This is a genomic window from Enterobacter sp. RIT637 (assembly GCF_019718755.1).
In the GTDB taxonomy this organism is placed as follows: Bacteria; Pseudomonadota; Gammaproteobacteria; order Enterobacterales; family Enterobacteriaceae; genus Enterobacter.
Window position 1 is genome coordinate 57153 of sequence record NZ_JAIHAZ010000009.1, and the last position, 94283, is coordinate 151435.

General features: G+C 57.7%; 96 protein-coding genes and 1 tRNA gene (1 of these 97 only partly in view). 51 read left to right on the plus strand and 46 right to left on the minus strand.

Annotated elements, in window-relative coordinates; translation table 11 throughout:
* The 3 genes in view from K5E19_RS14460 to K5E19_RS14470 are tightly spaced (at most 10 nt apart) and all read left to right on the plus strand, a layout consistent with a single transcriptional unit that may run on beyond the window.
* Window positions 1–460, plus strand: partial view of an iron ABC transporter permease gene (locus K5E19_RS14460; RefSeq protein WP_221551838.1) — the 3' end only. Its footprint begins 581 nt before the window's first position; only the last 460 of its 1041 coding nucleotides appear in the window; its start codon lies beyond the left edge, outside the window; the stop codon is at window positions 458–460.
* A 10-nt stretch (window positions 461–470) separates the two neighbouring features.
* Window positions 471–1421 carry an iron-siderophore ABC transporter substrate-binding protein gene (locus K5E19_RS14465; protein ID WP_221551839.1) on the plus strand — a complete coding sequence of 317 codons (951 nt, stop codon included), beginning with the start codon at window positions 471–473 and terminating at the stop codon, window positions 1419–1421.
* Window positions 1418–2293, plus strand: coding sequence for a MurR/RpiR family transcriptional regulator (locus K5E19_RS14470; protein ID WP_221551840.1), 876 nt, complete (start codon window positions 1418–1420; stop codon window positions 2291–2293). The genes K5E19_RS14465 and K5E19_RS14470 overlap by 4 nt, the downstream gene beginning before the upstream one ends.
* A 29-nt stretch (window positions 2294–2322) precedes the next feature.
* Here K5E19_RS14470 and K5E19_RS14475 read toward each other — a convergent pair whose 3' ends face one another.
* Complete coding sequence (locus K5E19_RS14475; RefSeq protein WP_221551841.1) at window positions 2323–3162, minus strand: AraC family transcriptional regulator; 840 nt, start codon at window positions 3160–3162, stop codon at window positions 2323–2325.
* A 166-nt stretch (window positions 3163–3328) separates the two neighbouring features.
* Between K5E19_RS14475 and K5E19_RS14480 the strand changes: the two genes are divergently transcribed.
* From K5E19_RS14480 to K5E19_RS14490, 3 genes are read left to right on the plus strand one after another with little or no spacing between them, the layout of a single operon-like run.
* Window positions 3329–5143, plus strand: coding sequence for a DUF2264 domain-containing protein (locus tag K5E19_RS14480; protein ID WP_221551842.1), 1815 nt, complete (start codon window positions 3329–3331; stop codon window positions 5141–5143).
* A gap of 32 nt (window positions 5144–5175) precedes the next feature.
* Window positions 5176–6441: an oligosaccharide MFS transporter gene (locus tag K5E19_RS14485; RefSeq protein ID WP_221551843.1), complete on the plus strand. Its 1266-nt coding sequence runs from the start codon at window positions 5176–5178 to the stop codon at window positions 6439–6441.
* Between the two features lie 27 nt (window positions 6442–6468).
* Complete coding sequence (locus K5E19_RS14490; RefSeq protein ID WP_221551844.1) at window positions 6469–7656, plus strand: glycoside hydrolase family 88 protein; 1188 nt, start codon at window positions 6469–6471, stop codon at window positions 7654–7656.
* Between the two features lie 32 nt (window positions 7657–7688).
* On the opposite strand, the gene lysM is transcribed toward K5E19_RS14490, so the two are convergent.
* From lysM to qseB, 5 genes are all read right to left on the minus strand, one after another.
* Window positions 7689–8129, minus strand: a complete 441-nt coding sequence (gene lysM, locus K5E19_RS14495; protein WP_010435614.1) for a peptidoglycan-binding protein LysM — start codon at window positions 8127–8129, stop codon at window positions 7689–7691.
* Between the two features lie 152 nt (window positions 8130–8281).
* Window positions 8282–8596, minus strand: a complete 315-nt coding sequence (locus tag K5E19_RS14500) for a putative quinol monooxygenase (RefSeq protein ID WP_221551845.1) — start codon at window positions 8594–8596, stop codon at window positions 8282–8284.
* 31 nt (window positions 8597–8627) lie between these two features.
* Entirely contained in the window at window positions 8628–9209 is a 582-nt protein-coding gene (locus tag K5E19_RS14505) for an NAD(P)H-dependent oxidoreductase (protein WP_047347835.1), read from the minus strand.
* A 104-nt stretch (window positions 9210–9313) separates the two neighbouring features.
* Window positions 9314–10651, minus strand: a complete 1338-nt coding sequence (gene qseC / locus K5E19_RS14510; protein WP_221551846.1) for a quorum sensing histidine kinase QseC — start codon at window positions 10649–10651, stop codon at window positions 9314–9316.
* Window positions 10648–11307, minus strand: coding sequence for a quorum sensing response regulator transcription factor QseB (gene qseB / locus K5E19_RS14515; protein ID WP_221551848.1), 660 nt, complete (start codon window positions 11305–11307; stop codon window positions 10648–10650). The genes qseC and qseB overlap by 4 nt, the downstream gene beginning before the upstream one ends.
* Window positions 11308–11446: 139 nt before the next feature.
* On the opposite strand from qseB, the gene K5E19_RS14520 reads away from it, so the two are divergent.
* The 4 genes from K5E19_RS14520 to ftsP all read left to right on the plus strand — a co-directional run bounded on the left by K5E19_RS14520 (window position 11447) and on the right by ftsP (window position 16600).
* Window positions 11447–11848, plus strand: a complete 402-nt coding sequence (locus K5E19_RS14520) for a YgiW/YdeI family stress tolerance OB fold protein (protein WP_221551850.1) — start codon at window positions 11447–11449, stop codon at window positions 11846–11848.
* A gap of 118 nt (window positions 11849–11966) precedes the next feature.
* A complete protein-coding gene (gene parC, locus K5E19_RS14525; protein WP_221551851.1) occupies window positions 11967–14225 on the plus strand; it encodes a DNA topoisomerase IV subunit A in 2259 nt (752 codons plus the stop codon).
* Between the two features lie 165 nt (window positions 14226–14390).
* The gene (plsC, locus tag K5E19_RS14530; protein ID WP_010435607.1) at window positions 14391–15128 is read left to right on the plus strand and encodes a 1-acylglycerol-3-phosphate O-acyltransferase; all 738 of its coding nucleotides are present in this window, start codon (window positions 14391–14393) and stop codon (window positions 15126–15128) included.
* A gap of 59 nt (window positions 15129–15187) precedes the next feature.
* Window positions 15188–16600, plus strand: a complete 1413-nt coding sequence (gene ftsP / locus K5E19_RS14535) for a cell division protein FtsP (RefSeq protein WP_221551853.1) — start codon at window positions 15188–15190, stop codon at window positions 16598–16600.
* A 30-nt stretch (window positions 16601–16630) separates the two neighbouring features.
* Here ftsP and K5E19_RS14540 read toward each other — a convergent pair whose 3' ends face one another.
* A complete protein-coding gene (locus K5E19_RS14540; protein WP_221551855.1) occupies window positions 16631–18106 on the minus strand; it encodes a TrkH family potassium uptake protein in 1476 nt (491 codons plus the stop codon).
* Between the two features lie 200 nt (window positions 18107–18306).
* Between K5E19_RS14540 and K5E19_RS14545 the strand changes: the two genes are divergently transcribed.
* Together K5E19_RS14545 and K5E19_RS14550 are read left to right on the plus strand one after the other, a co-directional pair.
* Entirely contained in the window at window positions 18307–20481 is a 2175-nt protein-coding gene (locus K5E19_RS14545) for a YgiQ family radical SAM protein (RefSeq protein WP_221551856.1), read from the plus strand.
* 114 nt (window positions 20482–20595) lie between these two features.
* Window positions 20596–20997 carry a carboxypeptidase-like regulatory domain-containing protein gene (locus K5E19_RS14550; RefSeq protein ID WP_221551858.1) on the plus strand — a complete coding sequence of 134 codons (402 nt, stop codon included), beginning with the start codon at window positions 20596–20598 and terminating at the stop codon, window positions 20995–20997.
* A 41-nt stretch (window positions 20998–21038) separates the two neighbouring features.
* On the opposite strand, the gene dkgA is transcribed toward K5E19_RS14550, so the two are convergent.
* Together dkgA and yqhD are read right to left on the minus strand one after the other, a co-directional pair.
* Window positions 21039–21866: a 2,5-didehydrogluconate reductase DkgA gene (dkgA, locus tag K5E19_RS14555; protein WP_120158629.1), complete on the minus strand. Its 828-nt coding sequence runs from the start codon at window positions 21864–21866 to the stop codon at window positions 21039–21041.
* Between the two features lie 105 nt (window positions 21867–21971).
* Window positions 21972–23135, minus strand: coding sequence for an alcohol dehydrogenase (gene yqhD / locus K5E19_RS14560; protein ID WP_221551860.1), 1164 nt, complete (start codon window positions 23133–23135; stop codon window positions 21972–21974).
* A gap of 195 nt (window positions 23136–23330) precedes the next feature.
* On the opposite strand from yqhD, the gene K5E19_RS14565 reads away from it, so the two are divergent.
* Window positions 23331–24230: an AraC family transcriptional regulator gene (locus K5E19_RS14565; RefSeq protein ID WP_221551862.1), complete on the plus strand. Its 900-nt coding sequence runs from the start codon at window positions 23331–23333 to the stop codon at window positions 24228–24230.
* A 45-nt stretch (window positions 24231–24275) separates the two neighbouring features.
* Here K5E19_RS14565 and yghB read toward each other — a convergent pair whose 3' ends face one another.
* Together yghB and metC are read right to left on the minus strand one after the other, a co-directional pair.
* A complete protein-coding gene (gene yghB / locus K5E19_RS14570; protein WP_221551864.1) occupies window positions 24276–24935 on the minus strand; it encodes a DedA family general envelope maintenance protein YghB in 660 nt (219 codons plus the stop codon).
* A gap of 142 nt (window positions 24936–25077) precedes the next feature.
* The gene (gene metC / locus K5E19_RS14575) at window positions 25078–26265 is read right to left on the minus strand and encodes a cystathionine beta-lyase (protein WP_221551865.1); all 1188 of its coding nucleotides are present in this window, start codon (window positions 26263–26265) and stop codon (window positions 25078–25080) included.
* Window positions 26266–26516: 251 nt separating this feature from the next.
* Here metC and exbB point away from each other — a divergent pair, with 251 nt between their 5' ends.
* Both exbB and exbD read left to right on the plus strand, forming a co-directional pair.
* Window positions 26517–27248, plus strand: coding sequence for a tol-pal system-associated acyl-CoA thioesterase (exbB, locus tag K5E19_RS14580; RefSeq protein ID WP_221551866.1), 732 nt, complete (start codon window positions 26517–26519; stop codon window positions 27246–27248).
* Window positions 27249–27252: 4 nt separating this feature from the next.
* Window positions 27253–27678 carry a TonB system transport protein ExbD gene (exbD, locus tag K5E19_RS14585; protein ID WP_010435590.1) on the plus strand — a complete coding sequence of 142 codons (426 nt, stop codon included), beginning with the start codon at window positions 27253–27255 and terminating at the stop codon, window positions 27676–27678.
* Window positions 27679–27724: 46 nt separating this feature from the next.
* Here exbD and K5E19_RS14590 read toward each other — a convergent pair whose 3' ends face one another.
* Window positions 27725–28183, minus strand: a complete 459-nt coding sequence (locus K5E19_RS14590) for a cytoplasmic protein (RefSeq protein ID WP_221551867.1) — start codon at window positions 28181–28183, stop codon at window positions 27725–27727.
* The gene (locus K5E19_RS14595) at window positions 28164–28568 is read right to left on the minus strand and encodes a hypothetical protein (RefSeq protein WP_126546263.1); all 405 of its coding nucleotides are present in this window, start codon (window positions 28566–28568) and stop codon (window positions 28164–28166) included. Before K5E19_RS14595 ends, K5E19_RS14590 begins: the two co-directional genes overlap by 20 nt.
* Before the next feature lie 104 nt (window positions 28569–28672).
* Between K5E19_RS14595 and K5E19_RS14600 the strand changes: the two genes are divergently transcribed.
* Entirely contained in the window at window positions 28673–29176 is a 504-nt protein-coding gene (locus K5E19_RS14600) for an ESA_00282 family adhesion-associated protein (RefSeq protein WP_221551868.1), read from the plus strand.
* A gap of 81 nt (window positions 29177–29257) precedes the next feature.
* Complete coding sequence (locus K5E19_RS14605) at window positions 29258–29746, plus strand: TIGR00645 family protein (RefSeq protein WP_126546264.1); 489 nt, start codon at window positions 29258–29260, stop codon at window positions 29744–29746.
* 109 nt (window positions 29747–29855) lie between these two features.
* Here the strand turns inward: K5E19_RS14605 and K5E19_RS14610 are convergent, their stop codons facing one another.
* The gene (locus tag K5E19_RS14610; protein ID WP_221551869.1) at window positions 29856–30896 is read right to left on the minus strand and encodes an aldo/keto reductase; all 1041 of its coding nucleotides are present in this window, start codon (window positions 30894–30896) and stop codon (window positions 29856–29858) included.
* 230 nt (window positions 30897–31126) lie between these two features.
* Between K5E19_RS14610 and K5E19_RS14615 the strand changes: the two genes are divergently transcribed.
* The gene (locus K5E19_RS14615) at window positions 31127–32671 is read left to right on the plus strand and encodes a methyl-accepting chemotaxis protein (protein ID WP_221551870.1); all 1545 of its coding nucleotides are present in this window, start codon (window positions 31127–31129) and stop codon (window positions 32669–32671) included.
* A 37-nt stretch (window positions 32672–32708) separates the two neighbouring features.
* On the opposite strand, the gene fucR is transcribed toward K5E19_RS14615, so the two are convergent.
* The 3 genes from fucR to yghU all read right to left on the minus strand — a co-directional run bounded on the left by fucR (window position 32709) and on the right by yghU (window position 34918).
* Window positions 32709–33425 carry an L-fucose operon activator gene (fucR, locus tag K5E19_RS14620; protein WP_221551871.1) on the minus strand — a complete coding sequence of 239 codons (717 nt, stop codon included), beginning with the start codon at window positions 33423–33425 and terminating at the stop codon, window positions 32709–32711.
* A 133-nt stretch (window positions 33426–33558) separates the two neighbouring features.
* Window positions 33559–33891, minus strand: coding sequence for a YMGG-like glycine zipper-containing protein (locus tag K5E19_RS14625; protein ID WP_221551872.1), 333 nt, complete (start codon window positions 33889–33891; stop codon window positions 33559–33561).
* Window positions 33892–34051: 160 nt separating this feature from the next.
* On the minus strand, window positions 34052–34918 hold the full coding sequence (yghU, locus tag K5E19_RS14630) for a glutathione-dependent disulfide-bond oxidoreductase (protein WP_221551873.1): 867 nt from the start codon (window positions 34916–34918) through the stop codon (window positions 34052–34054).
* A 182-nt stretch (window positions 34919–35100) separates the two neighbouring features.
* On the opposite strand from yghU, the gene gss reads away from it, so the two are divergent.
* A complete protein-coding gene (gene gss / locus K5E19_RS14635) occupies window positions 35101–36963 on the plus strand; it encodes a bifunctional glutathionylspermidine amidase/synthase (protein ID WP_221551874.1) in 1863 nt (620 codons plus the stop codon).
* Window positions 36964–37015: 52 nt separating this feature from the next.
* On the opposite strand, the gene pgaD is transcribed toward gss, so the two are convergent.
* From pgaD to pgaA, 4 genes are read right to left on the minus strand one after another with little or no spacing between them, the layout of a single operon-like run.
* Complete coding sequence (pgaD, locus tag K5E19_RS14640; RefSeq protein ID WP_221551875.1) at window positions 37016–37450, minus strand: poly-beta-1,6-N-acetyl-D-glucosamine biosynthesis protein PgaD; 435 nt, start codon at window positions 37448–37450, stop codon at window positions 37016–37018.
* Complete coding sequence (gene pgaC, locus K5E19_RS14645; protein ID WP_221551876.1) at window positions 37447–38778, minus strand: poly-beta-1,6-N-acetyl-D-glucosamine synthase; 1332 nt, start codon at window positions 38776–38778, stop codon at window positions 37447–37449. Before pgaC ends, pgaD begins: the two co-directional genes overlap by 4 nt.
* Entirely contained in the window at window positions 38771–40708 is a 1938-nt protein-coding gene (gene pgaB / locus K5E19_RS14650; protein WP_221551877.1) for a poly-beta-1,6-N-acetyl-D-glucosamine N-deacetylase PgaB, read from the minus strand. The genes pgaC and pgaB overlap by 8 nt, the downstream gene beginning before the upstream one ends.
* 8 nt (window positions 40709–40716) lie before the next feature.
* Window positions 40717–43155, minus strand: a complete 2439-nt coding sequence (gene pgaA / locus K5E19_RS14655) for a poly-beta-1,6 N-acetyl-D-glucosamine export porin PgaA (RefSeq protein WP_221551878.1) — start codon at window positions 43153–43155, stop codon at window positions 40717–40719.
* 673 nt (window positions 43156–43828) lie between these two features.
* On the opposite strand from pgaA, the gene K5E19_RS14660 reads away from it, so the two are divergent.
* Complete coding sequence (locus K5E19_RS14660) at window positions 43829–44356, plus strand: helix-turn-helix domain-containing protein (RefSeq protein ID WP_221551932.1); 528 nt, start codon at window positions 43829–43831, stop codon at window positions 44354–44356.
* Window positions 44357–44645: 289 nt separating this feature from the next.
* Window positions 44646–44972 carry a hypothetical protein gene (locus K5E19_RS14665; RefSeq protein WP_221551879.1) on the plus strand — a complete coding sequence of 109 codons (327 nt, stop codon included), beginning with the start codon at window positions 44646–44648 and terminating at the stop codon, window positions 44970–44972.
* Here K5E19_RS14665 and K5E19_RS24390 read toward each other — a convergent pair.
* The 4 genes from K5E19_RS24390 to K5E19_RS14680 form a co-directional block, all read right to left on the minus strand.
* The gene (locus tag K5E19_RS24390) at window positions 44950–45120 is read right to left on the minus strand and encodes a hypothetical protein (protein WP_409334606.1); all 171 of its coding nucleotides are present in this window, start codon (window positions 45118–45120) and stop codon (window positions 44950–44952) included. The two genes, K5E19_RS14665 and K5E19_RS24390, sit on opposite strands and share 23 nt — an antisense overlap.
* A 50-nt stretch (window positions 45121–45170) precedes the next feature.
* A complete protein-coding gene (locus K5E19_RS24395) occupies window positions 45171–45320 on the minus strand; it encodes a hypothetical protein (protein ID WP_409334607.1) in 150 nt (49 codons plus the stop codon).
* A gap of 544 nt (window positions 45321–45864) precedes the next feature.
* Window positions 45865–45940, minus strand: a tRNA-Phe gene (locus tag K5E19_RS14675).
* A gap of 95 nt (window positions 45941–46035) precedes the next feature.
* Window positions 46036–46749 carry a DUF554 domain-containing protein gene (locus K5E19_RS14680; RefSeq protein ID WP_221551880.1) on the minus strand — a complete coding sequence of 238 codons (714 nt, stop codon included), beginning with the start codon at window positions 46747–46749 and terminating at the stop codon, window positions 46036–46038.
* 181 nt (window positions 46750–46930) lie between these two features.
* Between K5E19_RS14680 and K5E19_RS14685 the strand changes: the two genes are divergently transcribed.
* The gene (locus K5E19_RS14685) at window positions 46931–49066 is read left to right on the plus strand and encodes an ornithine decarboxylase (RefSeq protein WP_221551881.1); all 2136 of its coding nucleotides are present in this window, start codon (window positions 46931–46933) and stop codon (window positions 49064–49066) included.
* A 54-nt stretch (window positions 49067–49120) separates the two neighbouring features.
* Here the strand turns inward: K5E19_RS14685 and K5E19_RS14690 are convergent, their stop codons facing one another.
* Together K5E19_RS14690 and K5E19_RS14695 are read right to left on the minus strand one after the other, a co-directional pair.
* Window positions 49121–49813, minus strand: coding sequence for a response regulator (locus K5E19_RS14690; protein WP_221551883.1), 693 nt, complete (start codon window positions 49811–49813; stop codon window positions 49121–49123).
* Window positions 49803–51440, minus strand: a complete 1638-nt coding sequence (locus K5E19_RS14695) for a sensor histidine kinase (protein ID WP_221551884.1) — start codon at window positions 51438–51440, stop codon at window positions 49803–49805. Before K5E19_RS14695 ends, K5E19_RS14690 begins: the two co-directional genes overlap by 11 nt.
* 345 nt (window positions 51441–51785) lie before the next feature.
* Between K5E19_RS14695 and K5E19_RS14700 the strand changes: the two genes are divergently transcribed.
* Genes K5E19_RS14700 through citG form a run of 8 tightly spaced genes read left to right on the plus strand, consistent with a single transcriptional unit; the run spans window position 51786 to window position 59139 of the window.
* On the plus strand, window positions 51786–53147 hold the full coding sequence (locus tag K5E19_RS14700) for a 2-hydroxycarboxylate transporter family protein (protein ID WP_014885210.1): 1362 nt from the start codon (window positions 51786–51788) through the stop codon (window positions 53145–53147).
* 17 nt (window positions 53148–53164) lie between these two features.
* On the plus strand, window positions 53165–54028 hold the full coding sequence (locus K5E19_RS14705) for a fumarylacetoacetate hydrolase family protein (RefSeq protein ID WP_059312234.1): 864 nt from the start codon (window positions 53165–53167) through the stop codon (window positions 54026–54028).
* 10 nt (window positions 54029–54038) lie between these two features.
* Window positions 54039–55061 carry a [citrate (pro-3S)-lyase] ligase gene (gene citC / locus K5E19_RS14710; protein ID WP_221551885.1) on the plus strand — a complete coding sequence of 341 codons (1023 nt, stop codon included), beginning with the start codon at window positions 54039–54041 and terminating at the stop codon, window positions 55059–55061.
* A gap of 16 nt (window positions 55062–55077) precedes the next feature.
* A complete protein-coding gene (gene citD, locus K5E19_RS14715) occupies window positions 55078–55371 on the plus strand; it encodes a citrate lyase acyl carrier protein (RefSeq protein WP_008499773.1) in 294 nt (97 codons plus the stop codon).
* A complete protein-coding gene (gene citE, locus K5E19_RS14720; protein WP_029740740.1) occupies window positions 55368–56243 on the plus strand; it encodes a citrate (pro-3S)-lyase subunit beta in 876 nt (291 codons plus the stop codon). Before citD ends, citE begins: the two co-directional genes overlap by 4 nt.
* A gap of 10 nt (window positions 56244–56253) precedes the next feature.
* Entirely contained in the window at window positions 56254–57771 is a 1518-nt protein-coding gene (citF, locus tag K5E19_RS14725) for a citrate lyase subunit alpha (protein ID WP_221551933.1), read from the plus strand.
* Between the two features lie 2 nt (window positions 57772–57773).
* Window positions 57774–58313 (plus strand): citrate lyase holo-[acyl-carrier protein] synthase, encoded by a 540-nt coding sequence (gene citX, locus K5E19_RS14730; RefSeq protein ID WP_221551886.1) that lies wholly within the window; start codon window positions 57774–57776, stop codon window positions 58311–58313.
* A complete protein-coding gene (gene citG, locus K5E19_RS14735) occupies window positions 58291–59139 on the plus strand; it encodes a triphosphoribosyl-dephospho-CoA synthase CitG (protein WP_221551887.1) in 849 nt (282 codons plus the stop codon). The genes citX and citG overlap by 23 nt, the downstream gene beginning before the upstream one ends.
* A 34-nt stretch (window positions 59140–59173) precedes the next feature.
* Here citG and K5E19_RS14740 read toward each other — a convergent pair whose 3' ends face one another.
* The 4 genes from K5E19_RS14740 to mutY form a co-directional block, all read right to left on the minus strand.
* Window positions 59174–60430 carry a nucleoside permease gene (locus tag K5E19_RS14740; protein ID WP_221551888.1) on the minus strand — a complete coding sequence of 419 codons (1257 nt, stop codon included), beginning with the start codon at window positions 60428–60430 and terminating at the stop codon, window positions 59174–59176.
* Between the two features lie 225 nt (window positions 60431–60655).
* Window positions 60656–61732 (minus strand): membrane-bound lytic murein transglycosylase MltC, encoded by a 1077-nt coding sequence (mltC, locus tag K5E19_RS14745; protein ID WP_221551934.1) that lies wholly within the window; start codon window positions 61730–61732, stop codon window positions 60656–60658.
* Between the two features lie 124 nt (window positions 61733–61856).
* The gene (locus tag K5E19_RS14750; RefSeq protein ID WP_023309138.1) at window positions 61857–62129 is read right to left on the minus strand and encodes an oxidative damage protection protein; all 273 of its coding nucleotides are present in this window, start codon (window positions 62127–62129) and stop codon (window positions 61857–61859) included.
* A 26-nt stretch (window positions 62130–62155) separates the two neighbouring features.
* Entirely contained in the window at window positions 62156–63208 is a 1053-nt protein-coding gene (mutY, locus tag K5E19_RS14755) for an A/G-specific adenine glycosylase (protein ID WP_221551889.1), read from the minus strand.
* 144 nt (window positions 63209–63352) lie between these two features.
* On the opposite strand from mutY, the gene trmB reads away from it, so the two are divergent.
* The 3 genes from trmB to K5E19_RS14770 are packed head-to-tail and all read left to right on the plus strand — an operon-like array spanning window position 63353 to window position 65172.
* Window positions 63353–64072, plus strand: coding sequence for a tRNA (guanosine(46)-N7)-methyltransferase TrmB (trmB, locus tag K5E19_RS14760; RefSeq protein WP_114980011.1), 720 nt, complete (start codon window positions 63353–63355; stop codon window positions 64070–64072).
* Window positions 64072–64398, plus strand: a complete 327-nt coding sequence (locus K5E19_RS14765) for a YggL family protein (protein ID WP_010435485.1) — start codon at window positions 64072–64074, stop codon at window positions 64396–64398. The genes trmB and K5E19_RS14765 overlap by 1 nt, the downstream gene beginning before the upstream one ends.
* Before the next feature lie 57 nt (window positions 64399–64455).
* Window positions 64456–65172: a DUF2884 domain-containing protein gene (locus K5E19_RS14770; protein ID WP_221551890.1), complete on the plus strand. Its 717-nt coding sequence runs from the start codon at window positions 64456–64458 to the stop codon at window positions 65170–65172.
* Between the two features lie 82 nt (window positions 65173–65254).
* On the opposite strand, the gene K5E19_RS14775 is transcribed toward K5E19_RS14770, so the two are convergent.
* From K5E19_RS14775 to K5E19_RS14800, 6 genes are all read right to left on the minus strand, one after another.
* Window positions 65255–65593: an endonuclease domain-containing protein gene (locus tag K5E19_RS14775; protein WP_221551893.1), complete on the minus strand. Its 339-nt coding sequence runs from the start codon at window positions 65591–65593 to the stop codon at window positions 65255–65257.
* 63 nt (window positions 65594–65656) lie between these two features.
* Window positions 65657–66799 (minus strand): radical SAM family heme chaperone HemW, encoded by a 1143-nt coding sequence (hemW, locus tag K5E19_RS14780; protein WP_221551894.1) that lies wholly within the window; start codon window positions 66797–66799, stop codon window positions 65657–65659.
* Window positions 66792–67385, minus strand: a complete 594-nt coding sequence (locus K5E19_RS14785; RefSeq protein WP_221551895.1) for an XTP/dITP diphosphatase — start codon at window positions 67383–67385, stop codon at window positions 66792–66794. Before K5E19_RS14785 ends, hemW begins: the two co-directional genes overlap by 8 nt.
* Window positions 67386–67388: 3 nt before the next feature.
* Entirely contained in the window at window positions 67389–67685 is a 297-nt protein-coding gene (gene yggU, locus K5E19_RS14790; protein ID WP_221551896.1) for a DUF167 family protein YggU, read from the minus strand.
* A complete protein-coding gene (locus K5E19_RS14795) occupies window positions 67682–68248 on the minus strand; it encodes a YggT family protein (RefSeq protein ID WP_221551897.1) in 567 nt (188 codons plus the stop codon). Before K5E19_RS14795 ends, yggU begins: the two co-directional genes overlap by 4 nt.
* 21 nt (window positions 68249–68269) lie before the next feature.
* On the minus strand, window positions 68270–68971 hold the full coding sequence (locus K5E19_RS14800) for a YggS family pyridoxal phosphate-dependent enzyme (RefSeq protein ID WP_221551898.1): 702 nt from the start codon (window positions 68969–68971) through the stop codon (window positions 68270–68272).
* Window positions 68972–68988: 17 nt separating this feature from the next.
* Here K5E19_RS14800 and K5E19_RS14805 point away from each other — a divergent pair, with 17 nt between their 5' ends.
* Window positions 68989–69969, plus strand: a complete 981-nt coding sequence (locus K5E19_RS14805) for a type IV pilus twitching motility protein PilT (RefSeq protein ID WP_221551899.1) — start codon at window positions 68989–68991, stop codon at window positions 69967–69969.
* A gap of 10 nt (window positions 69970–69979) precedes the next feature.
* Here K5E19_RS14805 and ruvX read toward each other — a convergent pair whose 3' ends face one another.
* The 8 genes from ruvX to metK form a co-directional block, all read right to left on the minus strand.
* Window positions 69980–70396 carry a Holliday junction resolvase RuvX gene (ruvX, locus tag K5E19_RS14810; protein WP_006811925.1) on the minus strand — a complete coding sequence of 139 codons (417 nt, stop codon included), beginning with the start codon at window positions 70394–70396 and terminating at the stop codon, window positions 69980–69982.
* Window positions 70396–70956, minus strand: a complete 561-nt coding sequence (locus K5E19_RS14815; RefSeq protein WP_010435456.1) for a YqgE/AlgH family protein — start codon at window positions 70954–70956, stop codon at window positions 70396–70398. Before K5E19_RS14815 ends, ruvX begins: the two co-directional genes overlap by 1 nt.
* A gap of 74 nt (window positions 70957–71030) precedes the next feature.
* Complete coding sequence (gshB, locus tag K5E19_RS14820) at window positions 71031–71978, minus strand: glutathione synthase (RefSeq protein ID WP_033146605.1); 948 nt, start codon at window positions 71976–71978, stop codon at window positions 71031–71033.
* Window positions 71979–71997: 19 nt separating this feature from the next.
* Window positions 71998–72729: a 16S rRNA (uracil(1498)-N(3))-methyltransferase gene (gene rsmE, locus K5E19_RS14825; protein ID WP_010435451.1), complete on the minus strand. Its 732-nt coding sequence runs from the start codon at window positions 72727–72729 to the stop codon at window positions 71998–72000.
* A 51-nt stretch (window positions 72730–72780) separates the two neighbouring features.
* Window positions 72781–73488 carry a deoxyribonuclease I gene (gene endA / locus K5E19_RS14830; RefSeq protein ID WP_221551900.1) on the minus strand — a complete coding sequence of 236 codons (708 nt, stop codon included), beginning with the start codon at window positions 73486–73488 and terminating at the stop codon, window positions 72781–72783.
* A gap of 94 nt (window positions 73489–73582) precedes the next feature.
* Window positions 73583–74080, minus strand: a complete 498-nt coding sequence (locus K5E19_RS14835) for a SprT family zinc-dependent metalloprotease (protein WP_221551901.1) — start codon at window positions 74078–74080, stop codon at window positions 73583–73585.
* A 58-nt stretch (window positions 74081–74138) separates the two neighbouring features.
* A complete protein-coding gene (gene galP, locus K5E19_RS14840) occupies window positions 74139–75536 on the minus strand; it encodes a galactose/proton symporter (protein ID WP_221551903.1) in 1398 nt (465 codons plus the stop codon).
* A 415-nt stretch (window positions 75537–75951) separates the two neighbouring features.
* The gene (gene metK / locus K5E19_RS14845) at window positions 75952–77106 is read right to left on the minus strand and encodes a methionine adenosyltransferase (RefSeq protein ID WP_221551904.1); all 1155 of its coding nucleotides are present in this window, start codon (window positions 77104–77106) and stop codon (window positions 75952–75954) included.
* A gap of 662 nt (window positions 77107–77768) precedes the next feature.
* Here metK and yqgB point away from each other — a divergent pair.
* The 3 genes from yqgB to speB all read left to right on the plus strand — a co-directional run bounded on the left by yqgB (window position 77769) and on the right by speB (window position 81015).
* Window positions 77769–77900 (plus strand): acid stress response protein YqgB, encoded by a 132-nt coding sequence (gene yqgB / locus K5E19_RS14855; RefSeq protein WP_127312443.1) that lies wholly within the window; start codon window positions 77769–77771, stop codon window positions 77898–77900.
* Window positions 77901–77908: 8 nt separating this feature from the next.
* Complete coding sequence (gene speA, locus K5E19_RS14860; RefSeq protein WP_221551909.1) at window positions 77909–79885, plus strand: biosynthetic arginine decarboxylase; 1977 nt, start codon at window positions 77909–77911, stop codon at window positions 79883–79885.
* Window positions 79886–80094: 209 nt separating this feature from the next.
* Window positions 80095–81015 (plus strand): agmatinase, encoded by a 921-nt coding sequence (gene speB / locus K5E19_RS14865; RefSeq protein WP_008499737.1) that lies wholly within the window; start codon window positions 80095–80097, stop codon window positions 81013–81015.
* 3 nt (window positions 81016–81018) lie between these two features.
* On the opposite strand, the gene K5E19_RS14870 is transcribed toward speB, so the two are convergent.
* Window positions 81019–82230, minus strand: coding sequence for an MFS transporter (locus tag K5E19_RS14870; protein WP_221551935.1), 1212 nt, complete (start codon window positions 82228–82230; stop codon window positions 81019–81021).
* A gap of 414 nt (window positions 82231–82644) precedes the next feature.
* Between K5E19_RS14870 and K5E19_RS14875 the strand changes: the two genes are divergently transcribed.
* From K5E19_RS14875 to K5E19_RS14940, 14 genes are all read left to right on the plus strand, one after another.
* Entirely contained in the window at window positions 82645–82968 is a 324-nt protein-coding gene (locus K5E19_RS14875) for a non-heme iron oxygenase ferredoxin subunit (RefSeq protein WP_061097121.1), read from the plus strand.
* Window positions 82965–83273 (plus strand): recombinase-like helix-turn-helix domain-containing protein, encoded by a 309-nt coding sequence (locus K5E19_RS14880; protein ID WP_221551911.1) that lies wholly within the window; start codon window positions 82965–82967, stop codon window positions 83271–83273. Before K5E19_RS14875 ends, K5E19_RS14880 begins: the two co-directional genes overlap by 4 nt.
* Before the next feature lie 10 nt (window positions 83274–83283).
* Window positions 83284–84306, plus strand: coding sequence for an aromatic ring-hydroxylating dioxygenase subunit alpha (locus tag K5E19_RS14885; protein WP_221551912.1), 1023 nt, complete (start codon window positions 83284–83286; stop codon window positions 84304–84306).
* Complete coding sequence (locus K5E19_RS14890) at window positions 84306–85055, plus strand: SDR family oxidoreductase (protein ID WP_221551915.1); 750 nt, start codon at window positions 84306–84308, stop codon at window positions 85053–85055. The genes K5E19_RS14885 and K5E19_RS14890 overlap by 1 nt, the downstream gene beginning before the upstream one ends.
* Before the next feature lie 12 nt (window positions 85056–85067).
* Window positions 85068–85856, plus strand: a complete 789-nt coding sequence (locus K5E19_RS14895; RefSeq protein ID WP_221551936.1) for an IclR family transcriptional regulator — start codon at window positions 85068–85070, stop codon at window positions 85854–85856.
* Window positions 85857–85934: 78 nt separating this feature from the next.
* Window positions 85935–86861, plus strand: a complete 927-nt coding sequence (locus K5E19_RS14900) for a VOC family protein (RefSeq protein ID WP_221551917.1) — start codon at window positions 85935–85937, stop codon at window positions 86859–86861.
* Window positions 86858–88045 (plus strand): NAD(P)/FAD-dependent oxidoreductase, encoded by a 1188-nt coding sequence (locus tag K5E19_RS14905; protein WP_221551919.1) that lies wholly within the window; start codon window positions 86858–86860, stop codon window positions 88043–88045. The genes K5E19_RS14900 and K5E19_RS14905 overlap by 4 nt, the downstream gene beginning before the upstream one ends.
* A 25-nt stretch (window positions 88046–88070) precedes the next feature.
* Window positions 88071–89327, plus strand: coding sequence for an MFS transporter (locus K5E19_RS14910; RefSeq protein WP_221551921.1), 1257 nt, complete (start codon window positions 88071–88073; stop codon window positions 89325–89327).
* 10 nt (window positions 89328–89337) lie between these two features.
* Entirely contained in the window at window positions 89338–89868 is a 531-nt protein-coding gene (locus K5E19_RS14915; protein ID WP_212474521.1) for a cupin domain-containing protein, read from the plus strand.
* Between the two features lie 9 nt (window positions 89869–89877).
* Window positions 89878–90648: an alpha/beta fold hydrolase gene (locus tag K5E19_RS14920; protein ID WP_221551937.1), complete on the plus strand. Its 771-nt coding sequence runs from the start codon at window positions 89878–89880 to the stop codon at window positions 90646–90648.
* Complete coding sequence (locus tag K5E19_RS14925; RefSeq protein ID WP_221551923.1) at window positions 90632–91426, plus strand: SDR family oxidoreductase; 795 nt, start codon at window positions 90632–90634, stop codon at window positions 91424–91426. Before K5E19_RS14920 ends, K5E19_RS14925 begins: the two co-directional genes overlap by 17 nt.
* Before the next feature lie 9 nt (window positions 91427–91435).
* Entirely contained in the window at window positions 91436–92206 is a 771-nt protein-coding gene (locus K5E19_RS14930) for an aspartate dehydrogenase (protein WP_221551925.1), read from the plus strand.
* A gap of 9 nt (window positions 92207–92215) precedes the next feature.
* Window positions 92216–93685 (plus strand): aldehyde dehydrogenase, encoded by a 1470-nt coding sequence (locus K5E19_RS14935; protein ID WP_221551927.1) that lies wholly within the window; start codon window positions 92216–92218, stop codon window positions 93683–93685.
* Window positions 93686–93698: 13 nt separating this feature from the next.
* Window positions 93699–94283, plus strand: a 585-nt coding sequence (locus K5E19_RS14940; RefSeq protein ID WP_260411812.1) for a thiamine pyrophosphate-binding protein, incomplete at its 3' end; no start/stop codon positions are given.

A 94283-nucleotide genomic window follows, 5' to 3' on the forward strand; every position in this document is an offset into this window, starting at 1 on the left:
GTGGCTGGCGGGAAGCCTGCATGCGGCAAACTGGATGCTGGTCAGCATTGCTGCAGCCTGGGCGCTTCCCGCGTTTGCGCTGCTGCTCTTTACCGCACGCGCTGCCGACGTGGCGTTGCTGGGTAACCACGCCGCGACCGGACTTGGCGTGCGCACTTCACGACTTGCCCTGCTGCGCGTGCTTGCCCCGGTTGTGCTCACCGCGGCCTGCGTCTCCTGCGTGGGAAGTATCGGGTTCGTGGGGCTGATTGCGCCGCATATGGCGCGCCTGCTGCTGCGCGGCGGGCAGACAGCGTTGCTGACGGGAAGCGCTGTGCTGGGCGCGCTGCTGGTTCTGCTGGCGGATAACGTCGGGCGTCTGGCATTTTTGCCGCTACAGCTGCCGGCGGGGATTGTGATTTCACTGATTGGCGGGCCGTTTTTCCTGCTGCTGCTCTGGCAGCATCGGGACCGATTTTAGAGGGAGTGTGATGCGCGTACTTTTGACAATGCTGTTGCTGGTAGGGTTTGTGGCGAGTGCGGCGGAGCCGACGCAGACGTTTACAGACGATCTGAACCGCAAGGTGGTGGTGCCGGTGCATCCGAAGCGGATCGTCTCGTTGCACGATCTGGATATCACCATCCCGCTGATTGAGCTTGGCGTGCCCCCGGTTGCCAGCCACGGCCGCACCCGACCGGATGGCAGCCATTTTCTGCGTTCCAGCGGCATGTTAACCGGCGTTGATTTTGATAATTCCGACATCAAATTCATCGGCACTGCCGATATCGACATTGAAGCCATCGCCGCCGCGAAGCCGGACCTGATCATCACCGAGCCGACCCGCAACACGCCGGTAGAACAACTTGAAAAAATTGCCCCGACGGTGAGCATCGATCACCTCGACGGCGGTGCGCCCGAAATCTACCGCAAGCTGGCGCAGCTCACCGGTACGCAGGCGCGGCTGAAGGTTCTGGAGCGTCGCTATCAGGAGCAAATCAAGGCTCTGAAAGCGACTATCGACACCCGCTCGTTAACCGTGTCGGTGATTCAGGCCAATCAGGGCAAAATCAACGCCATGCACAGCTACCACTCGCTTGGACGCGTGCTGCGCGACGCAGGATTTAAGTTCCCACCGCTGATCGAGAGCATCCCGGACGGTGGGCGTATTGACGTCAGCGCCGAGCGCCTGCCGGAGCTGGATGCCGATTTTGTCTTCGCCACCTGGCGCGGCGATACCGGCGGCAAGCCGCAGGACGAGCTGGCGGCGATGGACGCGGTGATGCCGGGCTGGTGTCAGTTCCTTAACGCCTGCCGCACCGGGCATTACGTGCTCATCTCCCGCGAGGAGGCGATTTCGAACTCGTTTGCCTCGTTAGGCCTGATGGCCGCACAGGTGCAGTCGCAAATTGCGGGGCGTCCGCTGCCGGAGGCCTCACGGTGATCCGCAAAGTCGATGTCTACGGTGACCGCTTCCGTTCGCGGGCGAACCAGCTGACGCCACGGCTGCTGCTGGTGGCGCGCTATATCAATGAGAACCGGGAAACGGTCATGGAGCAGACGGCAATGGAGATTGCGACGCTGCTTAACACCTCGGATGCCACCGTCGTTCGCGCTATCCAGGCGCTCGGTTTTGCCGGATTGCGCGATCTCAAGCAGACGCTCGAGCAGTGGTTCGGCCCCGTGGTGACCTCCAGCGAGAAAATGTCGACCACGGTGAATACACTGACCAGCGATGTGAATACGAGCATTGATTTCGTGCTGGAAGGGCATCGGCACACCTGCGAGGTGCTGTCTGAACCACACAACCGCAATGCGATGGCGCAGGCCGTGTCGCTGCTGGCGCAGGCGAGGCAGGTCGCTATTTTTGGCATTGGCGCATCCGGTATTCTGGCCGATTACACCGCCAGGTTGTTCAGCCGTATGGGACTGCCCGCGATCCCGCTCAACCGCACCGGAATAGGGCTTGCCGAACAGCTTATTGCGCTTCAGCGCGGCGACGTGCTGATCATGATGGCGCAGAAATCCGCGCACCGGGAAGGGCAGACCACGCTGCGCGAGGCGAAGCGTCTCGGCATTCCGACCATTTTGCTGACCAACGCTACCGACTCGCGCTTCAGCAAAGAGGCCAGCGTGGTGATCCACGTCCCGCGCGGCGGCGAGAAGGGCAAAATCCCGCTGCACGGTACGGTGCTGCTGTGTCTGGAGATGATTATTTTATCCGTCGCCTCCACCGAGCCGCAGCGCACCATCAAGTCGATAAAGCGTATCAACGAGTTGCATCGTGGATTAAAGCCGGGGAAGAAAAGCGGTTGATTTTCCCCCTCTCCCTTTGGGAGAGGGCGTCAAACCGCACGATGGTTCTTCCGATACTGCAGCGGCGTCTCGCCAATCCCTTTTTTAAACGCGCTGATGAACCACGTCACGTCGGAAAAGCCCGTCTGCAGCGCGATGTCTCGCACGCTCGAATCCGTGTGCAGTAAACACTCGCAGGCCTTGCGTAGCCTTAACGTATTCAGATAGTGGTGGATCTTCTCGCCCGTCTCAGCATGGAATTTTCGCGACACGTAGCTGCGCGATTTCCCCAACTCTTCGGCCAGCGCGTCGAGGCGAAATTTCTCCCGGTAATGCTCGTCCAGCCAGAACATCACCCGGCTGGCGATCCCCTGGCTGCTGCCCGGCGTGCCGTCGCGATCGTCGGGCAGCATGGCAAACAGGCCGATCAGCAGCCCGGCGATGGCCTCGCTGTTCATGGGCGACTGATAACAGCTCAGCAGATAATCGACATGGTGTCGGCAATGCGCCAGGTCTGCGACCCACGCCTCGCCGCCGCGGCGTGAAAGCCGCTCCAGCCGCTGCCGGGTTTGCGGGAAATCACGCAGGTTTTTCAGCACGGCGTGATGATCGAGATGAATGATGGTGCGTCGGTAAATGGCCTCCGCCTGTGCGTCTACCATCACCTTGTGCAGGGTAAAGGGTGGGAAGAAAAACAGCCGCCCGGGGCGCATGGTGTAATGGCGGTTGTCGACAATCGCGACGCCAAACCCTTCTTCCACATAGAGAATTTCCAGACACTGATGCCAGTGGTGGTAACGCACGGTATTGGCGAACAGGCGGCTGAACGACACCACGGCGTCGTTTAAGGCAATCAGCTCCAGACGATCGGATGTTGGCGTGTCGCGCATAGTGCAATAAAACTCAACTTTTTCCCGTCAGACACTATTTATAAACCACCTTTTTAAATTTTCTTAACTGTGGGTTTATTCATCGTTCTCACCTGTGACGCGGCTAACATTTCTGCCCCTTGCGGATTCACTATGCTTTGCCGCAGTTGATGACGAGGGCAAACCTATGTGGGCGGCAAACAAAGAAAAATCAAATCCGTTGTCTTCACGCCGGGACGTGGTGGCGTATTTAAACGCGATGCTGGGTGCGCTGGATAAGCAGTTTCCGCCGGGCAGTTCACGCTTTTCACTGGGCGAGACCTGCGCGCACTACGCGACGGATATCGCGCAGATGGAAGGGCTTTCCCGCGCGCTGTGGGGGCTGTTTCCGCTGATGGCGGGCGGCGAGGGCGAGTCGTGGAGTGAGAAATACCTGGACGCCATCAAACTGGGCACCGATCCGCAAAGCGCGGGCTACTGGGGGGAAACCGGCCCCTACGATCAGCGCCTGGTGGAGATGGCGGCTTACGGTCTGGGGCTTGCGCTTCTGGGACCAAAACTCACCGATTGCTTCACCGAGCGCGAAGTGATGAACCTCCACGCCTGGCTCAGCCAGATTACCGACGCGCAGATGCCGGACAGCAACTGGAACTATTTCGCCATCATGGTCCAGCTTGGATTCAAGCGCGCCGGGCTGCCGTATGACCAGCGCGCCATCGACCGCCGCTTTGCGCTGATGGATGCCTACTATCTGGGCGACGGCTGGTATTCTGACGGTCCGGGGCGTCCGAAAGATTATTACATCTCAATGGCCTTTCACTTCTACGGCCTGATCTACGCCACGCTCAGCGGCGACGAGGCGAGGGCGGACGTGCTGCGCGAGCGCTCGCGCCTGTTCGCAGAAGACTTTATCTACTGGTCCGCAGCAGATGGTGCCTCGGTGCCGTTTGGCCGCAGCCTGACCTACCGCTTTGCGATGGTCGCGTTCTGGAGCGCGGTGGCTTTTTCCGGGCTGGAGGTGTTCACGCCGGGCATCGTGAAGGGCATTATTCTGCGCCATCTGCGCTGGTGGCAGCAGCAGCCGATTACCGATCGCGACGGCATTTTGACGCTCGGCTTTGCCTATCCGAACCTGGCGATGTGTGAGGACTATAACTCGCCCGGTTCGCCGTACTGGGCGCTGAAAACCTGGCTCATTCTGGCGCTGCCGGAGACGCATCCGTTCTGGCTGGCCGACGAGCAGCCGCTGCCCTCGCTGGCTGAAAAGCGTGTGATTCCGCATGCTCAGCAGATCCTTATTCATGCGGAAAAGTCGCAGCACGTCACCCTGCTCGTCGCCGGTCAGCTGGAGCTGAACAACTACGTCAATACCGACGCCAAATACACCAAATTTGCTTACTCCAGCCGCTTTGGCTTCACCATTGAGCGCGGGCGCTTTGGCCTGAAACATGCGGCCTGCGACTCGATGCTGCTGCTGGCGGACGGAGACGATTACTACCGCGGCCGTCGCGAATGTGAGGACGTTCGGGTGGATGAAAACTATATCTACTCGCGCTGGTCGCCGTGGCACGACGTGCATATCGACACCTGGCAAATCCCCTTTGGCGAGTGGCATCTGCGCCTGCACCGCATCAACAGCGCGCGTGCGCTGCAAACGGCCGAGGGCGGGTTTGCGGTGATGAAAACCGAACACCAGATCCGCGAGCGAGGCTGTTATCTCAAGGCCGAGAACGGCAGCAGCGCGATTGTCGATCTCTCACCCGCCATCACGCGCGTGCCGGACAGCCTCGTCACGCCGCCGAATAGCAGCATCATGTTTCCGGAGTGTGCCGCCATTCCGCTGTTAAAAACCGATATCCCTCTGGGAGAAAGCTGGCTCTGCTGCGCCGTCTTTGCCAGCGAAAAGCACAATATTGCGGCCAGACCGCAGCTGAAAATCACCCAAAACCAGGTCGAGATCCGCGAGCCTGGAGGCGAACGTCAGGTGGCGTTCACATTATAAAAATTCTGACCCTACACCTCGGCGAGGATGGTATGAAAAATACATCGATAACCAACAGAACCGAATATTACAAAATCAGCAGTTTTATTTTTCTCTATTTCTTTACCTGGTCCGCCAGTATTGGCCTGCTGGCTATCTGGCTCGGTCAAAAAGCGAATCTCAGCGGGGCGGTGATTGGCACCGTATTCGCAGTGAACGGTATTTTTTCCGTTATTCTCAAACCCATCTACGGCTATATTCTTGATAAAATCGGCATGAGCAAATACCTGCTCTATTTTGTGGTCGCGATGTCGGCCCTGATGGCGCCGTTCTTTATTTACGTCTATCAGCCGCTGTTAATCTCCAACACCATGTTGGGGATAATTATCGGCGCGCTCTACTTGAGCTTTGCCTGGTATGCGGGCGTGGCGGCGTGTGAATCCTATTCTGACCGCTTCAGCCGTCTGAACGGCATGGAGTTCGGGCAGATCCGCATGTGGGGCTCGCTCGGCTGGGCGGTGGCGTCGTCCTTCTCCGGCCTGCTGTTTAACCTCTCGCCCGCGTATAACTTTATTATGGGCAGCGTGACCTCAGTGGTGATGCTGATTGTCCTGCTGAGCCTGAAAGTGAACACTAACTCCGTTCACGCCGGTGAGGTGCTGACCAAAGAGAAAATCGCCCCTTCGGACGTGTACGCTCTGCTGCGCAGCCGTAAATTCTGGGCGTTCTGCCTGTACGTGGCGGGCGTGGCGTGGATGATGTTTATCGCCGAGCAGCAGTTCTCGCGCTATTTCGTTACCTTCTTTGACGATATCCACCAGGGCAACGCGGTGTTCGGTTATTTGGGCACCGTGCAGTCAGGCATGGAGTTCGTCATGTATATGGTGATCCCGCTGTTCGTGAATTTTATTGGTGCCAAGCGCGGGCTGTTAATTGTCGGTCTGGTGGTGGGGGCGCGTCTGATTATTTCCGGCATGTGCGATTCCCACCTGTTAATTTCCGTGCTGAAGCCGCTGTACGGCCTGGAAATCTGCCTGCTGCTGGTCTCCGTCTTTAAATACATCGCTGAACATTTCGATAAGCGCGTGAATGCCACCATGTATTTACTGGGCTATCAGGCAATGCTGTACGTCGGCAACGTGGTCGTCTCTTCGCCTGCCGGATATATGTATGACCGCATCGGCTTTGAGCAGACCTATATCATCATGGGCGCCACGGCGCTGACCTTTACCCTTATTTCTGCCTTCACGTTATCCGCCTGTCAGAGCAAATGGCGCGGTGCCCGCACGCTGAACGTTGCAGAAACCTCTACCCGATAATTACGCCGTCAAAGAAGGAACCGAATTATGTTAAGTCGTATCAAAGAGGAGCGCCTGCCTGCGATTGCCGCGCCCGTTGACCCACGCGCGTTTAGCGATGAACTCAGCTCGGCACGCGGTCATGTCCTCGACCTGATTAGCCGTCATTTAACGGAATTCGGCGAGCAGTTCCCGGCAGAAACCTGCAGGGACGGCTTTTACCCGCTGACCGACAACGTGGAGTGGACCACCAGCTTCTGGACCGGCCAGCTGTGGCTGGCGTGGGAGATGAGCGGCGAGGAGAAATTCCGCGCGATGGCGGAAAAGCACGTGCGTTCGTTCGGCCTGCGCATCGCCGGGCGCAATGACACCAACACCCACGATTTGGGCTTCCTGTACACGCTCTCCTGCGTGGCCGCCTGGCGGCTGACCGGGAACCGTGAGGCGCGCGGCTTCTCCCTGCTGGCGGCGGAAGCCCTGCTGGAGCGCTTCCATGAGAAGGCGAAGATCATTCAGGCGTGGGGCGATCTGGCCGATCCGGAACAGGCCGGGCGGATGATCATTGACTGCAACATGAACCTGCCGTTGCTCTACTGGGCGACGGAACAAACCGGCGATCCGCGCTTTGCCGAGGCTGCAAAAGCGCACGTGATGCAGGCCGCGACGTACCTGATTCGTGAGGATGCCTCGACGTTCCACACCTACTATATGGACGTGAACACCGGCGCGCCGCGCTACGGCAATACCCAGCAGGGTTATGCCGACGACTCGTGCTGGTCGCGCGGGCAGGCGTGGGGAATTTACGGCTTCCTGCTGAGCTATATCTACACCGGTGACGAGACGATGATCGCCCTGTCGAAGCGGCTGGCGAACTATTTCCTCAACCGACTGCCGGAGGATTACGTCTGCCACTGGGATCTGGCGCTGGTGGGCACCGACGCGCTGCGCGATTCGTCCTCGGCGGCCATCGCGGTATGCGGGCTGCTGGAGCTGGTGAAGCATCTGCCGGTGACGGATCCTGACCGCGAGCGCTATCTGGAGTGGGCGAAAGGGATCATGTCGTCGCTGACGAAGCACTACCTGATGGGCAAAGACGAAAAGGGCAACGGGCTGCTGAAGCACTCGGTGTATCACCTGGCGAGCAATAAAGGGGTGGATGAGTGCGCAAGCTGGGGGGATTACTTCTACGTTGAGGCGCTGGTGCGCTTTACGCAAAGCTGGAAATCGTACTGGTAAAACAGTCGGGGGAAATACCCCCGACTATGCGCTTATGCTTTCGGGATGCGCAGCGTCTGGCCTGGATAAATTTTATCCGGGCTGGAGAGCATCGGGCGGTTCGCCTCGAAGATCTTGTTGTACTGGTTGGCATTGCCATACACCGTTTTGGAGATGGCGCTCAGGGTGTCACCTGATTTAACCGTGTAGTAGGTCGCTTCATCTTCGGCATCGGTGGCGGTGATGTTGTTCTCCACCTCGCTCACCCCCGCGATGTTCCCCACGGCAACCTGAATTTTCTCTTTCTGCTCTTGCGTCAGCCCGTCACCCGTCACGCTGGCTTTGCCGTCGGTAACGGTGACCTGGACTTTATCCGCGCCAGGAATATTCAGCTTTTTGAGGTGCTCGCTGACTTTGTCGCTCTGACCTTTATGATCGGTCAGGTTATCCCACAACTTTTCGCCTGCTTCTTTTACGAAGTTAAAAAGACCCATTCCATCCTCCTGTTAACAATGAAGTCAGAATAAGCATAGCAGTTGGGTGTTAAGGTGATAAAAAAGCCCGGTGGCGTTAGCGCTTACCGGGCCTACGGGGCAGGTTTTGTAGGCCGGGTAAACGCAGTGCCACCCGGCAAATTCCACGAACCTTAAACCCCTTGCTCCAGAATTCGGATATGGGTATCCAGCACGTCACCTTTTACCGCCTCGCTCCACGCCTTCATGTGCGGAGTCTGCAGGTGCGCTTCGAGGTGCGCCACGGTTTCCCAAAGTTCAACCATCATGATTGAATCCGGCGCGGTGGCCTGGAAGCTGGCGTCAGTGGCGGCATCCACCAGCGGCGCATAGCCGTGGCAGCCTTCTTCTTTCAGTACGGTTGGGATAATCTTCGCGAACTGATCCAGCACCGCCTGGCGGTGATGTTGACCTGGACGAGTACGGATTTCTGCGATAACTGTAAGCATGGTTACTACTCCTTTAATTCCAGGTTACCAGTTAAGCAAAAATTTCAGCGAGATGCTTGCGATATTCTGCGATATAGCTCGGGACGTCAGGCATTTTAATCACGTCGTTGACGATAAACGTCGGCAGCGGGTCCATGCCCAGGAACTGGTTCGCCTTGTGGAATGGCAGGTAGGCACCGTCGACGCCCACGCCTTCGAAGAACTGATCTTTCTCGGTGAAGGCTTCCATCGGGGCGTTCCAGGTCAGGGAGAGCATATATTTTTTGCCCTGAATCAGGCCGCCGGAACCGTATTTTTTGGAAGCGTCTGAACGGGTACGACCGTCGCTGGCATACAGCGAACCGTGGCCTTCGGTGAACACGTCATCCATGTATTTTTTCACGGTCCACGGCGCGCCCATCCACCAGCCCGGCATCTGCCAGATAACCACGTCGGCCCACAGGAAGTTCTGCACTTCGGCCTTCACGTCATAGTTGCTGTCCGCACGTACGACCTTAACATCATGCCCGGCGTCGCGCAGGAAACCGTCCGCGACCTCGGTCAGGGTGTCATTCAGCTGGCCTTTAGAGTGCGCGAACTCTTTCGCGCCGTTGATAATCAGAATGTTGCTCATTATTTGTCCTCGGTGATGAGAGTATGTGGGGGATTCTACGCGCGAGGACGGAGCGGAAAAATAAGCAAAATGTGCAAAGTCTTTTGCACATAGCGCAATAATACCTACCAGCTGACGTTGACCTCACAGCCCCCTTCAGGCGCATTAGCCAGCGAGACGCGCATACCGTGGAGGGTGGCGATGCGTTTAACAATCGATAACCCCAGCCCGCTTCCGGTGGCATCTTGCCCCGGTGGACGATAAAAGCGCTCGCCAATACGTGCCAGCGCGTCGGGGGAAATCCCGGGGCCGTTGTCACGCACGGTGAAGCGCTGGCCGTCCAGCGTCACGTCCACCACGCTACCGCGCGGGCTGTAACGTACCGCATTATCCAGCAGGTTACGCACCAGCAGGCTCAGGAGCAGTTGTTGACCCGCGCGTTTCACCTCTGGTGCATGGATGTTCAGGCGCACATCAATGCCCGCCTGCTGCGCCGGATGATAAATATCCATCACCGCGGATTGCAGTAAATCGGCCATGACAATCGGCTCGACGCCGTCCAGGTTATCCAGCGAATCCAGGCGCGACAGCGTCAGGAGTTGATCCACCAGCCGGGAAGCGCGGTCGATACCCGCATGAAGCTGCGAAAGGGCTTTGGACTGCGCCTCGGGATCGTCCTGATACAGCTGCGCCACATCGGTTTGCACCTTCAGGGCGGCTAACGGGCTGCGCAGCTCGTGGGCGGCATCGGAGGTAAAGCGGCGCTCGCGGCTCATCATCTCTTGTGTGCGCATAAACAGGTGATTCAGCGCGTCTAGCAGCGGACGCACCTCTGTGGGTACCCCCTCCGTCGGCAGCTTATCGGTGGCATCCGGCGTGCGGGAGCGCAGGGTCTGCGCCAGCTTTTTCAGCGGCTTCAGCTCGCGGCTCAGTAGCAGGATCAGCAACAGCAGCATCATGGGCAGCGCCACCAGCCACGGCGTAAGCTGCGAGCTTACCACGTCCAGCGCCATCTCCTGGCGATACTCCCACTCCTGACCGACCACCACGCGGTATTTACCGTCCGGCGACGTCAGCCATAAAAAGCGCCATTCGTCGTTATCGTCCTGAAGCCGCCCGTCATCAAACCCGTCGCGACGGTAGTGATACGGAATATCGCGCCCGTTTTCACCGTCGTTGAGGATCATGCTGCCGTCGGCGCTAAAGATGGCGAAGGCTAGGGCGTCATCGTCCAGATGCCCGTGTTTGGCTTTTTTGGGCACCTCGCGCATGCGCTCCGGCGCGCGGATCTCGTCCAGGTCCATCGTCAGCAGACGTTTGGCAAACAGCATCTGCTGGGTATCAAAGAGCTTGTCGAGCTTATGCGTCGTTTGCTGCCACGCGACCAGGCTGGCGGCAAACCAGGCCGTCAGAGAGAGCAGCAGGAAAAGCAGCGTCAGGCGGACCTTCAGGCTCAGTTTCATGCGTCACCCAGGGTATAGCCGATGCCGTGCACGGTGCGGATAAACTCGCTCCCGAGCTTGCGGCGAAGATGATGGACGTGAACTTCCACGGCGTTGCTGGAGACATCGTCATCCCAGCTATAGAGCTTTTCTTCAATTGCTTTGCGGGGCAGCACGCGGCCCGCGTTACGCATCAGCAGCTCCAGCAGGGCGAACTCTTTTGGCTTGAGGGTCAGCGTTTCGCCCTCCAGCGTGGCGACAAGGCTCGTCGGGTCGAGCGTGACCTTACCGTGACGCAGCTCGCTGCGTGTCTGGCCGTGGCTGCGGCGTACCAGCGCTTCAAGGCGTGCAGCCACTTCGATCAGGGCAAACGGCTTGCAGAGATAATCATCCGCGCCCAGACGCAGCCCCTCGACGCGCTGGTTCAGCGCATCCCGCGCCGTCAGAATCAGTACCGGCTCGCTGCGCCCGCTTTCGCGCCAGGCGCGTAGGATCTCCAGCCCGTCGATCTCCGGCAGCGTCAGATCCAGCACCACGGCATCATAGGGCGCGCTATACAGCGCGGCCTGACCGGTTTTCCCGTCGGTAAACCAGTCTACGTTAAACCCCATTTTGCTCAGGCCCGCCTTGATGCCGTCGCCGATGAGCTTGTCGTCTTCTACCAGTAAAATGCGCATGTTCCCTCCTTGATGCGGTCAGTAAACCCTCTGAATCAACATGCTGTACAGTAAAAATAAATAAATTTTCCCCTTAAGAAGTTGTTAAGGATTACCCTGTTTAATGGACTGCGAAACCACATTAAAGGGAGAGATTAAGATGAAAAAATTCGCTGCACTTGCTGCCATCATGATGATGACCACTGCCCCCGTTTTTGCCGCGCAGGGCGGGTTTAACGGTCCGTCCGCAACCGCGACCCAGACGCAAACCCAGCAGGGTGGTTTTGTGGATAACAACGCCAACCTGACGACGGCGGCAAAAGTGAAAGAGCTGAAGGACGATGCCTGGGTGAAGCTGCGCGGGAACATCACCGAGCGCCTGTCTGATGACCGCTACACCTTCCGCGATGAAACCGGCACGGTGGTGGTTGAGATCGACCACAAGCGCTGGAACGGCGTGACCGTCAGCCCGCAGGACAAGGTCGAACTCCAGGGTAAAGTCGATAAAGACTGGAACGAGTTTGAAATCGACGTGAAGCAGGTCATCAAGCTGAACAAATAACCCGAAAAGGGCCGCCTGTGCGGCCCTTTTTCTTTGTGACTCAATTCGTCAGATGAGGTAGTATCTGCGGCAATATTGCCTGAAACCCTTCGGTTTCTGAGTTGAGGAATCACACGTAATGAGCGATATGGCAGAGCGCCTCGCGCTACATGAATTCACGGAAAACGCCTACCTGAACTACTCCATGTACGTCATCATGGACAGGGCGTTGCCGTTTATCGGGGATGGCCTGAAGCCCGTTCAGCGCCGCATCGTCTATGCGATGTCCGAATTGGGGCTGAACGCCACCGCCAAGTTCAAGAAATCCGCCCGTACCGTCGGTGACGTACTGGGTAAATACCATCCGCACGGCGACAGCGCCTGTTATGAAGCGATGGTGCTGATGGCGCAGCCGTTCTCTTACCGCTATCCGCTGGTGGACGGGCAGGGGAACTGGGGCGCGCCGGACGATCCAAAATCCTTCGCGGCGATGCGTTATACCGAATCCCGACTGTCTAAATATGCCGAAGTGCTGCTGGGCGAGCTGGGTCAGGGAACCGTTGACTGGGTGCCAAACTTCGACGGTACGATGCAGGAGCCGAAAATGCTGCCTGCGCGTCTGCCGAACATCCTGCTGAACGGCACCACCGGTATCGCGGTCGGTATGGCTACGGACATTCCGCCGCACAACCTGCGCGAAGTGGCGAAAGCCGCCATCACCCTGATCGAACAGCCGAAAACCTCGCTGGACGAGCTGCTGGATATCGTGCAGGGGCCGGACTACCCGACCGAAGCGGAGATCATCACCTCGCGCGCGGAAATCCGCAAAATCTACCAGAACGGTCGCGGCTCTGTGCGCATGCGCGCGGTGTGGAATAAAGAGGACGGCGCTGTGGTGATCACCGCGCTGCCGCATCAGGTTTCCGGTGCAAAAGTGCTGGAGCAGATCGCCTCCCAGATGCGCAATAAAAAGCTGCCGATGGTGGACGACCTGCGCGACGAATCGGATCACGAAAACCCGACCCGTCTGGTGATCGTCCCGCGTTCTAACCGCGTGGACATGGAGCAGGTGATGAACCACCTGTTCGCCACCACCGATCTGGAAAAAAGCTACCGCATCAACCTGAACATGATTGGCCTCGACGGACGACCGGCGGTGAAAAACCTGCTGGAGATCCTCACCGAATGGCTGACGTTCCGCCGCGATACGGTGCGCCGTCGTCTGAACTACCGTCTGGAAAAAGTGCTCAAGCGCCTGCATATCCTCGAAGGTTTGCTGGTGGCGTTCCTCAATATCGACGAAGTGATTGAGATCATTCGTACCGAGGACGAGCCGAAGCCCGCGCTGATGTCGCGCTTTGGCATCAGCGAAACCCAGGCCGAAGCCATCCTCGAACTGAAGCTGCGCCATCTCGCCAAACTGGAAGAGATGAAGATCCGCGGCGAGCAGAACGAGCTGGAAAAAGAGCGCGATCAACTGCAGGCGATCCTCGCGTCCGAGCGCAAGATGAACACCCTGCTGAAGAAAGAGCTGCAGGCCGATGCCGACGCTTTCGGCGACGACCGTCGTTCTCCGCTGCACGAGCGCGAAGAAGCGAAGGCGATGAACGAGCACGACATGCAGCCGTCCGAGCCGGTGACCATTGTGCTGTCGCAGAGTGGCTGGGTGCGTAGCGCCAAAGGCCACGATATCGACGCGCCGGGCCTGAGCTACAAAGCGGGCGACAGCTTCAAAGCGGCGGTGAAAGGCAAGAGCAACCAGCCGGTGGCGTTTATCGACTCCACCGGCCGTAGCTACGCCATCGACCCGATCACGCTGCCTTCCGCGCGCGGGCAGGGCGAGCCGCTGACCGGCAAGCTGACGCTGCCGCCGGGCGCGACGGTTGACCATATGCTGATGGAAGCCGACGACCAGAAGCTGCTGATGGCCTCCAATGCGGGTTACGGCTTTATCTGTACCTTTAACGATCTCGTGTCGCGTAACCGCGCCGGTAAAGCGCTGATTAGCCTGCCGGACAACGCCCACGTGATGACGCCGCTGGTGATTGAAAACGAGAGCGACATGCTGCTGGCGATCACCTCTGCCGGACGTATGCTGATGTTCCCGGTCAGCGACCTGCCGGAGCTGTCGAAAGGTAAAGGCAACAAGATCATCAACATCCCGTCGGCGGAAGCGGCGAAAGGCGAGGATGGCCTGGCGCACCTCTTCATTCTGCCGCCGCAGAGCACGCTGACGATTCATGTCGGCAAGCGTAAGATCAAACTGCGTCCGGAAGAGCTGCAGAAGGTTGTTGGCGAGCGCGGTCGTCGCGGCTCGCTGATGCGCGGCCTGCAGCGTATCGACCGCGTGGAGATTGACTCTCCTGCGCGCAGCAGCGCGGGCGACAGCGAAGAGTAACGTAACGTCTCCCCCCTCTGTTCCGGAGGGGGGCATTTCACGAAAATTTCCCGTAAAATCGTTGTTAATTCGTGCGTTGCGATTAACAATACGCGCTCGTAATAAAGTCCTTACCTGGCCACAGGTGAAGTATAATTGTCAGCTGTCAGGGCTTCAGAGGTCGCTATGCTATACATTGTTCGTCTTATTCTTACCGTTATCTACTGCATTCTGGTCTGTGTTTTCGGCTGCATCTATTGCCTGTTCAGTCCGCGTAATCCTAAGCATGTCGCCACCTTTGGCCATATGTTTGGTCGCCTTGCGCCGCTGTTTGGCCTGAAGGTTGAAAAACGACTGCCGGAAGGCGCGGAGCAGTTCGGCAATGCCATCTATATCGCTAACCATCAGAACAACTACGATATGGTGACCGCCGCAAACATCGTACTGCCGCCAACCGTGACGGTGGGGAAAAAGAGTCTGCTGTGGATCCCGTTTTTTGGCCAGCTCTATTGGCTGACGGGTAACTTGTTGATTGACCGTAATAATCGAGCCAAAGCGCACGGTACTATTGCGGAAGTGGTGAATCACTTTAAGAAACGCAAAATCTCAATCTGGATGTTCCCGGAAGGGACGCGCAGCCGTGGTCGCGGCCTGCTGCCGTTTAAAACCGGTGCGTTTCATGCTGCAATTGCGGCAGGTGTTCCAATTATTCCCGTGTGTGTTTCCAATACTTCTAATAAGATTAATCTTAACCGCCTGAATAACGGGTTGGTCATTGTCGAAATGCTGCCGCCGGTGGATACCAGTAAATATGGCAAAGATCAGGTGCGCGAACTGGCAGCCCATTGCCGTGAGCTGATGGCTCAGCATATTGCGTTGCTCGACAAAGAAGTCGCAGAGAGAGAAGCCGCCGGTAAGATCTAATCCGGCGTTATAAGGGAAAACGAATTCCCGCGTTGTTAGTCGTTTCAGATGGAGCTTATATGTCATTCAGTCGGCGTCAGTTTATTCAGGCTTCGGGTATCGCCCTTTGTGCAGGTGCGATACCGCGGACAGCCAGCGCCGCCGGGCAGCAACAGCCGCTGCCCATTCCGCCGTTGATTGAATCCCGTCGCGGGCAGCCGCTTTTCCTCACGCTACAGCGTAGCCACTGGTCCTTCACTCAGGGGACGCGCGCGCAGATATGGGGAATTAACGGGCGCTACCTTGGCCCAACCATTCGCGTGTGGAACGGCGATGACGTTAAGCTGATTTACAGTAACCGGACGACTGAAAATGTCGCGATGACCGTAAGCGGGCTGCAGGTGCCGGGGCCGTTGATCGGCGGCGCGGCGCGCATGATGTCGCCAAACGCCGACTGGGCGCCCGTCCTCCCTATCCGCCAGAGCGCGACCACGCTGTGGTACCACGCCAATACGCCAAACCGCACCGCCCAGCAGGTCTACAACGGCCTGGCCGGGATGTGGCTGATTGAGGATGAGCTGAGTAAATCGCTGCCGATCCCAAATCACTACGGCGTGGATGATTTCCCGGTCATTATTCAGGATAAACGCCTCGATAACTTCGGTACGCCGGAATACAGCGAGCCGGGCAGCGGTGGTTTTGTTGGCGATACGCTGCTGGTTAACGGCGCGCAAAGCCCCTATGTTGAAGTCTCGCGCGGCTGGGTGCGCCTGCGTCTGCTGAACGCCTCTAACTCGCGGCGCTATCAGCTGCAGATGAGCGATGGCCGTCCGCTACACGTCATCTCCGGCGACCAGGGCTTTTTACCCGCGCCGGTTTCCGTTAAACAGCTGGCACTCTCGCCGGGTGAACGTCGTGAAATCCTCGTGGATATGACCAACGGGGATGAAGTCTCCGTCACCTGTGGTGAAGCGGCGAGCATCGTTGACCGCATTCGTGGGTTCTTTGAGCCGTCGAGCATTCTCGTCTCCACGCTGGTACTGACCCTGCGCCCAACCGGCCTGCTGCCGCTGGTGACCGATAGCCTGCCGATGCGCCTGCTGCCGCAGGAGATCGTCAGCGGCTCGCCGGTGCGCAGCCGTGATATCAGCCTGGGCGACGATCCGGGTATCAACGGCGCGCTGTGGGATGTGAACCGTATCGACATTACCGCGCAGCAGGGCACCTGGGAGCGCTGGACGGTCCGTTCAGATATGCCGCAGTCGTTCCATATTGAAGGGGTGTCATTCCTGATCCGCAACGTCAACGGCGCAATGCCGTTCCCGGAAGATCGCGGCTGGAAAGACACCGTGTGGGTGGATGGTCAGGTTGAACTGCTCGTCTACTATGGTCAGCCTTCGTGGCCGCACTTCCCGTTCCTGTTCCATAGCCAGACGCTGGAGATGATGGACAGGGGCTCCGTGGGGCAGATGCTGATTAATCCCGCACCTTAACCCCAACATTCCCGGTTCGCCGGGAATGGTTTATGCCCGCCAGAAAAAGCGCGAGAACAGGATCAGCACCGGGTAAATTTCCAGGCGCCCTAGGATCATCGCCGCGCACATCAGCAGTTTTGCCCCCTCTGATAACGTGCCAAACGTTGACGCCGTCTCGCCAAACCCCAGCCCCATGTTGTTGATGCAGGCGGCGACCGTTGCGAATGACGTAAACAGGTCGTAGCCCATCAGATTGAGCGTCCAGACAAAAAAGCCTGTGATCATCACGTAGAGAAAAAAGAAGCTCCATACCGAGCGCACGACGCGGTCATTCACCACGCTTTTGCCAACCTTGACACTCAGCAACGCCCGTGGATGCGCCAGCTGGTTCATCTCCTGGATAGACTGTTTGAACATAATGAGAAAACGCAGGGCTTTGATCCCGCCGCAGGTCGAGCCTACGCAGCCGCCAAAAAAGCTGGCGCTCAACAGCAGGAAGATGGTGTGTGCGGGCCATTGGGCATAGTCGGCGGTCGAAAGGCCGTTATCAGTCATCATCGAACTGGCAAGGAAGAAGGCGTGCACCAGGCTATCGGTGACGTTGTACATCCCGGCGTGCCAGACCTGCCAGGCGGTGATGACGATAATCACCGCGGCGGCACTCAGAAAGAATTTTACCTCCGGGCTGCGGCGAATCGGTTTCAGGGTGCGTCTGACAATGGCGACGTACCAGAGGGTGAAGTTGAAGGCGGAGAGCAGCGAAAACGCCCCGGCGACAAGCTCAATCGCGTGGCTGTCATAAAACCCAATGCTCTCACTGCGGGTAGAGAATCCGCCCAACGACACGGTCGAAAGCCCGTGACAGAGGGCATCAAAAAAGGGCATCCCCGCCAGCCAGTAGGCCAGGGTGCAGGCCACGCCCAGCGCGAAGTAGGTCACCCACAGCGTGCGCGCGGTATCGGCAAGGCGGGGAGTCAGACGCTCCTCCTTGAACGGCCCCGGCATTTCGGACTGATAAAGCTTCATGCCGCCGATGCCCAGCAGCGGCAGGACCGCGACGGCCAGCACGATGACGCCTAACCCGCCGATAAAATTCAGCTGAGCGCGGTAATAAAGGTACGATTTGGGCAGGGCGCTGACGTCCCCGATCACCGTGGCCCCGGTGGTGGTGATCCCGGAAACGCCTTCAAAGAGCGCGTCGGCAAAAGAGAGCTGCAGCCCGTCATCCATCCAGAGCGGCATGGCGCTAATGACTGAAAACAGCAGCCAGAACAACACGATAATCACAAAACCGTCGCGGGTACGCAGCTGTATGCCCGCGTGACGGGTAGCCCGCCATGCCAATCCGCCAAGGCTAAAAAAGGTTAAAAAGGTGCTAAGGAACGCAAAGTAGGTCCGCTCCTTATTCAGCAGTGCGATAACCATCGGCGGCAACATCGACAGGCTGTACAGCAGAACCAGAAACCCGCAGAGGTGAAGCACAACCCGCAGCTGGGAGACATGTAACGAATCGTTGAACTTCACAAAAGCACTCCGCGCCAGAACACCTTTCCGGGGCAACTCGCCGGAAAATATAGTGAATATTATGATCCAAAATTATCAGGGCGCCGTATTTTAACGACTTCCACGAATATCTGCCTGCTTCATGCATCCTTTTCTTCAAATCTGGCGGATGAACAGCGTATAATCCCGCTCCTTTTGTCTATTTTTTCTTCGGAAGCATTATGAGCGCAATTTCCCTGATCCAGCCGGATCGTGACCTCTTCTCCTGGCCCCAGTACTGGGCGGCCTGCTTTGGACCGGCGCCGTTCCTGCCGATGTCCCGGGAAGAGATGGACCAACTGGGCTGGGATAGCTGCGACATCATTCTGGTCACGGGCGATGCCTACGTTGACCACCCGAGCTTTGGTATGGCGATTTGTGGCCGTATGCTCGAAGCGCAGGGCTTCCGCGTGGGGATCATCTCCCAGCCTGACTGGAACAGTAAAGACGACTTTATGCGTCTGGGTAAACCCAACCTGTTCTTCGGCGTGACCGCAGGCAATATGGACTCGATGATCAACCGCTACACCGCCGACCGTAAGCTGCGCCATGACGATGCCTACACGCCGGACAACGTGGCGGGCAAACGCCCCGACCGCGCGACCCTGGTCTATACCCAGCGCTGTAAAGAAGCCTGGAAAGACGTGCCGGTGATCCTGGGCGGCATCGAGGCGAGCCTGCGCCGCACCGCGCACTACGACTACTGGTCAGATACCGTTCGCCGCTCGGTGCTGGTGGATTCCAAAGCCGACATGCTGATTTACGGTAACGGCGAGCGTCCGCTGGTAGAAGTGGCGCACCGCCTGTCGCAGGGTGAGCCGGTGAGCAGCATCCGCGACGTGCGCAATACCGCCATCATGGTGAAAGAGGCGCTGCCGGGCTGGAGCGGGGTGGATTCCCGCATCATCGACATGCCGGGCAAAATCGACCCGATCCCGCACCCGTACGGTGAAGATCTGCCATGTGCCGATAACAAGCCGGTTGAGCCGAAAAAAGCGGAAGCGAAGGCTATCGTCGTGCAGCCGCCGCGCCCGAAACCGTGGGAAAAGACCTACGTGCTGCTGCCGTCCTACGAGAAGGTGAAAGCAGATAAGGTGCTCTACGCGCACGCGTCCCGTATTCTGCACCATGAAACCAACCCGGGCTGTGCCCGCGCCCTGATGCAGAAGCACGGCGAGCGCTTCATCTGGATCAATCCGCCGGCGATCCCGCTTTCCACCGAAGAGATGGACAGCGTCTTCGCGCTGCCGTACAAGCGCGTGCCGCACCCGGCGTACGGCAACGCCCGTATCCCGGCGTATGAGATGATCCGCTTCTCGATCAACATCATGCGCGGCTGCTTCGGCGGCTGTTCCTTCTGCTCCATTACCGAACACGAAGGCCGTATTATCCAGAGCCGCTCTGAAGATTCGATCATCAATGAGATCGAAGCGATTCGCGACTCGGTGCCGGGCTTTACCGGCGTGATCTCCGATCTCGGTGGCCCAACCGCAAACATGTACATGCTGCGCTGCAAGTCGCCGCGCGCGGAGCAGACCTGCCGTCGCCTCTCCTGCGTCTATCCGAGCATTTGCGAGCACATGGACACCAACCACGAGCCGACGATTAACCTCTATCGCCGCGCGCGTGACCTGAAGGGCATCAAGAAGATCCTGATCGCTTCCGGGGTCCGTTACGACATCGCCGTGGAAGATCCGCGCTACATCAAAGAGCTGGCGACACACCACGTCGGCGGCTATCTGAAGATTGCGCCTGAGCACACCGAAGAAGGCCCGCTGTCGAAAATGATGAAGCCGGGCATGGGCAGCTACGATCGTTTTAAAGAGCTGTTCGACACCTATTCGAAGCAGGCGGGTAAAGAACAGTATCTGATCCCGTACTTCATCTCCGCCCACCCGGGCACGCGCGATGAGGACATGGTGAACCTGGCGCTGTGGCTGAAGCAGCGTCGCTTCCGTCTGGATCAGGTGCAGAACTTCTATCCGTCACCGCTCGCCAACTCGACGACCATGTATTACACCGGCAAAAACCCGCTGAGTAAGATTGGCTACAAGAGTGAAGAGGTGGTGGTGCCGAAAGGGGATAAGCAGCGCCGTCTGCACAAGGCGCTGCTGCGCTATCACGATCCGAAAAACTGGCCGCTGATCCGTCAGGCGCTGGAAGAGATGGGTAAAAAACACCTGATCGGTTCGCGCCGTGACTGCCTGGTACCGGCTCCGACGCTGGATGAGATGCGCGAAGCGCGTCGCCAGAACCGCAATACGCGCCCGGCGCTGACCAAGCACACGCCGATTGTGCATCAGCGTTCGAACGGTGGTGCGGGGACGAAAAAATCGGGAAAACGTAAGATCGGTTAAACCTGTAACAAAGCCCGGTGGCGCTGCGCTTACCGGGCCTACAGGTCAGCGCGTAGGCCGGGTAAGGCAAAGCCGCCACCCGGCTTTTTTCTGCATAAGGGTAGGAGGCCCAAAATGAAAATCAGGAAGTTAACAGGAGCGATGCTGATTGGCCTGACGTTATGCGGTTGTGTAATGCACCGCCAGACACAGCCGGAAGTGGAAGGACGCCTAATCGACAGTGCAGGTAAGCCAGTCCCGGGCGCTAAAATAACATTAGAGAGGGAGCAGACGCTTTCTGACGACAACGGTCGTTTTGCTTTTCAGAGCCAGCATGAGTGGATCTTTTTTCTGCCAATAGGTCCGATGGACTGGATTTATCACACCCCGCTCCAGATAAGTGTCAACGGAAAGGAATATGAAGCAGAAGCAGGCGGCGGTCTCGGTGGGCCACATAAACTTGAAGGGGAAGCGTATAACGTTATTTGCACATTGCCTGACCTTCCCGGAGAAGCGAGATGTCAGTCCGGTTTATAGATTAAAACGAGCCCGGCGGAAGACCGGGCTCGTTTTAGGTATTATCCGCCAAACTGATCCGGATCCGGGCCTAAACGTTTACCCTTATCCAGCTTCGCAATCTCACCCAGCTCATCTTTATCCAGACGGAAATCCCAGACATCGAAGTTTTCGGCGATGCGCGACGGCGTGACCGATTTCGGGATCACCACCAGGCCGTTGTCCAGGTGCCAGCGAATGACGATCTGCGCCGGGCTTTTGCCGTACTTATCCGCCAGCTCACGGATAATTTTCTGATCAAACACCCCTTCGCCGCCCTGCGCCAGCGGGCTCCAGGATTCGGTCTGGATCTTATGCGTGGCGTTCCAGGCATGAAGCTGGCGTTGCTGCAGCAGCGGGTGCAGCTCGATCTGGTTAATCACAGGCGCAACGCCCGTTTCATCAATCAGACGCTGCAGGTGATGCACCTGGAAGTTACAGACGCCGATGCTTTTCACCAGCCCCTCTTTCTGCAGTTCAATCATCCCTTTCCAGGCATCAACGTAGTGGTCGATAGCCGGAACCGGCCAGTGCATCAGCCAGAGATCGACGAAATCGAGCTGGAGCTTTTCCAGACTTTCCTGCAGGGCTTCGCGGGGGCGTTTTTGATCGTCGTTCCACAGTTTGGTGGTGATGAATAACTCATCGCGGGGGACGCCAGCGCTGGCCAGCGCGGTCCCCACACCGTCCTCGTTTTTGTACGCGGCGGCGGTATCAATCGACCGATAGCCGACTTCCAGGGCTTTATGAATGGCGGAGACGACCTCGTCGTTACCGGCTTTCCATACACCTAGCCCCAGCTGGGGCATCACGTTGCCGTCCTGCAGCTTGATTACGGTTTGGTTTGCCATTTTTCCTCCTTCAGGTACGCATCGTCGGAGGGGTACTCCGACGATGGGGTGTGCATTAAGTCTGGACGAAATGTCAAAAAACGAAAGTCTGGAGGGCAAAAACGCTTAGCGCGCCGCTTCGTAAATACGACGGCTCACGTCCAGCGTAATGTCGCCGTGCTCGCCCAGGTGCGTCATGCCGTGCTCTTCAAGTTTCGCCAGCAGGGCAGGGATGGTGCTGCCGTCCAGACCGTAGCCAGACAGACGCGTCGGCACGCCCAGACCTTCAAAGAAGCTGCGGGTCGCTTCGATGGCGGCATCAATACGCGCATCGTCGGAACCCTCGGTGATGTTCCACACGCGCTCGGCGTACTGCAGCAGCTTGGCACGCTTGGTATCGCGTTTTTCGTTCCACAGGGCAGGCAGAACGACCGCCAGCGTCTGGGCGTGATCCAGACCGTGCATCGCCGTCAGCTCGTGGCCCAGCATGTGGGTCGCCCAGTCCTGCGGCACGCCAGCACCGATCAGGCCATTCAGCGCCTGCGTTGCCGCCCACATCACGTTGGCACGCACGTCGTAGTTTTCCGGTTCTTTCAGCGCTTTCGGGCCGTCTTCGACGAGCGTCAGCAGAATGCCTTCCGCGAAGCGATCCTGAATTTTGGCATCGACCGGATACGTGACGTACTGCTCAACGGTGTGAACAAAGGCGTCGACCACGCCGTTCGCTACCTGACGCGCAGGCAGGGTGTAGGTGTACACCGGGTCCAGAATGGCGAAGACAGGCTGAACGTGCTCGTTCATAAAGGCCTGTTTGTCACCGGTGGTTTTGCGGGAGATCACCGCGCCCTTGTTGGATTCAGAGCCAGTCGCTGGCAGGGTCAGTACGGAGCCCATCGGGATGGCGCTTTTAATGTCGCTGCCGCGGGTTTCCAGGATGTGCCACGGATCGATGCCGTCAGCGTAGTGCGCTGCCGCCGCGATGAATTTGGTGCCGTCCAGCACCGAGCCGCCGCCGACGGCCAGCAGGAAGGTGATATTTTCTTCGCGGGCGATTTTCACCGCGTTCATCAGCGTTTCGTAAGACGGGTTTGGCTCGATGCCGCCGAACTCACGCACGTCCAGACCGTCCAGGGCGCTGTAAACCTGATCCAGCACGCCGGTTTTTTTCACGCTGCCGCCACCGTAGGTGATCAGCACGCGGGCGTCCGCAGGGATTTGCGCACGCAGATCGGCGATAGCGTCTTTACCAAACAGAATGCGGGTTGGGGTGTGAAGATTAAAGTTGTTCATTGCTCGTTCCCTTTAGTGGGTGAAAAACCGTGGTGGCGCAGAGGGCGACCTGATGCTGCACATTGTGGCCGCCCGGGGCTATCCTCTCAATGCACATTCCTGCCGATGTCTTGCCCATTTCTACAGAGCGCTGGAGAAAGCGCGGAAAACGACGCACACTGTTAACGTCGGAAACCGTACCCGGAGTAACGTAAAATGAACCGCGAAGCGATCTGCCATCAGCTTACTGGGCAGATTAAAAGACTGATTGATAAAGAAAATGGTATCAGCGAACTGCTGCCGGATATTCGCCTGCTCTACGGCACCCAGCCCGGGACGCGCACGCCGGTGATGTACCAGCCGGGCATCGTTTTTCTCTTTTCCGGCCATAAAATTGGCTATATCAACGAGCGCGTGTTCCGCTACGACACCAATGAATATCTGCTCCTGACAGTACCTTTACCCTTCGAATGTGAAACCTTCGCGACAGAGGCGGTTCCGCTGGCCGGTATTCGCGTCAACGTCGATATTCTTCAGTTGCAGGAGCTGCTGATGGAGATAGGTGAAGACGAGTTCTTCCGGCCTTCGATGGCGTCGAGCGGGATTAACTCGGCGACGCTGTCGGAGGAGATCCTCTGCGCCATTGAGCGTCTGCTGGACGTGATGGAGAGGCCGCTGGACGCGCGTATTCTGGGCAAGCAGATTATCCGCGAAATTATTTACCATGTGCTGCTGGGGCCGGGCGGCGGTGCGTTACTGGCGCTGGTGAGCCGACAGACCCACTTCAGTCTGATCAGCCGCGTGCTCAAGCGTATCGAAAGCCAGTACACGGAAAACCTCAGCGTCGACCAGCTGGCGGCGGAAGCGAACATGAGCGTCTCGGCGTTTCACCATAACTTCAAATCGGTGACCAGCACCTCGCCGCTGCAGTACCTCAAAACCTACCGGCTGCACAAGGCGCGGATGCTGATGATCCACGACGGCATGAAGGCCAGCGCGGCGGCAATGCGCGTCGGCTATGAAAGCGCGTCGCAGTTTAGTCGGGAGTTTAAGCGCTACTTCGGCGTTACGCCGGGGGAAGATGCGTCACGCATCCGAACGATGCAGGGAGCCTGAGGGGAAACGTAGACCGGGTAAGCGGTAGCGCCACCCGGCTTTTGTTTATGCACTGCAGTACTTCTTCTTAATCACTACCGCAATCGTCCCCACCAGCCCTGCGACCAGCAGGAACATCGGCAACACCATCAGGAAGGTCATCACCTGATCTTCATGCTGCTTCACAAAGGGGATCATATTCAGCGCGTAGCCGAGCGAGGTCACCACGCCGACCCACAGCAGGGCGCTCAGCCAGTTGAAGAACTGGAAGCGGCGGTTGGACAGGCCGGAAATGCCCGCCATCGTCGGCAGAAGGGTGCGAACAAATGCCAGGAAACGCCCGGCCAGCAGCGCCAGCAGGCCGTGCCGGTCAAACATGCAGGTCGCACGCTGATGATATTTATGCGGCAGCTGCGCCAGCCAGCCTTTTACGACGCGCGTGTTCCCAAGCCATCGGCCCTGCAAATAGCTCAGCCAGCAGCCCAGGCTGGCGGCTGACGTGAGGATCACCATCGTCGGCGTGAAGTCCATCACTCCCTTGCCGATTAACGCGCCTGCGAGCAGAAGCAGGCTGTCACCGGGGAGGAACGAGGCTGGCAGTAATCCATTTTCCAGAAACAGCGTCGCGAACATCACGAAGTAAACAATCCCCACGACGTGCGGATCCGCCAGCGCGGCAAAATCGTGTTGCCAGAGCGCCGCAATAATATCTTGAATAACAGCCATGGACTTTCCTGTGGAACAGCAGATATAACGCTATTGTACTCCCGAATTGGCCCGCTGGGGTTGATCGCGGACGCAACTCATGCAGACTTTTCTGCTTGCAGTGTTCACAAAAACGTCCAGGAGTACATTTTCAGCCTGCACTCTACACGATACGTTCAAACCCTGCTGCTAAATCGGCAATCAAATCGTCAACATTTTCTAAACCAATATGCAGTCGGATCAGGGTGCCGCTGAAGTCCACTTCGCCGCCGGGGCGCAGGGCCGCAATCTGTTCCGGCTGGTTAGGTAGGATCAAGGATTCAAAGCCGCCCCAGGAGTAGGCCATGCTGAAGAGGGTAAAATTATCCAGATAGCTCGCCAGCTCGTCGTTGTTCAGCCGCTTTTTCAGCACGAAGGAGAACAGGCCGCTGCTGCCCGTAAAGTCACGTTGCCAGAATTCGTGGCCTTTACTGCCCGGTAGCGCAGGGTGATTCACGCGCTCCACCTGCGGATGCTGCGCCAGCCACTCAGCGATTCTCAGGCTACTTTCATGGTGCTGACGCAGACGAACCCCCAGCGTGCGGATGCCCCGGCTGGTCATGTAGGCTGTGTCGGCGTCCACCATTTGCCCCATCAGATAGGCGTTTTCACGCAGTTGGTCCCAGCAGCGCGCGTTGGACACCGCCGTGCCAATCATGCCGTCCGAGTGCCCAATCAGGTATTTGGTCGCCGCCTGAATCGAGATATCAATGTCGAACTCCAGCGCCTTAAACAGCACGCCTGCCGCCCAGGTGTTGTCGATCATGATAATCGCCTCTGGCGCTTTGCTGCGCACGGCCTTCACGATAGCGGGCACGTCGTGCACTTCCATGGTGATGGAGCCCGGCGATTCCAGAAACACAATGCGCGTGTTTGGCTGAATAAGTTCGGCAATGCCTTCCCCGATCAGCGGGTCAAACCAGCCGGTGGTCACGCCGAGCTTGCTGAGGATTTTGGTGCAGAAATCCTGGCTTGGCTCGTAGGCGGTGTTGGTCATCAGGATATGATCGCCCTGTTCCACAAATGCCAGAATGGTGTTAGCCACCGCCGCCGCGCCGCAGGGGAACAGTGCACAGCCCGCACCGCCTTCCAGCTCGCACATGGCTTCCTGCAGAGAAAAATGGGTTAGCGTGCCGCGACGACCATAAAACAGTCCGCCTTTCGCGCGGTTGCGTGTGGCGATTTTTTTCTCCTCAACCGTATCAAACACCAGCGAGGAGGCGCGTTGAATCACGCTGTTTACCGATCCCTGGGTGTATTTCTTGCTGCGTCCTGCCTGCACCAGCGTGGTATCAAGATGCTTCTTTGTCATGTTCGCTAACCCTGTTTTTATACGTCTGGACGTCCAGACTACCACGATTGTAAAAATGTGCACCCGCATGCTTATCGAATAAGCAGAAAATATTATGAAAAATACGCATAAGAAATTTTTACTGCGTAAGCGCAAGGAATGTGAGCGAAAATTACGGCACTATGTAAATACTAATGAGAACTACTATCAATTCGACGACGTTTTGATATTATTACGCTCAGATTTTGTGAATTGCGTCCTGGAGATACAGAGTGGGTAATAATTTGATGCAGACGGATCTCTCCGTTTGGGGCATGTATCATCATGCTGACATCGTGGTTAAGATTGTGATGATCGGCCTGATTCTGGCGTCCGTTGTCACCTGGGCTATTTTCTTCAGCAAGAGCGCCGAGCTGCTTTCTCAGAAGCGCCGCCTCAAGCGCGAACAGCAGCAGCTGGCCGAAGCCCGCTCTCTGGATCAGGCTTCTGATATGACCTCATCCTTCCATGCGAAAAGCCTGACCAGCATGTTAGTTAATGAAGCACAGAACGAGCTGGAACTCTCCGCAGGCAGTGAAGATAACGAAGGCATTAAAGAACGTACCGGCTTCCGTCTGGAACGCCGCGTCGCTGCCGTTGGTCGTCATATGGGCCGCGGTAATGGTTATCTGGCGACCATCGGGGCGATTTCTCCATTCGTCGGCCTGTTCGGTACCGTCTGGGGCATCATGAACAGCTTCATCGGCATCGCGCAGACTCAAACGACTAACCTGGCGGTGGTTGCACCAGGCATCGCAGAAGCGCTGCTGGCAACGGCCATCGGTCTGGTTGCCGCTATCCCAGCGGTGGTTATCTATAACATCTTCGCGCGTATGATCGGCAGCTACAAAGCGACCCTCGGTGACGTAGCCGCGCAGGTTCTGCTGCTGCAAAGCCGCGATTTAGACCTCAACGCCAGCGCGGTTAAACCGGTGCACGCGGCCTCCAAACTGCGCGTAGGTTGATTGTATGGCGATGCGTCTAAACGAAAATCTGGACGATAACGGCGAAATGCATGAGATCAACGTGACGCCGTTTATCGACGTCATGCTGGTTCTGCTGATTATCTTTATGGTGGCTGCCCCCCTGGCGACGGTCGACGTGAAGGTGAATCTCCCGGCCTCGTCCAGCCAGCCGCAGCCGCGCCCGGAAAAGCCTATCTATCTGTCGGTGAAAGCGGATAAATCCATGTTCCTGGGTAACGACCCGGTAACGGATGCGTCAGTCATTCCGGCGCTGGACCAGCTTACCGGCGGCAAGAAAGACACCACCGTCTTCTTCCGTGCAGATAAGACCGTCGACTATGAAACCATGATGAGGGTAATGGACACGCTGCATCAGGCGGGGTACCTGAAGATTGGTCTGGTCGGCGAAGAAAAAGCGGCCGCGAAATAAAACGAAGAGCTGGCGAAAGTCAGCTTTTTTTTGCACTGCGCAAAGGCTAGCGTTTTGTTTCGGCAAGGGCGACGGCGTGCGCGTCTTCATTGAGCGCGACGTGGGTGACGTTTGAGGTGTGATAATCCCCCTCAGACAGCTTACGGGTCAGGCGCAGCGTTGCGGTCTCTCTCGCCAGCAGATACTGATAGTTGGCCTCCAGGCGTCCCAGAAGCTTTTCTTTCAGCTCCGGGCGCTGCTCGATGATGGCATTCATCACGGCACCGTAGATCTCTTCTTTCACCTGTAATGGATAAATTTCGCGGCGGTTCTGCCATTTCAGGCGCACGAGCGTGGCCGGGATCGATACCAAATCCTGGGTAATACGCGTCATCTCTTCATTTTTACTCTTTTTTAATGCCTCGAGATTTTGCTTTAAGATAAATTCATCGCTTTTTTTATCATCTAAAGTCAAATAGACATTATTATCATTAACTGATTTCACGTTAATCTTCCCCGAAGTCATAAAAAATAGGGGCGTTTTTTTCACGGGTAATTAAATTAAGCCAAATTTCATTACCCATTTCATTTATTTCTTTAGTCTTTTCAGCCATTATTTGACTGAGCTGCTGGGCGTCTATTTCACCTTCGGCTTGCAGGTCGTTCAGCAGATGCGCCAGGGCTTCAATTTTCACAGCGCGAAATAAACGGTCTTTAATATGGCGGTCATGCTCCTCCAGCAACATATTACGAGATTTGCCCGTTCGGGAAACACCAATTAATATGTCGGACTCGAAATCGGAGAGCTTTCTTTTTCCCTGAGTAAAATTAGCCTCTTTTTCTTCTTTCGTCGGTTGCTGTTCCACAGGCGTAATGTGGTACTTAGCCGGGACAAGACTGTCGGGCAGCATTTTTTAATTTCCTTTAATTTCAACAGGGTGGGGTTGGTAAAGGCGTGAGATTCGTTGACAATAACATGAGGCAATTTTAAAATCAAAAAAAATGGAGCCTACCCATGAACAGCATTTTCTTTACGGTCATCACATTACTATTACTGACCGCTGGCGTGCTTTTATTGATGCAAGAGTTCAATAAAACGAAAGTGTCGCAAGACGCCAGTGAACCGCCGCAGCCTGAGTTGATGACAAAAGAGGAAGGAGAAGATCATTTCTCTGTATTGATGAACTCGGTGACGCCGGTTTGGTACTGGCGGGTGAACCATGAATATATCGACTTTTTGCACGCGACAATTAAGCGGATGAAAATGTCAGAAATTAATGACACGCCGGGATTATTTGAGGCCCAGCGCCGCTGCAGCGACCTGAATTCCGCGGTCTATAAATATTATGACAATATCAAAAAGCGTTGTCTTAATGGCGAGAAAGTCTCGTATTCCGACCTGGACGTATTAAACCTGCGCCAGTGTTTTCGCGAGTTCAGTCTGGAAGCCTACCCGGAGCTGGTGGTATTGGTCTGGCCGGAGTACGCGCATCCGGAGGTTAACCCGGAAGAGGTGTAAGCGTGGCGTTGGTTAGTTGTTGCAAACAGTGAGCATCGTTGAGATATACTGCCCGCTGGTTTCGTTTGCAGACAGGACTCTATGGAACGCTTTTTTGAAAACGCAATGTACGCCTCTCGCTGGCTACTGGCACCCGTCTATTTTGGCCTTTCCCTGGCACTGGTCGCGCTGAGCATAAAGTTCTTCCAGGAAATTTTTCACGTCTTGCCAAACATCTTCTCCATCGCCGAAGCGGACCTGATTCTGGTACTGCTGTCGCTGGTGGACATGACGCTGGTGGGCGGGCTGCTGGTGATGGTGATGTTCTCTGGCTATGAGAACTTCGTTTCCCAGCTCGATATCGCCGAGCACAAAGAGAAGCTCAACTGGCTGGGCAAAATGGATGCCTCGTCGCTGAAGAATAAAGTGGCCGCGTCGATTGTGGCGATCTCCTCTATTCATCTGTTGCGCGTGTTTATGGACGCGAAGAACGTTCCGGATAACAAACTGATGTGGTATGTGATCATCCACCTGACGTTCGTGCTTTCTGCGTTTGTGATGGGGTATCTGGATAAGATCAGTAAGAAATAAAGTAGACCTTACCCCTCACCCTGCCCTCTCCCCAGAGGGGAGAGGGTGTTCAAGTTCCCTCTCCCCTCTGGGGAGAGGGTAGGGTGAGGGGCGTGGGCATCAGACCGCGCTATTTATCCGACGACGCCTGCCACAAATTCAACTCCCCATCCGCCACGTGCTGGTCAATCTGCTTGAGTTCGTCCTCAGTAAAGCGCAGGTTTTCCAGCGCCTGAACGTTCTCTTCCAGCTGCTCCGGACGGCTCGCACCTATCAGCACCGACGTCACGCGTTCATCTTTCAGCAGCCAGCTCAGCGCCATCTGCGCCATGGTTTGCCCGCGCGCATGCGCCATGTCATTCAGCAGGTGCAGGCTATTAAGGTTGGCTTCGGTCAGCATTTTCTGCGTCAGGCCGCGCGCCTTATTGCCTTCGCGCTGCATGCGTGAACCTTCAGGAATGCCGTTCAGGTACTTTCCGGTCAGCAGACCCTGCGCCAGCGGGGTGAAGGCGATACAGCCCGTCCCGTTTGCTTCAAGCGCATCCAGCAAACCGGTCTTATCGACCCAGCGGTTAAGCAGGTTGTAAGACGGCTGGTGGATCAGCAGCGGAATTTTCCACTCGCGCAGCAGCTCGGCCATTTTCTGCGTACGCTCGGTTGAGTAGGAGGAGATGCCCACATACAGCGCTTTCCCACTCTGCACGGCGTGCGCCAGCGCTGAGGCCGTCTCTTCCATTGGCGTGTTTTCATCCACACGGTGGGAATAGAAAATATCCACATACTCCACACCCATGCGCTTCAGGCTCTGGTCGAGGCTGGCGAGCAGATATTTACGCGAACCGCCGGAACCATACGGCCCCGGCCACATGTCGTAGCCCGCTTTGGTGGAGATAATCAGCTCGTCGCGATACGCGCCAAAATCTTCGCGCAGGATGCGGCCAAAATTCTCCTCAGCGCTACCCGGCGGCGGCCCGTAGTTATTGGCGAGATCGAAATGGGTGATGCCGAGGTCGAAAGCTTTACGCAACAGCGCCCGCTGGGATTCCAGCGGCTGGACGTGACCGAAGCTATGCCACAGTCCCAGTGACAGCGCGGGCAGACGCAGGCCGCTTTTCCCGCAGTAGCGGTACTGCATATTCTCATAGCGGCCGGTGTAAGGGTGCCAGGACATGATGTCTCCTTTCTTATCGATGAATTTTCGAAACAGCGTTTTCATTCTGAACTTATCACATCACCCATTCCATCACTAAGCGTGGACATAATGGTTAACGGCAGCTGTGTGACCAGTGAAGCCACACTAATTAAAAATAATCACAAAAGGTTATAATTTCCGCGCTCCCTGCCGATAACGAGAGTAGTACTCGCCTCTGGGCGAACTCACCCTCTCGGCAAGGAAGACTTATGAATATGCTCCGTAATTTCACGATCCGCTTCGTCATGCTGACGATTCTTGGGATCTTTTGTTTAATGTGGGCGGGGGTTGGGCTATACAGCACCTGGTCACTGTCTCGCGTTTCTGATGGTAATGAAGTGGATCGGCAGCTGGTCAAACAGATGACGGTACTCAGCCAGGGCAACGATCAGTATTTCCGTTTCGTCACCCGCTTGAGCCGCGCAATGGAGGTCAAAGCCGCAGGCGGCACGCCGGACCTGGCTTCTGCCCAACAGGCGCTAAATAACATGAGTAAGAAGCTGGCCGAAATGAAGGCCATCTCCCCCGGCCCGATGGACGAACAGGTGTCTGCTCAGGTCATTAGCAGCTGGCAGGCGCTGCTCGATCGGGGCGTAACCCCGCAGATGCAGCAGGCGAAGCAGTCGCTGGACGGCTATCGCCAGCAGGCCAACAACGTCACGCCACCGCTGAGCCGCGCGTTCGGTGCCGCGGCGGAGAACTTTAACAACGCCGCCGCGAAGTCACTCGACAGCACCCGCGTGGTGGTGGACGGCCTGACCAGCATGACCCGCACGGTGATTATCGTCGCCACGATTATTGGCCTGCTGATCCTGCTCTTCACCGACCGCTATCTGGTGGCGATGCTGGTGAAACCGCTGGCGCGTATTCGCCAGCAGTTCCGCCAGATTGCCCAGGGCGATCTCAGCCAGCCGATTGAGCCGTTTGGCCGCAACTGCGTGGGACAGCTGGTTCCCTTACTGAGCGCCATGCAGGACAGCCTGCGTGAAGCGGTCAGCACGATTCGCTCCGGCAGCGAAAACATCTGGCGCGGCGCGACGGAGATCTCCAGCGGGAACAACGATCTCTCGTCCCGCACGGAAGAGCAGGCCGCCGCGCTGGAAGAGACCGCCGCGAGTATGGAGCAGCTTACGGCGACGGTAAAACTGAACGCCGAAAGCGCACGTCAGGCCAGCGAGCTGGCGGACGTGGCCTCGACCACCGCGAGCCGTGGCGGTTCGCTGGTGGAAGACGTGGTTACCACCATGAGCGGTATTTCTGACAGTTCGAAGAAGATCGCGGAAATCACCACCGTGATTAACAGCATTGCATTCCAGACCAATATCCTGGCGCTCAACGCAGCCGTCGAGGCGGCGCGCGCAGGGGAACAGGGTCGAGGCTTTGCCGTGGTTGCGGGAGAGGTGCGTAATCTGGCCAGCCGCAGCGCCAACGCCGCAAAAGAGATTGAAGGGCTGATCGCTGACTCCGTTTCCCGCGTAGAGCAGGGCGCGCGGCTGGTGAACGACACCGGCACGACCATGGAGGCCATTCTGCGCGACGTGACGGAAGTGACGACCATCATGAAGCAAATTGCGTCTGCGTCAGAAGAGCAAAGCAAGGGCATTTCTCAGGTGGGCATCGCTATCACCCAGATGGATGGCGTCACCCAACAGAACGCCTCGCTGGTGGAGCAGGTCTCTGCCGCTGCCGCTGCCCTGGAGCGCCAGACCGAAGAGCTTCAGCGCTCGGTGCAAAAATTCCGCCTCACCGCATAACCTTATCGGGTCAGGTCGCCTGTTGCGGCCTGACCCTTTATCCCCCTGAAAGACGATCCCGCTGAATCACCTGCGTCACCTGTGACAGCTGGCCTATCCTCACCTCACTTGACCGCTGGAATTTGCTTTTATCAATCAGCAGCAGCGACTGGCCTGCGCGGCTTAAGAGCAGCGATTTAAAGGCCGCGTTATGCTCCACCGGATCCCACAGCGTGCCCTGTTCATCAACGCCTTCGCAGGAGAAGATAAACAGGTCTATCTCCAGCCCTTTCAACTGCGTAAGCAGCGCCGGATTGACGTAGCAGCGGTATTTGCGCTCAAGCGTGCCGCCGGAGCAGATAAGCGTGATTCGCTCGCGTTTTGCCATCTCATGACAGATCGGCAGGCTATTGGTAAACACGGTGAGTTCGATATCCGGGAGCTGGCGCGCCAGGTGAAAGCAGGTCGAACTGGCATCGAGGGCGATGGTCATCCCTTCGCTGATCCAGTCCAGCGCGTGACGGGCGATATCGACTTTATCGGCGTAATGGCTTTTTAAGCGCGCGCCAAACGGCTCTCCGCTGTCGCGGCTGTTCGGGTGGATAAGCCGCGCGCGGCCATGCTGGCGCAGGATCTTGCCCTGATGCTGAAGGGCATTCAGATCGCGGCGGATCGTCTCCTTGCTGACGGCGAGTGTTTCTGCCAGTGCGTCAGTGGTTAGCCAGTCGCAGCAGCCCAGCAGTTCAAGAATGTTCTGCTGTCGGGTCAGCTTCATGCGTCAGCCCATTCTGATAGAAATAAAAATGATTCTTGCTAGTTTATCGGGACTTGTAAATATGCCGTTGAAAAACGAGAGGATATAAAGCGAGAGAACGCCGGGCAAGCACCGTAGCGCCCGGCGTAAATTATCAGTGTGTCGCTTCACCAATCAGCGCGCCAGTGCCTGCGCCAACGGCTGCACCTTTCAGAACGCTATTGCCCGTCACTGCTGCGGTACCCGCGCCAACGACTGCGCCCACGGCACCGCCCTTACGCGCATCTTTGCCTTTTTCGCCGTTTTTAAACATGGCTCCCGTACCCGCACCAACGACCGCGCCGCCTACTGTGGATTTCAGGTCTTTGCCCGTGGCTGCGCCAATCGCCGCACCGGCAACGGCGCCAGCGGCAGTTTTGTCCATCGCCATACCCGAGGTAGAAATAATGAGGGTGCTGATAACCAGCGCTGTTTTGATGAATTTCATAACAGATCCTTTGTAATAGCTGTTGGTTGATACTTCGCTTCTCACAGCCAGACGTGAGAAAAGAGGGCGAATAGTGCCAGTAATACCGGCTCAACCTTTAAGCTAATCATGCCCTGGGGAAGGATCGTTGTTACCGGGCGGTGGCCCGCCCGGCAGAGCGTCAGGCCTGACGCTTATCTTCCGTATTGGTCTCGAAGTCGCTCGCCGCGTGGCGTTCGTGGAGCTGCTCGTTCAGCTCGCCGCTGGTGCGGTTAACGATGCGTCCGCGCTTAACGGCTTGGCGATTCGCCACGTCTTTCGCCCAGCGCTGCACGTGAGTGTACTTCTCTGCGTCGAGGAACTCGGCGGCGTTATAGACGCTACCCAGCGCCACGCAGCCGAACCATGGCCAGATGGCGATATCCGCGATGGTGTACTCTTCACCCGCCACGTAGCGACCGCGCGCCAGCTGTTTATCCAGCACGTCGAACAGGCGTTTGGCTTCCATGGTGAAGCGGTCAATCGCGTACTCAATCTTCACCGGGGCATAGTTATAGAAGTGACCAAAGCCGCCGCCGAGGAACGGTGCCGCGCCCTGCAGCCAGAACAGCCAGTTCAACGTCTCGGTGCGTCCCGCCGGATCTTTCGGCAGGAAGTGACCGAATTTCTCTGCCAGGTAGAGCAGGATATTGCCGGATTCAAAGACGCGCGTTGGCGGGGTCGTGGAGTGGTCACGCAGCGCCGGGATTTTCGAGTTCGGGTTCACCTCAACGAACCCGCTGGAGAACTGGTCGCCCTCGCCGATGCGAATTAACCAGGCGTCGTATTCCGCGCCCGTCACGCCCAGCGCCAGCAGCTCTTCGAGCATGATGGTCACTTTCTGGCCGTTTGGTGTTCCCAGAGAGTAGAGCTGCAGCGGGTGGGAGCCCACGGGCAGTTCTTTCTCATGCGTTGCGCCGGAAATTGGACGGTTGATGTTGGCGAACGCGCCGCCGCCGTTCTTATTCCATTCCCACACTTTCGGTGGCTGATACGTGTTGTCTGACATGTTGACCTGCCTTTTGAGTGATGTGTTGAGGGAGTTTAGCAGGAGATGAATCGACCGTTTAACGATGTGAGCGCAATGGTCAGGGGAGGTGTATGATAAATTTCCCTCTGTCAGGTTAATTACAACGTGCAGACGACGACAACCCATAAAATATTGCCGCCTGCCTGTTTTAGGTTGGATACATGCGTAAAGGAAAGTTAAGCAGTGATGCGCCATTCGGGACGTTGTTAGGCTATGCGCCCGGTGGCGTGGCGATTTACTCTTCAAATTACGGCAGTCTGGACCCGCGCAGCTACCCGCAAGATGCGGATTTCCGCAGCTATATCGGCAACGAATACATGGGCCACAAGTGGCAGTGCGTTGAGTTTGCCCGCCGTTTCCTGTTTCTCAACTATGGCTTCGTGTTTACCGACGTCGGCATGGCGTGGGAAATCTTCTCCCTGCGCTTTTTGCGCCAGGTGGTGAACGATAACATTCTACCCCTTCAGGCCTTTGCCAACGGTTCAAAACGCGCGCCGCGCGCCGGGGCGCTGCTGATCTGGCAAAAGGGCGGCGAGTTTCACGAGACCGGCCACGTGGCGGTGATCACCCAGCTTCTGGACGATAAGGTGCGAATTGCGGAGCAGAACGTGATTCACTCCCCGCTGCCGCTCGGTCAGCAGTGGACGCGCGAGCTGCGTCTGAGCGTGGAGAACGGGAGTTACACGATCCATGACACCTTCAACGACACGGAGATCCTCGGCTGGATGATCCAGACCGACGACACGGAACACAGCATTCCCCAGCCGGAAATCGACGGCGAACTGCTGAAAATCAGCGGCGCGCGGCTGAAAAACAAACGTCAGTTCGACGGAAAATGGCTTAACGAAAATGACGCGCTGCAGCAGGCGTATATCCGCGCCAACGGCCATGTGATCAACAAAGATCCCTGCCAGTACTTCACCATTACCGAAAGCGCCGAGCAGGAGCTGATCAAGGCCACCAACGAACTGCACCTGATGTACCTGCACGCCACCGACAAGGTGCTGAAAGACGACAGCCTGCTGGCGCTTTTCGACATCCCGAAAATCCTCTGGCCGCGCCTGCGCCTCTCCTGGCAGTGGCGTCGCCACCATATGATCACCGGTCGTATGGATTTCTGCATGGATGAGCGCGGGATTAAGGTCTACGAGTACAACGCCGACTCCGCGTCCTGCCATACCGAGGGCGGGCTGATTCTCGAAGAGTGGGTGAAAAACGGCTATCGCGGCAACGGGCACAACCCGGCGGAAGGGCTGCTGGAAGAGCTGACCGGCGCCTGGAAGCACAGCCACGCGCGGCCGTTCGTCCACATCATGCAGGACAACGATGTCGAAGAGGACTATCACGCGCTCTTTATTCAGCGTTCGCTGATGCAGGCCGGGTTTGAAACCAAAATCCTGCACGGGCTGGGGGCGCTCAGTTGGGATACCGCCGGACAGCTGATTGACGACGAAGGGCGCCACGTCAACTGCGTGTGGAAAACCTGGGCGTGGGAAACGGCGATAGAGCAGATCCGCGAGGTCAGCGAAACCGAGTACGCCGCCGTGCCGATCCGCACCGGACATCCCGAGGGCGAGGTGCGCCTGATTGACGTCCTGCTGCGCCCGGAAGTGCTGGTCTTCGAACCGCTGTGGACGGTGATCCCCGGCAACAAGGCTATCCTGCCAGTGCTCTGGCAGCTGTTCCCGAACCACCGCTACCTGCTCGACACCGATTTTGAGGTTAACGAACTGCTGAAGCAGACCGGATATGCCGTTAAGCCGATTGCCGGCCGCTGCGGCAGCAATATCGATCTCATCAGCGCCCAGGACGAACTGCTGGATAAATCCAGCGGCAAGTTTGTCGACCGCAAGAATATCTACCAGCAGCTGTGGTGCCTGCCGAAGGTGGACGGCAAGTACATACAGGTCTGCACCTTCACCGTGGGCGGGAACTACGGCGGAACCTGCCTGCGCGGCGATGACTCGCTGGTGGTGAAGAAAGAGAGCGATATCGAGCCGCTGATTGTGGTGAAAGATAAGTAGTTCACATCCGCGATGAAATAGCCCCCGCAGGGCATCCTGCGGGGGCTTTTTGTTACTGTTCTTCCTCTTCCAGCTGCTCGTTGATCTTCAGATCGATGATGCGGCCAATCTGATCGTGATACACCGTCAGCAGGTTGTACTGGCTCATCTCGGAGATGATCTGCGGTGAGACATTAAAGCTACGGGCCAGCTCCTCCTGGTGAAAATAGCCCGGCTGACGCCGCCTCACGTGGGCGCGGCGGCGGTTGTACTGATACCACAAAATCAGCAGCCAGCCGTTGAGCGCGGCGAACAGTAAATAGATCAACACCGTATTAAAGGACGCGATAATCACGCCCCAGCGGTGGTCACTCTCATCGGTTAGCTGCATCCACAGCCTGGCATACAGGAAAAACAGAAATCCTCCCCACGCCACCAGCGTTAACGCGGCATCAAACAGACGCGGCAATAGCCTATGCTCGGTCAAAATTAAGGTATTTTCGTTCATTGAATACTCCCTTTTCCCCGGTCCGGACTGATCCAGCGCGCGCGGGCGCGCTGACGTTTAAGCATGACTTTTGGAAATGCGACGAGGGTGGTGAACAGGCCAATCATCCAGTACACCATCGGGAACCAGATCACCCAGAAAAGCGAACCGCCCACTTTTCGTTCATAGCGCCGCTCGATGAACAAGCTGACCAGGAACTGCAGCAGGCACATCACGCCCAGCAACAGCCCGGTAAACTCTGGTGGAAAAAGGCTCTCCACGGTCAGCCTGGCAGGAACAGGCGCAACCTGGCTGAGGAGGAACAGCAGCACCGTCATCGCGTACGCGAAGGCCCACAGCGTTGACAGCGCGTACTCCATAAACAGGGGCCACATGCGGTGATGCTCCCAGCGCACAATCCTGCGCAGGTTGACCAGAAACACCTCCGCGCCGCCCTGGGCCCAGCGCAGACGCTGTTTCCACAGGCCCTTCAGCGTCTCCGGCATCAGGATCCAGCACAGCGCCCGCGGCTCAAAAAAGATATCCCAGTGGCGCAGCTGGAGCTTCCAGCTGATGTCGATGTCTTCAGTGATCATGTCCGGGCTCCAGTACCCGACGTCCGCCAGCGCCTGTCGACGAAAGGCGGCGATGACGCCGGAGACGGTAAAGACCCGGCCATAGATCCGCTGCGTCCGCTTGATGAGCCCAATGATGGAGGAGAACTCGCCCACCTGAATGCGGCCAATCAGCGTGGAGCGCGTGCGAATGCGCGGGTTCCCGGTCACCGCGCCGACGTGGGGGTACTGAATCAGCGGGGCCACCAGATACGCGGCGGTATCGCGATCGAGCAGGGCGTCGCCGTCAATGCAGACCAGCAGATCGCCCCGGGCCGCCGCTGCCCCGGCCTTGAGCGCCAGCGCTTTCCCCTGGTTCTCCGCGAGGTTAATCACCCGCAGGCGCGGCTGTTCCTGCGCCAGCGCCTGCAATACCTCCGCGGTGTTGTCAGACGAGCCGTCGTTGATGGCGATAACTTCTATATTTTCATACCGCTGATCCAGCGCGGCGCTGATGGTCTCCCGGGCATTTCGTCCCTCGTTGAAGCAGGGGATAAGAATGGAGATGAGCGGCTCACCCGCGAGCGTCGGGGCGGGCGTGTCTTTATCCCACGACCAGTGGCGTTCAAGCTGATACCAGAAATAGAGGCCGCCGGTTATCCAGAGCACCGACATGAACAGCGGCCAGAAGAACACAAAATCCAGAATCAGTTCGCCGGTAAAGAGGGCGGCCACGCCTAACGGCAACCCGAATACCAGACATAAAATAGAGAATGCGATAATGCGATCAGTCATTGTCAGGGTACCAGTACGAAGAGAATTCAGGCCTGATGCGGGAGATATCAGGTTGGTTGTTGAGGAAGTCGTCGGGGTAGTAACCGTAGTTTTTGACGCCGTTCAACTGGAGCACGCGCATCCACTGCGCAAGCTGGCTATCGGCAACGGCGCGCTGCGGTTTCTGCTCCCAGTCCCTGGCCTGCAGTTCGAAAATCGTTTTATCGAGCGCGCCGGGGCGCGCGGCGACCGCGTTAACCAGACGCGTCAGCCAGGCATCGCTCCCGTCTGCCGGAACGGACTCCATCAGCGGCATGGCCATTGGCACCGTCCAGTCATACTCCGCCAGAAAATCATCAAGATTCTGCGCGAACCACGCTTCGCTTTCGGGCTGCAGAATGGGTAAGGCGAACATGTTGCGGGCGGTTTTTATCTGCGGGCCACGGATGTTTTTCACCGCCTGGCTCAGGGCGTGGGTAAACCCGATAAGCGTCTGGCTCTTCTGGCGAGTCGTGTCCTGTCCGGCATCGTCCACGTCCGTCAGCACCGCGTCGTCATGGAACAAAATCCCGTTGAAGCTGGCATAGCGGGCCAGATCTTCATAGATGTCCGTCACCTGCTGGCGCACCTGCGGGTCCCACGGGGAGAGGCGGATATAGGGTTCGGTGGCTTCGCGCAGCTGGCCGGTTTGCCGATCCCGGCGCTGCACGCGCGGCAGGGAAGGATCGAGATCGAACGAGAGCACCGGCATCCACGCGAAGACTTTTACCCCCGCGCGGGTTTGCAACTGCCAGGCGACAAAATTAAAGAGATCGGCCCGGACCGGCAGCCGACGGTTGGGGAAATAGAGCGATTTGATCCTGCCGTCGCCCTGCGGGTCGGCAAACGCCTGCAGGAAAACATGGCTGATCTTCATGTCGTAGACCCGCTGGATCAGCCTGTTGACGTTTTGGGTCTGCTGGGCCGGATCGGGATCGTAAACGTAGTCGAGATCGACGTGCATGACGCGCACGGGATCGTGCTCCTGAACCTGGCTTACCGTACTGGCAAACGCCTTGAGGGAGGGATTTCCGGCGATCAGCAGGCGGGGGATGTTGCCCAGATCCTGGACATTCCCCAGCCCGTCCTCAAGGGTAAAGGCTAGCTGATAACCCTGCTGTCTGGCGATAGCGAGCGACGTACCGCTGGCGGCGCCGTAGGGCCAGACCCAGGCGCGCGGCGCTTTGCCCGTCACCTGCGTGATTTTTTCAGTCACTTTTCGAACGTCATCGCCGATCCGCTGGCTGAACTGCTGGTCGGTTTCATAGCGGCCCGTGGCTTTGTCATAAAAGCGGTTGGCGATCGCCGGTTCCCGGCTGCCCTGCGGGTTGGCCGGAATGCCGTAATGCGAGGCCCAGGTATGCGATCCAATCTCAATCAGCGGAGACTGGCTTAGCTCGCGCACCATGTCCCACGTCGCGAAGCGATCGCGGGGCGTCATCAGGCCGCCAAAATTCACCTTTTGATTCGCTGGCGTATCGACCCAACTGCCTACCGGCGCCCAGAGTGCAGGCACGTTCCACGCCTGAAGCAGCGGCCAGACGCGGGTATAAAAGCTGCTGTAGCCGTCGTCAAAGCTGAGCAGAACGGCTTTCGGCGGCAGCGTTTTTTTCCCGTCATGGGCATCGAGAATGTCCTGAACGCTGATGGCGTGAAAGCCGTTGTGCACAAGCCAGCTTATCTGCTCGTTTAACGCGCTGGTGCGAACGGAGAGGTAGCGTTGATCGGCGGCATCGTCTTCGACGTCGTGGTAGGCCAGGACCAGAAACTGGTTCTCCGGCCAGGGTTTACTTGCCTCCAGCTGCGGCCGCGCTTTGGGCGCAATGAACGAGATCGCCTGCGCGCAGACACTCGCGCTGAGGCAGAGCCAGCCGAGGAGTATCAGGCTCACGGAAAAACGTGTGTTCAGCATTTTCATCCTTAAAAGCGTAAAGTCGCGTCGAACGTGACGGAGAGGTTGCTCTCGCGTTTGCCGTCGTAAGGGCGCTTGTCCCAGTTCAGCATCACGCCGGTATCAATAACGTTGTTCCACTGAACACGTTGGCCGTAACCCAGCAGGGCGATGGCGCCAGCGGACTGATTTTTCTGCCAGTAGCTGCCGCCTCCCGCCACGAACTGCTGGCTCCAGAGGGTGTCGTAATGGCGGACCATTTCATGGTCAACGGCCAGGGCAGCCGTCACGGACAGATCCCGCGCCGGGTTGTAATAGAGCGTGTCCCGCAGGCTGTTTTTACTGGCGGCAATCCCCGGTTCGAGATCCAGCGTCAGGGACGGGGTCTGCCAGAGACGCTCCTTGCCCGTGAGGATGTATTCCTGGCGACGGTTATGGTCGGAGAAGCGGCTGAGGGCGGCGCTGAACTGGTACTCACGCCGCTCGTTTTGGTACCAGCGCACCCCGCCTTCACCCCGGTTAGCGCTAATTCCGTTGCGTAAGGCCCGAAGGGGCGTAGTGCGCGACAGGCGTTCAAGGCTGCCGCTGACCTGCCAGCTATCGGTCACAAAGTACGTCGTTGAGAGGCGAGCGCCCGGCTTGTTTTCACCGTGATAGCGGTTGCTGGAGAGCTCGGCTTCGAGCAGCAGGTCGCGTGGCCGCCATTCGACGCCGCCCAAAAGGTGACGGCTGGTGCCTTTGCCTTCATCGAAATTACTCTGCGCGTAGCGGGTTCCGGCAAACAGCCGCCAGTTGTCCGCTACGGGTGGGCCATAGAGCGTGGCGTCCCAGTTCAGGTCGTGTGTCCCGCTCACGGGGCTATCGGAGTGCAAGCCCTTGCTTGCGTTGAGGCGCAGTTCGGACATGTGGTGGACCGTTCGGAGCCTGTCGAGACGCCTGGCGCTGCGGTCGGCGGGCGCGCGAGCCAGCACGTCGTCGGCCAGTAAATCCATCTGTCGCCACTCCTGCAGGTCCATCGCGACGTAGGCCTGCTGCTGCTCCAGCTCTGTATTGGACGGCTCCAGCGCCTCTGCCGTTTTCAGCTTTTGCTCGGCCGCGCGCGGCAGGCCCCGCGCCTGAAGCAGGGTGGCGTAGTCAATCTGTAGCCCCTGATTGCCCGGCGCCGTCGTCGCCAGATGGTGCGCCAGCTCTTCGGCTTCCGGCAGGGCATTCGTCGCGAGTAAATAGTTAAAACGGAGAGACTGCCCGGTAAGCCACCTGTCGTTCGGCTGAGGGGTAGGGGAGCCGAAATCGTAACGGGTCCAGGGAATGTCGCGGGTCTGGCGCTCAACGTACTGGCGGGCGGACTGATACTGTCCCGTATCCAGCCTGGCGTAGAAAAGCGCGTGCTCCTCGTCCTGCGGGTCGGAAGCGTATTGCGGGTAGCGTTGCAGAAGCGCGAAGGCGGCGGCCGCGTTTTTCTCCTGCAGATACGCGGAGATGACCCAGCCGATTGCCCAGCCCGGCACCGGATGCTGGGCAGCCGTAAGATCCTGATATTCGCTAATCACCTGTGGGTAATCAGCATGGGCGTACAGCGCACCAAGTCTGTCGATACGCGCAAGGACGACGTCTTCCGCCGCCTGCGGATCGTTTTGCCAGCGGGCAAGCAGAGCGTCGTAACGATTCAGCGCGGATTGCGCAAGCTGCAGGCGCTCCTTTTCTGTTCTGCCAGGCACATCGGCAAGGCGAACGAGTTCGGCGGCGGCATTACGCTCAAGACGACGACGCTCCGCGGGGGGCAGCGTCACGCGTTGTGAAAGCTGGAGCGCGGGGGTATTCACCCGGCTATCCGTAAGCGCGTCGATCTGCTCGCTAAGGAGCGCTTTATTCTCCGGCGCGATATTCAGCGCGCGCGTGTCTGCCAGCAGCCGATCCCAGCTTTTTCCCTGGCGTAACCAGACATACGAGAGCGTCTGAAGATGCGCCTGAGAGGGATTTTCCACCACCAGCCGTTGGGCTTCCTCCAGGGCAAGCGTATCCATGCGGGCATCGGCCAGGGTTTTGATATAGCCGATACGGTAATCGTCGTTATCCGGCGCAAGGCTACACGCCTCTTTCCAGAGCGCCAGGGCCGGCTGCCACGCTTTTTGATTTAGCCTGGCTTGCGCGACGGCAGCAACGCCGCGGGCGGGCAGCGGCATATAAATGCCGTAACGCTGCCAGACCTGAATAACCTCGTCATCATGACCCGCCCAGGCTGCAACCTGTAACCAGTCCGCAACTTGTTCAGGCGTCAGGGCATGCTGCTGCTGATAACGCTGAAGATAATCAAGAAACGGCGTGTAATTACCGTTACGCGCCTGTTGAATCTGTTGCTCATAAACGGATTCAGTCGCCTGCGCCAGAACAGGAAAGAAGAATAACAGGAACAATAATGTTGGGGTGCGATAAAAGAATAACGTATTGAAGCGATGCGATCTTTCCATATCTATTTGCCATTTGTTTATCATGAATCCATTGCATAACACGGCCGCCTTTAAACTCAGCGTTAAAGGCCATAAATGAGAACATTAAATCTGAATGCGGTGATGTTACGGGATACTTACGTAAAGGTAATTATGGATCCTTATCTCAGTGGACTGGGTGAAAGCTAATGTACACCTGATATGTTGCCTGATAAATATGTTGAAAAGCGGGTGTGCCGTTTTGAGATAATTCTGGTTTGAGCTGTTTTTCGCGTTTTAATTGAATTGATGGGTTATTTATAAGTCATTGAAAATAATTTATTTTATTTTTATTGTGACAGTTTTGTATATATTTTTTATACGGTTTTATTGTGTCAATTAAAGTACTTTCTGGTTCATATTTGGGAAGTTTCATGACAAAAATTCTTAATGTTTAGAGAAGTGACTTTTCTGCGATTGTTTTTTATTTATAATTAATGTCAGTCATTGAATGATAGTCTACAGGAAGTCTTACTCGTCAATGTCTTTATTGAGGGGTGTCCAAAGCCAGAATACATTTATCGTTAATATTACAGCGCTATAAAACGAAGGCGGCCTTCTTTCTGAGGGATTGTTCTTGCTTTAATCTAAAAAGGGATGGTTAGTGGCAACTTCAATAGTGTTAGTGACTCAGGATCGCTACCTTGTGCGGGGGATGCGGATTTTTTTTCCGGATATTATCCTGCTCGACAGGATTGATAGAAAGATATTTGATAACGGTGCAGATGAATATTCTGTCTTGATTGATAGTCGTTCTCCGCTCCGTTTATATGATTACCTGATACGCCATCCGGCCAGAGCGAAAAAAACAATCTGCTGCGTTATGCTTGATATGCGACACCGCGAGGAGAATCTGCTCAGTATGAAGTTATTTATGAACGCGTCGCTCACCGCGCCGGATATGGCCTCGCTGTTTAATCTGGTGCTCAATATGAAGGGCAGACGCCTGACCACGCGGTGGCTGCTAAATTTACGGCTTAGCACGCACGAAGCGATCATGCTGCGGTTGCTGAGGGCAGGGATGTCGATGGAAGCCATTGCCGATGAGCTGAATACGTCGGTGAAAAGCCTCTATCGCAAACGAACGACGCTCTCGGAACGCCTGGGAGCGGAGAACTTCAACGAGGCGTGTTTGTTTATCTTTAAAAACAAACTGCTGGACGCAGGTGGGAACGATCCCTAGGGTGGGGAGAAACCAAAAGCATAAAACTGACTTGCGGGCGGTATTCTGAGTTTAAAGAAATATGGAGGCGGCCAACATCCTTGTTTTAGCTATGGATTTACTATGGCTCAAAACGACAGAAAGGACCTTGTATGGGCACGGTTGAAGAGACGGGATGCCGCCCCTCTAAGATATCTTCAACTATTTGATATATATATAAATTTGATAATTATCGTCAACTAGCGATTTATCCATAAAATTAAGTTAAATTTCGTCAAAGGTTTCAGTGAGTTATGGGACAGATAACAGGATGACCAGCGAAGAAGCACTTTTAAAATCGGGTTTTAGTAAACGAGATCTTCAAAAGCTTAAAAACAATATTGAGAATTACGGTGGTTCGTTTGATAGCGTAACTCATGATCTGGCCAATCGTTTTAAGGCAATGAAGTGGATAACTATTATTGCCTTCATCATACTGGCTTTAACTCTTTTACTTGCATCGAAGGACACAAGCCTGACACTTGCGATCACGTTATTGATTGTACTACCTTTTATCTGGTATATAACGCCAGCAAAACTTGGCTACAAATCCTGGCGTTATCGTAAAATGCTGACTAATTCTGGGACGGGTCGCTGACGGAAAACAGATCAAAAATAATCTTAGCCTTCACGCCATAACCAGCTATTTTCATTGTAAGCTGCGGGCGACTCAGTGTGCTCACCTTTCGGTAATAGTCTGTGGGCATATAACGAAACAGTCGCCAGGTACATGGTCGCCATAACAAGCCAAAAATAGTATACGCATTAGCGGCCAGTGAGATTGATTTGTAGACACCTAGCTTCGAGTCAGACCATCGCTGAGATGAAAAGCCGACAGTGTATTGGCTGTATTTACCAGCTTCCTGGCTTCCATATTCACCATAGTTTCCGCCCAGGCTTTATTTCTTCCACCTGAGCGCATCATGTCAAGCAATGCTGCATCCATTGTCATTCCTCTCAATTGCTTTACCGGCGTCTGTTTAGACTGATAAACGGCTCCCTTTGACAGCCATGCGTGCCAACGCATGCACAATATAGTAGCAATGTAGTTACGGGGTCTGAAGCAGAAGTCGCTTTTTGCAGCTACACTCCCCGGCCGACTAGACGGCTTTCACCGGGCATCACCGGAAGTATCAGACCAGATTTTTGCTCAATGGCATCAATGAGAAGCCTGTTCTGGCTTGATTGGACGCAGTAAGTAGGGAAAGGGCAACACCAGCGGAAAGCCAGCCGTTTTTGTCGGGAATTTCACCATCAATCAGGCCGGATGTGCAGCACGACTGGACGTTTTCGGAGGCCCTGAGCAATCCGGTATATGTCCACTGTTTAGTAGGTGCCGTTTCGGTCTTTGGTAGGCTTTATCATAATGCCCATTTTGTACCACCAGGAAGCGGGGCCGGAGGATAGATAAGGGGGGGAACTACTGATAAACCAAGAAGTTGTTGACTCAGAAAGCAAAAACCCGCCTTTTGGGCGGGTTCTTTAAATAGTGGTGCCCGGACTCGGAATCGAACCAAGGACACGGGGATTTTCAATCCCCTGCTCTACCGACTGAGCTATCCGGGCAACGGGGCGCATTAAACCCGATCTGCCCCCTGCCGTCAACGAAAAATGTTGTTTTCGTTACAGACTGCGCAATCTCTCACCATTTCGCCGCATCCTTAAGCGAAAAAGTGCGTCCAGAGCGCGGAGAGCGGCATGGCGAGCAGCAGTGCGGGCAGCATGTTCACCACGGCGAACATCTTAATCCCACAGATGCGCAGCCCTGTCGCCAGCAGCAGCAGGCCGCCGACGGCGGTGAAGTCTGCCATCATCGCTGGCGTGGTGAGCGGGAGAATCAACGTGGCGCAGGTGGCGAGCGCGAGCTGGATCAGCAGCATTGGCACGCAAATCGCAGCAACGGCAATGCCGAGCGTGGTGGCAAAAATGGTGGCCGTAAAGAAATCAAGAAACGCCTTCGCAATCAATATGCTTGGGTCGCCCGTCATCCCCTCCTGCATCGAACCGAAAATCCCGGTGCCGCTGGCGCAAAACAGAATAATTATCGCGACATAATTTTGAATAAACGACTCGTGCGTGCCGTGTTTCGCCTTGCCGGGGCGGGCAATCAGGTTTTTGGCTTTGCCTACCGCATTATTGATGCCTTTTTCCAGGTAGCAAAATTCGCCAACGAGCGCGCCGAGGAGGGTCGCCAGCACCATCACCGGCAGGTTTGCGCATTTGATCACCAAAAGGATGCCGATGCCTAACGAGGCCAGGCCAAATATGGAGGGCATCGAGGTGCGAATACGCTCCGGCAACCGCTGGCTTAACACTGCGCCGAGTACGCCGCCTAATAAGACGGCACCGGCGTTGATAAAGGGTCCAATTACCACCGTTAACTCCTGTTACTTAATCATTGGTATTGCATGATTATGACACGACAACGCTGCATGACGCTTAGCTTTGCAAGGCTAAGTGCATACTGATTCCTTCTTGCGCCTAAAAATAAAAGGTGACATTATTGCGCGAATTTTCTCCTCCCTGTCTCACCGCCCGGTGAGGGTAACTGCGCCTATGAAAACCATGAAAATTGCCGTCAGCCGCGAGCTGGTCTCTACTGTGTCTACTCACCGGGAAATGGTGACGCTGGATAACACCGATTTTACCGACGTGGCGGCAGTCGTCATTACGGTCGCTGAAAGCTGTAGCGGCATCCTTGCGCTGCTGAAACGTACGGGCTTTCAGCTTCCGGTATTTATGTTCTCGCAGGAGCCGACGAATGTTCCTGAAGGGGTCACTGCTGTAATCGCAGGAAAAGCGCAGGAGTTCCTGGAACTGGAGTCTGCCGCCTGCCGTTACGAAGAGGATCTGTTGCCGCCTTTTTTCGACACCCTGAGCCAGTATGTCGCGATGGGCAACAGCACTTTTGCTTGTCCCGGGCATCAGCACGGCGCGTTTTTCAAAAAGCATCCCGCCGGGCGGCAGTTTTATGACTTCTTCGGTGAGAACGTGTTTCGCGCCGATATGTGCAACGCCGACGTAAAGCTGGGTGATTTACTGATCCACGAAGGGTCCGCCAAGCATGCGCAAAAGTTCGCGGCGAAGGTGTTCAACGCGGACAAAACTTACTTCGTGCTGAACGGCACGTCCGCCGCGAATAAGGTTGTCACCAATGCGCTGCTGACCCGCGGTGACCTGGTGCTGTTCGACCGCAATAACCATAAATCTAATCACCACGGCGCGCTGATCCAGGCGGGAGCCACGCCGGTCTACCTTGAAGCGGCACGTAACCCGTTTGGTTTTATCGGCGGGATTGACGAGCATTGCTTCGACGATGCGTATCTGCGAAATCTGATCCGTGACGTTGCGCCGGAAAAGGCCGATGCGCCTCGCCCGTTCCGTCTGGCTATTATTCAGCTGGGCACCTATGACGGGACGATCTACAACGCCCGTCAGGTGATCGACAAGATCGGCCACCTCTGCGACTACATCCTCTTTGACTCCGCCTGGGTGGGCTACGAGCAGTTTATCCCGATGATGGCGGAAACGTCCCCGCTGCTGCTGGAGCTGAACGAGAACGATCCTGGGATTTTCGTGACCCAGTCGGTGCATAAGCAGCAGGCCGGGTTCTCGCAAACGTCACAGATCCATAAAAAGGATAACCACATCCGCGGTCAGGCGCGCTTCTGCCCGCACAAGCGGCTGAACAATGCGTTTATGCTGCATGCCTCCACCAGCCCGTTTTATCCGCTGTTCGCCGCGCTGGATGTGAATGCCAAGATCCATGAAGGTGAAAGCGGACGCAGGCTGTGGGCGGAGTGCGTAGAGCTGGGGATTGAGGCGCGCAAGGCGATCATTGCCAACTGTCATATGATCAAACCCTTTATCCCACCGGTGGTGGCGGGGCGGCCGTGGCAGGATCATGCGACACACACCATCGCCAGCGAGCGTCGCTTCTTCAGCTTTGAGCCAGGCGCGAACTGGCACGGTTTTGACGGCTACGCCCGTGACCAGTATTTTGTTGATCCGTGCAAGCTGCTGCTGACCACGCCGGGTATTGATGCCGAAACCGGTAACTACACCGAGTTTGGTATCCCGGCGACCATTCTGGCGCACTACCTGCGCGAGAACGGCATCGTGCCGGAGAAGTGCGATCTCAACTCAATCCTGTTCCTGCTAACCCCTGCCGAAAGCAGCGAGAAGCTGGCGCAGCTGGTGGCGATGCTGGGACAGTTTGAACAGCACATTGAAGACGACACACCGCTGGCCGACGTGCTGCCGACCATCTATCAGAAGTATCCTGTGCGCTACCGTGATTACACGATCCGCCAGCTGTGCCAGGAGATGCACGATCTCTACGTCAGCTTTAACGTGAAAGATCTGCAAAAGGCGATGTTCCGCCGGGAAAGCTTCCCCGACGTTGTGGTGAACCCGCAGGATGCTAACCAGGAGTACATTCGCGGGAACGTGGAGCTGGTGCGTATTCGCGATGCCGAAGGACGCATTGCCGCAGAGGGCGCGCTGCCGTATCCGCCGGGCGTGCTGTGTGTGGTGCCGGGTGAGGTCTGGGGCGGAGCGGTACAGCGCTATTTTCTGGCGCTGGAAGAGGGCATTAACATGCTGCCGGGCTTCTCGCCGGAGCTGCAGGGTGTCTACAGCGAGAAGGATGCCGACGGGATTAAGCGGCTGTATGGGTACGTTTTAAGATAGCGTGGGCTGTTGCCCTCACCCTAACCCTCTCCCACAGGGAGAGGGAACGTTTCATCAAACCGCACTACGTTTGTACATCCTCCTCGGATGCCCAATTTTCCCGTACAGCATCTCCACGCTGAGAAACCCCGCCTCCACGCAGTGTTCCAGATAGCGCCGGGTGGTGGTTTTACTCAAACCCGTTTCACTCACGACTTCATCCACGGTAAAGCAGTGCGTTGCCTTGTCGTTGAACAGCGTTTGTACCCGCGCCAGCGTGTTCTCTTCAATGCCTTTGCTGCCGTTGTCCTGACGGTAATTTTTAGCCTGCAATTGATAGAGGGAATCCACGTTCTGCTGGTCGACAATCTTCCAGACCCGCTGCTGCTCGGTAAACTGCACGAAGCGCTCCAGCGACTGGCTGAGCCGCTTCCAGGATACCGGTTTGAGGATGTAGTCAAACGCGCCGTTGCGGATGGCCTGGCTGCAGGTGTCCATGTCACTGGCGGCGGTGATGAAAATCACCGAGCAGTTGGCGCGAGCCAGCATTGGGTTGCTGATAAGCGTGATGCCTTTGCCGTCCGGCAGGTAGTTATCCAGCAGCATCAGTTGAGGCTGCTTGCTCTCAAGCTGCGTCTGCGCGTCAGCCAGTGAAGAGGCAATCCCGACCAGCCTCAAACGCGGGTGTTTACCGATCAGCTCCGCGTGCAGTTGCGCCAGTTCGTTCTCGTCTTCAACAATCAGTACGTCGATAAGTTCATGTTGCATAATCAGTATCTTCCAGTTCTTGTGCGGGACGCCGGGCAGCTCCCGTGGCGGGAATAAACAGTGAGAAAATGGCACCGCGCGGCGTGTTATCCGCAACTTCGATGGCGCCGCCCGCCTGCGTGACGTAGCTTTCAATCAGATACAGGCCAATACCGTGATCGCCGCGCGTTTTGGTGGTAATACCGCGCTCAAATATCCGCTCACGGATCTCCGGTTTGATGCCAATACCCTGGTCGGCGACTTCGATGATGAGTTCCTGTTCGCTCAGTTTGATCAGCACTTCAACCGGCGCATGCGGAAGCGGGGCGCGTTGTGTCGCTTCAATCGCGTTATCCAGCAGGTTCCCGATAATCGAGATGAGTTCCGATTCAAGCAGCGGCAGGAAGGGTTTATCCATCCGGCAGGCGGGGTCGAAGCTCAGCTCGACGCCCTTCTCCCGCGCACGCGCGGCTTTGCCTAACAGCAGGCCGCACAGCGTCGGAGAGCTGAAGCGCGACGAGATAAAGTCCAGCAGCTCCTGCGCGTGTTCCGACTGCGCCTGAATATAACCAATCGCCTCTTCATAGCGGCCCATGTGCAGCAGGCCGGAAAGGGTGGTCATCCGGTTGAGCTGCTCGTGGCGCATAATGCGCAGGTTATCAACGTAGCGTTTAACCTGGCTGAGCTGGGCGCTGAGCGAGTCGATCTCGTTGCGATCCCGGAAGGTGATCACCCAGCCCTGTAGCGAATTTTCCAGCATGATCCTTACCCGGCTGGCAATGACCGTCAGATCGTTAAAGCGGCAGATTTCGTCATGGGTGTCTTTCGCCAGCATGGTTTGCGTATTGAAGAACGGAACAGGATCGATCACCTGGCTAATCAGCTGTCCGCGCAGCTCGCGGGCGGGCTGGCTTAAGCCTAAAAGCTTGCGTGCCGCCTGGTTGATCACTTCGATGCGTAGATCGTCATCGATAGCGATGACCCCTTCATAGATGGATTCCATCATCGCTTTCTGCTGGCGCACCAGCAGGCCAATTTCGCGTGGCTCCAGCGAGAAGATCTGCTTCTTAATACTGCGGGTGAAAAACCAGGAGAAGACAAACAGGGCGATCAGCAGCAGCACGGCGGCAATCAGAATGTTAACCACTTTATTGACGGTGATGGTGTCCAGATAGCTGGTGAGATAGCCCACCGAGACAATCCCTACAACGTGCCCCTGATCGTTAAAAATCGGCGCTTTACTACGAAGTGAAATACCCAGGCCGCCCTTGCGGATAGTGGTCGTGCTTTTACCGTGCAGAACCTCGTCGTTATCGCCGCCGACCAGCGTTTTGCCCACCCGGTCAGCAAAAACCGAGTGAAACAGGTGCAGCCCTTTATTATCGCCAATCACAATAAAACTGGCGTCGCTGTGGGCCGCTATTTTCTGCATAAAGTCGCGGATGCCGTTGATATCTTTCTGTTCGACTTCTTTTCGCAAAGTAGGAATAAGCGCAATTTCTTCGGCCTGTATTTTTGCACGTGCACTCATTTCCTGATAAAGCTGTCTTCCGACGTCGACGTAATAATATCCACCCAGTAATGCAAACAGTACCGAGAAAAAAGCGACCAGCGAAATAAACAGCTTGATCTGAAATGACACTTTCATAACTATCACGCCGGGTATCAACAAGGCAGGCTAATATATCATCTTTTCTCGTGGTGACGTCCGCTTTGCGGAAAACTTGTGATCCCTTGCACAGCAGCGCCTGTAAAAGATTTATCCGAAACGCCAGGCGTCTTAAGGCTAAATTAATAAATGTTATTTATTTGTTCACTTAAGAAAAGAAACCATAAAAACCACGGCAATAAATAAGGTATAAATCACATTAAATAAAAGAAACCATTAAAACCATAGCTGCCATTAAAACTTCGCTTTTAATATGCCATTCCTCACATAAAGTAAGCCTTTGTGACTCTAAGCTGAACGCACAAAATAACCAAGGGGCTTATTATGAGCACAACTGACGATTCTTTCTCTGTTACCCACGACCCGATTGAAATTCAGCGACCTTCGCTCAAAGAGCGCTGGTGGCATATTATGGATACCTGGAAAATCGGGATTATTCCTCTGCCGCTGTTCGTTCTGGCGGGCGCGCTGATTGCCATTGATTGCCTGGGCGGAAAACTGCCGAGCGATATCGTGGTGATGGTGGCCACGCTGGCCTTCTTCGGCTTTGCCTGCGGCGAGTTTGGCAAACGTCTGCCGATTGTCGGCAAGCTCGGCGCGGCGGCGATTTGCGCCACCTTTATCCCTTCCGCGCTGGTCTATTACGGCCTGCTGCCGGACGTGGTGGTCGAGTCCACCACCAAGTTCTATAAATCCACCAACATTCTCTATCTCTATATCTGCTGCATTATCGTCGGCAGTATCATGAGCATGAACCGCACGGTACTGATTCAGGGCTTCCTGCGCATCTTCTTCCCGATGCTGTGCGGCGAAATCGTCGGCATGCTGGTGGGGATGGGCGTCGGCCTGGCGCTGGGCCTTGAGCCGTTCCAGATCTTCTTCTTTATCATTCTGCCGATTATGGCGGGCGGCGTCGGGGAAGGGGCAATCCCGCTTTCCATCGGCTATGCCACCCTGCTGCACATGGACCAGGGTGTGGCGCTCGGCCGCGTGCTGCCGATGGTCATGCTCGGCGGTCTGACGGCAATCATCATCTCCGGCTGCCTGAACCAGCTCGGTAAGCGCTACCCGCACCTGACCGGCGAAGGCCAGCTGATGCCTAACCGCGCGAATGCCGATACCACCGTCTCTCAGCCTGCGTTTTCCGGCAAAGCGGACGTCACCACTATCGCCTCTGGCGCGCTGCTGGCGGTGCTGCTCTACATGCTGGGCATGCTCGGCCACAAGCTGATTGGCCTGCCTGCTCCGGTTGGCATGCTGTTTATGGCGGTGCTGGTGAAGCTCTGCAACGGCGCCTCTCCGCGCCTGCTGGAAGGCTCGCAGGTGGTGTACAAATTCTTCCAGACCTCCGTGACCTACCCAATCCTCTTCGCCGTCGGCGTGGCCATCACCCCGTGGCATGAACTGGTGGCGGCGTTCACCGTCAGCAACCTGCTGGTGATTGTCAGCACCGTTTCCGCGCTGGTCGCCACCGGCTTCTTCGTCGGCAAAAAAATTGGTATGCACCCGATTGATGTCGCCATCGTCTCCTGCTGTCAGAGCGGGCAGGGCGGTACCGGCGACGTGGCGATCCTGACCGCAGGCAACCGCATGAGCCTGATGCCGTTCGCCCAGATTGCTACCCGTATCGGCGGGGCGATTAACGTCTCTATCTCACTGCTGATTCTGGGCAACTTCCTCGTTTAAGTTTTCAGGAAAGAACAATGAAACTCGCAAGCTTTTTATACCAGGGAAAACGCAGCTACGGCATCGTCCAGGCCGACGGCGTGATTGATTTAGGCCGCCGTCTCGGCGACCGCTACAGCGACCTTAAGGCGCTGTTGCAGGGCAACGGGCTGGCGCAGGCCACCCGCTACCTGAACGACGCCGTGGACGTGCCGCTGAGCGCCATCACCTTCTTACCGGTGATTGTGCAGCCGGAAAAAATCCTCTGCGTGGGCATGAACTACGCCGACAAGCGCAAGGAGTTTGACCAGCATAACCCGGCCCCGACGCTGTTTGTCCGCTTCCCGGATTCACAGACCGGCCACAACGAGCCGGTGCTGAAGCCGCGCCACTCCAGCGAATTCGACTACGAAGGCGAGCTGGCGGTGATCATCGGCAAAGGCGGGGAGAACATCAGCCGTGACGACGCCCTGCGCCACGTGGCGGGCTACAGCTGCTACATGGACGGATCCGCCCGCGACTGGCAGCACACCTGGTTTACCGCCGGTAAAAACTGGCGGCAGACCGGCGCGTTTGGCCCGTGGATGGCGACGGCGGATGAGATCCCGGATCCGCACCAGCTGGCGATCCGCACCTGGCTGAACGGCCGCATGGTGCAGGAAGACAACACCAGCAGCATGATCCACAAGGTTGCGGAGCTGATCGAGTACATCAGCACCTTTACCCGCCTCAGTCCGGGCGATGTGATCATCACCGGATCCCCGGGCGGAGTGGGTAAAAAGCGTAACCCGCCGCTGTTTATGAAAGAGGGCGATCGCATTGAGGTGGAGATCGAGCATATCGGTCATCTGAGCAACGTGATCGTGGAAGCGCCGGCCGTTGGGCTTGCGGCGGCACACTGAGTAAGGCGGCATGAACAGTCAACCCATCGAATTTCGCCACACCCTCGTGGCGAAGCATCCGGAACGCTTAAGCCAGATCCGTTACCTGCTGGCAGACAGCGGCCTTGGCCTGGACAACGACATCACGCTTTTTGTCGAAGCCTGGTCTGGCGCGCAGCTGGTGGGTTGCGCAGGGCTTGCTGCCAACGTCATCAAATGCGTGGCGGTTAACGAACAGCTTCGCGGCGAGAACCTCAGTGCGCGGCTGCTGGCAGAGGTGGAAAATGCGGCGCTGGAGCGCGGCCATTTTCACCTCTTCCTCTGCACCCGTCCGTGTAACCGGGAGCGCTTTGCGCGCAGCGGCTTCTGGCCGATTGCCCAGAGCGGGAACAACGCGGTGCTGATGGAGAACACCCCGCAGGGGATCGAGCGCTACTGCCGTTCCCTGCGCGCGAAGCGCAGGTGCGGGGAGAACATTGGCGCGATAGTGATGAACGCCAATCCGTTCACCCTCGGCCACCGCCATCTGGTGGAGCAGGCGGCGACGCGGTGCGACGCCCTGCATCTGTTCGTGGTCCGTGAAGACGCCTCGTTCTTCCCGTTCAGCGCGCGCCTCGAGATGGTGCGCGCGGGCGTGGCGCATCTGCCGAACGTGGTGGTGCATGAAGGCTCGCAGTACATCATCTCCCGTGCCACCTTCCCGGCCTACTTTCTGAAAGAGACCGGCAAAGTGCAGCAGGCGTGGAGCGAGATTGACGTGCTGATCTTCCGGGACTTCATCGCCCCGGCGCTCGGCATCACGCACCGCTTCATCGGCTCGGAGCCGTTCTGCGATATCACCCGCCAGTACAACCAGACGCTGCACGACCTGCTGGCCTCGCATATCGAGGTGGTGGAAATGCCGCGCATCAAGGCCACCGGCAACGCTATTTCAGCGTCTGAAGTGCGCCGTTTACTGAAGACACAGCAGTTTTCCCGGATCCGGGAGATTGTCCCGGACTCCACCTTCGCGCATCTCGAAACGCATTACCGTGCGAGTGCGGAAGTCGCTTAACTACCAGGAATTTATCATGAAAATTGTAAGGGAGGCGCTGGCCGGAACGCAGGAGTCCAGCGACCTGATGGTGAAAATCGCTCCCGCTCACGGCGAGCTGGAGATAGTCATCCACAGTGAAGTGATTAAGCAGTTTGGCGAGCAGATTCGCCAGGTGGTCAACGACACATTGCGCGCCATGAACGTGCACCAGGGATTAATCATTATTGAAGACAAAGGGGCGCTGGACTGTGTGATCCGCGCCCGCCTGCAAAGCGCGCTGATGCGTGCCGCAGATGAACAGGCCATCAACTGGGGGGCGCTGAAATGAGCAAACTCCGCCGCAGTATGTTGTTCCTGCCGGGCGCCAACGCCGCCATGCTCTCCACCGCCTTTATCTACCGTCCCGACTCCATCATGTTTGACCTTGAGGATGCCGTTGCCCTGCGCGAGAAGGATACCGCGCGCATGCTGGTGTTCCACGCGCTTCAGCATCCGATGTATCAGGATATTGAAACCGTGGTGCGTATTAACCCGCTCAGCACGCCGTTTGGCCTGCTGGATCTGGAAGCCGCCGTGCGGGCCGGCGTGGACGTGATCCGCCTGCCGAAAACCGACACGCCGGACGATATCTACGAGCTGGAAGGCCACCTTGAGCGTATCGAACGTGAGTGCGGGCGCGAGGTCGGCTCCACCCGCGTAATGGCGGCGATTGAATCGGCCATTGGCGTCATTAACGCCGTGGCGATTGCCCGCAGCTCTCCGCGCCTCATCGGCATCGCGCTGGCCGCCTTTGACTACGTGATGGACATGCAGACCGAGCGCGGCGATGGCACCGAGCTGTTCTACGCCCGCTGCGCCGTGCTGCATGCCGCCCGCGCGGCGGGCATCGACGCCTTCGACGTGGTGTGGTCAGACGTTAACGACGAGGCCGGGTTCCTGCGCGAGGTCGATCTGATCCGCAAGATGGGCTTCAACGGCAAATCGCTGATTAACCCGCGCCAGATTGACCTGTTGCACAACGCCTACGCCCCGACTCAGGAAGAGGTGGATCACGCCAGAAGGGTGATTGAAGCGGCAGAAGAGGGCGAGCGTAACGGCCTGGGCGTGGTGTCGCTCAACGGCAAAATGGTGGATGCACCGATTATTAACCACGCGCAGGTGGTGCTGGAGCGCGCGGCGGCCTCCGGCGTGCGTCGGTAAGGATGAGATGATGAATCAGACAGAACTTCTTCACGTGAATTTTCCCCATCTGCGGGACTTAAAACCCTTTGATACCGCCCACAGCGCCACGCCGTGGCTGGCGGACAGCGACGCGAAGCACAGCCGCAAGCTCTGCGCCTCTGTTGAAGAGGCCGTTAAGCGCTGCGGCCTGCAGGACGGGATGACCATCTCCTTCCACCATGCGTTTCGCGAAGGCGACCGGGTGATCAACACCGTCGTGGCGCTGCTGGCGCGGATGGGCTTCAAAAACCTGACGCTGGCCTCCAGCTCGCTGATGACCTGCAACGATGCGCTGATCGAGCATATTGAAAGCGGCGTCATCACCCGGATTTACACCTCCGGAATGCGCGGCAGACTGGCAGACGCCATCTCCCACGGGCTGATGGACGAGCCGGTGCAAATTCACTCCCACGGCGGGCGCGTGAAGCTGCTCCAGGACGGCGAGCTGAATATCGACGTGGCGTTTCTCGGCGTGCCGTGCAGCGATGAGTTTGGCAACGCCAACGGAACGCACGGCAAATCGTGCTGCGGCTCGCTCGGCTACGCCATGGTGGACGCGCACTTTGCCCGCAAGGTGGTGCTGCTGACCGAAGCCCTGGTGCCGTTCCCCAATATGCCCGCCAGCCTGGTGCAGGACCAGGTGGACTACATCGTGCAGGTTGAAAGCGTAGGCGACCCGGCGAAAATCAGCGTCGGCGCGGCGCGCGTCACCAGCAACCCGCGCGAGCTGATGATCGCCCGCTATGCGGCAGACGTGATTGAACACTCGGGCTACTTCAAGCAGGGCTTCTCGATGCAGACTGGCTCCGGCGCGGCGGCGACCGCCTGCACCCGTTTTATGGAAGAGAAGATGGAGCGCAGCGGCGTGAAGGCCCGCTTTGCGCTCGGCGGCATCACCGGCAGCCTGGTGGATCTGCACGAGAAGGGGCTGATCGAAAAGCTGCTCGACACCCAGTGCTTTGACGGCCAGGCGGCGGCTTCGCTGGCGCGCAACCCGAACCACGTGGAGATCTCCACCAACGTCTACGCCAACCCCGGCAGCAAGGCGGCAAGCTGCGACCAGCTCGACGTGGTGATCCTCAGCGCGCTGGAAATCGACGTCGATTTCAACGTCAACGTGATCACTGGCTCCGATGGGGTGATGCGCGGCGCGTCCGGCGGTCACTGCGACGTGGCTGCCGCGGCGAACCTGACCATTGTGGTCGCGCCGCTGCTGCGTAGCCGTATTCCGACGGTCGTGAAGCGGGTTACCACGCGACTCACGCCGGGCGAAAGCATCGACGTGCTGGTCACCGACCACGGCATTGCGGTCAATCCGGCGCGCCCGGAGATCCGCGAGCGGCTGCTGGACGCCGGGCTGAAGGTTGTGGACATCAGCGCGCTCTACGAGCGGGCGATTTCCCTGACCGGCGTACCGAAACCGATTGAATTTACCGACAAAATTGTCGGGGTGATCCGCTACCGCGACGGCAGCGTGATCGACACCGTGCGACAGGTAAAGGAGTAGTTATGACAACAGCGACACCCGTGCGGGCGGGTGTTAGCCTGGACGAACTGCTGGCGGCGAAAGATCGCCGCGCGGCGCGCCTGGCTGACATGCTTGAGCACTATCAACAGCCGGTGATCTCCCTCACGCTGGTCACGCCGGGAGAAATCAAAGACAGCCTGCGCTATCGCAATACCATGGGCGTGGCGCTGCAAATGTGCGACCAGCTGCTGTGGGAGAACCGCTGGCAGGTGCTGGACCGCCAGGTGCTGTGGCTGCCGACCGGGCCAGAAGCTCTGTGGTGCGTGGCCCATCCGGCGGCGGAAATCAAAGCGCACTGTGCGGATCTGGAGCAGACGCACCCGCTCGGCAGGCTGTGGGATCTGGACGTGATCTGCCCTCAGCACGGCCACGTCGGGCGTCAGTCGCTGGGGGCGAATCTCAGGCGCTGCCTGATCTGCGACGAGCCCGCTCACGCCTGCTCCCGTTCGCGAAAGCATCCCGTTGAGCAGGTGATTTCCCGCGTGGAGAAGACGATCGATGACTGGTTTGCTCGCGACTAAAACGCGCCCGGTTGACGTGCCCGCGCTTGCCGAAGCGGCGCTGTGGCAGGAGCTGGAGCTGACGCCCAAGCCGGGGCTGGTGGACAAGCTCAATAACGGTTCCCATCGCGATATGGACCACGCGCTGTTCGTCCGCAGCATTGCGGCGATTACGCCGTGGTTTTCGCGCTTTGCCGAGCTGGGTAACGCGCATGCGGATAAACCCGCTGACGCACAGCTTCGGATTATCCGCCCGATGGGGATGGCCTGCGAGCAGGCGATGTACGCCGCGACGAACGGAGTGAACACCCACAAGGGCGGGATTTTTGCCCTCGGCCTGCTGTGCTTCGCCGCCGAGCGTGTGAAAAATATCACCGCGGACAGCCTCTGCTGTGAGGTAAGTAACATCTGCCACGGGCTGGTTTCGCGAGAGCTCGTCGGGCGCAGCGGGCAGGCGACGGCAGGCGAGCGGCAGTTTCAGCAGTACGGCCTAACCGGCGCGCGCGGCGAGGCGGAAAGCGGCTTTGCGACGGTGCGTAGGGCGCTGGCGCAGTGGAACGGACAGTCGCTTCACGGCCTGCTGCTGCGCCTGATGGCGATTAATCAGGACAGCAATCTCGTGTCGCGCGGTGGCATTGAAGGGCTGCGCTACGTTCAGGGCTACGCGCGGGAATTACTGGCTAATGGCTGGGATCGCGAGGCGTTGCTTAAGATGGATAAGGCATTGATTGAACTGAACCTGAGCCCGGGCGGCAGTGCGGATTTGCTGTCGGTGGGGTGGGTGCTGTCTGCAATAAATAGCCGGGTGGCGGCTTCGCCTAACCCGGCCTACGGTTTGGTTTTGTAGGCCCGGTAAGCGTTAGCGCCACCGGGCACAACAATCAATGCGCGATCGGCTGCGCACCGTGTGGTTCACGCACGTGCTTGTACTTGAACAGCGCGATAAACGCGAAGAACAGCACCAGCGAGTACGCGGCGAAGATCAGCCACACGGGCTGCCAGTCGGTGATGCCGTTAGTGGTGTACATCTCAACCACTTTACCGCTCACCACGCCGCCCAGAATACAGCCGAAGCCGTTGGTCATCATAAGGAACATACCCTGCGCGCTGGCGCGGATTTCAGGCTTCACCTCTTTTTCCACGAACACCGAACCGGAGATGTTGAAGAAGTCGAAGGCGCAGCCGTAAACGATCATCGACAGCACCAGCAGCACGGTGCCGAACGCGCTCGGGTCGCCGTAGGCGAACAGGCCGAAGCGCAGCATCCACGCCGCGATACTGATCAGCATGACGTTTTTGATGCCGTAGCGGCTCAGGAAGAACGGGATGGTCAGGATGAACAGCGTCTCAGAGATCTGAGAGATGGACATCATCACCGACGCGTGTTCGACGATAAAGCTTCCGGCAAACAGCGGGTTGTTATCGAAGCTGTGCAGGAAGGTGTTGCCGAACATGTTGGTGATCTGCAGCTCAGCGCCCAGCAGCATGGAGAAGATAAAGAAGATCGCCATGCGCTTGTTTTTAAACAGCGCGAACGCGTCCAGGCCGAGCATGGCGCTCCAGCTCTGGTTTTTCTGCTGGTTTGATACCGGGATGTGCGGCAGCGTCAGGGTAAACACGGCCAGCACCACGGAGAGTGCCGCACCGATATAGAGCTGCATATGGCTCAGTTCAAAGCCCGCGAAGCTCACGCCCCACATCGCCATGATAAAGCCAATGGTGCCCCAGATACGGATGGGCGGGAAGTCGGTCACGATGTCCATGCCCGCAGACTTGATGCGGTGGTAGGAGATGGTGTTGATCAGGCCAAGCGTTGGCATATAGGCCAGCGAGTTAAGCAGGATCACCATGAACATCGCCCCCGGAGTGGTCACTTCGGCCGCCATAAACAGCGTCCCCGCACCCACCAGATGGCAAAGCATGTACAGCCACTTCGCACTTAACCATTTATCCGCCACGATACCGAGCAGCGTTGGCATGAAGACAGCCGCAATACCGAGCGAACTGTATACGGCACCGATAGACGCACCGTCGAACTTGAGCGTCACAAACATATAGGAGCCGAGTGTAGTCAGCCAGCTACCCCACAGGCAGAACTGCAGAAACGACAAAATTTTAAGCTGCAGCTTAAGGTTCATGTTACTTTCCTCACAAGTGAGCGGGAGATATGTTGTTTTTGGAACATTCAGGGTTGTTATTTGATGCAATTCTATCAGTTGGCAACGATATGTTTTGTTACCTCCCGCAAAAAAATGCAATCCACATTAATTTGCAGTTTGGATTGTGATGCAAATAACATTTTCGTATGGGTGTTCAAGTTCCCTCTCCCTTTTGGGGAGAGGGTTAGGGTGAGGGGGCGTTTTTTAGCGACGACGATAGTTCTTCTGCGCCGTATTCACCTTATACAGATAGCGGCGTGATTCCGCAGACGGGTGACGAGTGGTGAGGGTTGAGTAGACATCCCCCGGCGCCATGCTGTTGATGATGTTCGCGGCCTGCACCTTGTCATTTGAGAAGACGCGCAGCACGCTGCCCGCACCGCCGTTATAGGCGGTGATCACCGCATAGCGGCGCGACGTTGGGTTATCAATGCCGCCCAGGTAGACATTGTTCAGCATCGCCAGGTAGGCCGTGCCGGTATCAATGTTGCTCTGCGGATCGAACAGATAGCTGCGGCTCGGCGTGCCGGATTTCCCCTGCGCGCGGAAGACGTCTTTCCCGGCGCTGTGCTGCACAACCTGCATCAGCCCCAGGGCATCGGAACGGCTCACCGCGTACGGGTTAAACGAGGATTCGGTCTGCATAATCGCCAGGATCAGCGACTCATCCACGCCGTACTTACGCGAGGCCTGACGCACCATTCCAATGTACTTATGCGCACGCTTGTCGAGGTGGTTCGGCACCAGGTTGATGGTGATGCTGTAGATGATCTTCAGACCGTTAGAGCGGCTTTTCAGGCGCGTCTGCAGCAGGTAGTCGGCAAATTTCGTGGCGCGACCTTCCCAGCGGATCGGCTGACCGGTCTGATCGACAACCTGGCCGTACAGGAACGGCTCTTTCGAGATAGTGATATCGTCGGCATCGGAGTAGAGATCGATAGATCCCGGATCGTCACCCATCAGCAGGGTTTTGATAATCGCCTGACGGAGTCGTGCCGCAGGGTCGGTGCCTGCGATGGTCTCAACGGTGATCGTACCCTCATCAAAGTTGATGTGGCTACGGGTCTGATAGGCATCGGTGTACTTAACGTAGTCCTTAGGTCCTGCAATCAGAACTTCGTTAAATCCCCATATATTCTCGATGTTGTGGGCAAACTGCCCCATCAAAATGTCAAAACCGTTGGTGTCCTTAACCCAGGCTTCGTTGTAATCATCGCCTTTTTTGGAAGAACAAGAGACAAGCAACGGCGCAACAAGAGCTAGCGCTAAAAGTTTTTTCATCATTCCGGGAGTGCGTGTTGTGTTTGCTTAGTCGTTGCTATTGCCCGGCGGCGCTACGCTTGCACGGGCCTACGGTTTTGTAGGCCGGGTAAGCGCAGCGCCACCCGGCAACAGCCGCTCGATATTATTTTTCCGGTGGCGTATAGCCTTCGATGTGCACGTCTTTGCCTTCGAACAGGAAGCTCACCATCTCCTGCTCCAGCAGCTTGCGGTGTTCCGGGTTCATCATGCTGAGTTTTTTCTCGTTGATCAGCATGGTCTGCTTTTTCTGCCACTGTCCCCAGGCTTCTTTGGAGATTTCATTGTAGATGCGTTTACCCAGGTCGCCCGGATAAAGCTGGAAATCCTGGCCTTCAGCGTCACGCTGCAGGAAAGTACAAAAAATCGTTCTGGCCATACTCATTCCTCTTTTTCTTGTCGATGCTAAACCATTGCACCGGCACGTAATTGTTGTAACAGGCGCTCCACGGGAGCCGCCAGTCCGACTGATGGCGGTTGCGCTAAGTTATACCAGAGAGCGGTGCCTTCATCCATGCACGCGGCAAATGACGACACGGGAAGCCACATGGGTACAATATCCAGGTGGAAATGGCTGAAGGTATGGCGAAACGCGGTTAGCTGCGTCAGGTTATCGGCAGCAATCCCGCGCTGTTTAAGCCATTCACGCAGCAAATCTTCATTTTCAAACTGTGGGAAGCAGTATAGACCACCCCACAGACCGCTCGGCGGACGCTGGGCGAGGAAGACCTCGTCGCCGTGCTGCATCAGCAGCATATAGCCGGTGCGCTCCGGCAGCGTCTGTTTGGGTTTCTTACCCGGATATTGCGCCCATGAATGGTTGGCATACGCCACGCAGAGATTATTCACCGGGCAAAGCTCGCATTTTGGTTTTGAGCGCGTGCAGACCATCGCGCCGAGATCCATCATCGCCTGGTTGAAACGCTCGACGCCGTTGGCCGGGGTGACCGCTTCACTTATTTCCCAAAGACGTTTTTCAACGTCCTTCTTCCCCGGCCAGCCGTCGACGGCATAGCAGCGTGCCAGCACGCGCTTCACGTTGCCGTCGAGGATCGGGAAATGCTTGCCTAAAGACAGGGAGAGAATCGCGCCTGCGGTGGAGCGCCCGACGCCGGGGAGATCGGCCACCTCGTCGAAGGTTTCCGGGAATTTACCGTTGTGGCGCGTCGCGACCTGCTGTGCGGCCTTGTGAAGATTACGCGCGCGGGCGTAATAGCCCAGGCCGGTCCACAGGTGCAGGACCTCGTCCAGTGGCGCGTTGGCCAGATCGGTCACCGTCGGGAAGCGTGCCATAAAACGCTCGAAGTATGGAATGACCGTGGCGACCTGCGTTTGTTGCAACATCACCTCGGAGAGCCATACTTTGTAAGGCGTTTTTTCAATTTGCCAGGGCAGGGTTTTACGCCCGTATTTGTCGTACCAGTCCAGCACCTGGGCTGAAAATTGAGAGGCTTGCATGGTCATCGATTCGCATAATCAGGGACGCAGATTGCAGCACAGCGTCAATCTGCTGTAAACCGGATCTTTCCCATGCTTGCATAGAAGCCTTAACTTTGGATAATGCCCGTTTCCCGAACACTCTCACAAGCAGACAACTCTTTTATGAAAAACGACGTCATTTCACCGGAATTTGATGAAAACGGTCGCCCGCTGCGCCGTATTCGCAGCTTTGTCCGCCGTCAGGGCCGCCTGACAAAAGGGCAGCAACATGCGCTGGACAACTACTGGCCGGTGATGGGCGTTGAGTTCACTGAACAGCCTGTCGACTTTGCCGAACTGTTCGGTCGAGAAGCGCCTGTGACGCTGGAGATCGGTTTTGGTATGGGCACCTCGCTGGTGACCATGGCGAAAGCGCGACCGGAGCAGAACTTCCTGGGTATAGAAGTGCACTCGCCGGGCGTCGGTGCATGCCTGGCAACGGCCCACGAAGAGGGCGTTGAGAACCTGCGCGTCATGTGTCACGACGCGGTGGAAGTGCTGCACAAAATGATTCCTGACAATTCTTTGAACATGGTTCAGCTCTTTTTCCCTGACCCGTGGCACAAAGCACGTCATAATAAACGCCGTATCGTTCAGGCACCGTTTGCCGAGCTGCTGAAAAGTAAGTTAAAACTGGGCGGCGTCTTCCACATGGCAACCGACTGGGAACCTTATGCGGAACATATGCTGGAAGTGATGTCGTCGCTGGACGGCTATAAAAACCAGTCTGAAAGCAACGACTATGTACCGCGCCCGGATTCACGTCCGGTGACAAAATTTGAACAGCGTGGCCATCGTCTTGGTCACGGTGTATGGGACTTAATGTTCGAGAGGGTGAAATAATGGCAAAGAATCGTAGCCGTCGTCTGCGTAAAAAGATGCACATCGAAGAATTCCAGGAAGTGGGCTTCTCTGTTGCCTGGCGTTTCCCGGAAGGCACCAGCGTTGAGCAGATCGATCAGGACGTTGACGCGTTCATCAATGACGTGATCGAGCCAAACAAGCTGGCCTTCGACGGTAGCGGCTATCTGGCGTGGGAAGGTCTGATCTGCACCCAGGAAGTCGGTAAATGCACCGAAGAACATCAGGCGCTGGTACGCAAATGGCTTGAAGACCACAAGCTGGAAGATGTTCGCATCAGCGAACTTTTCGACGTTTGGTGGGACTAATAAAGCAAGTACAGGGCCAGCATTAGCTGGCCCATTTTGTCTGAGGGAGTGTTAGAGATGCGCAAAACGTTGCTGGCGGTTGCTTTACTGGCAATCGGAACCACCGCCCATGCGGAGTATAAATGTAGCGTCACCCCGCGTGACGACGTGGTGTTAAGCCCGCAAACCGTGCAGGTCAAAGGCGAGAACGGCAATCTGGTGATTACGCCGGATGGCAACGTGACGTTTAACGGCAAGCCGCAAAACCTGACTGCCGCCCAGCGCGAGCAGGCCAAGGATTACCAGGCCGAGCTGCGTACTGCACTGCCGTGGATTAATGACGGCGCGCTAACCCGCGTTGAGAAAAGCCGCGTGGCGCTGGATAAAATCATCACCAAAGAGGTGGGGGAGAGCAGCAATATGCGCACCCGCCTGACGAAGCTGGACAAGCAGCTGAAAGAACAGATGAACCGGATTATCGAGAATCGTACCGATGGTCTGACGTTCCACTACAAGGCGATTGATCAGGTCCGTGCTGACGGACAGCAGCTGGTTAACCAGGCGATGGGCGGCATCCTGCAGGACAGCATCAACGAGATGGGCGCCAAAGCGGTGCTGAAAGGCGGTGGTAACCCGCTGCAGGGCGTGCTGGGCAGCCTGGGCGGCTTGCAGACCTCCATTCAGAACGAGTGGAAAAACCAGGAAGACGATTTCCAGCAGTTCGGCAAAGACGTGTGTAAACGCGTGGTGTCGCTGGAAGATAGCCGGAAGGCGCTGGTGGGGACGCTGAAGTAAGTCCTCTGCGCGCTGGGCCCCTCACCCCGGCCCTCTCCCCATGGGAGAGGGAGTTAGAGTTCCCTCTCCCTGTGGGAGAGGGTTAGGGTGAGGGCATCAGGCATTGCAGCCGTTGAAGAATGATATTTAACACTTCATCTTCGTTAACGCGAAATTCATTATTCCAGAACCGTAAGACTTCCCATCCGTTCGTATTCAAAAACGCGGTACGACGTGAATCATAGTCCTCTTCACCCTGATGTTGTCCCCCATCCAGCTCAACGATCAGTTTCGCCTTAAAGCAGGCAAAATCGACGATATAGGCCCCAATCGGCATCTGACGGCGAAACTTATACCCAAAGAAGCGACGACCCCTGAGCAAATACCAGAGGCGTAATTCTTCGGGCGTCATTTCTTTGCGGAGTTGTTTTGATTTTTCCATCCCCACACTCTGCCAGCCTTTCCCTCAGCCAGCAGAACGGGATGCAAAATCCTGAATCAGCCTTCAGGAATCTTCGGCGAGGAACAGCTCAAGAAGGGAGTTTAAGAACAGTTTGCCGTGCTCGGTGATCTGCCAGAACTCCTCACACTCAGTCAGATACCCCTGGGCCAGCGCCTCGTCGATTTGCGGGCGAATCACCGACTCCGGCAGCCCGGTGTACAGCGCAAACTCCGCGCGCGGCGCGGCCTCCAGCAGACGGAAGCGGTTCATGAAGAACTCAAACGGCTTGTCTGCCGCCTCGACGTCGTGCTGACGCTCCAGGTAGCGGCCTTCCATATACCCGCGCGGGTGGCGAGTTTTGGCGGTGCGCAGAATGCGCCCGTCCGGGAAGGTCACCTTGCCGTGCGCGCCGCAGCCAATCCCCAGATAGTCGCCAAAGCGCCAGTAGTTCAGGTTGTGCTGACACTGGTAGCCCGGCTTCGCGTACGCGGACGTTTCATACTGCTGATAGCCCGCAGCGGTCAGCAGCCTATGGCCCTGCTCAAAGATATCCCACAGCGCGTCGTCGTCCGGCAGCACCGGCGGGCGCGAGCCGAAGAGCGTGTTTGGCTCGATGGTGAGCTGGTACCACGACAGGTGCGGCGGGTTCAGCTCGATCGCCTGGCGCAGGTCGTCCAGCGCCTCTTCCAGCGACTGATCCGGCAGGCCGTGCATCAAATCGAGGTTAAAGCTGCGAAGATTAAGCCCGGTTGCCAGGTTTGCCGCGCGCTTCGCCTCTTCCGGGCCGTGAATGCGCCCCAGACGTTTTAGCTTTGGCTCGCTAAAGCTCTGCACGCCGATGGAGATGCGGTTCACGCCCGCGCGCTGATAGTCGACAAAACGGTCGGCTTCAACGGTGCCGGGGTTGGCTTCCATCGTTATTTCCGCATCCGCCGCCAGTTTCAGGCGCGCACGCACGCCGTCCAGCAGCGTCTGCATCGCCGGGCCTGAAAGCAGGCTCGGCGTACCGCCACCAATAAAAATGGTCTTAACTTCACGTCCCTGTGCGTAAGCGACATCGGCGTCCAGGTCGGCCAGCAGATGCGCAACGTAGTCATCGTGCGGCACTTCGCCCTTCAGCGCGTGCGAGTTGAAATCGCAGTACGGGCATTTCTGCACGCACCACGGGATGTGAATATAAAGACTCAGAGGCGGCAAATTAGCCATTACGTAACGCTTCCAGTAACAGTTTCAGCGCGCGTCCACGGTGGGAAATCGCGCTTTTCTCTTCGCGGGTCAGTTCCGCGGCGGTTTTGCCCTCGGTCGGGACAAAGAAGATCGGGTCGTAGCCAAAGCCGCCGTTGCCCGCTGCTTCACGGGTAATCACGCCCGGCCAGCTGCCGTGGCAGACGATAGGCGTCGGGTCTTCCGCGTGACGCATATAGACCAGTACGCAGTGGAACTGCGCGGTGCGCTGTTCGTCCGGTACGTCTTTCAGGGCGACAAGCAGCTTTTCGAGATTCTGCTGGTCGGTGGCGTCCTCGCCGGAATAGCGGGCAGAGTAAATCCCCGGTGCACCGCCGAGGAAATCCACGGCCAGGCCGGAGTCATCGGCAATCGCGGGCAGGCCGGTGACCTGCGCGGCGTGGCGTGCTTTCAGGATCGCGTTTTCGATAAACGTTAGGCCCGTCTCTTCGGCGGACTCGACGCCAAGCTCGGTCTGGGCGACCACGTCCAGACCAAAATCATTTAATAGCGAGGCCAGCTCGCGCACTTTACCGGCGTTGCCGGTCGCGAGAACAACTTTCTGCATGGTTTAGTCCTGTTCTGTCAGAGCCGCGACTTCCGTCGGGATTACTTGCGGATTGAGGATTTTTACCTGTTTATGCCGCCCAAGTTCACCTTTTTCAATGATGACCTGGCTTTTGGCGACGCGAAACTGTTTTGCCAGATATTTGGTCAGATGCGCGTTCGCCTGGCCGTCAACCGGCGGGGCGGTGATGGCGACTTTTAACTCGTCGCCATGCAGCCCAACAATACTGTCACGGCTGGCTTTCGGCTGAATATACAGCCGCAAAACCAGCCCGTCAGCGCAGGAGCTTACGGCACTCATAGCGCCATCCACAGCCCCGGCAGCAGCATGTCGCCCGTGGACTGTAGCAGCTCAGCGATACCCATGTTGACCACATACAGCAGCAGCACCAGGATCATCGGCGAAAAATCGATGCCGCCCATCGATGGCAGAAGGTTGCGAATCGGGCGCAGCAGCGGTTCGGCCAGCTGGATCAGCGCATATTCTACCGGACTACGGCCCTGGCTTACCCAGCTCATGATCGCCATGACCAGCAGCACCCAGAAGATCAGCAACCCGACGGTTTTGACCAGGATCAGGACCGCAGCAATCCAGATAATCGGCTGGAAGGTGATGACCATAAACAGCACTATCGCCTTGATAACGCTCAGAATAAACGCCACCAGCAGAGACGAACTGTCGATGGGACCCATCGCCGGAATAATACGGCGCAGGGGCCCGACAACAGGTTGCGTGATTTTCACGACAAACTGGGAAAACGGATTGTAAAAATCACAGCGTGCCCACTGCATCCAGACGCGCAGTAAAAGCGCCATCGTATACAGCTCAAGCACCGTTGAGAGCAGGAAAGTCAACGTCTTCATGGCGTTCCTCAGGTTTCCTTATTATTTTGAGTAGTCGCGCGCACCGAAAATGGCCGTGCCGATGCGCACCATTGTGCTGCCTGCCGCGATGGCGGCTTCCATATCATCCGACATGCCCAGTGAAAGCGTGTCTACCGTTTCATAGCGCGCTTTAAGCGCCTCAAATGCTACAGCCATTTGCTGTGCCACGGCAAACTGCCTTTCATAACTTGACTCAGGCGCCGGAATTGCCATCAGCCCGCGCAGGGTCAAACGCGGCAGTGCGGCCACCTCTGCGGCCAGCGCGTCCAGCTCGCTCAGCGCAATGCCGGACTTGCTGTTTTCATCACTGATGTTGATTTGAATCAGCACGTTAAGCGCGGGCATCTCTGCGGGCCGCTGGTCGTTCAGACGGGTAGCAATGCGCAGTCGGTCAACGGTATGGCACCAGTCGAAGTGCTCTGCCACCAGACGGCTTTTGTTCGACTGCAGCGGGCCGATAAAGTGCCACTGCAGATCCGAATTCCCCTGTTCCTGGAAATAGCGAATTTTATCCACGCCTTCCTGCACGTAGTTTTCGCCAAACGCCCGATGGCCTGCCGCTATCGCTTCTGCGATGGCGCTCGCAGGCTTAGTTTTGCTGACTGCAAGCAGGGTAATTTCTTCTGAAGCACGGCCGCAACGCGTTGCAGCGGCTGAGATTTTGTCCCGGACCTGTGCCAGGTTATGCGCAATGTCGTTCATTTTCCGAGGAGTAGTCTATGGATGTGGAAGAAATTGTGGCCCTTAGTGTAAAGCATAACGTCTCCGATCTACACCTGTGCAGTGATTCACCGCCGCGCTGGCGCAGATTAGGCCGCCTTGAACCAGCCCCGTTTCCGGCCCCCGACGTTGAGGCACTGTTGAAAACCTGGCTCAACGATGAGCAGCAGGGCGCGTGGTGGGCAAACGGGCAGGTAGACTTTGCCGTCACGCTCACAGGCAATCAGCGTCTTCGCGGCAGTGCGTTTACGCATATGAAGGGGGTGTCGATCGCCTTGCGGCTGTTGCCGCTCGCGTGCCCGCAGCTATCTGCACTGGGCGTGCCCAGGGCTATCCCGGAACTGCTCTCCAGCGACAGCGGGTTGATTCTGGTGACGGGGGCGACCGGTAGCGGAAAATCCACAACGCTTGCGGCGATGGTGGATTTTCTCAACCATCACACCGACGGCCATATTTTGACGCTCGAAGATCCGGTGGAGTTTATGTACCAGAGTGAACGCTGCCTGATACAGCAGCGGGAGATGGGTCAGCACAGTCTCTCCTTTGCCGAGGCGCTGCGCAGTGCGCTGCGTGAAGATCCGGACGTCATCCTGCTGGGGGAGCTGCGCGACAGCGAGACTATCCGTCTGGCGCTGACGGCGGCCGAAACCGGGCACCTGGTGTTGGCGACGCTGCACACGCGCGGCGCTTCGCAGGCGATTGAACGGCTGGTGGATACCTTCCCGGCGGAGGAGAAAGATCCGGTGCGTAACCAGCTGGCAGGCAGCCTGCGCGCTGTGCTGGCGCAAAAACTGCTCCAGGATGCGCAGGGTGGGCGCGTGGCGCTTTATGAACTGCTGGTGAACACCCCGGCGGCGGCGAATCTCATCCGCGAAGGAAAAACGTGGCAATTACCCGGCATCATACAAACCGGTCAGCAGGCGGGAATGCAGAACTTTGAGCAGAGTCTGGCAGAAAGGCGGGCGCAGGGGCGGCTGTAGGCCCCGGCGCTCAGTAGCCTTGTTCGAAATAGCTTTCGAGAATGATCACGGCTGAGGCGGAGTCGACGCTGCCTTTGTTCAGCGCCCGGAAACCGCCGTGTTCAAACAGGCCCGCACGCGCTTCGACGGTGCTAAGACGCTCGTCGTGAAGCTTTACGGACACGCCAAAACGACCGTGGATTTTGTTGGCGAACTTACGCGCGCGGGCGGTGAGCGGCTGTTCGGTGCCGTCCATGTTGAGCGGCAAGCCCACAATCACGTCGTCCGGCTGCCACTCTTTGAGCAGGCGCTCAATAAGGTTCCAGTCCGGCGTGCCGTCGTTGGCCTTTAGCGCCGTCAACGGACGCGCTGTGCCCGTGATGCGCTGACCCACGGCGACACCGATGCTTTTGGTACCAAAATCGAAGGCCAGAAGCGTTCCGCTCATTACGCGTGCCCCGCTACGCCTGGCATGGTCAGAATATCGATGCCAATCAGTTTCGCCGCGTCACGCCAGCGATCGGCGATAGGCGTTTTAAACAGGATGTTCATATCTGCAGGTGCGGTCAGCCATGCGTTATCAAGAATCTCTTGTTCAAGCTGGCCTTTCTCCCACGAGGAGTAGCCCAGCGCGACAAGCACTTCGGAAGGCTGCTCGGCAGTGCCCAGTGTTTCAAGCACGTCGCGAGAGGTCGTGACAACGGTGTTGTCGGAGATACGAATACTGGAAGAGAAGACCGGCGGCGTATGCAGGATAAAACCACGATCTTCCGCGAGCGGGCCACCCAGCATTACCGGTTTATCAAGGCGGATCTCCGGAAGACGCGCTTCAGCGGTGATTTTCAGCTTGTCCAGAATTCCTTCAACCTGCAGGTTTTCCAGCGGCTTGTTGATAATAATCCCCATCGCACCGTCTTCGTTGTATTCGCAAATATAAACCACGGCGCGGCGGAAAATCGGATCCTGGAGAGCAGGCATGGCAATAAGAAAGTGATGCTGTAAATTCATTGTCAGAGGTACTGTTTCCTGGTTTAAAAAGCGACAGCGACCAGTATGGGGATAAACCTGGGCGCTGTCACAGATTATTTCTGTAAACGTTTTTCGATAGCGTCCATCAGCATTCCGGTGATCGAGATCGGGAACTCCGCTTCGATTTCACGGATGCAGGTCGGGCTGGTGACGTTCACTTCGGTCAGGCGATCACCGATGATATCCAGGCCAACAAAGATCAGGCCTTTGGCTTTCAACGTCGGGCCAACGCGGCGGGCAATTTCCCAGTCGCTTTCGGTCAGCGGACGGGGTTCTCCACGGCCACCGGCCGCCAGATTACCGCGGGTTTCGCCACCCTGCGGAATACGTGCCAGGCAGTACGGAACCGGTTCGCCATCCACGACCAGCACACGCTTATCGCCGTCTTTGATCGCCGGAATATAGTTCTGAGCCATGCAGTAACGCGTGCCCAGCTCGGTCAGCGTTTCGGCAATCACGCCAATGTTCGGGTCGCCTTCTTTCACGCGGAAAATCGACGCGCCGCCCATGCCGTCCAGCGGCTTCATGATGATATCGCCGTGCTTCTGCCAGAATTCCTTCAGCTGCGCTTTGCTGCGGGTCACCAGGGTTTCCGGCGTCAGGTCAGAGAACCAGGCGGTGTAGAGCTTCTCGTTACAGTCGCGCAGGCTCTGCGGCTTGTTGACGATCAGCGTGCCTTTCTCTTCTGCACGCTCAAGGATATAGGTGCTGTAGATGTATTCGGTGTCGAACGGCGGATCTTTACGCATCAGAATGACGTTGAGATCGGCCAGGGCAATGTCCTGCTCGGTGCCGAATTCGTACCATTTGTCGTAGTTCTGCTCGACGTTAACGATGCGGGTGCGCGCGCGCGCTTCACCGTTGATCAGGTAAAGATCGTTCATCTCCATATAGTGGAGTTCATAGCCGCGACGCTGCGCTTCCAGCAGCATGGCGAAGCTGGAATCTTTCTTGATGTTAATGTTTGCTATGGGGTCCATCACGATGCCGAGCTTGATCATGTTCTTCTCCGTTAATGCTTCAACCCAGATCGCCAAACCGTACCTGTAGCGCGGTAATGGCCGTGAGTGCCGTTGTCTCAGTGCGCAGAACGCGAGGTCCCAACAGAATATCAGTAAACTGGTAACGTGCCGTCATCGCAATTTCGTCCGCCGACAGGCCGCCTTCGGGGCCAATCAGCAGGCGTACGCGCTCAACGGGCAATGGCAGCGTATTGATGCTGGCGCTGGCGCGCGGATGAAGATTGAGCTTCAGCCCGCTGTCCTCTTCTGCACACCAGTCCTCCAGATCCATCGCAGGGCGGATCTCCGGAATACGGTTGCGTCCACTCTGTTCACACGCCGCAATGGCAATTTTCTGCCACTGCTGGATCTTTTTGTTCAGACGTTCCGCATCCAGTTTAACGCCACAGCGCTCAGAAAAAAGTGGCGTAATGAGGCTTACACCCAGTTCAATGGATTTCTGAATGGTGAATTCCATTTTCTCACCGCGCGACATCACCTGGCCCAGATGGATGTGCAGCGGCGATTCCCGGTCATCCACTTCGCCACGCAGCACGTTAACGTGTACGCTTTTTTTATCAGACCGCGTGATTTCCGCGTCGAAAACCTGGTTCGAGCCGTCGAACAGCTGAATGGCCTGACCTGCACCCATGCGCAGCACGCGGCCAACGTGGTTGGCGGCGTCATCAGACAGGGCGATTTCACGGCCTGCGGTAATCAGTTCAGGATGGTAAATGCGGGGAATGCGCATAGTCAGAAATTCCATGTGTCATGCGATATAAGCGAATGGCCGTAGTGTAGGTTAGCTCTTTTGTGCCTGGCAAGCCCGCTGGACGTAAGGGTTGTGATTCCCCTGGACTTTGGCGATGCGCTCGTCGCGCTGGCATTCCCACTCGGTCACCGGGTACTGCCTGTCCCAGGCGTTGAACAGCTGCGTCTGCTGGCGTGAAAGGTTGAGGTCATAACGGTCACGCATATAGAAGTAGGTACGGGCGATACTGCCGCGCGCGCGGGCAGGGGGCTCGGCGACTTTCTCTTTAAAATCAACCTTCATACCGCACTGTCCGTACTGGCCTTCGCCACCGTTCCACTGGCTGTACATAAAGTTGCCGCGATCGCCGTTCACTTCGCCAACCGCAGGCTGCAGGTTATGCATATCGCTTTCCATCTGGCGGTAAACCGGATCTTTGGAACAGTTTTTACGTCCGCCGTCCTGCCAGCACTGGCGCTGGTGGCCAAACTGCCAGGCCGGAACGACATGTTCCCATTCGATGCGGCTGGCGCGGTTTTCGTTTTTACGCACCTTATAGCCGCAGGACTCAAGGTCAACGACTCCTTTTTTACCCTGCCAGTTAATTTTACAGCCGCAGTAGAAATCGCCCGGCACATCGGCGTTCACCTTCACGCCTGCGGCCTTGGCCTGAGAGAAACTGTTGATACCGTCGGCCAGAGCATGGCCGGAGAGCGCCGTCGTCATAAAGGCGACCGCGAGAGAAACATTACGGGACATCTTACACTCCGTGTCAAAACGAGCCCGCAACGTAACGAATGTTGTTCCCGTATGCAATCAGTCAGATCAGGAAAGTTCCTGAAAGTTCAGGTTATTACTCCGCGACCAGCGGTTCGCCGCATTTGACGCAGCGGTAGGTTGCCTCGCCGCGCACCACGCGGTTATGACGGCGGACGGTGAGCTGGTGCTGCTGGCACCGGCAGCGGTAGGGAAATGTATTGCGGCGCACCGATTCCAGCTCGAACTGATGGGTACGGCGTGCCGGAACGCCCAGTACCGCTTCCATCATCCACTTCCACTCTTTCCCGTGTGGCGCGACGCGTCCGAAGTGTTTCCACACCAGCAGATGCGCCAGTTCGTGCGGTACCACTTCCTCAATAAACGCCTGCTGGTTTTCCATCATCAGCACCGGGTTCAGGCGGATCTCATAAGGCTCGAGCCAGGCGGTGCCGGCCGCGGTGCCGCGCTGCTGATAAACGATCTTCGGTTCAGGATAGTTGCGGCCAAGCTTCAGGTTGGCCTGGGCGAGTTTTTCCCGCAGGCAGCGCATAACGGCTTGCTGAAGGGCGATGGGGAGACGGGGAGCTTTCATAGGGGCAGAGCATAAAGCGCGAAGCGGGGAGGTGCAAGGGGCACCTCCCGCCAGAGAATTAGTCGTGTGCGCCGATTTCGCGCAGAGGACGACCTTTCATCAGGTTACGTTCAATGTGTTCCAGTGAAACGTGTTTGGTTTCTGGAACCAGCCAGATAGTCAGAACAATAAAGAACAGGTTCAGACCGGCGTAAACCCAGAAGGTGTTGGCATTGCCCAGGGTATTGAGCATGGTCAGGAACGTTGCGCCGACGATCATGTTGGCAATCCAGTTTGTCGCGGTAGAGCAGGTGATACCAAAATCACGCCCTTTCAGCGGCTGGATCTCAGAGCACAGTACCCAAATCAGCGGACCGGCGCTCATGGCAAACCCGACGATAAACATCAGCAGCATCGCCACCGCGAAGTACTGGGCGGTTGGAGAGTGAATGCCCACGTGCATCATGGTACCCAGCACGCCCATGCCGACGGCCATTACCAGGAAGCCCAGCGTCAGGGTAGGCTTACGTCCCCAGCGGTCCACCAGACCGATGGCGATAAAGGTCGCCAGCACGTTGGTCAGGCCGACGATAACGGTGCCCCACATTTGCTCGGTGGTGTTGGTATACCCCGCCAGTTCGAAGATTTTTGGCGCGTAGTACATGATGACGTTCATCCCGGTGAACTGTTGCATCACCTGCAGAAGCACGCCCAGGAACACCGCGCGGCGGAAGTTGCTGTTCTCTTTAAACAGCGCCCAGCCGGACTGTTTCACCTTCAGGCTTTCGCGGATCTCTTCCAGCTCGTTTTTCGCCTCAGCGCTGGTATCGCGCAGGCGGAGCAGCACGCGTTCGGCATCGTGGAATCGACGTTTCGCGGCAAACCAGCGCGGGCTGTCCGGCAGGAAGAAGACGCCGATCAGAAGCAGGATAGCCGGGATGATGATCACGCCGAGCATCCAGCGCCATGCGCCGCTGTAGCTGAACGCGGTATCGGAAAGGTAAGCACCAAGAATACCGATGGTGATCATCAGTTGGTACATGGAAATCATGCTGCCGCGGATTTTCTCCGGCGCGATTTCAGATAGATACAGCGGTGCGGTATAGGACGCGACGCCGACAGCCAGGCCCAGCAAGACGCGGGAAAGAATGAGCACCTCAACGTTAGGCGCTGCGGCAGAGAAGAGTGAACCGGCAACAAACAGGATCGCGCCGATCATCAGGCTCTTTTTACGCCCGAGCTTGAAGGAGAGCCAGCCGCTGCCAACGGCACCGACTGCCGCACCGAACATCATGGAGCTGACCACCCATTCCTGAGTATGCGCGGTAATCTGGAACTCATCAGCGATGAAGGGGAGTGCACCTGCAATGACGCCGATATCCAGGCCAAAAAGTAATCCTGCCAGGGCAGCGAGGAAGCAGACGAAGAATGTCATCGCCTTGTTGGACGTACGCCCTTGTTTATTATTGTCAGGCATTATGCCCTCCATTTGAATTATCAGTTTTGTCGATGTTAAGGGTAGGTGAGTGACCCGTAAAAATATGTGAGACAAATCACATTGGTGTAATCGGTTACACTGCCGTGCAACCGTAAAAATAATTAAAGCTTTGAAAATATAGAGGTAAATGAGGTGATGCGCATCGCGTTTGTTTGAATTTCGGACTTAACTGAAATGAAATGTAACAGCAGAAGAAAGGCGATCAAGCAAAGAGATTATTCTGAAAGCGGGATATATTCGGCATGGTGTAAGCGGTTTCAAACATTGCCGGGTGGCGGCTGCGCCTTACCCGGCCTACGCACACCACAAAACCCGTAGGTCGGGTAAGGCGAAGCCGCCACCCGACATAAAAAAGGCCAGCACAAAGGCTGGCCTGTTAAACACTGTCAGTCGATTACTTCAGACCGGCAGCTTCACGCAGCAGGGCGGCTTTGTCGGTTTTTTCCCATGGGAAATGTTCACGACCAAAGTGACCGTATGCAGCGGTTTCTTTGTAGATTGGGTGCAGCAGATCCAGCATCTGAATCAGGCCGTATGGACGCAGGTCGAAGAACTCGCGCACCAGCAGGGTCAGCTGTTCTGAAGGCACTTTCTCAGTACCGAAAGTTTCCACCATGATGGAGGTCGGTTCAGCCACGCCGATTGCGTAGGAAACCTGAATCTCACAGCGGTCAGCCAGGCCAGCAGCAACGATGTTTTTCGCAACATAACGTGCAGCGTACGCAGCAGAACGGTCCACTTTAGAAGGATCTTTACCGGAGAACGCACCGCCGCCGTGACGCGCCATGCCGCCGTAGGTATCCACGATGATTTTACGACCGGTCAGGCCGCAGTCGCCCATTGGGCCGCCGATAACGAAGCGTCCGGTTGGGTTGATGAAGAATTTGGTTGCAGAGCTCAGCCATTCGGTAGGGAGAACCGGCTTGATGATCTCTTCCATCACGGCTTCCTGCAGCGATTTCTGATCGATATCTTCAGAATGCTGAGTGGACAGAACTACCGCATCAATACCGACGATTTTACCGTCGTCATACTGGAAGGTGACCTGGCTTTTCGCATCCGGGCGCAGCCACGGCAGGGTGCCGTTTTTACGCACTTCAGCCTGACGCTGCACCAGACGGTGTGCGTAGGTAACCGGTGCTGGCATCAGCACGTCAGTTTCATTGGTGGCGTAGCCGAACATCAGGCCCTGGTCGCCCGCGCCCTGCTCCAGCGGATCGGTGCGGTCAACGCCCTGGTTGATGTCCGGGGACTGTTTGCCGATGGCGCTCAGTACCGCGCAAGAATTGGCATCAAAGCCCATATCAGAATGTACATAGCCGATCTCACGCACCGTGTTACGGGTGATCTCTTCGATATCAACCCATGCGCTGGTGGTGATCTCACCGCCGACCAGAACCATGCCGGTTTTGACATAGGTTTCACACGCTACGCGCGCTTTAGGATCCTGGGCAAGGATCGCATCCAGCACCGCATCGGAGATTTGGTCAGCAATTTTATCAGGATGTCCTTCTGATACGGACTCGGACGTAAACAGGTGTTTTGCCATGTTTTATTTCACCTAAGAGGAATTTGGTTAGCTCGAACTGCTGTGTGGAATAGCCAAAGGAGAGTATTCTACCAAGGCCTGCAGGTTTTTGACACTGGCAGTCTGAGTGTTAATCAGTATAGATGGATTAACATCTGGACGTCTATTTTAGGTCACTTCTTCACCCGATTTCCAGTTTTTTTTGAGTAACCTCTCACTGCGTTGAAAACAAAGCTGGAAATATTTCCTGACAGCACGGGCAACCCACGCATTTTTGTTTTGCATTTTCCCCACCTTCTCGGTATAAAACGCGGCACGCGGCTCATACAAAAAAGCGCTCGATGACCTCATCGTGTCGCCACTTCCAGCCGGGTTAAGCAGTGAACATTTAGCTTTGGCTTGTGGTCCGTTTCAGCAGAGGCGGCGGTGGAGGTGATACGAGATAATGAACCATCGTTTTCCGCTAATTCAGCGCAGCCGTTCTGGCGCGCAGTTGATTCCCGCAACCCGCATTTCCAGTCTGCAAACCTGCCGATGTTATACCCATCTCGGCGCTTCTCAGGATTCCAGGGCCGGTTACGCTCTGTGACAACTGAACAAGGGCGCTCTTGTTAATACAAGAGTTTTCTCGTGGTTTCGCCGAACCTTGTCATACAGAGTTCGGATACGTGTTTTACAATGATATGAATAAGAAACCGGTCGCACGGTCTGGATTTCAGCATACTCTGCTGGGAAACGGAGCCGTTTATGGGTTGTTATCGCCGTATAACGCTGCGATAGTAGTCAACTGTTTTACACTTAATACAAAGAGTTGAGGTTCGCTATGTCTGACGACATGTCTTCTTTTTCGCCTTCGTCAGCGGGCGAACAGGGTGTACTACGTTCTATGCAGGAGGTTGCGATGAGCTCCCAGGAAGCCAGCAAGATGCTGCGCACTTACAATATTGCCTGGTGGGGCAATAACTACTACGACGTCAACGAACTGGGCCACATCAGCGTCTGCCCGGATCCGGACGTCCCTGAAGCGCGCGTCGATCTCGCCAAACTGGTGAAAGCCCGCGAAGCACAGGGCCAGCGGTTGCCTGCACTGTTCTGCTTCCCGCAGATCCTGCAACATCGCCTGCGTTCTATCAACGCGGCGTTCAAACGCGCGCGTGAATCCTACGGCTATAAAGGCGACTACTTCCTGGTTTACCCGATCAAGGTAAACCAGCACCGCCGCGTCATTGAATCCCTGATCCACTCCGGCGAGCCGCTGGGTCTGGAAGCCGGTTCCAAAGCGGAACTGATGGCGGTTCTGGCGCACGCGGGCATGACCCGTTCGGTGATCGTCTGTAACGGCTATAAAGACCGTGAATACATTCGTCTGGCGCTGATTGGCGAGAAGATGGGCCACAAGGTCTATCTGGTTATCGAGAAGATGACTGAAATCGCTATCGTGCTGGAAGAGGCCGAGCGTCTGAACGTCATCCCACGCCTTGGCGTGCGTGCGCGTCTGGCGTCGCAGGGTTCTGGTAAATGGCAGTCCTCCGGCGGTGAAAAATCCAAGTTCGGCCTCGCGGCGAACCAGGTGCTGCAGCTGGTGGAAATCCTGCGCGAGCGCGGTCGTCTCGACAGCATTCAGCTGCTTCACTTCCACCTTGGCTCGCAGATGGCCAATATTCGCGACATCGCCACCGGCGTGCGTGAATCGGCGCGTTTCTACGTTGAGCTGCACAAGCTCGGCGTGAACATTCAGTGCTTCGACGTGGGCGGCGGCCTGGGCGTGGACTATGAAGGTACCCGCTCGCAGTCTGACTGCTCCGTGAACTACGGCCTAAACGAATACGCCAACAATATTATCTGGGCGATTGGCGATGCCTGTGAAGAGAACGGCCTGCCGCACCCGACGGTGATCACCGAATCCGGTCGCGCGGTCACCGCGCACCATACGGTACTGGTCTCTAACATCATCGGCGTTGAGCGTAGCGAAATTACCGAAGCGACGCCGCCGCAGGACGATGCACCACGTTCCCTGCAAAGCATGTGGGAAACCTGGCAGGAGATGCACGAGCCGGGCACGCGCCGTTCCCTGCGCGAATGGCTGCACGACAGCCAGATGGACCTGCATGATATTCACGTCGGCTACTCTTCAGGCACCTTTAGCCTGCAGGAGCGCGCCTGGGCGGAGCAGCTTTATCTGAACATGTGCCATGAAGTGCAGAAACAACTCGACCCGAGCAACCGCGCGCACCGTCCGATTATCGACGAGTTGCAGGAGCGTATGGCGGATAAGATTTACGTCAACTTCTCGCTGTTCCAGTCGATGCCGGATGCCTGGGGTATTGACCAGCTGTTCCCGGTTCTGCCGCTGGAAGGGCTGAACCACGCCCCGGAACGTCGTGCGGTACTGCTGGACATCACCTGTGATTCCGACGGCGCTATCGACCACTACGTTGACGGCGACGGTATCGCAACGACGATGCCAATGCCGGAATACGACCCGGAGAACCCGCCGATGCTGGGCTTCTTTATGGTCGGCGCGTATCAGGAGATCCTCGGCAACATGCACAACCTGTTCGGTGATACCGAAGCGGTTGACGTGTTTGTCTTCCCTGACGGCAACGTGGAAATCGAGCTGTCCGATGAAGGGGACACCGTGGCAGACATGCTGGAATACGTTCAGCTGGATCCGAAAAAACTGCTCACCCAGTTCCGCGACCAGGTGAAAAACACCGGTCTGGACGACGCGTTGCAGCAGCAGTTCCTGGAGGAGTTTGAAGCGGGTCTGTACGGGTACACCTACCTGGAAGATGAGTAGGTAAACTCCCTCTCCCCGTGGGAGAGGGGCGGGGTGAGGGCAACAGACCGCACAATGCCCTATACTCACTTGAACCCATACGCATTACCGGCGATAATTCGCCCAAATTAGCGATTTACGAATCAATCCCTTCCTCGTCGGGTTTAACGACGCGGAGGGGATTTTTTTTCATCTGTTTTTAATGTATCGACTTTATAAGAGGTCATGACATGAGCACTTTAGGTCATCAGTACGATAACTCTCTGGTATCTAACGCGTTTGGTTTTTTACGCCTTCCGATGAACTTCCAGCCGTACGACAGCGACGCTGACTGGGTGATCACCGGCGTACCGTTCGACATGGCTACCTCCGGTCGCGCGGGCGGTCGTCACGGTCCGGCAGCAATCCGTCAGGTTTCCACGAACCTGGCCTGGGAGCATAACCGCTTCCCGTGGAACTTCGACATGCGCGAGCGCCTGAACGTGGTGGACTGCGGTGACCTGGTGTACGCCTTCGGCGACGCGCGTGAGATGAGCGAAAAGCTGCAGGCGCACGCCGAGAAGCTGCTGGCAGCCGGCAAGCGCATGCTCTCCTTTGGCGGTGACCACTTCGTGACCCTGCCGCTGCTGCGCGCCCACGCGAAGCACTTCGGTAAAATGGCGCTGGTGCACTTCGATGCGCATACCGACACTTACGCGAACGGCTGCGAGTTCGACCACGGCACCATGTTCTTCACCGCGCCGAACGAAGGTCTGATCGACCCGAACCACTCCGTGCAGATCGGTATTCGCACCGAGTTCGACAAAGACAACGGCTTCACCGTGCTGGACGCGGGCCAGGTTAACGATCGCGGCGTGGACGACATTCTGGCGCAGGTGAAGCAGATCGTCGGCGACATGCCTGTGTACCTGACTTTCGATATCGACTGTCTGGATCCGGCGTTTGCACCTGGCACCGGTACGCCGGTCATCGGCGGCCTGACCTCAGACCGCGCGATCAAGCTGGTGCGCGGCCTGAAGGATCTGAACATCGTCGGGATGGACGTAGTAGAAGTCGCACCGGCCTATGACCAGTCCGAGATCACCGCGCTGGCGGCGGCGACTCTGGCGCTGGAAATGCTCTACATCCAGGCGGCGAAAAAAGGCGAATAAGCCTTACGCGCTCACTGCTGCTGCGCGACGCATGCGCAGCAGCAGCATTCCTCCTGCGAGCAGGGTAATCACCTGCGAGACGACCAGCACCGAAAAGCCAGAACTGACCGACCCCACCGATTTCATCACCATCCCCATCAGCAGCGGAATAAACGCCGCGCAGATATTGCCTATCCCATTGATAATGCCGTACGCACTGCCCACGGCCTCCCGCGCGGCGTGATGTTGGATCACCGCAGGAATGGCGGCCCCCTGAAGTCCCCAGAACACATTGGCGGACAGTATAAACAGCGCCAGCCATGCGGGCTGATGGCTTAGCATCAGTGCCACCACGGAGAGCGCCGTCAGCGTTCCGCCTACCACAAACAGCACCGGCGCCTTTTCCGGTCGCATTTTGTCGAGCAGCACGCCGCCCAGAAACTTAGAGCCCAGGCTCAGCAGGAAGGGGATCGCCGCAAGCATGCCCGTGGCGTGCAGCGAGAAGTGGTGCTCGTCACGCAGCCATGCGGGCAGCCACGCGCTGCTGCCCCACAGATAGCTCAGCGTGGCGATTTCAACCAGCAGGATCCAGCCCAGCAGCGGCGTTTGCCAGGCCAGGGTAAACGTCTTCATAAACCCCGGTTTTTTCATCTGCCCCGGGCTGCGTGGCGCGGGCAGAAAGCGCCAGATAAGCCCGCCGCCCAGCACCAGATTCATCACCGCGAGCGCATAAAATGACCCGGCCCAGCCCAGATGCGCCATCAGCCAGGTGACCAGCGGAAAGCCCACGGCCAGCCCGAGCGAGACGCCCAGCGCGGTGACGGCGTTGGGTTTGCCAATCTCTTCCGCGCCAAAGTTATCGCTGATAAAACGCGTCTTCAGCGAAAAGAGCGGTCCTTCGGCAATGCCCAAAATCACGCGGGCGATAAGCATGCCCAGTAGCGAACCCAGCAGCGGTGAAATCGCGCACACCGCGGCCCAAATCGCGATGCTGCTTAATAATCCCTGCCGGTAATGGAGTTTACTTTCGATAACTGGCGTTAATAATAAAGCCGAAAAACCATAACCCAGCAGAAAGCAGGTCATGAGCATGCCTTGTAACATTCTGTTTTCATTTAGCTGAAAATGTTCGGCAAATTCCGGGTTTAAAATCATTACCGAAATATTAACCCGGTCGACGTAGGAAATAATAATCAGTAATAACAGTGCAATTGTACCTTGCCATCTTGCCGTCATCATGCCCGCCTTACGTTTTCATCTATTTATATTTTTATCAAAGTGATTGTCACGGAGCTAAAATGGTTCACTGGTGAAACTCATTGTTTATTAAGGCTAAATTAAAATTTAGTTTCACAGGTGAAACACCAGGGATGTGACGCCGCTTTATTTTTAAGGAACAAAAAGAAAAGAAGTCAATATCTTTTATTGAAATGTCGAGGGCATTAATAAATCGTATTTATCACGCCGCAATAATGAAAATTTCATATCGCTGCATTTTTTCGTGATCCTTTGCACACTTAGTTAATTAATTGCTGTTTGATTAACAAATTCTTCACATTGGCGCTTGACGAAACATTCATCGCTTTTATATTGACCGTATTAAATAAGAAACAGAGTTTCATATATGAAACAAAAGCCTGGAGGATCGTGATGAGCTGGATAGGCGTATGTGACGCAGAACAAGTACAGGAAGATTTCCCTTTTAGCGGCAGCGTAGAGGGTAAAGAGATCGGCGTTTATCTGATTGACGGTGAATATTACGCGCTGGAAGACGTATGTCCGCACGCCTATGCCCTGCTGAGCCAGGGCTTCGTGGAAGACGGCAAAGTGGAATGCCCGCTGCACGAGGCGGTGTTCGACGTCAAAACCGGCCAGTGCCTGCACGGCCCCGGCGGTCGCAACCTCAACCGCTACCCGGTTCGGGTCTTTGAAAATCAAATCCAGATTACCTTCGTCGAGGAGACCGTGGCATGAGCGACACCCTGAACTACAACCCGGCGCTGCCGGAAAGCCGCCAGTTTACCCCGCCTGCAGAGGGCGGAAACGGCGCGATCCATAAGCCGGGTGACTACACCAACCTGATCTGGCAAACCCGCAGCCGCGAGCCGGAAAACTGGGAGGTGAACCTGATTGCCACGCTGGAAGATCTCTTCGAACAGGGCGTTGAAACCCTACCGGAACTGGTGAACGGGCTGAACGCGGTGCGCATGCACGACCAGCAGGGTGAGCCGTGGAGCGACGCCAGCTTCCAGGCATTCTTACAGGTTAACGGTTACTGAGGACAACGCGATGACGACGACGGTACAAAATTATCTCGATAAAGGCCTGCGCGGCCTCTGGTATCCGGTGCTGGCAAGCTGGGAAGTGCAGTCTGCTCCTGTGGGCATCACCCGCCTGGGCGAGCAGATTGTGGTCTGGCGTAACAAAGACGGCCAGGTGCAGGCGCTGGAAGACCGCTGCCCGCACCGCGGCGCGCGCCTGTCCATGGGCTGGAACCTCGGCGACCGTATCGCCTGCTGGTATCACGGCGTGGAAGTGGCGGGCAACGGCGAGGTGAAAGACGTGCCCGCCGTGGATAAATGTCCGCTGGTCGGCCAGCAGTGCGTGCGCAGCTATAACGTGCAGGAGGCGCACGGCGCCATCTTCCTGTGGTTTGGCGTCACCGCTGACCAGCAGCCGGACGAGCTGACCTTCCCGGATGAACTTGCCGATACGGAAAGCTTCAGCAACTTCCTCTGCACCGCCGCGTGGAAGTGCAACTACCAGTACGCGCTGGAAAACGTGATGGACCCGATGCACGGCACCTATCTGCATTCGTCCTCACACTCGATGGCGGAAGGGGATCGCAAGGCCGACATGGTGCTCCAGCCGACCAAAACCGGCTTCATTTTTGAGAAGAAAGGGCAGAGCGGCGTCAACTTCGACTGGGTAGAGCTGGGCAACAGCGGCACCTGCTGGATGCGCCTCTCTATTCCTTATAAGAAGCGCTTCGGACCGGGCGGCCACTTCTTTATCGTCGGCATGGTGGTGCCGGAGGATAACGACAACTGCCGCGTCTTCTTCTGGCGCATCCGCCGCGTGCAGGGCTGGCAGCGCGACATGTGGCGCTTCATGTACCGTAACCGTCTGGAAAAACTGCACTGGGAAGTGCTGGAGCAGGACCGCGTGGTGCTGGAAAGCCTGGCCCCGAACGCCCGCGACCATGAATACCTCTACCAGCACGACGTCGGCCTCTCCCGCCTGCGCCGCATGATGCAAAAGGCCGCGAAAGAGCAGCTGGCGCTGCGCGAAGAACAGCAGGGAGCCGCCTGATGAACGGGCTGCTGAGCGGAAAGCGCATCGTTGTGACCGGCGCTGCGCGCGGGCTGGGCTACCACTTTGCCAAAGCCTGCGCGGAGCAGGGTGCGGCGGTGGTGATGTGCGACATCCTCAAGGGCGAACTGGCCGAGAGCGCCCACGGGCTGCGCGAACGAGGCTATGCGATCGAATCGCACGTTATCGATCTGGCCGATCCGCATTCCATTGAGCAGGCGTTCAGCGCCATTGGCGAGCAGGGGCAGATTGACGGCCTGGTGAACAACGCGGCAATGGCGACGGGCGTGGGCGGCAAAAATATGCTCGATTACGATCCGGACCTGTGGGACCGCGTGATGAGCGTGAACGTCAAAGGCACCTGGCTGGTGACGCGCGCCGCCGTGCCGCTGCTTCGCGAAGGGGCGGGCATTGTGAACGTGGCGTCCGACACCGCGCTGTGGGGCGCGCCGCGCCTGATGGCCTACGTTGCCAGCAAGGGGGCCGTCATTGCCATGACGCGCTCAATGGCGCGCGAGCTGGGCGAAAAACGCATCCGCATCAACGCCATCGCGCCGGGGCTTACCCGCGTCGAGGCGACGGAATATGTGCCTGCCGAACGGCATGAGCTCTACGAAAACGGCCGCGCATTAACGGGCGCGCAGCAGCCGGAGGATGTCACCGGCAGCGTGGTCTGGCTGTTAAGCGATCTGTCGCGGTTCATCACCGGACAGTTGATCCCGGTCAACGGCGGTTTTGTCTTTAACTGAGGTATGGCGATGATGGCAAACGATCGGGAAGTGAAGTATCTGGTGCCGGGGCTGGAGCGCGGTTTACAGCTGCTGTTGGCCTTTGGCGAGCAGCATCGCGAACTGACCTTTGCCGAGCTGCACCGGCTGGTGGATATGCCGAAGGCGACCGCCTACCGCGTAGTGCAGACGCTGGAGTTTATGGGTTTTCTGGAGCGCAACGTGCGCACCAATACCTTCTCGTTGGGCATGAACGTGCTGCGTCTGGGCTTTGAGTACATCGCCTCGCTGGACGTGGCGCAGGTCGGCCAGCCGGTCATCGAGCAACTGCGTGACGTGAGCCAGTGCAGCAGCCATCTGGCGATCCGCGACGGGCGCGACATTATCTACATCGCCCGCGTCAGCGCCGCCGGGTCGCGCATCAATCAGGTCAGCATTGGCACCCGCCTACCGGTGCACTGCACCTCGCTTGGCCGCATGCTGCTGACCGATATGTCCCGCGCCGATTTTGAACTGTTGTTCCCGCACGAGCGCCTGCCGGGCAACACGCCGGGGCAGCTTCACGACCGCGAAGCCCTGTGGCAGATGGTGCAGCAGGACAAAGCCCGCGGGTACGTGATTGGCGAGTCCTTCTTCCGCCACGGCATCTCCTCCATCGTCTACCCGGTATATGACCGAAGCGGACGTGTGGCGGCGGTGGTCAGCATTCTGGTGCCGTCGGAAGAGATCCCGCAGACCGACCGCGAGCGCCTGCAAAACGAGGTTCGCCTCGCGGCGGATAAAATTTCTGGCTTCTTAGGGTATCTGTCACAGGCCAGTTAAATCAGTGAGTTAACGTCAGGCGCTTGACCGCGTCGGGCATGTTTTACGCCCAACTTGGGCCAGATGAGGCAACGAACGATGAGTGTAACCGGAATTGAAAAGCTGGAATTTGGCGTAGAAGACCTGACGCACTGCGCCAAATTTATGCGTGATTTTGGCCTGACGGGCGATGCCAGCGGCCAGCGTTTTACCACCCTGAGCGGCGCGCGCGTGGAGCTTAACCCCATCGACAGCCCCGACCTGCCGCCGGCGTTTGAGGCGGGTAACACCCTGCGCCGCATGACCTGGGCGGTTGCCAGCCAGGCTGATCTCAACGCGCTGCGCCCAAAGCTGGCGCAGCAGCCCGGCTTTCGTGAGGTGGGCGACGCGCTGGAGTGCCTCGACCCGAACGGCATGACGCTGCGCGTGCAGGTCAGCCAGCAGACCGACGTGGAACTGAACGTTGAGCCGATTAACCAGTGGGGCGACGCTCGCCGCATCGACACTCCCAGCCCGGTTTACGATCGCGCCCAGCCCATCAACGTCGGGCACGTGGTGTTCTTCGTGGAGGAGCTGGCGGCGGTAGAGAAATTCTACCGCGAGGTGCTCGGCTTCCAGGTCTCTGACCGCTACATCAACCGCGCCGTATTCCTGCGCTGCGGCGCGCGCGGCGGCCATCACAACCTGTTCCTGCTGCAGCTGCCGAACCGCAGGCGCGGGCTGAACCACGTTGCCTTCACCGTGCGCGACATCCACGAGGTGATCGGCGGCGGTATCGCGATGAATAAAAATGACTGGAGCACCTTTATCGGTCCGGGCCGCCATCCGGTGTCGTCGGCGTACTTCTGGTACGTCAACAGCCCGACCGGCGGCGCGTTTGAGTATTACACCAACGACGATTACCTGACCGAAAACTGGCAGCCGCGCGAGCTGGAGCACTCGCTGGTCTCCTTTACCGAATGGGCGGTGGAAGGCGGGATCGACCACGACACGCGCCGCCAGCAGAAAAAACCGGAGGCGGTATGACGTCGCGCATTGTCATTATCGGCGGCGGCCAGGCGGGCGGCTGGGCGGCGAAAACCCTGCGCGACGAGGGCTTCGACGGCGAGATTTGCGTGGTGGCGGAAGAAGAGTGGGATTTCTACGAGCGCCCGCCGCTGTCGAAAGCCTCTCTTCTGGAGCCGGACGCGGCGCTTCCGCGCCTGTTTTCCGACGAAGCGCAGCGGGCGCTGAACCTGACCTGGTACCGTCCGCTGCGTGCGGAGCAGATCGATCGCGAGGCGAAAACAGTGCGTTTGAGCAGCGGCGAGCGTCTTAGTTACAACATCCTTTTAATTGCCACCGGAGGGCGGGCGCGTCTGCCGGGGGAGGCGTGGGCGGCGCATCCGCAGGTCTATACCCTGCGCCACTGGCAGGACGCGCAGCGTCTGAAGGGGCGGCTGGCGGAAAGCCAAACCCTGGCGATTGTCGGCGGCGGCTGGATCGGCCTGGAAATTGCCGCGTCCGCGCGCAAAAGCGGCGTAGCGGTCACCCTGTTCGAGCAGCAGCCCGCGCTCTGCATGCGCTCGGTGAGCGGCGAGGTGTCGCAGCGCTTAGAGGCACTCCATCGCGAGCAGGGCGTGGATATCCGCACCGGCTGCGGCGCGCTGGAGCTGGAGGACGATAACGGCCTGCCGGTTATTCACTGCGACGGCCTGCGCGAAACCTTTGACGCGGTAGTGGTCGGGATCGGCGTCGATCTCAACCTGGAGTTGGCGCGCGACGCGGGGCTTAAAAGCGAGCGCGGGATCGTCGTCGATGCTCAAGGGAGAACGTCGGATCCGTTCATCTTTGCCGCGGGCGATGTGGCTCAGCACCATCACTACAGCCTGTGCATTCAGTCCTGGGCCTTTGCCCAGAACCAGGCGGTGGCGACGGCGAGAGCGATGCTCAACCCCGATGCGCCGGGCTATGACGACGCGCCGTGGCTGTGGTCGGATCAATACCAGCACAACATTCAGATCCTCGGCATTCCGCAGGCGGGGAGCACAACGATAGCGCGCGAAGATTCGCTCTACTTCTCGCTGGACGAGAGCGGGCGGCTGACGCAGCTGGTGGCGTTCAACGACGCGCGCACCGTCAAGCTGGCGAAGCGCTGGATGGCGGCGGGGCGGGATCTGTCCGACGTGCCGCTCGGCGACCCGACCTTTTCACTGATGTCACTGCGATAGCTAACCCGCACCCGTAGGGGGAGACATGACCACATTAGAGACCAACACCGCGCCCGTTGAGGCAAGCGGTGAGGGGGCCCGCACGCCTGAAAAAGCGGTGCGCTGGGCCATCCCGCTGTCGCTGCTGGCCTGCGTGCTGCTGGCGTTTTTCGACAAAATCAGCATCGCGGCGCTGTTTTCCGACAGCCATTTCCAGCAGGCGATGGGGATCGATTTCGACACCACGCGCCTCGGCATTCTGATGAGCGCCTTTCTGCTGAGCTACGGCTTTTCGTCGGTATTTTTAAGCGGCTTAGGCGACAAAATCGCGCCGCTGCGCCTGCTCACCGGAATGATGGCGGTGTGGTGCGTGCTGATGGTGGCGATGGGTTTTACCCATAACTACACGCTGATGATCGTTCTGCGCATTCTGCTGGGCGTGGCGGAAGGGCCGCTGTTCCCGCTGGCCTTCGCCATCGTGCGCCACAACTTCCCGCAGCATCTGCAGGCGCGCGCCACCATGCTGTGGCTGCTGGGCACGCCGGTGGGCGCGGCGATTGGTTTCCCGCTTTCCCTCTGGCTGCTGAACACCTTCGGCTGGCAGAGCACCTTCTTCGTGATGGCGATGCTCACCGTGCCGGTGCTTATTTTCGTGCGCGTCGGGCTGCGCGGGATCCGTCTGGATACGAAGCCCGGCACCTCGCAGGCGTCTCAGGATGAGCGCCGCGCCGCGCGCCGCGAGCTGTTTGTCAGCCCGCACTTCTGGATCATCTGTATCTTTAACATCGCCTTCCTGACCTACCTGTGGGGTATCAACGGCTGGCTGCCGGGCTACCTGATTAAGGGCAAAGGCATTCATCTGGAGCACGCGGGCTGGCTGTCGTCGATGCCGTTCATCGCCATGCTGGCGGGCGAGGTCATTGGCGCGTGGCTGTCGGACCGGGTCGATAAGCGCGCGGCGGCCTGCTTTATCTCGATGGCGGGGGCGGCGGTAGGCCTGGCGGCGGTGATGCACCTTGACACCCCGCTGACCATCATCGCGGCGATGAGCTTCAGCACCTTCATGTGGGGCACCGGTGCACCCAACATTTTCGCCCTGCTGGCGAAGGCCACCCATCCGCGGGTGAGCGCCACGGCGGGCGGCATTTTCAACGGGCTGGGAAACTTTGCGGGCGCGCTGTCGCCGGCGGTGATGGGCGCGCTTATTGCCTTCACCCACAGCATGGATTCCGGGCTGATTTTTCTGGCGGTGATGGCGGCGGTGGGCTGCGTCCTGTTACTGCCGCTGCTGAGACGTTACTGAGGAGAGTGTCATGACTGATTCAACCGTAACCAACACATCAGGCATCAAACCTGACCACCTGACGATGGAAGAGTGGGTCGAGTCGCGCATCGCGCGCTTCGAAGGCCGCAAGTACGACTGGAACGCGCTGAAGTTCCAGGCCGATTTTGACCCGAAGTACCGCCGGGCGCAGATGCGCTACATCGGCACCGGCGCAACCGGCGTCGCGAACGACACCAACACCGTGCAGGCGGATCACTTTACCTTCTCCACCATGGTGCTGCCGTCGAAGTGCGAGGGGCCGCTGCACCTGCACGACGACGTGGAAGAGGTGTTCTTCATGCTTAAAGGGCAGATCACGCTGATGATCCAGGACGGCGACAGCTACACCGAAACCGTGCTGCGCGAACGTGACCTGATCTCCGTCCCGCCGGGCATCTATCGCGGGCTGTTTAACCACGGCGAAGAAGAGGCGCTGATGTGCGTCATGCTGGGAACCAACAAGCCGGAAATCCCGACCTATCCCGCCGATCATCCGCTCTCAAAAGTGAAGCGGAACTAAGGGGGCATGATGACGGGTTATCGTGAACAGGGAAGCGGCATCCCGCTGATGCTGCTGCACGGTATCAGCTCCGGCGCGGCCTCCTGGCACAAGCAGATGGTGCTGGACGGCTTTCGCGTTCTGGCGTGGGACATGCCCGGCTATGGCGAAAGCCCGATGCTGGCGGTGGAGCGGACGAACGCGGGGGATTACGCCGACGCGCTGGCGGCGATGCTTGACCGCGCGGGCGTCTGGCAGGCGGTGCTGGTCGGCCACTCGCTCGGCGCGCTGGTCGCCAGCGCCTTTGCGGCGAAGTTCCCGGATCGCGTCATCCATCTGGTGCTGGCCGACGCGGCGCAGGGCTACGGCAATGCCGCGCCGGCGCAGCGGGAGCAGGTCTGGCGCAGCCGCGAACAGCAGATGGCGCTGGGCGGTGAGATCCTCGCCCAGACCCGCGCCGCGAAGCTGCTGCGCCCCGGCGCGCGTGAGGACGATATCGCCACCGTCGCGTCAGGAATGCGCGCGCTGCGCCCGGAAGGCTACCTTGCCGCCGCATGGATGCTGGCGCACGACGACATTCATACGTGGCTCAAGCGGTACTCCGGCACGTTTGAAGTCTGGTGCGGCGAGCAGGACGCCATCACGCAGCCCGAGCTGGTGCAAGGGCTGGCGCTGCGCTACGGCATGCCGTTTATCGCCATTCCGCAGGCCGGACATGCCAGCTATCTCGACAACGACGCGTTTTTTAACCAACAGCTTTTACGCATTAACGAAGAGGTGCGCGATGAATGCACACATTGACGGCCGCGTGGCGGTGGTCACCGGCGGCTCGTCCGGCATTGGCTTTGAAACGCTGCGCCTGCTGCTGGGTGAGGGGGCAAAAGTGGCCTTCTGCGGCCGCGATCCGGACCGGCTCGCCAGCGCCCACGCGGCGCTGCAAAACGAATACCCGGACGGGGAGATTTTCGCTTACCGCTGCGACGTGCTGAACGCCGACGAGGTGCAGGCCTTCGCGGAGGCGGTGCAGGCCCGCTTTGGCGGGGCGGATATGCTGATCAACAACGCCGGTCAGGGCTACGTGGCGCATTTCCACGATACCCCGCGCGAGGCGTGGCTGCACGAGGCCGAGCTGAAGCTGTTCGGGGTGATCAACCCGGTGCAGGCGTTTCAGCCTCTGCTGGAGCGGTCCGACATCGCCTCCATCACCTGCGTCAACTCCCTGCTGGCGCTGCAGCCCGAGGAGCACATGATTGCCACCTCCGCCGCCCGCGCCGCGCTGCTGAACATGACGCTCACGCTTTCGAAAGAGCTGGTAGGCAAAGGCATCCGCGTCAATTCCATTCTGCTCGGCATGGTGGAATCCGGGCAGTGGCAGCGCCGCTTTGAAAACCGGGCGGATAAAAGCCAGAGCTGGCTGGAGTGGACGGCGGATATCGCACGCAGGCGCGGCATTCCGATGGCGCGCCTCGGCAAGCCGCATGAGCCTGCGCAGGCGCTGCTGTTTCTCGCTTCGCCGCTGGCTTCGTTTACCACTGGCGCCGCGCTGGACGTTTCCGGCGGCTTCTGCCGCCACCTGTAAGGACGCATCATGAAAAAGGTAATGTTAATTGGGTTTGGCGCCATGGCGCAGGCGGTGATTGAGCGTCTGCCTGTTGGCGTCGCTATCGGCTGGATCGTGGCGCGCGAGTCTCACCACGCGGCGATCCGCGCACAGTTTGGCGATGACGTGGTGGCGCTGGCCTCACCGATGGACTGCGCGCAAGCGCCCGATCTGGTGCTGGAGTGCGCCAGCCAGCAGGCGGTGGCGCAGTATGGCGAAGCGATTTTAGGACGCGGCTGGCATCTGGCGGTGATCTCCACAGGTGCGCTGGCGGACAGCGCGCTGGAGCAGCGCCTGCTCGCGGCGGGCGGCAGGCTGACGCTGCTCTCCGGCGCGGTTGCTGGTATTGACGGGCTGGCGGCGGCGAAAGAGGGCGGGCTTGAGCGCGTCACCTATCAGTCGCGCAAAAGCCCGACCAGCTGGCGCGGCAGCTACGCCGAGCAGCTTATCGATCTCAATTCCGTGTCAGAAGCAAAGGTCTTCTTCGAGGGCAGCGCCCGCGAGGCCGCACGCCTGTTCCCGGCCAACGCCAACGTGGCGGCAACCGTGGCGCTCGGCGGCGTCGGCATGGATGAGACCCGCGTGCAGCTGATGGTCGACCCTGCAACGAAGCGCAACACCCACACGCTGCATGTGGAAGGATTGTTCGGCGAGTTCCATCTGGAGCTGAGCGGCCTGCCGCTGGCTGCTAATCCTAAAACCTCCACCCTGGCGGCACTGAGCGCGGTGCGCGCCTGCCGCGAGCTGGCCCTGAGCTGAGGAGTGACGATGGACGATCTGAAGATTTTTATCGGCGGCCAGTGGCGACACGGCAGCGGCAACCCGATGCAGAGCCACTTCCCGGCTGACGGGACGATCAACGCAGCGCTGAATGCGGCAAGCCTGGACGATCTGCAGGAGGCGGTTGAGGCCGGAGAGCGCGCCTGGCGCGATCCGGCGTGGCGCGGCTGCCTGCCGCACGTTCGCGCGAAGATCCTGCATAAGGTTGCCGATCTGATCGAGTCCCGCGTGGATGAACTGGCGCAGATGCAGACCCGCGATAACGGCAAACCGCTGGCGGAAGCGCGCGGGCTGGTGATGAGCGCGGCGGCAACGGCGCGCTACTTTGCCGCCGCCTGCGAGCTGCTGGAGGGCGAGCTTCCGACGCCGCGTCAGCCGGATTTGCTGACGCTGAGCCGCTATGAGCCGCTCGGCGTGGTGGCCGCCATCACGCCGTGGAATTCGCCGATTGCCAGCGAGATGCAGAAGGTCGCGCCGGCCATTGCGGCGGGTAACGCGGTGATCCTCAAGCCCGCCGAAGCCACGCCGCTGATGGCGCTGGAGTTGGCGCGGATTTTTGAACAGGCCGGGCTGCCCGCCGGGCTGCTGAGCGTGCTGCCGGGCAAAGGCTCAGTGATTGGCGATGCGCTGGCGCGCCACCCTAAGGTGCGAAAAATTTCCTTTACCGGCGGGACCACCACGGGCCGTCATCTGGCGCACGTGGCGGCGGAAAAGCTGATCCCGGCCTCGCTGGAGTTGGGCGGAAAATCCCCGACCATCGTGCTGGAAGATGCCGACCTCGAGCAGGCCGCGCGCGGGATCTGCTACGGCATTTTCAGCTCGGCGGGGCAGGCGTGCATTGCCGGATCGCGGCTGTTTATCCACGAGAGCATTTACGCGCCGCTGATGGCGCGGCTGCTGGAGTTAACCCGCGGGCTGCGCGTCGGGCACCCGTTTACCGACGGCGTCCACGTGGGGCCGCTGATCGGCGATAAGCATCGCCAGAGCGTGCAGGAATATGTCGAGCTGGCGAAGCGCGAGGGAGGCCGCGTGCTGTGCGGCGGGGAGATCCCGGCGGATCCCGCACTGGCAAACGGCAGCTTCTTCCAGCCCACGATTATCGAGGGGCTGAGCAACAGCGCCCGCGCGTGTCAGGAGGAGATCTTCGGCCCGGTGCTGGTGGCGATGCCGTTTCGCGATGAAGCCACGCTTATCCGCGAAGCGAACGACTCGGTTTATGGCCTGGCTGCGGGGATCTGGACCCGCGATACCGGGCGCGCCCTGCGGTTAAGCGAACAGCTGGAAGCGGGCACCGTGTGGATCAACACCTACAAAGTTTTTGCCATTTCGACCCCGTTCGGGGGCTTCAAAGAGAGCGGTCTGGGCCGCGAAAAGGGCATTCAGGGGCTAAAAGCCTGGATGCAGCAAAAGAGCATTTATCTGGCGACGGGTAACAGCGTCAACCACTGGTGCGACTGAGAAAGGGTGAGCAATGAGCGAAATGATAACCGTCGGCGACGCCATCGCCAGAACGCTGGAGCAGTATCAGGTTGAGGCCATTTACGGCGTCATCTCCATTCACAACCTGCCGATCGCGGACGCGGTAGGGCAGCGTGGCAATATCCGCTTCGTGCCCGCGCGCGGCGAAGCGGGGTCCGTCACCATGGCCGACGCCCACGGGCGCTTTTCCGGTCTCGGCGTGGCGCTGACCAGCACCGGCGCGGGCGCGGGTAACGCTGTGGGCGCGCTGGTGGAGGCGATGAACGCCTGCACGCCGCTGCTGCATTTAACCGGACAGGTAGAGAAAGCCTGGCTGGATGCCGACACCGGGTTTATCCACGAAACCCGCGACCAGCTGACCTTCCTGAAGGCCAGTTCAAAGCGGGCGTACCGCATCAGCAACGCCAACCAGGCGATGGCCATTCTGCATAAAGCGATTCAGGAGGCGCAGACGCCGCCGTGCGGGCCGGTCTCTGTGGAAATCCCGATTGATATTCAGGGCGCGAAAATTCCGCTGTCGCTGGTGACGATACCGGTGAAACCGGCTTCGGTTCCAGCCGCAGATCCCGCGACGGTT

Excerpts from the sequence above, each read along its gene's own strand:
- metC (WP_221551865.1), bottom strand. The coding sequence starts at position 26,265 with ATGACAAAGAAGCATCTTGATACCACGCTGGTGCAGGCAGGACGCAGC.
- K5E19_RS14785 (WP_221551895.1), bottom strand. The coding sequence starts at position 67,385 with ATGCAGAAAGTTGTTCTCGCGACCGGCAACGCCGGTAAAGTGCGCGAG.
- yggU (WP_221551896.1), bottom strand. The coding sequence starts at position 67,685 with ATGAGTGCCGTAAGCTCCTGCGCTGACGGGCTGGTTTTGCGGCTGTAT.
- hemW (WP_221551894.1), bottom strand. The coding sequence starts at position 66,799 with ATGGCTAATTTGCCGCCTCTGAGTCTTTATATTCACATCCCGTGGTGC.
- citC (WP_221551885.1), top strand. The coding sequence starts at position 54,039 with ATGAACAGTCAACCCATCGAATTTCGCCACACCCTCGTGGCGAAGCAT.
- K5E19_RS14615 (WP_221551870.1), top strand. The coding sequence starts at position 31,127 with ATGAATATGCTCCGTAATTTCACGATCCGCTTCGTCATGCTGACGATT.
- citG (WP_221551887.1), top strand. The coding sequence starts at position 58,291 with ATGACTGGTTTGCTCGCGACTAAAACGCGCCCGGTTGACGTGCCCGCG.
- lysM (WP_010435614.1), bottom strand. The coding sequence starts at position 8,129 with ATGGGTCTTTTTAACTTCGTAAAAGAAGCAGGCGAAAAGTTGTGGGAT.
- K5E19_RS14935 (WP_221551927.1), top strand. The coding sequence starts at position 92,216 with ATGGACGATCTGAAGATTTTTATCGGCGGCCAGTGGCGACACGGCAGC.
- K5E19_RS14705 (WP_059312234.1), top strand. The coding sequence starts at position 53,165 with ATGAAACTCGCAAGCTTTTTATACCAGGGAAAACGCAGCTACGGCATC.
- speA (WP_221551909.1), top strand. The coding sequence starts at position 77,909 with ATGTCTGACGACATGTCTTCTTTTTCGCCTTCGTCAGCGGGCGAACAG.
- K5E19_RS14930 (WP_221551925.1), top strand. The coding sequence starts at position 91,436 with ATGAAAAAGGTAATGTTAATTGGGTTTGGCGCCATGGCGCAGGCGGTG.
- K5E19_RS14890 (WP_221551915.1), top strand. The coding sequence starts at position 84,306 with ATGAACGGGCTGCTGAGCGGAAAGCGCATCGTTGTGACCGGCGCTGCG.
- mltC (WP_221551934.1), bottom strand. The coding sequence starts at position 61,732 with ATGAAAAAACTTTTAGCGCTAGCTCTTGTTGCGCCGTTGCTTGTCTCT.
- yghB (WP_221551864.1), bottom strand. The coding sequence starts at position 24,935 with ATGGCTGTTATTCAAGATATTATTGCGGCGCTCTGGCAACACGATTTT.
- K5E19_RS14500 (WP_221551845.1), bottom strand. The coding sequence starts at position 8,596 with ATGCTTACAGTTATCGCAGAAATCCGTACTCGTCCAGGTCAACATCAC.
- K5E19_RS14925 (WP_221551923.1), top strand. The coding sequence starts at position 90,632 with ATGAATGCACACATTGACGGCCGCGTGGCGGTGGTCACCGGCGGCTCG.
- K5E19_RS14765 (WP_010435485.1), top strand. The coding sequence starts at position 64,072 with ATGGCAAAGAATCGTAGCCGTCGTCTGCGTAAAAAGATGCACATCGAA.
- endA (WP_221551900.1), bottom strand. The coding sequence starts at position 73,488 with ATGTCCCGTAATGTTTCTCTCGCGGTCGCCTTTATGACGACGGCGCTC.
- K5E19_RS14685 (WP_221551881.1), top strand. The coding sequence starts at position 46,931 with ATGAAAACCATGAAAATTGCCGTCAGCCGCGAGCTGGTCTCTACTGTG.
- K5E19_RS14605 (WP_126546264.1), top strand. The coding sequence starts at position 29,258 with ATGGAACGCTTTTTTGAAAACGCAATGTACGCCTCTCGCTGGCTACTG.
- K5E19_RS14550 (WP_221551858.1), top strand. The coding sequence starts at position 20,596 with ATGAAAATCAGGAAGTTAACAGGAGCGATGCTGATTGGCCTGACGTTA.
- K5E19_RS14600 (WP_221551868.1), top strand. The coding sequence starts at position 28,673 with ATGAACAGCATTTTCTTTACGGTCATCACATTACTATTACTGACCGCT.
- speB (WP_008499737.1), top strand. The coding sequence starts at position 80,095 with ATGAGCACTTTAGGTCATCAGTACGATAACTCTCTGGTATCTAACGCG.
- trmB (WP_114980011.1), top strand. The coding sequence starts at position 63,353 with ATGAAAAACGACGTCATTTCACCGGAATTTGATGAAAACGGTCGCCCG.
- plsC (WP_010435607.1), top strand. The coding sequence starts at position 14,391 with ATGCTATACATTGTTCGTCTTATTCTTACCGTTATCTACTGCATTCTG.
- citD (WP_008499773.1), top strand. The coding sequence starts at position 55,078 with ATGAAAATTGTAAGGGAGGCGCTGGCCGGAACGCAGGAGTCCAGCGAC.
- yqgB (WP_127312443.1), top strand. The coding sequence starts at position 77,769 with ATGAATAAGAAACCGGTCGCACGGTCTGGATTTCAGCATACTCTGCTG.
- qseC (WP_221551846.1), bottom strand. The coding sequence starts at position 10,651 with ATGAAACTGAGCCTGAAGGTCCGCCTGACGCTGCTTTTCCTGCTGCTC.
- K5E19_RS14870 (WP_221551935.1), bottom strand. The coding sequence starts at position 82,230 with ATGACGGCAAGATGGCAAGGTACAATTGCACTGTTATTACTGATTATT.
- ruvX (WP_006811925.1), bottom strand. The coding sequence starts at position 70,396 with ATGAGCGGAACGCTTCTGGCCTTCGATTTTGGTACCAAAAGCATCGGT.
- pgaD (WP_221551875.1), bottom strand. The coding sequence starts at position 37,450 with ATGAACGAAAATACCTTAATTTTGACCGAGCATAGGCTATTGCCGCGT.
- K5E19_RS14465 (WP_221551839.1), top strand. The coding sequence starts at position 471 with ATGCGCGTACTTTTGACAATGCTGTTGCTGGTAGGGTTTGTGGCGAGT.
- citE (WP_029740740.1), top strand. The coding sequence starts at position 55,368 with ATGAGCAAACTCCGCCGCAGTATGTTGTTCCTGCCGGGCGCCAACGCC.
- K5E19_RS14590 (WP_221551867.1), bottom strand. The coding sequence starts at position 28,183 with ATGACTTCGGGGAAGATTAACGTGAAATCAGTTAATGATAATAATGTC.
- qseB (WP_221551848.1), bottom strand. The coding sequence starts at position 11,307 with ATGCGCATTTTACTGGTAGAAGACGACAAGCTCATCGGCGACGGCATC.
- mutY (WP_221551889.1), bottom strand. The coding sequence starts at position 63,208 with ATGCAAGCCTCTCAATTTTCAGCCCAGGTGCTGGACTGGTACGACAAA.
- pgaB (WP_221551877.1), bottom strand. The coding sequence starts at position 40,708 with ATGCTGAACACACGTTTTTCCGTGAGCCTGATACTCCTCGGCTGGCTC.
- K5E19_RS14490 (WP_221551844.1), top strand. The coding sequence starts at position 6,469 with ATGTTAAGTCGTATCAAAGAGGAGCGCCTGCCTGCGATTGCCGCGCCC.
- K5E19_RS14900 (WP_221551917.1), top strand. The coding sequence starts at position 85,935 with ATGAGTGTAACCGGAATTGAAAAGCTGGAATTTGGCGTAGAAGACCTG.
- K5E19_RS14660 (WP_221551932.1), top strand. The coding sequence starts at position 43,829 with ATGCGGATTTTTTTTCCGGATATTATCCTGCTCGACAGGATTGATAGA.
- K5E19_RS14610 (WP_221551869.1), bottom strand. The coding sequence starts at position 30,896 with ATGTCCTGGCACCCTTACACCGGCCGCTATGAGAATATGCAGTACCGC.
- galP (WP_221551903.1), bottom strand. The coding sequence starts at position 75,536 with ATGCCTGACAATAATAAACAAGGGCGTACGTCCAACAAGGCGATGACA.
- K5E19_RS14815 (WP_010435456.1), bottom strand. The coding sequence starts at position 70,956 with ATGAATTTACAGCATCACTTTCTTATTGCCATGCCTGCTCTCCAGGAT.
- K5E19_RS14625 (WP_221551872.1), bottom strand. The coding sequence starts at position 33,891 with ATGAAATTCATCAAAACAGCGCTGGTTATCAGCACCCTCATTATTTCT.
- K5E19_RS14545 (WP_221551856.1), top strand. The coding sequence starts at position 18,307 with ATGAGCGCAATTTCCCTGATCCAGCCGGATCGTGACCTCTTCTCCTGG.
- K5E19_RS14485 (WP_221551843.1), top strand. The coding sequence starts at position 5,176 with ATGAAAAATACATCGATAACCAACAGAACCGAATATTACAAAATCAGC.
- K5E19_RS14835 (WP_221551901.1), bottom strand. The coding sequence starts at position 74,080 with ATGAAAGCTCCCCGTCTCCCCATCGCCCTTCAGCAAGCCGTTATGCGC.
- pgaA (WP_221551878.1), bottom strand. The coding sequence starts at position 43,155 with ATGGAAAGATCGCATCGCTTCAATACGTTATTCTTTTATCGCACCCCA.
- K5E19_RS14800 (WP_221551898.1), bottom strand. The coding sequence starts at position 68,971 with ATGAACGACATTGCGCATAACCTGGCACAGGTCCGGGACAAAATCTCA.
- K5E19_RS14795 (WP_221551897.1), bottom strand. The coding sequence starts at position 68,248 with ATGAAGACGTTGACTTTCCTGCTCTCAACGGTGCTTGAGCTGTATACG.
- K5E19_RS14915 (WP_212474521.1), top strand. The coding sequence starts at position 89,338 with ATGACTGATTCAACCGTAACCAACACATCAGGCATCAAACCTGACCAC.
- K5E19_RS14505 (WP_047347835.1), bottom strand. The coding sequence starts at position 9,209 with ATGAGCAACATTCTGATTATCAACGGCGCGAAAGAGTTCGCGCACTCT.
- citX (WP_221551886.1), top strand. The coding sequence starts at position 57,774 with ATGACAACAGCGACACCCGTGCGGGCGGGTGTTAGCCTGGACGAACTG.
- K5E19_RS14520 (WP_221551850.1), top strand. The coding sequence starts at position 11,447 with ATGAAAAAATTCGCTGCACTTGCTGCCATCATGATGATGACCACTGCC.
- K5E19_RS14695 (WP_221551884.1), bottom strand. The coding sequence starts at position 51,440 with ATGAAAGTGTCATTTCAGATCAAGCTGTTTATTTCGCTGGTCGCTTTT.
- dkgA (WP_120158629.1), bottom strand. The coding sequence starts at position 21,866 with ATGGCAAACCAAACCGTAATCAAGCTGCAGGACGGCAACGTGATGCCC.
- K5E19_RS14595 (WP_126546263.1), bottom strand. The coding sequence starts at position 28,568 with ATGCTGCCCGACAGTCTTGTCCCGGCTAAGTACCACATTACGCCTGTG.
- K5E19_RS14740 (WP_221551888.1), bottom strand. The coding sequence starts at position 60,430 with ATGAACCTTAAGCTGCAGCTTAAAATTTTGTCGTTTCTGCAGTTCTGC.
- K5E19_RS14885 (WP_221551912.1), top strand. The coding sequence starts at position 83,284 with ATGACGACGACGGTACAAAATTATCTCGATAAAGGCCTGCGCGGCCTC.
- K5E19_RS14905 (WP_221551919.1), top strand. The coding sequence starts at position 86,858 with ATGACGTCGCGCATTGTCATTATCGGCGGCGGCCAGGCGGGCGGCTGG.
- K5E19_RS14480 (WP_221551842.1), top strand. The coding sequence starts at position 3,329 with ATGTGGGCGGCAAACAAAGAAAAATCAAATCCGTTGTCTTCACGCCGG.
- K5E19_RS14565 (WP_221551862.1), top strand. The coding sequence starts at position 23,331 with ATGAACCGCGAAGCGATCTGCCATCAGCTTACTGGGCAGATTAAAAGA.
- gshB (WP_033146605.1), bottom strand. The coding sequence starts at position 71,978 with ATGATCAAGCTCGGCATCGTGATGGACCCCATAGCAAACATTAACATC.
- exbD (WP_010435590.1), top strand. The coding sequence starts at position 27,253 with ATGGCGATGCGTCTAAACGAAAATCTGGACGATAACGGCGAAATGCAT.
- yghU (WP_221551873.1), bottom strand. The coding sequence starts at position 34,918 with ATGTCAGACAACACGTATCAGCCACCGAAAGTGTGGGAATGGAATAAG.
- K5E19_RS14775 (WP_221551893.1), bottom strand. The coding sequence starts at position 65,593 with ATGGAAAAATCAAAACAACTCCGCAAAGAAATGACGCCCGAAGAATTA.
- ftsP (WP_221551853.1), top strand. The coding sequence starts at position 15,188 with ATGTCATTCAGTCGGCGTCAGTTTATTCAGGCTTCGGGTATCGCCCTT.
- K5E19_RS14920 (WP_221551937.1), top strand. The coding sequence starts at position 89,878 with ATGACGGGTTATCGTGAACAGGGAAGCGGCATCCCGCTGATGCTGCTG.
- K5E19_RS14700 (WP_014885210.1), top strand. The coding sequence starts at position 51,786 with ATGAGCACAACTGACGATTCTTTCTCTGTTACCCACGACCCGATTGAA.
- K5E19_RS14875 (WP_061097121.1), top strand. The coding sequence starts at position 82,645 with ATGAGCTGGATAGGCGTATGTGACGCAGAACAAGTACAGGAAGATTTC.
- pgaC (WP_221551876.1), bottom strand. The coding sequence starts at position 38,778 with ATGACTGATCGCATTATCGCATTCTCTATTTTATGTCTGGTATTCGGG.
- K5E19_RS14770 (WP_221551890.1), top strand. The coding sequence starts at position 64,456 with ATGCGCAAAACGTTGCTGGCGGTTGCTTTACTGGCAATCGGAACCACC.
- fucR (WP_221551871.1), bottom strand. The coding sequence starts at position 33,425 with ATGAAGCTGACCCGACAGCAGAACATTCTTGAACTGCTGGGCTGCTGC.
- parC (WP_221551851.1), top strand. The coding sequence starts at position 11,967 with ATGAGCGATATGGCAGAGCGCCTCGCGCTACATGAATTCACGGAAAAC.
- K5E19_RS24395 (WP_409334607.1), bottom strand. The coding sequence starts at position 45,320 with ATGGATGCAGCATTGCTTGACATGATGCGCTCAGGTGGAAGAAATAAA.
- K5E19_RS14690 (WP_221551883.1), bottom strand. The coding sequence starts at position 49,813 with ATGCAACATGAACTTATCGACGTACTGATTGTTGAAGACGAGAACGAA.
- yqhD (WP_221551860.1), bottom strand. The coding sequence starts at position 23,135 with ATGAACAACTTTAATCTTCACACCCCAACCCGCATTCTGTTTGGTAAA.
- rsmE (WP_010435451.1), bottom strand. The coding sequence starts at position 72,729 with ATGCGCATTCCCCGCATTTACCATCCTGAACTGATTACCGCAGGCCGT.
- K5E19_RS14475 (WP_221551841.1), bottom strand. The coding sequence starts at position 3,162 with ATGCGCGACACGCCAACATCCGATCGTCTGGAGCTGATTGCCTTAAAC.
- metK (WP_221551904.1), bottom strand. The coding sequence starts at position 77,106 with ATGGCAAAACACCTGTTTACGTCCGAGTCCGTATCAGAAGGACATCCT.
- K5E19_RS14805 (WP_221551899.1), top strand. The coding sequence starts at position 68,989 with ATGGATGTGGAAGAAATTGTGGCCCTTAGTGTAAAGCATAACGTCTCC.
- citF (WP_221551933.1), top strand. The coding sequence starts at position 56,254 with ATGAATCAGACAGAACTTCTTCACGTGAATTTTCCCCATCTGCGGGAC.
- gss (WP_221551874.1), top strand. The coding sequence starts at position 35,101 with ATGCGTAAAGGAAAGTTAAGCAGTGATGCGCCATTCGGGACGTTGTTA.
- K5E19_RS14665 (WP_221551879.1), top strand. The coding sequence starts at position 44,646 with ATGACCAGCGAAGAAGCACTTTTAAAATCGGGTTTTAGTAAACGAGAT.
- K5E19_RS14880 (WP_221551911.1), top strand. The coding sequence starts at position 82,965 with ATGAGCGACACCCTGAACTACAACCCGGCGCTGCCGGAAAGCCGCCAG.
- K5E19_RS14910 (WP_221551921.1), top strand. The coding sequence starts at position 88,071 with ATGACCACATTAGAGACCAACACCGCGCCCGTTGAGGCAAGCGGTGAG.
- K5E19_RS14895 (WP_221551936.1), top strand. The coding sequence starts at position 85,068 with ATGGCAAACGATCGGGAAGTGAAGTATCTGGTGCCGGGGCTGGAGCGC.
- K5E19_RS14750 (WP_023309138.1), bottom strand. The coding sequence starts at position 62,129 with ATGGCCAGAACGATTTTTTGTACTTTCCTGCAGCGTGACGCTGAAGGC.